General features: G+C 69.6%; 114 protein-coding genes and 8 pseudogenes (2 of these 122 cut by a window edge). 63 read left to right on the top strand and 59 right to left on the bottom strand.

The genetic code is table 11. The features are described from left to right. A protein-coding gene (locus tag HS041_RS27670) for an ATP-binding protein (RefSeq protein WP_196443775.1) crosses the window boundary here: on the top strand, positions 1 to 1,886 show its 3' portion. Its footprint begins 859 nt before the window's first position; the window shows 1,886 of its 2,745 coding nt (coding positions 860-2,745); its start codon lies off the left edge, out of view; its stop codon occupies positions 1,884 to 1,886. Between the two features lies 1 nt (position 1,887). On the opposite strand, the gene HS041_RS27665 is transcribed toward HS041_RS27670, so the two are convergent. Further along, positions 1,888 to 2,604, bottom strand: a complete 717-nt coding sequence (locus HS041_RS27665) for a DUF1330 domain-containing protein (protein ID WP_196443774.1) — start codon at positions 2,602 to 2,604, stop codon at positions 1,888 to 1,890. Positions 2,605 to 2,724: 120 nt separating this feature from the next. Here HS041_RS27665 and HS041_RS27660 point away from each other — a divergent pair, with 120 nt between their 5' ends. The 6 genes from HS041_RS27660 (at position 2,725) to HS041_RS27635 (ending at position 9,441) form a co-directional block, all read left to right on the top strand. Next, entirely contained in the window at positions 2,725 to 3,321 is a 597-nt protein-coding gene (locus HS041_RS27660; RefSeq protein WP_196443773.1) for an HXXEE domain-containing protein, read from the top strand. Between the two features lie 88 nt (positions 3,322 to 3,409). Further along, positions 3,410 to 4,453 (top strand): alpha/beta fold hydrolase, encoded by a 1,044-nt coding sequence (locus tag HS041_RS27655; protein WP_196443772.1) that lies wholly within the window; start codon positions 3,410 to 3,412, stop codon positions 4,451 to 4,453. A 61-nt stretch (positions 4,454 to 4,514) separates the two neighbouring features. After that, positions 4,515 to 4,979, top strand: a complete 465-nt coding sequence (locus HS041_RS27650) for an SAM-dependent methyltransferase (RefSeq protein WP_196443771.1) — start codon at positions 4,515 to 4,517, stop codon at positions 4,977 to 4,979. A gap of 15 nt (positions 4,980 to 4,994) precedes the next feature. After that, on the top strand, positions 4,995 to 5,813 hold the full coding sequence (locus HS041_RS27645; RefSeq protein ID WP_196443770.1) for an SDR family oxidoreductase: 819 nt from the start codon (positions 4,995 to 4,997) through the stop codon (positions 5,811 to 5,813). 13 nt (positions 5,814 to 5,826) lie between these two features. Next, entirely contained in the window at positions 5,827 to 6,489 is a 663-nt protein-coding gene (locus HS041_RS27640; RefSeq protein ID WP_196443769.1) for a carboxymuconolactone decarboxylase family protein, read from the top strand. A gap of 537 nt (positions 6,490 to 7,026) precedes the next feature. Then, positions 7,027 to 9,441, top strand: a complete 2,415-nt coding sequence (locus HS041_RS27635) for a WD40 repeat domain-containing serine/threonine protein kinase (protein WP_196443768.1) — start codon at positions 7,027 to 7,029, stop codon at positions 9,439 to 9,441. Between the two features lie 349 nt (positions 9,442 to 9,790). Here the strand turns inward: HS041_RS27635 and HS041_RS27630 are convergent, their stop codons facing one another. Further along, entirely contained in the window at positions 9,791 to 10,255 is a 465-nt protein-coding gene (locus HS041_RS27630) for a MerR family transcriptional regulator (RefSeq protein WP_230879821.1), read from the bottom strand. Positions 10,256 to 10,272: 17 nt separating this feature from the next. Between HS041_RS27630 and HS041_RS27625 the strand changes: the two genes are divergently transcribed. The 7 genes from HS041_RS27625 to HS041_RS27595 all read left to right on the top strand — a co-directional run bounded on the left by HS041_RS27625 (position 10,273) and on the right by HS041_RS27595 (position 16,042). Further along, positions 10,273 to 11,070, top strand: a complete 798-nt coding sequence (locus HS041_RS27625) for an MBL fold metallo-hydrolase (protein WP_196443767.1) — start codon at positions 10,273 to 10,275, stop codon at positions 11,068 to 11,070. 453 nt (positions 11,071 to 11,523) lie between these two features. Further along, entirely contained in the window at positions 11,524 to 11,958 is a 435-nt protein-coding gene (locus HS041_RS27620) for a hypothetical protein (protein WP_196443766.1), read from the top strand. Between the two features lie 559 nt (positions 11,959 to 12,517). Next, positions 12,518 to 12,847: a PadR family transcriptional regulator gene (locus HS041_RS27615; RefSeq protein WP_196444346.1), complete on the top strand. Its 330-nt coding sequence runs from the start codon at positions 12,518 to 12,520 to the stop codon at positions 12,845 to 12,847. 2 nt (positions 12,848 to 12,849) lie between these two features. Then, positions 12,850 to 13,263: a DUF1048 domain-containing protein gene (locus HS041_RS27610; RefSeq protein ID WP_196443765.1), complete on the top strand. Its 414-nt coding sequence runs from the start codon at positions 12,850 to 12,852 to the stop codon at positions 13,261 to 13,263. Then, positions 13,263 to 14,027, top strand: coding sequence for an ABC transporter ATP-binding protein (locus HS041_RS27605; RefSeq protein ID WP_196443764.1), 765 nt, complete (start codon positions 13,263 to 13,265; stop codon positions 14,025 to 14,027). Before HS041_RS27610 ends, HS041_RS27605 begins: the two co-directional genes overlap by 1 nt. A 9-nt stretch (positions 14,028 to 14,036) precedes the next feature. Then, positions 14,037 to 14,798, top strand: coding sequence for an ABC transporter permease (locus tag HS041_RS27600; protein ID WP_196443763.1), 762 nt, complete (start codon positions 14,037 to 14,039; stop codon positions 14,796 to 14,798). Between the two features lie 35 nt (positions 14,799 to 14,833). Next, complete coding sequence (locus tag HS041_RS27595) at positions 14,834 to 16,042, top strand: cytochrome P450 (RefSeq protein WP_196443762.1); 1,209 nt, start codon at positions 14,834 to 14,836, stop codon at positions 16,040 to 16,042. 192 nt (positions 16,043 to 16,234) lie between these two features. On the opposite strand, the gene HS041_RS27590 is transcribed toward HS041_RS27595, so the two are convergent. Further along, the gene (locus HS041_RS27590; protein ID WP_196443761.1) at positions 16,235 to 16,630 is read right to left on the bottom strand and encodes a MerR family transcriptional regulator; all 396 of its coding nucleotides are present in this window, start codon (positions 16,628 to 16,630) and stop codon (positions 16,235 to 16,237) included. 57 nt (positions 16,631 to 16,687) lie between these two features. Between HS041_RS27590 and HS041_RS27585 the strand changes: the two genes are divergently transcribed. After that, positions 16,688 to 18,274 carry an MFS transporter gene (locus tag HS041_RS27585; protein ID WP_230879820.1) on the top strand — a complete coding sequence of 529 codons (1,587 nt, stop codon included), beginning with the start codon at positions 16,688 to 16,690 and terminating at the stop codon, positions 18,272 to 18,274. Positions 18,275 to 18,873: 599 nt separating this feature from the next. After that, positions 18,874 to 19,116, top strand: a complete 243-nt coding sequence (locus HS041_RS27580) for a hypothetical protein (protein ID WP_307845526.1) — start codon at positions 18,874 to 18,876, stop codon at positions 19,114 to 19,116. A gap of 110 nt (positions 19,117 to 19,226) precedes the next feature. Here the strand turns inward: HS041_RS27580 and HS041_RS27575 are convergent. Further along, positions 19,227 to 19,373: pseudogene (locus HS041_RS27575) on the bottom strand (hypothetical protein); the annotation flags it as partial. A gap of 97 nt (positions 19,374 to 19,470) precedes the next feature. On the opposite strand from HS041_RS27575, the gene HS041_RS27570 reads away from it, so the two are divergent. Together HS041_RS27570 and HS041_RS27565 are read left to right on the top strand one after the other, a co-directional pair. Then, positions 19,471 to 19,977, top strand: coding sequence for a barstar family protein (locus HS041_RS27570; RefSeq protein WP_196443759.1), 507 nt, complete (start codon positions 19,471 to 19,473; stop codon positions 19,975 to 19,977). Between the two features lie 1,144 nt (positions 19,978 to 21,121). Next, positions 21,122 to 21,781 (top strand): hypothetical protein, encoded by a 660-nt coding sequence (locus HS041_RS27565; protein ID WP_196443758.1) that lies wholly within the window; start codon positions 21,122 to 21,124, stop codon positions 21,779 to 21,781. A 58-nt stretch (positions 21,782 to 21,839) separates the two neighbouring features. On the opposite strand, the gene HS041_RS27560 is transcribed toward HS041_RS27565, so the two are convergent. Next, positions 21,840 to 22,058 carry a hypothetical protein gene (locus tag HS041_RS27560; protein ID WP_196443757.1) on the bottom strand — a complete coding sequence of 73 codons (219 nt, stop codon included), beginning with the start codon at positions 22,056 to 22,058 and terminating at the stop codon, positions 21,840 to 21,842. A gap of 36 nt (positions 22,059 to 22,094) precedes the next feature. Here HS041_RS27560 and HS041_RS27555 point away from each other — a divergent pair, with 36 nt between their 5' ends. Together HS041_RS27555 and HS041_RS27550 are read left to right on the top strand one after the other, a co-directional pair. Then, positions 22,095 to 22,331 carry a hypothetical protein gene (locus HS041_RS27555; RefSeq protein ID WP_196443756.1) on the top strand — a complete coding sequence of 79 codons (237 nt, stop codon included), beginning with the start codon at positions 22,095 to 22,097 and terminating at the stop codon, positions 22,329 to 22,331. A gap of 283 nt (positions 22,332 to 22,614) precedes the next feature. Further along, positions 22,615 to 22,890, top strand: a complete 276-nt coding sequence (locus HS041_RS27550; RefSeq protein ID WP_196443755.1) for a hypothetical protein — start codon at positions 22,615 to 22,617, stop codon at positions 22,888 to 22,890. Between the two features lie 330 nt (positions 22,891 to 23,220). Here the strand turns inward: HS041_RS27550 and HS041_RS27545 are convergent, their stop codons facing one another. Then, the gene (locus HS041_RS27545; protein WP_196443754.1) at positions 23,221 to 23,628 is read right to left on the bottom strand and encodes a hypothetical protein; all 408 of its coding nucleotides are present in this window, start codon (positions 23,626 to 23,628) and stop codon (positions 23,221 to 23,223) included. A gap of 418 nt (positions 23,629 to 24,046) precedes the next feature. Further along, entirely contained in the window at positions 24,047 to 24,454 is a 408-nt protein-coding gene (locus tag HS041_RS27540; RefSeq protein ID WP_196443753.1) for a helix-turn-helix domain-containing protein, read from the bottom strand. Positions 24,455 to 24,461: 7 nt separating this feature from the next. Between HS041_RS27540 and HS041_RS27535 the strand changes: the two genes are divergently transcribed. Further along, positions 24,462 to 25,049 (top strand): hypothetical protein, encoded by a 588-nt coding sequence (locus tag HS041_RS27535; RefSeq protein ID WP_196443752.1) that lies wholly within the window; start codon positions 24,462 to 24,464, stop codon positions 25,047 to 25,049. An 81-nt stretch (positions 25,050 to 25,130) separates the two neighbouring features. On the opposite strand, the gene HS041_RS39495 is transcribed toward HS041_RS27535, so the two are convergent. Then, entirely contained in the window at positions 25,131 to 27,407 is a 2,277-nt protein-coding gene (locus tag HS041_RS39495) for an ATP-binding protein (RefSeq protein WP_196443751.1), read from the bottom strand. A 78-nt stretch (positions 27,408 to 27,485) separates the two neighbouring features. On the opposite strand from HS041_RS39495, the gene HS041_RS27525 reads away from it, so the two are divergent. Next, positions 27,486 to 28,460, top strand: a complete 975-nt coding sequence (locus HS041_RS27525) for an NAD(P)-dependent alcohol dehydrogenase (protein ID WP_307845496.1) — start codon at positions 27,486 to 27,488, stop codon at positions 28,458 to 28,460. Between the two features lie 187 nt (positions 28,461 to 28,647). Here HS041_RS27525 and HS041_RS27520 read toward each other — a convergent pair whose 3' ends face one another. The 7 genes from HS041_RS27520 to HS041_RS39485 form a co-directional block, all read right to left on the bottom strand. Beyond that, entirely contained in the window at positions 28,648 to 29,175 is a 528-nt protein-coding gene (locus HS041_RS27520) for a hypothetical protein (protein ID WP_196443749.1), read from the bottom strand. Between the two features lie 331 nt (positions 29,176 to 29,506). Continuing rightward, the gene (locus HS041_RS27515; RefSeq protein ID WP_196443748.1) at positions 29,507 to 29,935 is read right to left on the bottom strand and encodes a hypothetical protein; all 429 of its coding nucleotides are present in this window, start codon (positions 29,933 to 29,935) and stop codon (positions 29,507 to 29,509) included. A 145-nt stretch (positions 29,936 to 30,080) separates the two neighbouring features. Next, on the bottom strand, positions 30,081 to 30,560 hold the full coding sequence (locus HS041_RS27510; RefSeq protein ID WP_196443747.1) for a hypothetical protein: 480 nt from the start codon (positions 30,558 to 30,560) through the stop codon (positions 30,081 to 30,083). 811 nt (positions 30,561 to 31,371) lie between these two features. Next, entirely contained in the window at positions 31,372 to 31,500 is a 129-nt protein-coding gene (locus HS041_RS39490) for a hypothetical protein (protein ID WP_255530085.1), read from the bottom strand. Beyond that, positions 31,497 to 32,138 (bottom strand): LuxR C-terminal-related transcriptional regulator, encoded by a 642-nt coding sequence (locus tag HS041_RS27505; protein WP_307845495.1) that lies wholly within the window; start codon positions 32,136 to 32,138, stop codon positions 31,497 to 31,499. Before HS041_RS27505 ends, HS041_RS39490 begins: the two co-directional genes overlap by 4 nt. 58 nt (positions 32,139 to 32,196) lie before the next feature. After that, on the bottom strand, positions 32,197 to 33,129 hold the full coding sequence (locus HS041_RS27500) for a sensor histidine kinase (RefSeq protein WP_196443746.1): 933 nt from the start codon (positions 33,127 to 33,129) through the stop codon (positions 32,197 to 32,199). Positions 33,130 to 33,204: 75 nt separating this feature from the next. Then, on the bottom strand, positions 33,205 to 33,339 hold the full coding sequence (locus HS041_RS39485; protein ID WP_255530084.1) for a hypothetical protein: 135 nt from the start codon (positions 33,337 to 33,339) through the stop codon (positions 33,205 to 33,207). A 168-nt stretch (positions 33,340 to 33,507) separates the two neighbouring features. Between HS041_RS39485 and HS041_RS27495 the strand changes: the two genes are divergently transcribed. The 3 genes from HS041_RS27495 (at position 33,508) to HS041_RS27485 (ending at position 35,168) form a co-directional block, all read left to right on the top strand. Then, positions 33,508 to 33,939 carry a DUF6326 family protein gene (locus HS041_RS27495; protein ID WP_196443745.1) on the top strand — a complete coding sequence of 144 codons (432 nt, stop codon included), beginning with the start codon at positions 33,508 to 33,510 and terminating at the stop codon, positions 33,937 to 33,939. A 126-nt stretch (positions 33,940 to 34,065) separates the two neighbouring features. Then, on the top strand, positions 34,066 to 34,479 hold the full coding sequence (locus HS041_RS27490; RefSeq protein ID WP_196443744.1) for a transposase: 414 nt from the start codon (positions 34,066 to 34,068) through the stop codon (positions 34,477 to 34,479). 44 nt (positions 34,480 to 34,523) lie between these two features. After that, the gene (locus tag HS041_RS27485) at positions 34,524 to 35,168 is read left to right on the top strand and encodes a transposase (RefSeq protein WP_196443743.1); all 645 of its coding nucleotides are present in this window, start codon (positions 34,524 to 34,526) and stop codon (positions 35,166 to 35,168) included. 282 nt (positions 35,169 to 35,450) lie between these two features. Here HS041_RS27485 and HS041_RS27480 read toward each other — a convergent pair whose 3' ends face one another. Beyond that, a complete protein-coding gene (locus HS041_RS27480; RefSeq protein ID WP_196443742.1) occupies positions 35,451 to 36,401 on the bottom strand; it encodes a GlxA family transcriptional regulator in 951 nt (316 codons plus the stop codon). A gap of 70 nt (positions 36,402 to 36,471) precedes the next feature. On the opposite strand from HS041_RS27480, the gene HS041_RS27475 reads away from it, so the two are divergent. The 4 genes and pseudogenes from HS041_RS27475 (at position 36,472) to HS041_RS27460 (ending at position 38,927) form a co-directional block, all read left to right on the top strand. Next, entirely contained in the window at positions 36,472 to 37,311 is an 840-nt protein-coding gene (locus HS041_RS27475) for an alpha/beta fold hydrolase (protein WP_196443741.1), read from the top strand. Positions 37,312 to 37,500: 189 nt separating this feature from the next. After that, on the top strand, positions 37,501 to 37,917 hold the full coding sequence (locus HS041_RS27470; RefSeq protein WP_196443740.1) for a carboxymuconolactone decarboxylase family protein: 417 nt from the start codon (positions 37,501 to 37,503) through the stop codon (positions 37,915 to 37,917). Between the two features lie 84 nt (positions 37,918 to 38,001). Beyond that, complete coding sequence (locus tag HS041_RS27465; protein WP_196443739.1) at positions 38,002 to 38,265, top strand: hypothetical protein; 264 nt, start codon at positions 38,002 to 38,004, stop codon at positions 38,263 to 38,265. A 9-nt stretch (positions 38,266 to 38,274) separates the two neighbouring features. After that, positions 38,275 to 38,927, top strand: a pseudogene (locus tag HS041_RS27460) (IS5 family transposase). Positions 38,928 to 39,073: 146 nt separating this feature from the next. Here the strand turns inward: HS041_RS27460 and HS041_RS27455 are convergent. After that, positions 39,074 to 40,162 carry a MerR family transcriptional regulator gene (locus HS041_RS27455; protein WP_196443738.1) on the bottom strand — a complete coding sequence of 363 codons (1,089 nt, stop codon included), beginning with the start codon at positions 40,160 to 40,162 and terminating at the stop codon, positions 39,074 to 39,076. A 391-nt stretch (positions 40,163 to 40,553) separates the two neighbouring features. Further along, positions 40,554 to 41,206, bottom strand: a pseudogene (locus HS041_RS27450) (IS5 family transposase). Between the two features lie 93 nt (positions 41,207 to 41,299). Between HS041_RS27450 and HS041_RS27445 the strand changes: the two are divergent. Continuing rightward, positions 41,300 to 42,172 (top strand): annotated as a pseudogene (locus HS041_RS27445) (IS5 family transposase). Positions 42,173 to 42,281: 109 nt separating this feature from the next. Here HS041_RS27445 and HS041_RS27440 read toward each other — a convergent pair. Together HS041_RS27440 and HS041_RS27435 are read right to left on the bottom strand one after the other, a co-directional pair. Beyond that, positions 42,282 to 42,620 (bottom strand): VOC family protein, encoded by a 339-nt coding sequence (locus HS041_RS27440; RefSeq protein WP_307845494.1) that lies wholly within the window; start codon positions 42,618 to 42,620, stop codon positions 42,282 to 42,284. 361 nt (positions 42,621 to 42,981) lie between these two features. Further along, a complete protein-coding gene (locus tag HS041_RS27435) occupies positions 42,982 to 43,359 on the bottom strand; it encodes a GntR family transcriptional regulator (RefSeq protein ID WP_196443737.1) in 378 nt (125 codons plus the stop codon). A 48-nt stretch (positions 43,360 to 43,407) separates the two neighbouring features. Between HS041_RS27435 and HS041_RS27430 the strand changes: the two genes are divergently transcribed. The 3 genes from HS041_RS27430 (at position 43,408) to HS041_RS27420 (ending at position 44,869) form a co-directional block, all read left to right on the top strand. After that, positions 43,408 to 43,743 carry a hypothetical protein gene (locus HS041_RS27430; RefSeq protein WP_196443736.1) on the top strand — a complete coding sequence of 112 codons (336 nt, stop codon included), beginning with the start codon at positions 43,408 to 43,410 and terminating at the stop codon, positions 43,741 to 43,743. Positions 43,744 to 44,112: 369 nt separating this feature from the next. Beyond that, positions 44,113 to 44,289 (top strand): hypothetical protein, encoded by a 177-nt coding sequence (locus tag HS041_RS27425; RefSeq protein WP_196443735.1) that lies wholly within the window; start codon positions 44,113 to 44,115, stop codon positions 44,287 to 44,289. Between the two features lie 133 nt (positions 44,290 to 44,422). Then, complete coding sequence (locus tag HS041_RS27420) at positions 44,423 to 44,869, top strand: PIG-L deacetylase family protein (protein WP_230879819.1); 447 nt, start codon at positions 44,423 to 44,425, stop codon at positions 44,867 to 44,869. 681 nt (positions 44,870 to 45,550) lie between these two features. Here HS041_RS27420 and HS041_RS40510 read toward each other — a convergent pair. Further along, positions 45,551 to 45,931: a nuclear transport factor 2 family protein gene (locus HS041_RS40510; RefSeq protein WP_196443734.1), complete on the bottom strand. Its 381-nt coding sequence runs from the start codon at positions 45,929 to 45,931 to the stop codon at positions 45,551 to 45,553. On the opposite strand from HS041_RS40510, the gene HS041_RS40505 reads away from it, so the two are divergent. Next, complete coding sequence (locus HS041_RS40505) at positions 45,884 to 46,810, top strand: helix-turn-helix domain-containing protein (protein WP_374058878.1); 927 nt, start codon at positions 45,884 to 45,886, stop codon at positions 46,808 to 46,810. The two genes, HS041_RS40510 and HS041_RS40505, sit on opposite strands and share 48 nt — an antisense overlap. Before the next feature lie 341 nt (positions 46,811 to 47,151). Here HS041_RS40505 and HS041_RS27405 read toward each other — a convergent pair whose 3' ends face one another. The 3 genes from HS041_RS27405 to HS041_RS27395 form a co-directional block, all read right to left on the bottom strand. Further along, positions 47,152 to 48,042, bottom strand: coding sequence for a helix-turn-helix transcriptional regulator (locus HS041_RS27405; RefSeq protein ID WP_196443732.1), 891 nt, complete (start codon positions 48,040 to 48,042; stop codon positions 47,152 to 47,154). A gap of 83 nt (positions 48,043 to 48,125) precedes the next feature. Then, positions 48,126 to 48,920, bottom strand: coding sequence for an SDR family NAD(P)-dependent oxidoreductase (locus tag HS041_RS27400; RefSeq protein WP_196443731.1), 795 nt, complete (start codon positions 48,918 to 48,920; stop codon positions 48,126 to 48,128). Between the two features lie 557 nt (positions 48,921 to 49,477). Continuing rightward, positions 49,478 to 49,969, bottom strand: a complete 492-nt coding sequence (locus HS041_RS27395; protein WP_196443730.1) for a hypothetical protein — start codon at positions 49,967 to 49,969, stop codon at positions 49,478 to 49,480. A 240-nt stretch (positions 49,970 to 50,209) separates the two neighbouring features. On the opposite strand from HS041_RS27395, the pseudogene HS041_RS40610 reads away from it, so the two are divergent. Next, positions 50,210 to 50,380, top strand: a pseudogene (locus HS041_RS40610) (transposase family protein); the annotation flags it as partial. A gap of 118 nt (positions 50,381 to 50,498) precedes the next feature. Continuing rightward, positions 50,499 to 51,067: pseudogene (locus HS041_RS27390) on the top strand (ISL3 family transposase); the annotation flags it as partial. 243 nt (positions 51,068 to 51,310) lie between these two features. Here HS041_RS27390 and HS041_RS27385 read toward each other — a convergent pair. The 6 genes from HS041_RS27385 to HS041_RS27360 form a co-directional block, all read right to left on the bottom strand. Continuing rightward, complete coding sequence (locus HS041_RS27385) at positions 51,311 to 51,679, bottom strand: TfoX/Sxy family protein (RefSeq protein WP_196443729.1); 369 nt, start codon at positions 51,677 to 51,679, stop codon at positions 51,311 to 51,313. Next, positions 51,676 to 52,305, bottom strand: a complete 630-nt coding sequence (locus tag HS041_RS27380; RefSeq protein ID WP_196443728.1) for a TetR/AcrR family transcriptional regulator — start codon at positions 52,303 to 52,305, stop codon at positions 51,676 to 51,678. Before HS041_RS27380 ends, HS041_RS27385 begins: the two co-directional genes overlap by 4 nt. Continuing rightward, entirely contained in the window at positions 52,302 to 52,961 is a 660-nt protein-coding gene (locus tag HS041_RS27375; RefSeq protein WP_230879818.1) for a type 1 glutamine amidotransferase domain-containing protein, read from the bottom strand. Before HS041_RS27375 ends, HS041_RS27380 begins: the two co-directional genes overlap by 4 nt. Before the next feature lie 853 nt (positions 52,962 to 53,814). Next, entirely contained in the window at positions 53,815 to 54,768 is a 954-nt protein-coding gene (locus HS041_RS27370; protein ID WP_196443727.1) for a CU044_5270 family protein, read from the bottom strand. Beyond that, complete coding sequence (locus HS041_RS27365) at positions 54,765 to 55,346, bottom strand: RNA polymerase sigma factor (RefSeq protein WP_196443726.1); 582 nt, start codon at positions 55,344 to 55,346, stop codon at positions 54,765 to 54,767. The genes HS041_RS27370 and HS041_RS27365 overlap by 4 nt, the downstream gene beginning before the upstream one ends. A 247-nt stretch (positions 55,347 to 55,593) precedes the next feature. Next, positions 55,594 to 55,773: a hypothetical protein gene (locus tag HS041_RS27360; RefSeq protein ID WP_196444401.1), complete on the bottom strand. Its 180-nt coding sequence runs from the start codon at positions 55,771 to 55,773 to the stop codon at positions 55,594 to 55,596. Positions 55,774 to 55,868: 95 nt separating this feature from the next. On the opposite strand from HS041_RS27360, the gene HS041_RS27355 reads away from it, so the two are divergent. After that, positions 55,869 to 57,095: an MFS transporter gene (locus HS041_RS27355; protein WP_230879901.1), complete on the top strand. Its 1,227-nt coding sequence runs from the start codon at positions 55,869 to 55,871 to the stop codon at positions 57,093 to 57,095. Between the two features lie 91 nt (positions 57,096 to 57,186). Here HS041_RS27355 and HS041_RS27350 read toward each other — a convergent pair whose 3' ends face one another. Further along, positions 57,187 to 57,336, bottom strand: a complete 150-nt coding sequence (locus HS041_RS27350; protein ID WP_196443725.1) for a hypothetical protein — start codon at positions 57,334 to 57,336, stop codon at positions 57,187 to 57,189. A gap of 119 nt (positions 57,337 to 57,455) precedes the next feature. Between HS041_RS27350 and HS041_RS27345 the strand changes: the two genes are divergently transcribed. After that, positions 57,456 to 57,695 (top strand): hypothetical protein, encoded by a 240-nt coding sequence (locus HS041_RS27345; RefSeq protein WP_196443724.1) that lies wholly within the window; start codon positions 57,456 to 57,458, stop codon positions 57,693 to 57,695. A gap of 192 nt (positions 57,696 to 57,887) precedes the next feature. On the opposite strand, the gene HS041_RS27340 is transcribed toward HS041_RS27345, so the two are convergent. The 11 genes and pseudogenes from HS041_RS27340 to HS041_RS27290 form a co-directional block, all read right to left on the bottom strand. Next, positions 57,888 to 58,145: a hypothetical protein gene (locus HS041_RS27340; RefSeq protein ID WP_196443723.1), complete on the bottom strand. Its 258-nt coding sequence runs from the start codon at positions 58,143 to 58,145 to the stop codon at positions 57,888 to 57,890. A gap of 140 nt (positions 58,146 to 58,285) precedes the next feature. After that, positions 58,286 to 59,092, bottom strand: a complete 807-nt coding sequence (locus tag HS041_RS27335) for an alpha/beta fold hydrolase (RefSeq protein WP_196443722.1) — start codon at positions 59,090 to 59,092, stop codon at positions 58,286 to 58,288. A 160-nt stretch (positions 59,093 to 59,252) separates the two neighbouring features. Then, positions 59,253 to 59,861 carry a hypothetical protein gene (locus tag HS041_RS27330; protein WP_196443721.1) on the bottom strand — a complete coding sequence of 203 codons (609 nt, stop codon included), beginning with the start codon at positions 59,859 to 59,861 and terminating at the stop codon, positions 59,253 to 59,255. Positions 59,862 to 60,261: 400 nt separating this feature from the next. Beyond that, the gene (locus HS041_RS27325) at positions 60,262 to 60,912 is read right to left on the bottom strand and encodes an O-methyltransferase (protein ID WP_196443720.1); all 651 of its coding nucleotides are present in this window, start codon (positions 60,910 to 60,912) and stop codon (positions 60,262 to 60,264) included. 67 nt (positions 60,913 to 60,979) lie between these two features. After that, positions 60,980 to 61,132: a hypothetical protein gene (locus HS041_RS27320; protein WP_196443719.1), complete on the bottom strand. Its 153-nt coding sequence runs from the start codon at positions 61,130 to 61,132 to the stop codon at positions 60,980 to 60,982. Positions 61,133 to 61,571: 439 nt separating this feature from the next. Further along, positions 61,572 to 61,778: a protein kinase domain-containing protein gene (locus HS041_RS39475; protein ID WP_307845492.1), complete on the bottom strand. Its 207-nt coding sequence runs from the start codon at positions 61,776 to 61,778 to the stop codon at positions 61,572 to 61,574. 152 nt (positions 61,779 to 61,930) lie between these two features. Then, complete coding sequence (locus HS041_RS27310; RefSeq protein ID WP_196443718.1) at positions 61,931 to 62,953, bottom strand: aldo/keto reductase; 1,023 nt, start codon at positions 62,951 to 62,953, stop codon at positions 61,931 to 61,933. A gap of 41 nt (positions 62,954 to 62,994) precedes the next feature. After that, positions 62,995 to 63,489 carry an aldo/keto reductase gene (locus tag HS041_RS27305; RefSeq protein ID WP_307845525.1) on the bottom strand — a complete coding sequence of 165 codons (495 nt, stop codon included), beginning with the start codon at positions 63,487 to 63,489 and terminating at the stop codon, positions 62,995 to 62,997. Between the two features lie 33 nt (positions 63,490 to 63,522). Continuing rightward, positions 63,523 to 64,319 (bottom strand): annotated as a pseudogene (locus tag HS041_RS27300) (zinc-binding dehydrogenase). 246 nt (positions 64,320 to 64,565) lie between these two features. Next, positions 64,566 to 65,120, bottom strand: coding sequence for a nuclear transport factor 2 family protein (locus HS041_RS27295; RefSeq protein WP_196443717.1), 555 nt, complete (start codon positions 65,118 to 65,120; stop codon positions 64,566 to 64,568). Between the two features lie 93 nt (positions 65,121 to 65,213). Beyond that, positions 65,214 to 65,999, bottom strand: a complete 786-nt coding sequence (locus HS041_RS27290) for an MFS transporter (RefSeq protein WP_196443716.1) — start codon at positions 65,997 to 65,999, stop codon at positions 65,214 to 65,216. Positions 66,000 to 66,230: 231 nt separating this feature from the next. On the opposite strand from HS041_RS27290, the gene HS041_RS40185 reads away from it, so the two are divergent. After that, positions 66,231 to 66,488 (top strand): helix-turn-helix domain-containing protein, encoded by a 258-nt coding sequence (locus HS041_RS40185; RefSeq protein WP_307845491.1) that lies wholly within the window; start codon positions 66,231 to 66,233, stop codon positions 66,486 to 66,488. Positions 66,489 to 66,600: 112 nt separating this feature from the next. Then, the gene (locus tag HS041_RS40180; protein ID WP_307845490.1) at positions 66,601 to 67,167 is read left to right on the top strand and encodes an MmyB family transcriptional regulator; all 567 of its coding nucleotides are present in this window, start codon (positions 66,601 to 66,603) and stop codon (positions 67,165 to 67,167) included. 493 nt (positions 67,168 to 67,660) lie between these two features. On the opposite strand, the gene HS041_RS27280 is transcribed toward HS041_RS40180, so the two are convergent. Next, a complete protein-coding gene (locus HS041_RS27280) occupies positions 67,661 to 68,647 on the bottom strand; it encodes an aldo/keto reductase (protein ID WP_196443715.1) in 987 nt (328 codons plus the stop codon). 262 nt (positions 68,648 to 68,909) lie between these two features. Between HS041_RS27280 and HS041_RS27275 the strand changes: the two genes are divergently transcribed. From HS041_RS27275 to HS041_RS27255, 5 genes are all read left to right on the top strand, one after another. Further along, on the top strand, positions 68,910 to 69,473 hold the full coding sequence (locus tag HS041_RS27275; RefSeq protein ID WP_196443714.1) for a hypothetical protein: 564 nt from the start codon (positions 68,910 to 68,912) through the stop codon (positions 69,471 to 69,473). Positions 69,474 to 69,591: 118 nt separating this feature from the next. Further along, positions 69,592 to 70,050, top strand: coding sequence for an SRPBCC family protein (locus HS041_RS27270; RefSeq protein WP_196443713.1), 459 nt, complete (start codon positions 69,592 to 69,594; stop codon positions 70,048 to 70,050). A gap of 232 nt (positions 70,051 to 70,282) precedes the next feature. Next, complete coding sequence (locus tag HS041_RS27265; protein WP_196443712.1) at positions 70,283 to 71,086, top strand: sensor histidine kinase; 804 nt, start codon at positions 70,283 to 70,285, stop codon at positions 71,084 to 71,086. Between the two features lie 197 nt (positions 71,087 to 71,283). Beyond that, positions 71,284 to 71,556 carry a response regulator gene (locus HS041_RS27260; RefSeq protein ID WP_196443711.1) on the top strand — a complete coding sequence of 91 codons (273 nt, stop codon included), beginning with the start codon at positions 71,284 to 71,286 and terminating at the stop codon, positions 71,554 to 71,556. Next, positions 71,543 to 72,859, top strand: a complete 1,317-nt coding sequence (locus tag HS041_RS27255) for a GAF domain-containing sensor histidine kinase (RefSeq protein ID WP_196443710.1) — start codon at positions 71,543 to 71,545, stop codon at positions 72,857 to 72,859. The genes HS041_RS27260 and HS041_RS27255 overlap by 14 nt, the downstream gene beginning before the upstream one ends. Here HS041_RS27255 and HS041_RS27250 read toward each other — a convergent pair. Then, positions 72,851 to 73,417, bottom strand: coding sequence for an NUDIX hydrolase (locus HS041_RS27250; RefSeq protein ID WP_196443709.1), 567 nt, complete (start codon positions 73,415 to 73,417; stop codon positions 72,851 to 72,853). The genes HS041_RS27255 and HS041_RS27250 overlap by 9 nt on opposite strands. A gap of 316 nt (positions 73,418 to 73,733) precedes the next feature. Here HS041_RS27250 and HS041_RS27245 point away from each other — a divergent pair, with 316 nt between their 5' ends. The 3 genes from HS041_RS27245 to HS041_RS27235 are packed head-to-tail and all read left to right on the top strand — an operon-like array spanning position 73,734 to position 75,697. Further along, entirely contained in the window at positions 73,734 to 74,075 is a 342-nt protein-coding gene (locus HS041_RS27245; protein WP_196443708.1) for a YciI family protein, read from the top strand. Positions 74,076 to 74,081: 6 nt separating this feature from the next. Further along, entirely contained in the window at positions 74,082 to 74,426 is a 345-nt protein-coding gene (locus HS041_RS27240; protein ID WP_196443707.1) for a YciI family protein, read from the top strand. Positions 74,427 to 74,428: 2 nt separating this feature from the next. After that, entirely contained in the window at positions 74,429 to 75,697 is a 1,269-nt protein-coding gene (locus HS041_RS27235; protein ID WP_307845489.1) for an RNA polymerase sigma factor, read from the top strand. Here the strand turns inward: HS041_RS27235 and HS041_RS27230 are convergent. Then, positions 75,690 to 75,950 carry a hypothetical protein gene (locus HS041_RS27230; RefSeq protein WP_196443705.1) on the bottom strand — a complete coding sequence of 87 codons (261 nt, stop codon included), beginning with the start codon at positions 75,948 to 75,950 and terminating at the stop codon, positions 75,690 to 75,692. The genes HS041_RS27235 and HS041_RS27230 overlap by 8 nt on opposite strands. A gap of 149 nt (positions 75,951 to 76,099) precedes the next feature. Here HS041_RS27230 and HS041_RS27225 point away from each other — a divergent pair, with 149 nt between their 5' ends. Continuing rightward, positions 76,100 to 76,702 carry a class I SAM-dependent methyltransferase gene (locus HS041_RS27225; RefSeq protein WP_196443704.1) on the top strand — a complete coding sequence of 201 codons (603 nt, stop codon included), beginning with the start codon at positions 76,100 to 76,102 and terminating at the stop codon, positions 76,700 to 76,702. 513 nt (positions 76,703 to 77,215) lie between these two features. Next, positions 77,216 to 78,217, top strand: coding sequence for a threonine synthase (locus HS041_RS27220; protein ID WP_196443703.1), 1,002 nt, complete (start codon positions 77,216 to 77,218; stop codon positions 78,215 to 78,217). Between the two features lie 564 nt (positions 78,218 to 78,781). On the opposite strand, the gene HS041_RS27215 is transcribed toward HS041_RS27220, so the two are convergent. Further along, a complete protein-coding gene (locus HS041_RS27215; protein ID WP_196443702.1) occupies positions 78,782 to 80,116 on the bottom strand; it encodes a S41 family peptidase in 1,335 nt (444 codons plus the stop codon). Positions 80,117 to 80,204: 88 nt separating this feature from the next. On the opposite strand from HS041_RS27215, the gene HS041_RS27210 reads away from it, so the two are divergent. The 3 genes from HS041_RS27210 (at position 80,205) to HS041_RS27200 (ending at position 83,280) form a co-directional block, all read left to right on the top strand. Continuing rightward, on the top strand, positions 80,205 to 80,858 hold the full coding sequence (locus HS041_RS27210) for a response regulator transcription factor (protein WP_196443701.1): 654 nt from the start codon (positions 80,205 to 80,207) through the stop codon (positions 80,856 to 80,858). Further along, positions 80,855 to 81,946 carry a HAMP domain-containing sensor histidine kinase gene (locus HS041_RS27205; protein ID WP_196443700.1) on the top strand — a complete coding sequence of 364 codons (1,092 nt, stop codon included), beginning with the start codon at positions 80,855 to 80,857 and terminating at the stop codon, positions 81,944 to 81,946. Before HS041_RS27210 ends, HS041_RS27205 begins: the two co-directional genes overlap by 4 nt. Before the next feature lie 233 nt (positions 81,947 to 82,179). Beyond that, a complete protein-coding gene (locus HS041_RS27200; RefSeq protein WP_230879816.1) occupies positions 82,180 to 83,280 on the top strand; it encodes a serine/threonine protein phosphatase in 1,101 nt (366 codons plus the stop codon). Positions 83,281 to 83,475: 195 nt separating this feature from the next. On the opposite strand, the gene HS041_RS27195 is transcribed toward HS041_RS27200, so the two are convergent. Then, positions 83,476 to 84,249, bottom strand: a complete 774-nt coding sequence (locus HS041_RS27195) for a hypothetical protein (RefSeq protein ID WP_196443699.1) — start codon at positions 84,247 to 84,249, stop codon at positions 83,476 to 83,478. Positions 84,250 to 84,514: 265 nt separating this feature from the next. On the opposite strand from HS041_RS27195, the gene HS041_RS27190 reads away from it, so the two are divergent. The 3 genes from HS041_RS27190 to HS041_RS27180 are packed head-to-tail and all read left to right on the top strand — an operon-like array spanning position 84,515 to position 86,515. Next, complete coding sequence (locus tag HS041_RS27190) at positions 84,515 to 84,907, top strand: hypothetical protein (protein ID WP_196443698.1); 393 nt, start codon at positions 84,515 to 84,517, stop codon at positions 84,905 to 84,907. A 7-nt stretch (positions 84,908 to 84,914) separates the two neighbouring features. Continuing rightward, complete coding sequence (locus HS041_RS27185; protein ID WP_196443697.1) at positions 84,915 to 85,196, top strand: hypothetical protein; 282 nt, start codon at positions 84,915 to 84,917, stop codon at positions 85,194 to 85,196. Further along, entirely contained in the window at positions 85,175 to 86,515 is a 1,341-nt protein-coding gene (locus HS041_RS27180) for a DUF4132 domain-containing protein (RefSeq protein ID WP_196443696.1), read from the top strand. The genes HS041_RS27185 and HS041_RS27180 overlap by 22 nt, the downstream gene beginning before the upstream one ends. Positions 86,516 to 86,608: 93 nt before the next feature. Here HS041_RS27180 and HS041_RS27175 read toward each other — a convergent pair whose 3' ends face one another. The 3 genes from HS041_RS27175 to HS041_RS27165 all read right to left on the bottom strand — a co-directional run bounded on the left by HS041_RS27175 (position 86,609) and on the right by HS041_RS27165 (position 88,526). Next, positions 86,609 to 87,412 (bottom strand): MerR family DNA-binding transcriptional regulator, encoded by an 804-nt coding sequence (locus tag HS041_RS27175; RefSeq protein ID WP_196443695.1) that lies wholly within the window; start codon positions 87,410 to 87,412, stop codon positions 86,609 to 86,611. Between the two features lie 158 nt (positions 87,413 to 87,570). Then, positions 87,571 to 88,041 (bottom strand): GNAT family N-acetyltransferase, encoded by a 471-nt coding sequence (locus HS041_RS27170; RefSeq protein WP_196443694.1) that lies wholly within the window; start codon positions 88,039 to 88,041, stop codon positions 87,571 to 87,573. Between the two features lie 11 nt (positions 88,042 to 88,052). After that, positions 88,053 to 88,526: a hypothetical protein gene (locus HS041_RS27165; RefSeq protein WP_196443693.1), complete on the bottom strand. Its 474-nt coding sequence runs from the start codon at positions 88,524 to 88,526 to the stop codon at positions 88,053 to 88,055. A gap of 218 nt (positions 88,527 to 88,744) precedes the next feature. On the opposite strand from HS041_RS27165, the gene HS041_RS27160 reads away from it, so the two are divergent. Next, positions 88,745 to 89,059, top strand: a complete 315-nt coding sequence (locus HS041_RS27160) for a PadR family transcriptional regulator (protein ID WP_196443692.1) — start codon at positions 88,745 to 88,747, stop codon at positions 89,057 to 89,059. 266 nt (positions 89,060 to 89,325) lie between these two features. On the opposite strand, the gene HS041_RS27155 is transcribed toward HS041_RS27160, so the two are convergent. Next, positions 89,326 to 89,607 (bottom strand): hypothetical protein, encoded by a 282-nt coding sequence (locus HS041_RS27155; RefSeq protein WP_196443691.1) that lies wholly within the window; start codon positions 89,605 to 89,607, stop codon positions 89,326 to 89,328. A gap of 466 nt (positions 89,608 to 90,073) precedes the next feature. Then, a complete protein-coding gene (locus tag HS041_RS27150; RefSeq protein ID WP_196443690.1) occupies positions 90,074 to 91,048 on the bottom strand; it encodes a hypothetical protein in 975 nt (324 codons plus the stop codon). 228 nt (positions 91,049 to 91,276) lie between these two features. Here HS041_RS27150 and HS041_RS27145 point away from each other — a divergent pair, with 228 nt between their 5' ends. Beyond that, entirely contained in the window at positions 91,277 to 91,975 is a 699-nt protein-coding gene (locus HS041_RS27145; RefSeq protein ID WP_196443689.1) for a MarR family transcriptional regulator, read from the top strand. A 145-nt stretch (positions 91,976 to 92,120) separates the two neighbouring features. Beyond that, positions 92,121 to 92,225, top strand: a pseudogene (locus HS041_RS38690) (IS5/IS1182 family transposase); the annotation flags it as partial. A 303-nt stretch (positions 92,226 to 92,528) separates the two neighbouring features. Here the strand turns inward: HS041_RS38690 and HS041_RS27140 are convergent. Continuing rightward, positions 92,529 to 94,931 carry a hypothetical protein gene (locus HS041_RS27140; protein ID WP_196443688.1) on the bottom strand — a complete coding sequence of 801 codons (2,403 nt, stop codon included), beginning with the start codon at positions 94,929 to 94,931 and terminating at the stop codon, positions 92,529 to 92,531. A gap of 599 nt (positions 94,932 to 95,530) precedes the next feature. Here HS041_RS27140 and HS041_RS27135 point away from each other — a divergent pair. After that, positions 95,531 to 96,526 (top strand): ArsR/SmtB family transcription factor, encoded by a 996-nt coding sequence (locus tag HS041_RS27135; protein WP_196443687.1) that lies wholly within the window; start codon positions 95,531 to 95,533, stop codon positions 96,524 to 96,526. A gap of 385 nt (positions 96,527 to 96,911) precedes the next feature. On the opposite strand, the gene HS041_RS38685 is transcribed toward HS041_RS27135, so the two are convergent. Continuing rightward, a complete protein-coding gene (locus HS041_RS38685) occupies positions 96,912 to 98,447 on the bottom strand; it encodes an isocitrate lyase/PEP mutase family protein (RefSeq protein ID WP_230879815.1) in 1,536 nt (511 codons plus the stop codon). Between the two features lie 296 nt (positions 98,448 to 98,743). Between HS041_RS38685 and HS041_RS27125 the strand changes: the two genes are divergently transcribed. The 3 genes from HS041_RS27125 to HS041_RS27115 all read left to right on the top strand — a co-directional run bounded on the left by HS041_RS27125 (position 98,744) and on the right by HS041_RS27115 (position 104,095). Further along, positions 98,744 to 99,322 carry a hypothetical protein gene (locus HS041_RS27125; RefSeq protein WP_196443686.1) on the top strand — a complete coding sequence of 193 codons (579 nt, stop codon included), beginning with the start codon at positions 98,744 to 98,746 and terminating at the stop codon, positions 99,320 to 99,322. Between the two features lie 902 nt (positions 99,323 to 100,224). After that, entirely contained in the window at positions 100,225 to 102,945 is a 2,721-nt protein-coding gene (rph, locus tag HS041_RS27120; RefSeq protein WP_307845488.1) for a rifamycin-inactivating phosphotransferase, read from the top strand. 367 nt (positions 102,946 to 103,312) lie between these two features. Further along, positions 103,313 to 104,095 carry a transposase family protein gene (locus tag HS041_RS27115; protein ID WP_196440820.1) on the top strand — a complete coding sequence of 261 codons (783 nt, stop codon included), beginning with the start codon at positions 103,313 to 103,315 and terminating at the stop codon, positions 104,093 to 104,095. Positions 104,096 to 104,114: 19 nt separating this feature from the next. Here HS041_RS27115 and HS041_RS27110 read toward each other — a convergent pair whose 3' ends face one another. From HS041_RS27110 to HS041_RS27090, 5 genes are all read right to left on the bottom strand, one after another. Further along, entirely contained in the window at positions 104,115 to 104,291 is a 177-nt protein-coding gene (locus tag HS041_RS27110) for a hypothetical protein (RefSeq protein WP_196443685.1), read from the bottom strand. 205 nt (positions 104,292 to 104,496) lie between these two features. Next, positions 104,497 to 107,109: a condensation domain-containing protein gene (locus HS041_RS27105; protein WP_196443684.1), complete on the bottom strand. Its 2,613-nt coding sequence runs from the start codon at positions 107,107 to 107,109 to the stop codon at positions 104,497 to 104,499. Next, entirely contained in the window at positions 107,093 to 108,910 is a 1,818-nt protein-coding gene (locus HS041_RS27100; protein ID WP_196443683.1) for a non-ribosomal peptide synthetase, read from the bottom strand. Before HS041_RS27100 ends, HS041_RS27105 begins: the two co-directional genes overlap by 17 nt. Positions 108,911 to 108,932: 22 nt before the next feature. Then, positions 108,933 to 110,816, bottom strand: a complete 1,884-nt coding sequence (locus HS041_RS27095; protein WP_196443682.1) for a non-ribosomal peptide synthetase — start codon at positions 110,814 to 110,816, stop codon at positions 108,933 to 108,935. A gap of 18 nt (positions 110,817 to 110,834) precedes the next feature. Next, a protein-coding gene (locus HS041_RS27090; RefSeq protein ID WP_196443681.1) for an acyl-CoA dehydrogenase family protein crosses the window boundary here: on the bottom strand, positions 110,835 to 111,845 show its 3' portion. Its footprint extends 141 nt past the window's final position; 1,011 of the gene's 1,152 nt are visible here — the last part of the coding sequence; the start codon falls outside the window, past its right edge — the gene reads right to left on this strand; it ends in the stop codon at positions 110,835 to 110,837.

The raw sequence follows: 111,845 nt of genomic DNA, 5'->3' as shown, positions 1-111,845 counted from the left end.
CCTCGCTGACCGACTTCGCGGAGGTCGAGCGGACGGGCCTGGCCAGGGTGGGTTCGGAGGGTGTCGTCTTCCGCCACCCGCTCGTGCGTACAGCCGTGCTGCTGTCGTGCGACATCGGCGCCAGGATGGCGGCGCACCGGGCCCTGGCCGAAGCTGTCGACGGCGATCGGCGGGCCTGGCACCTGGCCGCCGTCACTCTGCAGCCCGACGAGGAGGTGGCCCGGATGATGGAGTGCCTGGCCCTGCGCGCCCGGCAGCGCGGAGGACAGACGGCGGTGTCGGCGGCCTACGCGCGGGCGGCCGAGCTGTCAGCCGATCCCGTCGCGGCCGTACAACGGTGGACAGTCGCCGCCGGGGCCGCAGCCGAGGCGGGCCTGTGGGAGCGGGCGCGTGAGCTGGTCAGCAAGGCGTCACACCTGCTCGAGGAGGCGGCACTCCCCGGATCCATGATGACGAAGGAGGCGGCGCTCCCTGGATCGGTGCTGGCGGAGTTGACCCAGGTGAAGGCGAAGCTGGAGATCGAGGCGGGCCGCCCGTTGGAGGGCGTGCGCCTGCTGCATCAGGGAGCCGAGGCGGTGACGGATCTGCCCGCCAAGTTGTCGCTGCTCAGCCTGGCCGGCTTCTACACCTGGGCCGGCGCTCCCCACCCCGATCAGGTAGCACTGGCTCGCCGTACCGAGGAGCTGTGCCCGGACGGCGACGGGCTGGCCGCCACGGTGCGCACGCTCAACCACACCCTGCGCCTGCTCCTCGAAGGCGACACAGCGACCACGCTCACCTACCAGCCGCCGGACCGGGCCGAACGCGTGCCGTTCGAGGTGCGTTTCGTCCTGGCCTACCAGGACGTCGTCCGCGCCGATCACGACGGCATGCTGGACGGCGCGGCCATGCTCGTGGAGGACTGCCGCGCTGAGGGACGGCTGGGACGCATGCCCCAGGCCATGACCGCCCTCACCATCGCCCAGCTCGTCAGCGGCCGCCATCGGTCAGCGCGGGCCACGGTGGCCGCGGGCCTGGCCCTGGCCGCCGACGTGGGCCAGGCGCAGTGGAGCAGCTATCTGGCGGGCTTGCACGCCTGGCTGTCGGCGGTCGCCGGTGCACAGGAGGAGTGCGGCGAGATGGCGGAGCAGGCGATCCGCGACGCCGAGCACCGCAGGTGGATGCCGGGAGCCTTCTGGGCGGAATACGCGCGGCTGATGCTCGACCTCGGAGCGGGACGCTACGAGGCGGTGCTCGAGCGGGTGGACCGGGCGGCGGTCGGCCCGACTCGCCATGCCTTTCTCTGGCGCTACGCCTGGCCCGACTACGTCGAGGCCGCCACACGGGCGGGGAATCCCCGATGTGCGAAGGAGGCGCTGCGACCGTATGCCGAGTGGGCGCGCGCCACCGGCCAGGCCAGGCCGCTTGCCGTACTGCATCGGGCTCAGGCGCTGCTGGCCGCTGAGCACGAGGCCGAGAGACTCTTCGAGCAGGCGCTCGTCCTCCATGCCGAGGGCGGGCAGCCCTTCGACGAGGCGCGCACCCGCCTGGTCTACGGGGAGTGGCTACGCCGCCAGCAACGGCGCGTCGAGGCACGCGCCCAACTCGAGGCCGCCGTCGAGGTCTTCGATCGGCTCGACGCGGCTCCCTGGTCCGCCCGGGCGGCGGCCGAGTTGCGGGCCACCGGCGCCTCCCTGCCTGACCGGACCCGCTTCGGCGGTCCGCTGGCTGCTCTGACGGCACAGGAGCTCCAGGTCGTCCGGTTGGCCGTCACCGGAGCGTCGAACCGCGAGATCGGCGCCCAGCTGTTCCTCAGCCCGCGCACCGTCGCCTCACACCTGTACAAGGCCTTCCCCAAGCTGGGCGTCTCCTCCCGCGCCGAGCTGGCCAGGCTGGGGGTGGCGTAGGTCAGACCCGGCGATAGATGATCGGCTGCGCGGCGATGCCGTTGGCCTTGAAGTTGGCCAGTACGAAGCTGCGGAAGGTGGGCCGAAAGATCAGACTAGGCAGGAACGTCCGCCAGTTCGGCCAGCTGGCGTGGTTGACGAGTCCGTAGTCGGCGGGCTCTCCCTCCAGCGGTCGCATCAGCGCCGAGTTCGGCAGCGCGGTCTTGGCCTGGAACCACCCGGCCGTGTACTCCCACACCTTCAACAGGGTCTCGCGGTCGTCGGCGTAGAAGTAGTTGAACAGGTAGCAGTGGTCCTGGCTGTGGTCGACGTCGCCGAGCCGTCCGGCGTTGCCTGCGACGATCTGGTGGGTACGGCGGGCGACCGCGCGCAGCGCCTCGGCGAGTTCCTTGTAGGCGGGGCTGTCGCGCAGCGCCAGAGCGTCCTCCACGGACGCGGTGCGGATCAGCACGACGACGTCATAGCGAGCCGGCTGGATGCCCCTGGCGTTCAGCAGCTCGTCGCCCTCTCCGGGCGTGCGCAGGACGGCGCGGAACACGTTCGTCTCGCGCGCCTCGATGCCGGCCGCCAGGGCCTTGAGGTGGGCGGCGAGCCGGACGGGGGCGGAGGCGAAGTAACCGCGCCAGGTGCCGACCTCGCCGGCCAGCATGAGAAAACCGTCGCCGGTCGGGGGCAGCAGGCGGGCCTTGACGGCCAGGTGGTCATTGATCAGTTTCATGGCGCTGACGCTAGACAGTGACGCCGGGGGATCGCCTCCGTCAGATGACTGATGTGCCCCGGGCGTCCATCAGTCACATGACAGAGGCGACCGCTATCGCACTCTTCCTAGGGTTCAGCCATGATCAAACGACCTGAGCCCTATTCGGCGGCCGTCATGGCGATTCTGGCCGTCGCCTTCTGCGCCTGGGCACTACTCACCCTCCCCATCCAGGGAGCCATGGTCCTCGTGGTGGCCAGCGTACTGGGCTGGAGCGGCTGGATGACCTTCAGCTACACCCGCCCGGTGAAATCACGGAAGGTGATCGCCGTCTACCTGTGCGCGGTGGGTTTCCAGCTCATCCACATGGCCGAGGAGTACACCGGCGGCTTCCCGCACGAGATCGTCGAGCTGTTCGATTCACCGCGTGACTGGCCGGAGAAGGAGTTCCTGCTCGTATTCGTCTTCGGTTTCGGTGCGCTCTACTTCTTTGCCGGTGCCGGCGCGCTGTACCGCATCCGTGTGGCCAACTTCTTCCTGTGGTGGTACGCCCTGGGCGCGGGGCTGCTCAACGGGATCGCCCATTTCGTCTTCCCGATCATCAAGGGCGGCTACTTCCCCGGGTTGTACACCGCCGGCGGCCACTTCGTCATGAGCGGGTTGCTGATCTACTTCCTCATCAAGGAGAACCGCCTTCTCAAGGCTGAGGAGGCGGAGCGCTTCCCAGTCGCCGTGTGAGCCAGATCACTCGCCTTGGCCGTCACGGTGTCCGGCGCCCGCCCGTCTAGACGCATGAACGCTTCTCCGACCAGGCCGAAGGATCACCATGGTTCCCCTTACCGACAACACTCCTCAGACCACCGTCGCCCGACCGGTGCGCAAGCGGCGCTGGCCCCGCTGGGTCGCGGCAGCGATGGCGCTGCTGGTGGCCGTGATGCTGTTCGGCGCTTACGGCTGGCAGCCCGCCGAAGACGGCCGCGCCTTCCGCTCGCCGTACTTGGCCCAGGTCGGCTCCCGCTACACCGACACCCCGATCGCCCGCTTCCACTACGTCCAGGCCGGATCCGGCACGCCCGTGATCCTGCTCTCTCCCGGCGGCACCTCCGTCATCGGCTGGAAGGACCAGCTCGACGTGCTTGCCCGCGACCACACTGTCTACGTAGTCGACCTTCCCGGCCAGGGCTACACACAACTCAACGAATCCGGCTTCGCCTTCGACCTCGATGCCATGGTCACTGCCGTCAGCGCGTTCATGGACAGCCTCGGAATACGGCAAGCCGCTCTGGCGGGCAACTCCTGGAGTGGCGGCTGGGCCCTGGCCTTCGCCCAGCGCCACCCCGATCGCGTCACCAAGCTCGCCTTGCTCGACGCCACCGGACTGGACCTGCCGGGCACCCTCATGTGGGAGTCCCTGAAGATTCCCGTCGTCGGCGAGCTGGCCGTCAAGCTGTCCACCGGCAAGTCCACCGTCCGCAGCCTGGCTGAGGGCATGATGGTCAACAAGGGCCGCGTCACCGAGCGACTGCTCGACGAGTGGTGGGCGCCGATGACCTTCCATGACAACATCCGAGCCACGTACCTGCTCGAACGCCGCCTGGACTGGGCGCAGACCGAGTCCGCCCTTCCTGCCACGAAGACCCCGACCCTGGTGTTGTGGGGCAAGCAGGACACCATCCAGCCCGTCGAGCGCGCCCACCGTTTCGCCGAGCTGCTCCCGAACGAGCAGCTCGTGATCCTCGACGGCTGTGGCCACGCTCCCCAACTGGACTGCCCGGACCCGGTCAACCGCCACCTTCAGGCTTTCTTCGGTGCTCAGCCCCTACCTAACCAGCCGGCGGGGGCCCCGCACGACTTCAGCAGCCATGACTGATTCGGCCGGAATCACCGGCCCGTACGGTCGCGATCAGCAGTCCGATCATGAGAGGAACGCCATGCAGACCATCGCATTGGAACCTGTCGGGACAGTCGCCGGCGGGCGCGTCGAGGCGCTCGACGACGACTGGAGCGCCGAACAGGCGGTGATCCGCCTCGACGGAACCCGTTTCGGGCCGGAATCCCTCGCCGGTCTGGACGCCTTCTCGCACCTGGAGGTGGTCTTCCAGTTCCACCTTGTTGAGCCCGCCTCGATCAACACCTCCGCCCGCCACCCCCGAGGAAACCCGGACTGGCCCAAGGTCGGCATCTTCGCCCAGCGAGGCAGGAACCGCCCGAACCTGCTGGGCGTCTCCCGCTGCCGGCTGCTCGCCGTCGACGGTCTGGACATCCACGTCCGCGGCCTCGACGCCATCGACAGCAGTCCCGTCCTGGACGTCAAGCCCTACATGGCCGAGTTCGGACCGCAGGGCGAGACGGTGCAACCGGAGTGGGCGACCGAGCTCATGCGCTCTTACTACTGACCTGGAGGAACCCTCATGTCGAAGACAGTGCTCGTCACCGGCGCCTCAACCGGAATCGGCCGCGCCACAGCGCTGCTGCTCGCCCGCGAGGGCTTCACCGTCCACGCCGGCGTCCGCAAGGATGCCGACGGCGACGCGCTCGGCCCGACCGTCACCCCGATCAAGCTGGATGTCACGGATCCGAGCCAGATCGCCGAAGCCGCCGAGCGTCTGGGCCGGCTGGATGCCCTGGTCAACAACGCCGGGATCGGCGTCACCGGCCCCCTGGAGTTCGTCCCCCTCGACGCGCTGCGCCGGCAGTACGAGGTCAACGTCTTCGGCCAGGTGGCCGTCACCCAGGCCATGCTGCCGAAGCTGCGCGCCTCGCGCGGGCGCGTCGTCACCGTCGGCTCGGTGGGCAGCTGGATCACGCTTCCCTTCGGCGGCCCGCTCTGCTCCTCCAAGCACGCCATCCGCTCCCTCAACGACGCCCTGCGCATGGAGCTCATGCCGTACGGCGTGGCGGCCGTCCTCATCGAACCCGGCTCCATCCACACCGACGCCGTCGACAAGCTCGAAGACGAGGTCGAACCCCGCCTGGCCTCCCTCGGCCCCGAAGGCCGCCGCCTGTACGGCACCGCGTACAAGACCATGGTCACCAGCGGGCTCAGGGAGGAACGCTCCGGCTCCAGCCCCGATGTGGTCGCACGCGCCGTCCTGCACGCCCTGACCGCGCGCAAGCCCCGCTCGCGCTACCCGGTCGGCAAGAAGTCGCGGCTGATGAGCACTCTCGGCCGCATCGTCCCCCAATACACCCTCGACCGCCTGCGCCTGCGTGCGCTCGGCCTGTCCTGAACGGAGCCCCGCGATGACCCAGCTCGCCGGAGCCGATGCCCTCACCGCCCTCGACCCCGTCTTCGCCCAGCTCGCCGTCGGCGCGGGCCACAATCTGTGGGGCCTGACCCACCTGACCATGCGTGAGAAGGCTTTCATCTGCCTGACCGCCGACCTGTGCCACCCGCACCTGGACGTGCCCCTGGCCATGCACGTGCAGATGGCCCTCGGCAACGGCGTGGACGCTGAATCGATCAGGGAGCTCTACCGTCACTTGGCCCCCTACGTCGGCTACCCCATCCTCGTCACCGCCTTCCAGCGGCTGACCGAACTCGGCCTGCCCGCCGCCCAGGACACCGACCCGATCAAGCCGGTGCCGCTGGCCGGGCCCCTGATCCGTGCCGTCCATGACCTGGAGGAAGTGGACCCCGGACTCGCCGCCTTCACCGAGGACCAACTGGCCCAGCGGTGGGCCCGCCCGCATCTCAGCATCCGCGAGCGGGCGATCGCCTGCCTGACCGTGGACGTCATCTACCAGACGCTGGGCCCATCGCTGCGGCTGCATGCGGAGCTGGCCCGGTCAGCCGGTGCCACCGACGAGACGTTCCGCGACTTGATCCGCGGCTTGGCCGAATTCGGGCTCTGCCGCGCCTGGGCCGCCGCGGATGCCCTGCTCCCTCAGCAGTGCTCGGGCTGAAGGGCTGGGCCACCGGGCGCGGCGGGGCCGATGTCGTGCAAACGGTCTCCGTCTGAGGTACGTGCGTCTCCCAGCGGGCCGACAGGCGTTGAGCTGGCACGTCAGGGATCGTCGGCGTCACCGCTGCGGAGCCGGTCACGAAAAGAGCGGCGGAGACGTTCGTCCGTTCAACCACAGAGCCGTCCCGCGAGGCCGACCCGCGGGCAACAGTCAGAGCGGCCCGAACCGGCTGCGGGACGGCGGCCAGCCCGCCCGATCTTTCCTGCCCGCTTGGACGGATCAGCGGCTGCCGCTCCCTCCCCCGCGGCAGTTCTCTGCTTCTGATGCATAACCGTGCCTATGCTGCGTTTGCGACCTCCCCCTCCGGGCGCCGGGAGGCTCGGGAATGGCCCCGTCGGGGCCGGGCGTGCTGGGAAACGGGATACGGCGATCGTTCGATACGGCTTCCGCTGTGACCGGCGGGCACTTATCGTCATGTTCCGGATACAGCGACGGACGGGGCCGTCCTGCTGAGCAAGCGGCGGGAAGGAAGGCACGGTGCCCGACCCTGGCCCCCTGGCCGCACGCGACCCCGAGCAGGTCGGCCCCTACCGGCTGAGCGCAGTGCTGGGCGAAGGCGGTCAAGGCACGGTCTACCTCGCCCAAGCACCCGCGGGGCGGAAGGTGGCCGTCAAGGTGCTGCATGCCCGGATGGCGGCCGACCCCGCAAGCCGGGAACGATTCCTGCGCGAGGCGGACCTGGCCCGTCAGGTGGCGGTGTTTTGCACCGCACGCATCCTGGACATGGGCATCACCGACGACGACCGCCCTTACCTGGTCAGTGAGTACATCCCCGGTCCATCGCTGCACGCTCTGGTCGTCGAGGACGGACCTCGCGCTGAAGGCGGTCTGGAGCGGCTGGCCATCACCACGCTGACCGCACTGGAGGCGATCCACCGCGCCGGCATCGTGCACCGCGACTTCAAGCCCAGCAATGTGATCATGGGCCCGGAGGGGCCGGTGGTCATCGACTTCGGTATCGCCCGCCTGCTGGAGCAGACCACCACCCGATCCGGGCCGGTGGGCACCCCGGCCTATCTGGCACCCGAACAACTCCATGGTCACTCGGCCGGCACAGCCTCGGACGTGTTCAGCTGGGCAGCCGCCATGGTGTACGCGGCCACCGGGCACCTGGCCTTCCCCGGCCCCAGCACCGCAGCGGTGATCGGTGCCATCGTGACCCGCGAGCCGGACCTGTCCGGCGTCCCCGACCGGCACAACCCGCTGCTGACCGCGTGCCTGGCCAAAGACCCCGCCGAACGACCTGCCGTCCCCGACCTGCTGGCCGCCTTCACCCATGACCGGGCCCTTCCCGGCCGAGGCCGCAACCGGCCCGCCGCCGATACGGCGCAGCCGACCGAAAGCCGCTCATCGCCTGATGTCCTGGTCGCGGCCTCGCCCAGAGACCACGCGGGGAAAGGTGATCCCCCTGCGGGGCAGGCGCGCCCCCAAGCGGCCCCAACCGATGCGCCACCAGCGCCACCGGCCGTGCTGTCGTTCATGCCCCGGCCTGTCATGCCTGAGGCCGATCCCGGCACCGGAGAGGCCGGCCGGGCGCCGAGGCAGCATCCGGCGCCGACGGCGGACGCGTCACCGCACGATGTCTCTCGCACCAGCGCTCACGCCATCACGACCACCCCCGCCCGGGAGAGATCAGATCACCCTCCGATGCCACCGTCGGCACCCGCTGATCCCCCAAGCCGCCGTACCACTCGGCGCCTGAGGCTGGCCGCGCTCGCAGCCGCTGTGTCCGTCGCGATTGCCATCCTTGTGTGGCTGCGAAATCCGCTCACCGGAGAGAACCGCACCCCATCGTCCGCGCCCACTACGTCACCGGCTTCCACCGCGGTGGTCGGCCCCTTCGGCGCCCCGATCGGGGAACCCTTCACCGGCCACGAGGGCGCGGTCAGGGCGGTGGCGGTGGCGCAGTTGGACGGCCGCCCGGTGGTGGTCTCCGGCGGCGACGACGACAGCCGCAACGACGACGGTGCGGTGTGGGTGTGGGATCTGGCCACCGGAAAGCCGGTCGGCAAACCCTTCACCGGCCACATCGATGGAGTCCGGGCGGTGGCGGTGGCGCAGTTGGACGGGCGCCCGGTGGTAATCTCCGGCGGCCGCGATGACACGGTGCGGGTGTGGGATCTGGCCACCCGAAAGCCGGTCGGCAAACCCTTCACCGGCCACAAGAACGCAGTCTGGGCCGTGGCGCTGACGCAGTTGGACGGCCGTCCGGTGGTGGTCTCCGGTAGTGAGGACCGTACGATGCGGGTGTGGGACCTGGCCACCCGAAAGCCGATCGGCAAGCCCCTCGCCATCGACGATGGAGATGCCGGGGCGGTGTATGCGGTGGCGGTGGCGCAGTCGGACGGCCGCCCCGTGGCGATCTCCGGCAACGACCTCGGCACGGTGCGGGTGTGGGACCTCGCCACCGGAGAGGCGATCAGGGACCCCTTCGCCGGCCATGAGGACTCTGTCTGGGCGGTGGCGGCGGCGCAGTTGGACGGCCGCCCGGTGGTGATCTCCGGCGGCGACGACTACTACGCCGACGTCCAACGCGACGCTACGGTGGGGGTGCGGGACCTGGCCACCGGAAAGCCGATCGGCAAACCCTTCACCGGCCACAAGCGGGGGGTCAGAGCGGTGGCGGCGGCACAGCTGGGCGGCCGCCCGGTGGTGGTCTCCGGCGGCGACGACGACAGCCACAGCGACAACGACGGTGCGGTACGGGTGTGGGACCTGGCCACCGGAAAGCCGATCGGCAAACCCTTCACCATCGACGATGAGGATGCCGGGGCGGTGTATGCGGTGGCGGTGGCGCAGTTGGACGGCCGCCCCGTGGCGGTCTCCGGCAACGACCTCGGCACGGTGCGGGTGTGGAGCCTGGCCCCGCCCTACCCTTCGCCCGGCCCGTAACAGCTGACCGCGTTCAGAACACGGTGATGGACATGCCCGCACAAAGGCCAGCCTTCAGCGCGGCCTCGGCTTGAAAACGTGGCGCGGCTGCGTGAGCGGGCCGCAGACCACGAAGGTGCTGAACAGCTGGCTCAGGCGGCCGCGAAATCAGGTGACGCCTCCGCTCTGCATGATCTTGCGTGGCTTCGGGAGCAGCACGGGGATTGCGATGGGGCCGAACGCCTGGCCTGGGCGGCCGCCGACGCCGGAGACACCTCTGTGCTGCGTTACGGTGCTCGCGGGCCCCACAAACCTCCCGCCGGCCCGACCCGGCCCCAGATGATCTAGGTCTTGTTCGGAGTTCAGATCTTCAGCAGAGCCGATCGCGGTGGGAGGAGCGGACGAGCCCGGCGGCGGGCTCGTTGCCGATGGCCTGTTTGAAGTCGGGGCATTCGACGATCGACTCATGATCGCAGATGGCGGCGTGCCGGAGACTGTCGCGCAGCCGGGTGAGCCGGCCGATCTGCTCATCGAGGGCGCAGGCCCTGGCGGCCATGCGGACACGCAGGTCCGGATCGCCGGATCGGGCCACCAGGAACCGGCCGATCTCCGCAACCGAGAATCCGGCATCCCGCGCGCACGTGATCAGTTCCAAGCGTTCCAGCACGTCCGGGTGATAGGTGCGGCGGAGCCCGTTGCGTCCCGCAGAGACGATCAGTCCTTTCTTCTCGTAGAAGCGCAGCGCCGAAGGCGCCAACCCGGACCGCCGCGCCACCTCGGCGATATCCAGCGAGCCTTCGTTCATCGACGCCCCTTGACTTGAACCGCGCTTCAAGTCGCAGTCTAGACGCCATGAAGATCCATCATCTGAACTGCGGGTCCGTCCGGACGATCGAGGCCACCTACGACGGTCCGCAGCCCGCACCCGCGGTGAACCACTGCCTGCTCATCGAAACCGACGCCGACGGCCTGGTACTGGTCGAGACCGGACTCGGCCTCGGCGATATCCGTGACCCGGGCGGCACGCTCGGTGCCGACTGGGCCGAGATGGCCCAACCCGCCCTGGATGAGGAGGAGGCGGCCGTCCGCCAGATCGCCCGGCTCGGCCACGCGCCGTCCGAGGTGCGCCACATCATCGTGACCCATCTGGACGTGGACCACTGCGGCGGCCTTCCCGACTTCCCCGGCGCACGGGTCCATGTGCTGGCCGCCGAACTCGAGGCGGCACTGGCCCAGGCACCCAGCTTCCGCTACCGGCCCGCCCACTGGGCTCACGGCCCCGACTGGGTCACCTACCCTGCCGCGCCGGGGGAGGAATGGTTCGGCTTCACCGCGGTGCAGCCGAAAGGGCTGCCGCCGGAGATCAAGCTGATCCCGCTCGGCGGGCACACCGCCGGCCATACCGGAGTCGCCGTGCGCGACGGCGACCGGTGGCTCCTGCACTGCGGCGACGCCTACTACTACCACCGCGAGATCGAGGCGTCGAAGGAGCCGCACCCGTTGATGGACCTCGTCCAGACCGGCTCGGAGGTCCATCGCGACCTGCGACTCGGCACCCAGGCGCGGCTGCGCGAGTTGGTGCGCGACCACCAGGGCGAGGTCGAGGTGTTCTGCGCGCACGACCCGTGGGAACTGGCCCGCTACCGCTGAAAGCTCGGTAGGCACGACAGCAGGCGCCTTACCGGCGCGGGCCGAGCGGTGGATGGTCTCCTCCGTCGCCCTGGACGCCGGAGGCGGATCGGTGATCCGCGAGGTGATCCGCCGGCTCCCGGACGGCCGCCGCCGCGACCAACCAGCGGCCGGCCCCGGCAGGCGGCAGGCTCGCCCTGGAGTGCCTGGCGCGCACCCGCTCCGAGCGCGGTCGTCATGTACACGACGGTGCGCCCGGATTCCAGCAGTTCGGCGCGCGCCCGGCCGAGCAGCCGGACCGCCCTGTCCGCGGGCGGCTGGGTTCCTGCGGTCCACAACGCGCCGACGCCCCGCGCGGGGTAACGCGCCGTGGTCTGGGTGGACGTGCTCTTCTTGGTCACCACGTGGGGCGGGCCGGGTACGACTCGAGGGGCGCGTGGCGAGCTCGTCGGACGCCCACCGCAGCCACCGCAGGTGGAGCGGGTTCCGGATGCGCCACCGGCCGCCGGATCGCGCCTGCCGGTGGCCTACGGGCGGCGGTGGTGGGCGACGGGCATCAACGCCATCGGTGACGGCGCGTTCGCCGCGGCGGTCCCGCTGCTGGCCGCGACGGTCACACGCGATCCACGCCTGCCCATGATGGTCGCTGGCGCCAGCCGGGCTGTCCAGGAGGGCGCCGTCAATCAGGCCCGGGGCCAGGGATTCGGAGAGCATGATCCAGTTGGTGCGGTCGGTCCGGCCGGTCGGCGCGAGAAGGCGTTCGTCGCCGGTCTGCTCGTGCAGGCGGGCGAAGGCGTCGACGAACCGGTACTCCCGCATCCGCTTGGAGACGCGGGTCTTGGGGATGGAGGGCGGATCGGCCAGCGGGTCCTCGAACCAGGACGCGACGTTGAACGGAAGCATCCGTGAGGCGTCCGCCGGCAGCCCGGCCTCGGGCGCGAAGTTGAAGTCGGCGGCCGCGTAAAGCGGCGGGCTCGTAGATTCTCACGGCAGGTGGCGCGTGAACACGAACCTGATTATGCCGACTACGGCGGTGTGACGTTCGGGTTCATGTTGCGCGCCCGGCCAGCTGGCGGGGTCCCGGCGGTGGTCGGGTCTGATGTGCGGTGTCGCGCCGGCGACCGTGTCAGCACGGCGACGGTCCGGTGTCAGCGCGGTCGGTGATGGTGGATGCCATGAGGTGTTCGGCGATTGCGGCATTCGCGGGAGCGCTCGTGGTCGCCGGTACTCCCGCCGCGGCTGCGGAGGCGAAGCCGGCGGTCGAAATCTTCGGTGGGTTGACGCAGCTCGTCTCCTCCCCTGCGCGGGCGGCGGCGGGCTCGCCCACGAGCAGTGATCAAGTCGCCCGCGTCCATGCGCTTTCGGTCCCGGGTCACGCTTCAACTATTCGGTGTTGCTAGGTACCGGTAGTCAGTGTTACTCTGTACTGGTAGTCAGTAGCATTGAGTAGATGAAGGAGGGCGTTTCCATGGGCAAGCAGGCGACGGAGATGCTCAAAGGGACGCTGGAGGGCATCGTCCTGGCGATCCTGTCCAGCCGGCCCGCGTACGGCTACGAGATCACGGCGTGGCTGCGGGGTCAGGGCTTCTCCGACATCGCCGAGGGCACCATCTACGCGCTGCTGGTCCGGGTCGAGCAGCGCGGCCTGGTCGATGTGGAGAAGGTTCCGTCCGAGAAGGGGCCGCCGCGCAAGGTGTACTCCCTCAACACTCAGGGCCGGGAGTACCTCGAAGAGTTCTGGAGGACCTGGAGCTTCCTCGCAGAACGGCTCGAACAGCTCCGCGAAGGAGGTAAATAGCCATGGCCACAGGATCGAACGAGCCGAAGAACCGCTACCTGCGATACCTGGAGGTGGTCACCGGGTCGCTCGAGGAGAAGAAGCGCTGGTGGCAGTACAAGGCGCGCGTCAAGCAGCTTCCTGAGAACTACCGCACGGCTGCCGAGGCGCTGGAGCGCTACCTGATGCACTTCGGGCCGGCGGACGGCGCGGGTGCGATGGCGATGTACGAGGACCTCGCCGACCTGCTCGAACGGAGCGCGGCGGACGGAACCCCGATCCGCGACCTCTTCGGCGACGACCCCATCGAGTTCGTCGAGGCGTTCATGGCCAACTACCCCCTCGGCCAGTACCGGGCCCGTGAACGCAACCGTTTCACCAGCGCCGTCGCCCGCGCCGCCGGCGACGACACCCCACCACAAGACAGGACCAAGTGATGACGACACAGCAAGCCCCGGCGATCCAGGTGCAGGGCCTGGAGAAGTCGTACAAGGAACTGCACGTACTGCGCGGTGTGGACTTCGACGTGGCCCGGGGCAGCATCTTCGCCCTGCTCGGCTCCAACGGCGCGGGCAAGACCACGGTCGTGAAGATCCTGTCCACGCTGCTCAAGGCCGACGCGGGCACCGCCCGCGTGAACGGCTTCGACGTCGCCACGCAGGCCGCGGACGTGCGCGAGTCCATCAGCCTCACCGGACAGTTCGCCGCGGTGGATGAGATCCTCAGCGGACGGGAGAACCTGGTGCTGGTCGCCCGGCTGCGGCACCTCAGGAATCCAGGCAAGATCGCCGATGACCTGCTGGAGCGTTTCTCGCTGACGGAGGCGGGCGCGCGGAAGGTGGCGACGTATTCGGGCGGTATGCGCCGCCGCCTCGACATCGCGATGAGCCTGATCGGCGATCCGCCGGTCATCTTCCTCGACGAGCCGACGACCGGGCTCGACCCCCAGGCGCGCATCGAGGTCTGGCAGGCCGTCAGGGAACTCGCCGACCGGGGCACGACGGTGCTGCTCACCACGCAGTACCTGGACGAGGCCGAACACCTCGCCGACCGGATCGCGATCCTGCACGAGGGCCGGATCATCGTCAACGGCACCCTGGCAGAGCTCAAACAGCTGCTGCCGCCCGCCAAGATCGAATACGTCGAAAAGCAGCCGACCCTGGAGGACGTCTTCCTCACCCTCGTCGGCACGAAGGCATAGGGAACAACGATGAGCAAGCATTTCTTCGGCGACACCACCGTCCTGCTGGGACGATCCCTGCGCCACATCACCCGCAGCCCGGACACCATCATCACGACCGCGATCATGCCGATCGCCATGATGCTGATGTTCGTCTACGTGTTCGGCGGCGCGATCAACACAGGAGCGGACTCGTATGTGGACTACATGCTGCCCGGCATCCTGCTCATCACGGTCGCCTCTGGCATCGCCTACACCGCCTACCGGCTGTTCATGGACATGAAGGGCGGCATCTTCGAGCGCTTCCAGTCGATGCCGACCGCGCGGTCGTCGGTGCTGTGGGCGCACGTGCTGACCTCACTGGTCGCCAATGTGATCTCGCTCGGGGTCGTGATGGGCGTGGCCCTGCTGATGGGCTTCCGCTCAGCGGCGGGAGTGCTGGCGTGGCTGTCGGTGGCGGGCATCCTGATCCTGTTCACCCTGGCACTGACCTGGATCGCCGTCATCCCCGGCCTGTCGGCCACGACCGTGGAAGGCGCGAGCGCGTTCTCCTACCCGCTCATCTTCCTGCCCTTCCTCAGCTCGGCCTTCGTGCCCACCGCCACCATGCCCGGCCCGGTGCGCGCCTTCGCCGAACACCAGCCGGTGACCTCCATCGTCAACGCCATCCGCGCCCTGTTCACCCAGCAGCCGGTCGGCACCGACATCTGGATCGCCCTGGCCTGGTGTGTCGGCATCCTCGTCGTCGCCTACGCCTTCGCCATGAGGACCTACCGCCGCAAGATCTCCTAGATCGGCCGCGTGCCTGCACATCGAAAGGAACGGTCATGAACGATTCTGTCCACACCCTCACAGCGATGCCGACGGCGCGTCAGCCCGGCTGTCCCTTCGACCCGCCAGCAGAGTTGATCGAGGCCCGTGAGCACGGCCCGATCAGTCGCTTCCCCTTCCCCAGCGGTCACCAGGGCTGGCTGGTCACCGGCTACGACCTGGTCCGCTCGGTCCTGGCCGACCCGCGATTCAGCTCGCGCAAGGAACTCATGCGCCACCACCCGCTGATCGACTACGGTGAGATCGAGGTCCCCCCGGCGTCGCCCGGCGAGTTCCTTCTCATGGACGAGCCGCAGCACAGCCGCTACCGCAAACCGCTGGTCGGCAAGTTCACCGCACGGCGGATGCGACTGCTCACCGAACGCATCGAGCAGATCACCGCCGACCACCTGGACGCCATGGAGAAGGCCGGACCGCCGGTGGACCTGGTGACCGCATTCGCCAAGCCCATCCCCACTCTCGTGATCTGCGAGCTGCTGGGCGTGCCGTATGCGGACCGGGGCTTCTTCCAGGAGAACATCGACAAGTTCCTCGGCGGAGAGGTCAGCGACGAGGAGCTGATCGCGGCCTACGCCGCGACCCAGCGCTACCTCGCCGAGCTGGTGGCCGCCAAGCGCGCCGATCCCACCGACGACGTGCTCAGCGACCTACTCGACAGCGACCTGACCGACGAGGAACTGCAGGGGATGGCCCTGATCCTGCTGGCGGCCGGGTTCGACACCACCGCGAACATGCTGGCGCTCGGCACCTTCGCGCTGCTGCGCAACCCGGACCAACTGGCCGCACTGCGCGCCGAACCTGCGCTCGCCGACCAGGCCGTCGAAGAGCTGCTGCGGTATCTGAGCGTCGCCAAGCAGTTCCATAGGGTCGCGCTGGAGGACGTCGAACTGGGCGGCCACACCATCACGGCCGGTATGACGGTCATCCTGTCGTACAACACCGCCAACCGCGACCCCGAGCGCTTCCCCGACCCCCACGTGCTCGACCTGCGCAGGCGGGACGGCGGCCACCTGGCCTTCGGCCACGGTATCCACCAGTGCCTGGGCCAGCAGCTCGCCCGCGTCGAACTGCGGGTCGCGCTCCCCGCGCTCCTCAACCGCTTCCCCGCGCTGCGCCTGGCCGTACCGGCCGAAGAGGTTGCCCTGCGCCCGGAGATCGCCGACATCTACGGGGTCAAGAGCCTCCCGGTCACCTGGGACATGTGACCACGAGCCGGTGACGGGCACTCCGTTCCGCGAGTCGACACCCCTAGAAGGATCGTTTTCGCCGATAGTTGTGGCGGGCGGCGGTGATCTCGCTGGAGCGGCCGGGCTTGGCGGCGGAAACCCGTGACAGGCCGCCCTTGCGGTGGGTGATGGCCAGCACCAGCAGCCCGTGCGCCTGCCGTACCAGATCCGTCAGGTCGCCGGGGCGAGCATGGCGCGGGCGGCCCGCTCGGCCTCGGGGGGTGCGGTGGCGATGACCGCGTCCAGGGTGGTGCGGGCGCTCTCCAGTTCGTGGATGGCGGCCTCGATGCGGGCGCGTTCGCGGTGGAGGTCGAGCAGGAGTTCGGGGCAGTCGGCGATGAGAGCATCGCCGTCCTTGCCCATGCAGGGCAGCAGGTCAGCGATGGTGGTCGTGGACAGTCCGGCGGCGAGCAGGTTGCGGATGTGGCGGACGGTTGCGACGTCCGATTCGGCGTACTCGCGGTAGCCGCTGGGTTCGCGCTCGGGGTGGAGGAGGCCCTGCTCCTCGTAGTAACGCAGGAGGCGCCGGTTGACCCCAGTGCGGCGCTCAAGTTCCCCGATGCGCATGTTTCCTCCGGCGTGCGGCTTGACTATCACATCAATGTGACAGTTTAGCTTGGCCGCATGACATCGCCATCTAAACGAGAAGTCGCAGGTCGGCGACCGGATGTCGCTGGGGTGCGACAGTGGGCCGGGCTCGCGATGCTGGCCCTGCCCACATTGCTGTTGGCCATGGACGTCACAGTGCTTTATCTCGCAGTGCCGCGTTTGGCGGCCGATCTACGACCCAGCGGCGAGCAGATGTTGTGGATCACCGACGTCTACGGGTTCATGATCGCCGGATTCCTCGTGACGATGGGGACGCTGGGCGATCGGATCGGGCGACGCAGGCTGCTGATGTGGGGAGCGGGGGCGTTCGGCATGGCATCGGTGGCCGCTGCGCACGCTCCCAGCGCGGAGGCGCTGATCGCCGCCCGGGCGCTGCTCGGGATTGCGGGGGCGACGCTGATGCCCTCCACGTTGGCGCTGATCAGCAACATGTTCCGGGACGCACGCCAGCGGGGGACCGCCATCGGCATCTGGGCGGCGAGCATGTCCGGCGGAGTCGCCCTGGGGCCGGTGGTCGGCGGGGCGTTGCTGGAATCGTTCGGGTGGGGGGCGGCGTTCCTGATCGCCGTGCCGGTGATGGCGCTGCTGCTGGTGGGCGGGCCGCTGCTGCTCCCGGAGTTCCGCGACACCACCGCAGGTCGGCCCGACCTGGTCAGCGTCGTGCTTTCCCTGGTCGCCATGCTGACGATCGTGTACGGCGTCAAGCTGCTGTCCCACGGGGGCGACCCGGTCCTGAGCGGCGGGATCGTTCTGGCCGGTCTGGCCGCCGGAGTGGTGTTCTGGCGGCGGCAGCGCGGGCTCGCCGACCCGGTGCTTGACGTGACGCTCTTCCGGAATCGCGCTCTCACCGGCGCCCTGCTCGTCCTGCTTCTGGGCCTGGCCGCCACCGCCGGAACCTACCTGTTCGTCACGCGGTTCCTCCAGGGAGTCGAGGGCCTGTCCCCCCTTACGGCGGGCCTGTGGCTGGTGCCCTCGTCGGTCGCCATGATCCTCACCTCCCTGGCCGCCCCCATCCTGGTACGGCGGCTGCGTGAGCGGGTCGTGGTCGCCTGGTCTCTGGCGGTATCGGCGGCCGGCTTCCTCCTTCTGGCCCTGCTCGACCAGGCAGCCGGGCTCCCCCTCCTGATCGCCGGCATCGTCGTCGTCTACGTCGGCCAGGGCCCGGTCATGGCGCTGGGCACCGACCTCGTTGTCGGCTCCGCCCCGCCCGAGAAGGCCGGATCCGCTGCGGCCATGTCCGAAACGAGCACCGAACTCGGCCTGGCCCTGGGCGTGGCCGTCCTGGGCAGCGTCGGAGCCGCCGTCTACCGTCAGGCCGTGCCTGCCGCGCTTCCCGCCGGCCTCCCGTCGGAGGCGGCCTCCGCCGCCCGCGACTCGATCGAGGCCGCGGTCACCGCCGTCGCACATCTTCCGCCCGCCCAGGCGGAAACCGTACTCGCCTCCGCCCGGGAGGCGTTCACTGCAGGCCTCAACCTCGTCGCCGGGATCGGCGCGGTCGCCGCCCTGGCCCTGGCCGTACTCGCCTTGGCGGCCCTCCGCAGACAGCCACCGGTCGCCGAACCCGCACCCGCCGAGACGGCGGAGGTTCTCGGCCAGGCCTGAGACCGGCCGCGGTTGGGGAGGCGGACCCTGCCCACCTCCCCAACTGAGTCTGCGGCATCGCCGGCATCATCTCCACCCTCGCTGACCCGGCCCTCCTCCAGCTCCACCTACTGGCCCTTGGCCCATGGCCCCATCTGGGTGGCCGAACCCCGGTAGGTCCACACCGGCGACCTAGGTTCTGGCCCCCATTTCGACATATGGGCCAGAACCGCGCCCTGGCCCGCGGCCGCCGCCTGGGGAGTCGGTGGACGCCGTGGACCAGCGACTGAGTGAATGTGGATTTCTTGGACGCCCATGGTGGCGTTCCGGGCCTTTCGGGAGGAGTCGTCGAAGGCCTCAAACAGAGGTGGAGCCCCGGTAGAAGAGCTCTCACCAAAGGGCGAGCCCATCGACGTCTGGTACGCGGGCAAGGCTCACCAGCACGCCGGCAACCTGCAAGCGCTGTCGACACCGGATGGGCTGCCCTTGTGGATCGCCGAGGTCGAACCCGGTTCTGGCCATGATCTGACGGCTGCCCGTGCGAACGTCCTGGGCGCGCTGTACGCCGCTGCCGCCCGCGGCTTGCCCCCCTCGCCGACAGCGGCTACGACGGCGCTGGCATCGGCATCCACACGCCGATCAAACAACTCTCCGACCATCAGATCCTCAGCCCGGACAACCGCACCTACAACCGGCTTCTACGGGCCCTGCGCTGTCTCGGCGAACGCGGATTTCCCCTGCTCAAAGACCTCTGGCGAACTCTCCAGCGCGTCACTCCCAGCCCTGGCGGAATCGGCGACATCGCCCGCGCCGCGCTTGACCTCACTCATTTTGAGCACAACCATCTACCGGCCATTCGCTGAAATCACCTCAGTGAGTGTGTAGTCGAGCTGCCCGGCCAGACGAGGGACACTCGTCGCGGGCAGGTAGGCATGAAGTTGCCCCGGTTCGGTAGACACATCAGGGCTTGCGGCTACGCGGCAGCATAACCGTCTTGGTGGACGTTCTTGAGTGCCTGTCGGCGCTTGTACTCGGCCGGGCTGAGCTGACCGTTGGCCGAATGACGGCGCCGAGGGTTGTAGAACCCCTCGATGTAGGCGAACACCGCCCGCTCGGCCTCCGACCGGGCCTGGCTGGGCGACATCGTGCTGGATCCGATCCACGACCCGCAGCGGCCGCCAGCTGACTGTCAGCCGTACGATCCCGGCTGCTCGTGCATGGAAGAGCTGCTGGATGTCACGGTGCTCGGCCAGCGCCCCTCGGCGGCGGGGCCGGGACTCATCGACCTCGAGCTACGCGGGCATCTGCGCATCCTGCCGGAAGACGGCTGGCCCCCGGCGCAGCCACCGGCCGCCCAAGCCTTCACGCTGACCGACCGTGACGGCCAAGCCCTGGGTACCTGTCGACGCACCCTCGGTCTTCCGGGAACGCCCGCGCCCACCGGTGCAATCGAGGGCTTCTACTGCGCCCTGGGCGAGGCGATCAACGGTCCCGGCGGCTACTTCGGCTGGAACCTCGCCGCGCTCGATGACTGCCTGCGCGGCCGGTGGGGCGCCCGGCCGCCGTTCCGGCTCATCCGGCGCCACGCCGAGGGGGCCCGCCGCCACCTCGTGCCGGGCTATGACCGCCCCGCCTACACCCCGCGGACCTGGGGCCCGGCGATCGACCTGCAATATCTGCTCGCCGTCTTCACCGAGAGCAGCATCGACATCGACCTGCGGTAATGCCCGCTTAACGCACCCCAGAAACCCGGCATATCGGGCACACATCTGGGGGTGTCGGGGTTTGAGCAGCAACCGAACGGCCAGTGACGATAAGGAGTCCGGCGGGCCCGGCTTAGCGTCACTGGCCGTTCGGATCCGGGTGGTCGTCGGATCGGCTTATGAGTCTTTTGGCGGCTGCGAGGGTCTTGTGGACGACGCCGACGGAGACCTTGACGCCGATGGCGTGGTCCTACCGGATCACGGCGGGCGGGACCGCACGGAATGGAAGATCCGGCGTGAGGAACCGGCATGGGGGCGAACGCGTTGAGCGGGCAGGAGGTGATCATCGTGCCTGTCACTCGACCAGTCACCGAGGGGACCCGGAGATTTGGCTGGCTCTCCGCAATCGCTCTGCTCGGCAGTGGGGTCGTTCTCGTCCTCTTCCTGTTCGAAGGGCTCTGGCAATGGATCGTGTCCCGCGTCCTGTCCCGGCTCCTATCTCCGATCCTGTCCTGGATCCGGCTTGGGATGCGGTGGCTGGCCGAGACCTGTTTCGGCCCGCCGATCCGCCGGTCGGACGGATCAGTGATGGCCGAGGGATGGTTCGAGCAGCTTCCGTCCCCCTCCAGCCCCGCTCCCCCCGACGCCGGAGTGTCACACCGGGGATTCCTGACCGTGTCGGAGGAGCAGGTCGTATTCTCAATCGACAGGGAGTGCGGGACGAACCGTCGTACGGTGCCGCTGACAGGAGCGGAGGTCACGCTCCCCGGACGCGGGAACGAGGATTCGCCGGTGGACGTCCTAGTGGTCACCCCCGATGACAGACGCTACCGGTTAACCTTCCACCGCAGGCACCGGGAGGTGGCGGACCTGGTAAGACCGGCCGGTTCGGCAGATCCCGGCGTCCGTGTGAACGGAGGCGGAGGTGCACGGTCATGACGCGACGGCGGAGACGGGCGGGGGCGTGCGGGAGTGGCGCATCCGACTGTGGGTGCGCCTGTTCGGGCTCTGGTCCCGTTGTCGTTCCTGTCTTTCTGGCTCATCGTTCCGTCCTGGATCCACCCGGACTGGGAGCAGGGGATTCCCTCGGACCAGTGGGCATGGTGGGCGGTCCTGTGCTCGGCCGTACTCGTGTTGATGTGGACGGCCTTCCACCTCAGCCAGGGTGCGGGGAGCGCCGTCGGGCCACCTGGCCGATCGCGGCGAGGCCTTCGCCGGCCAGGTGGCCGGGCTGGTCCCGTGGACCAAGCGCCCGCACGGCCAGGTGCCCACCGCCCGTCTGCGGGCCCTGGCCACGCGCGTCGAGGCCGACCTCGACGGGCTGGTGCGCACCGAACTCCGCAACGAGGAACTGACCGAGGCCGCCCGTACCGGGCGCGGCCCGATGGCCACCGCCCTGCAGGCCCAACGTACCGACCTGGAGAAGGCCGCAGCCGCCGAGCAGGCCCTGCCCGCCGCCCGGCGGACCGCCCGGCAGGCCGATGAGTACGTCGCCGACTGGGAGGCCGAGGTCCGCGGCCATCCTGACCGAGGCTCGCCGCCAGCTGCAGGCTGTGCGCGCCGAACTCGCCCTGCGCCAGGCGCCGCCGGGCACCGAGGCCAAAGCGGAGAAGGCTCAGCGCGCCGCCCAGCCGCCGCCTGCGGTCGGCTCCCCCGCATCCGTCCGCAGCCCGCGCCGCAACCCGCCCAAGTCGGACCGGGGCCGGGGGCGATCGCCGGACCGGTCGCCTCCTGCGTCGGCGCCGGTCCACCGGGAACGAGGGCCAGGACGCCGAAAGGGGATCCCGACCTGTCTACTGGCAACGCTGTGACCTGCATGCTTTAAGCCAGCTAGCTAGCAGTAAGGGGCGTATCCGGCTGTCAGGCCGGACCTGGGAGAACCGTCACGACTCCGGGGGCAGGACTCTGTCCAGCCCGGCCCGCCAGACCACTCCCGGCGGGGTGATCGGTGCGGCCAGGCGCTCGTAGTGGGCCGGCAGCTCCGGATCGATCAGCGGCCCGGGATGTGCGGCCCGCCAGGCGCGCAGCGCGGCGATCGGTTCGGCTGAGGTGTGCCAGCACGCCGCCTGCACCCGCGTCGCCAGCTCCACCGGGATGCGCACGGCGATCTTCTCGCTCCATCCGGCCTGTCGCTGCTGGTGTCCCTGCCGACCATGCTGGTCGCCTTCGCCCGCTACAGCCGCGACGGCAGCTTCGCCGTCCTGGGCGCCAACCTGCGCTTCATCGCGGTCATGACCGCAGGGTCGATCACCGGCATGCTGCTGGGCGGCTTGCTGCTCGGCCTCATCCCCGGCCTGGTCCTTATCCCCCTCCTTGCCGTCATTCTGCTGATCTCCGCGGTCAAGCTGGCCCGCCATGCTCCTCCAGGCGTCTGAGTACGGACCCGTCGGATGCCCGGTGAGCCATCCATCGCCCTCCTCGGAACGGCCTCATTGACATCAACCGGGCGCGCACCATCTCTGCTCTGGCCGCTGGGTGCCTGCCATGGTGCGTGGCCGCGCTCGTGTCCGGGACCGTACCCGGCAACTGTGGGGAACCGGCTGCTGTGAGGGGTAGGTGTTCTTGCTGGGGATCCGTCACACTCATCAGGCCGGGAGGTTTTACCCGGGGACGAACGCACCGCGGGAGGGTGACTTCTCGTGGATGGCAGGAGGCGGTATGCAGATTCCCGAGTCGGTGACGTGCCGCTCGTGCTCCCGGGTGGTACTGGCGGGTGATGCGGTCGCCTACACCCCGATCCGGGGCCGGTTGATCGTCGAGCGCGGGTACTGCCTGTGCCCGACGAAACAGGCGCCTGCCCCTGCGGGCGAGCGGCAGGCGGGCCCGCACGACGTTCTCGGCCCGCCGGACCCGGACCAGACCGCTGCCCTGCGGGCGGTGAGCCTGGCCGCTGCCCCGGCTGCCGAGCGGGTACAGCCGACCGCAGCGCGGTGATCTCCCCTGCGGTACCGCGGGCCGGCGGGCCAGTCTCTGTCGCTCCCCGCAGGTCGTCGGTCACTCCACACCCCCATCGATCACTATAAGTAATCAATGGGATGCGAAAACGACAGGTTGAGGATGGGCGGCCGCGTCGGGTTGAATAAGCGAGCCCACCAGTCTGGGACCCTTGTGGGTACAGAGCCTGGCCTCCGCCGTGAGCCACAGGCACGGCTCACAGCAAGAAGGCCCCAACCGGTCGATGATCCGGCGGGGACCTTCTGCTGCATGTGCGCCTGTCACGGCGGGGTGGCTTCCGCCCAGGTGAGCTTCCTGGATTGAGCCCCTCTATGATATCGGGGTGTAGACACAGGGAAGCCCCCTGCGCGTGTACGAGCCGTCAGAATTCTTCTGATAGGCCTCAACGCAGAACTTGCTGCCGTTGGCGTAGTTACGGCCGATGTCCTTGGAGTGGATAAGCGAGTAAGGGTTGCTCTTGTCGGGAGTGTTATAGGCGAATCCGGGACCCCAGATACGGAAGTGGCCGTAGAAGCTAAGCACCGCCCAAAAGTTCGTATAGGCCTGGATCTTGTCCACGCGGCCACCGCTCCCTATGATCTTTACGCAGGCCCAGCCGTTGCAGCCACTGTTTTCTGCGGCGTAGGCCGTCGCGGGGGCGTTCTTCTGAGCCGCATTCTCCTTGGCGACCGCCGCCGAGGTCCCGGTGAGCGCGAGTCCTCCGGCCAGCGTGGCCACGGTCGCGAGTGTGGACAGTTTCCGCCAGGTACGCATCTTAGTTCTCATTTCCCTTCTGCCGCCTCAGTGCGGCACTGCCCCTTGCCGTTTGTGCAGGCAAGGTTGCAATGGATGTTTTTATCTCTCTTCGTCGAGCTCGCTTCACCTCCGCGGTAGGGAAGTAAATGAGCGAGCGGAATTGACCTCCGTTCCTCCGTTCCCTGTTGCCGAGTCCGCCGATGCACGATGACGGATGGGTCACCACAACCGGGTCGTCACCCCGGGCGCTGCTTCACACCTAGGCAATCTCGCCTGCGACGACTGCGCGACTCGCGCTTTCGCTGCGGTGGCCTTCCTTCGTGTGGTTCTCTTTGGGATTTGCTTACTAAAGGGTGCACGCCACGGCCGGGAGGTGTCTTTCACATGCGTGCACAGTTCTTTAGTCTGCGTGCACTGTCGCGCATTGGCGGCGGAACTGGCGTGGTGACAGGCCGTAGGCGCTGCGGAAGGCCTGGCTGAAATGCGCGGGGCTGGTGAACCCCCACCGGGCCGCGATCGAGCTGATGGTGTGGGCGGCCAGCCGGGGGTCGGCCAGGTCGCGTCGGCACCGCTGCAGGCGGCGTTGGCGGATCCAGCCGGCGACGGTGTGCCCGTCGTCGTGGAAGAGCCGGTGCAGGTAGCGCAGTGAGATGTGATGCGCTGCGGCGATCGCGTCCGGGCTCAGGTGCGCATCACCGAGGTTGGTCAGGATGAAGGCGTGGACTTCCGCCGCCAGCGCCCGCCGCCGGCGGTGCGGCGGCACCGCGCTGTGGGCGTCCAGCGCGCCGGCCAGCGCCGCAGTCAGCACGTCCAACGTGATGGCCCGCCTGGCCGTCGCCGGGGTCGCCTTGGCCGTGGTCGCGCTCAGCGGCCTGGCGGTGTGGTCGGCGGTGCTGTCCCAGCGCCAGGCGGACGGGCTGTCGTGCGTCGGCGTGCAGATCACCGGCCAGTTGCAGGCGGTGCAGGCACCGTACGTCATCCGTACCGAGGTCGAGGTACTGCAGGAGGAGTTCACCGACGCCAGTCTGATCCGGCTCCGCGACGCTCAGCGCCGGCTGCCCGACGGGCTGCGACGCATGGCCGTCGGCGAGGCCCCCGAGCCGGTATCGGTGGCCGCGCAGGCTCAGCCGCTGGCCGAAAAGCTGGACTCTGCGATCGAGCGCTTTCTGACCGATCCCCGCGACGACATCTTGTGCCGGTGTGACGACGGTGACGACGCCGCCGAGGCACTCATCGAGAACCTGGAGAAGCTGCTCAACGACTCGGGATCCGACCCTGCCCGCCTCCTCGGCGACAAGCTGCATACCGTCGAGGAGACCGCACACCGGGTCGCGGTGGTGGCACCCGGACCGGTCGGGTGTGGATCCTCGGACTCGGTTCGGCGCGTGGAGGCACGGTGGTAGAGCCCGCCAACCGCCGAGATCCCGGGCGCGCTGACGTTCTCCGTCAACAAGCGCCTGGTGGACGACAGGCGGCGTGCGGGACTAGGAGCCGGAGGAGGCCGTCCAGGCGGCGATCTGCGCCCGCGAGTTGAACCCCAATTTGTTCATGATCGCCCGCACGTGGCTGTCCACCGTGTGCTCCGAGATGAACAGCCGCTCGCCGATCTGCCTGTTGCTGAGCCCCTCGGCGACCAGCCGCGCCACCTCCGCCTGCCGCTTGCCGAGCGGCGTCTCGTCCGGCGCCCCGGTGGGTGGCACAGGCTCACCGAGCGCCAGCCCGATCGCGGCGTCCCTGCTCAGACGCCTTCCGGCCGCGTACTCGTCCTCGAACGCCGCCGTCCCCAGCTCCGCCCTGGCCGTCTCCTCGACCCGGGCCAGCAGCGGCGGGAGAAAGGGCAGGACGCTCGCCCCGGCCTCCGCACGCACGGTCTCGGCCGCCCCCATCAGCAGCGCCGCCCGCCGCGCCCGCCCGGAACCGGCCGTGACGCAGCCCAGCGCGTCGAGCAGCACGTACTGCCCCACCCGGTCGTCGATCCGGTACGCGACCCGCAGCGCCTCCGCCAGCAGCGGCTCCGCCTCGTCGAGCGCGCCCGCGATCAACTTGGCGACGCCCAGGTTCAGCAGCATCATGTCCAGGCTGTAGAGGTCACCGGTCTCCCGGCCGAGGCGAACACCCTCCGCCGCCGCCTCCGCGACCGTGTCGAGATCGCCCTCGAAGAGGCCGTTCAGCGCGCGCGACTGCAGGAACATGAGCATGGCCGCGTCATCGTCCAGCCCTTCCACGACGGCACGGGCCCGCTCACCCAGCCGCCTGGCCGCCGCATGATCCCCCGTCATGCTCGCCGCCATCGACGCCAGTGACAGCGACTGCGCCAGCACGGACGGCAGCCCCGCCTCCTCGGCCCCGGCCACCGCCTCGTCCAGCGCGGGGCCGGCGCTCGCCGCGTCCGACTGCAGCACCGCCAGGAAACCGCGCATGAAGGCGGCCCTGGCCCGCTCGGCCGGCCCGGCGCCCTCGCAGGCGAGCAACTCCTCGGCCCACCGGATCCCCTCCTTGAGCGCGCGGGTGATCCAGTAGTAGCCGATGGCGTAGACCAGGTCCATGCCGCGCGCCGCGCCCTCACCGGTCGCGCATCCCCGCAGCACCGCGCGTACGTTGTCGATCTCCAGGTCCATCCAGTCGAGCCAATCGGCCAGCCGCCGCCGAACCTGCGGCGCGGCCCGCAGGCAGCGCGCGGTGTAGTAGTCGGCGAACCGCAGGCCGACCGCCTCCTCCTCGCCGGCCTCGCGCAGCCTGAGCACGGCGTACTCACGCATCGTCTCGTGCAGGCGGTAGCAGGCCAGGTCTCCCGCGTCCTCCTTCATCACCAGCGACTTGTCGACCAGCGACGACAGCGGGTCCAGCGCGGGCGGGCCCTCCTGCGCGCAGACCGCCTCGACGTCCTCCAGCGTGAACCGGCCGGCGAAGACGCACAGCCGCCGCAGCAACGCCTGCTCCGCCGGATCCAGCAGATCGTGGCTCCAGTCGATGGTGGTGCGCAGCGTCTGGTGGCGCGGGAGCGCATGCCCGCCACCGGTGAGCAGCCCGAACCGGTCGTCGAGGCGGTCGAGGATCTGCTCGGCGGACAACACCCGCGTCCGCACGGCCGCCAGCTCGATCGCCAGCGGCAGGCCGTCGAGACGGCGGCACAGACCGGCCACCGCCGCCTGGTTCGCCGCGGTCAGCTCGAACGTGCCCGACGCCGCCGCGGCCCGCTCCGTGAACAGCATGACCGCCTCGTTCTGCCGCAGCTCCGCCAGCGGCGGGCGGGCGGGCGGCGCGGGCAGATCGAGCGGCGGCACGGGCACCACGTGCTCGCCGGGCACCGACAGCGGCTCCCTGCTGGTCGCGATCACCCGTACGCCCGGCGCCGCCCGCATCACCTCCGCAACCAGCCGGGCCGTCGCCGCGAGCAGGTGCTCGCAGTTGTCGACCACCAGCAGCAGCCTCTTGTCCCGCAGGTACGCCGTCAGCACCGCCGGCGGCTCGACCGCGGCCTGGCTCCGCAGGTCCAGGGCTGCCATGACGGCATCGCCAACCAGCGCGGAATCGCGCACCTCGGCCAGCTCCACCAGCCATGCGCCCGCGGGGAACCCGCGTCCGAGATCGCCCGCCGCCCGCAACGCCAGGCGCGTCTTACCGACTCCGCCCGGCCCGACGAGACTGACCAGGCGGGCCTCGGCGAGGCTTCTCCTGACCGCGGCGAGCTCGCGACGGCGGCCGATGAAACTGGTCGCCTCGGCGGGCAGGTTGCCCGGGCGGCGCGGGGGTCTGGCCATGGTGGCTCGGACACTACTCTGCAAATCACGAATTCACGTGATTTCGTGGACCCGATGCCTGTCCGCACCCTGGGAATCGTGAAAGCCATCCGCTACCACGCCTACGGCCCGCCCGAGGTGCTGCGACTGCAGGACGCCGACATACCCGCCGTCGGGGCCGACGACGTGCTGATCCGCGTACGCGCTGCTTCCGTCAACCCGCTGGACTGGCACAACATGCGGGGCGAGCCGTACTTCGTCCGTCTGCAGATGGGCCTGACCCGTCCCAAGCACACCGCCCTGGGCGCCGACCTAGCGGGCGTCGTCGAGTCGGTGGGCCGCGACGTCACCGCCTTCCGGCCGGGGGACGAGGTCTACGGCGGCTGCGGCCTGGACCTCGTACCGGGCACGACGGGCCTGGCCGAGTACGCCTGTCTGCGTCAGAACGGCATGCTGTGCAAGATGCCGGGCGGGCTGACGTTCGAGCAGGCCGCGGCCGTCCCGGTGGCGGCGCTCACCGCACTCCAGGCGCTACGTGACAAGGGCCGGGTCCGGCTCGGGCACCGGGTGCTGATCAACGGGGCTTCCGGCGGCGTGGGGACGTTCGCGGTGCAGATCGCCAAGGCTATGGGGGCGGAGGTGACCGGGGTGTGCGGCACCGGCAACACGGAGCTGGTCCGCTCGATCGGCGCCGACCACGTTATCGACTACACCAAGGAGGACTACACGCGTGCCGGGAAGCGGTACGACGTGGTGCTCGACCTGGTCGCCAATCACGGCATCCGGGCGATCCGGCGGGTGCTCGAGCCCACGGGTGTCTTCGTGGAGGGCGCGCCGTCGAAGGGGCAGTGGATCGGGCCGGTGCTCGGAATCGTCAAGGTCATGGTGACACCCCGGACGACGTTCTTCCTGTCCCACCCCAGCGCCGACGATCTCACCGTCATGAGCGAGCTCATCGAGTCGGGGAAGGTCACTCCCGTCATCGACCGGACTTACTCACTGGATGAGACCGCCGAGGCCGTCCGTTATCTCGAACGGGGGCACGCGAGGGGCAAGGTCGTGGTCACCGTATGAACACCTGTCGGCGGAGGGTGCGCGGAGCCCGCCGGCTCTGTCCCGGGACCCCGCTCTTTCCACGACGCCTCTATGCAGAACGACTCGCTGGTAGGGCTTGGTCAGGTCGCTTGAAGCCCGCGATCCCTGGTCAGCGGTGCGAGCATGGAGGAAGGGGCCGTGCGAGCGCGTTCGTCATCGCCTTTCGCTAGAAGGTGTTGTGGATCTCGGGGGTGTTGAAGTCCCTGCTGGCCGCTCGCTCGATGAGCCTGACCCGGCCGAATACTTCGTCGACGCGGTTGCCGGGGCTGTTGTCCTCGTTGAGCTGGTCGGGGGACACAATGGTGCTGAACCCGGCGCTGAGCCCGAATTCCGCCGTGGCGATGACCGTGTCTCTGTCTAGGGGGACGGCGAAGAGGAACTGCTTGGGTTCGTTGGATGAGTCGGATCCGAACACCCTGCCCGTGAACGGGTCGCCAGGGCGATCGATGATCGCCTGTGCGTCCTGCTGGCTCATGTGCACGTCGATCCCGAGGGTGACCTTGTAGTTCCCGTCGTCGAGCGGGTAAATGGTCAGGCACACGTTGTGGGTGGGCCGGGTGGTGCACGCCCGCTGCTCGGCGAAGGCGGGCCCCGCCATCACGACGATCGCGGTGACGGGCGCCAAGACGACGCCCAGCGCCCGCAGGAGGCGGCGTTTGGTGCGGTCACGGGATGCGGGTTTGCTGGTGGCCATGGTGGTCTCCTCGTGGTCTGGCACCCTCATCAGGAGGTGGCGCCCTGTGGATGTTTGATGGTGGAGCGGTACGAAGAGCACCGCGCCGCTCCTGGTTTCCTTCGAGCTGATTTCCACCATTTGACTTCGAGGCCCAGCCCTGCACATCCGTGGTCAGTACGGAACTCTCGTCAGTGGTGAGGGCCATACCCGCATCTATCGAGGCACCGTCGATGTCGCCTCAGGCAGGAGCCGGCCTCTGCCACCCGTCTCCGTCGAAGGCTTTTGAACCGTGGGTCCAGCACTGGCTGCAGGCCCACCGCCGCCGATGCCGCCATCGAAAGAGCCCAGGTCAGAGGGAGAGCAGGTTGGTGAGTGGCGTCCGGTGTCCCGTCACCCGGACTCCGGGGGCAGGGCTCTGTCCAGCCCGGCCCGCCAGACCACTCCCGGCGGGATGATGGGTGCGGCCAGGCGCTCGTAGTGGGCCGGCCTGCACCGGCGGCCAATGGTGATCCCAGCCCCGTCCCGCCAGCTCCACCCGGATCCCGTGGGTGAGCGCGGCGTCGACCGTGTCCAGCAGGTCCCCGCGCTCCCGCAGCCGCTCCAAGCGCTGGCGGATGCGGGTGCAGGCCTCAGCCCGCAGCGCGGCGTCAGCGCCGGGCGTCGGTTCCGTCCCGGCCAGCAGCTCGCCGGCGCGGTTCTTCTCGGCGGTCAGGAACGCGCGCAGCCGCTGTAGGGTGCCGTGCGCGACCCGGGCCACCGCCGGCGTGGTCCCGCTCATGATCGGAACTGTAGCGGGCCGCACCTCAGCCGATCGATCCGCCGTAATGCCACACATCCGGATCACCGCCGGCCACCGGTTCGTAGACGGCCCGGGCGTCGTGTCCCGGCACGGTCATGTACGCGCCGCCGATGAATCACCGCAACTATGCCTGGATGAGCTGGATCATCCATCGGCCCGCCGGAAGCACCAGCACGAGTACGGCGATGAGCGCCGCCGCCCGCAGGCTCCAGTGGGCCTGCCACACCTGACCGATCAGGAAGAACACGCTGTTGCCGAGTAGGTACAGGGCGATGGCGAACAACCACCGCGGAATCCAATCGAGCAGCGCCCCGAGGAACATGGCTCCACAACCGGCGAAGGGGATCGACCACAGCGCGATGCCGCACCATCCCGGTACCTTGAGCGCCCACAGAACGGCGCCGTCCAAGGCTGCCCCAATCCCGCCGAGAGCAGCCAGCGTCAGTAGGGCGACGGCGAACGAGCAGAAGAACCCGTCCCACCCCCGAGCACACCAGGATCTTCCCAAGGAGTCCCCGAGAGCAGCCGTCGGTTCGAGCAGCGAGACCACGACAAGTCCCGCGGGGACGGCTCCGAGAGCCACTCCCGTCAGTTCGCGTGTCATGACGGCAGCGTCCGTCTCGGACGGGCCGGCCGCCAGAGTACGTGAGCTCCGTTGAACTACTCAGGTCGTCCGCACACGGCACACAACGGAGGCCTCAGGAGACGTGGTGCCCGTTCGGCGGGCCTGCGTTACCGCGGCCGGCTGCGAACCTTGGGGCGGCCGACGCCGCCATGCTCCGACCGAACAAAATCGGCAGGCCGTACAGTGGAGGAGGCCCTGTCCATGATCGGCCATCCTGGCTCGATCACCCGGTCTGCGCACCCGGGTTGGGCATACCGTGTTCGCCGTGCACGATCCGTTTCCCGGCCTGCCCGACAGCGATCCTCAACGGGTGTCCTGGGCATGGCAGGACTGTCAGGATACGGCCGGATACGGCTATCCCTACCGGACGCTCTTCCTGTACGGATATAGCTACGTGCAGGACTGCTCATAGGGGCAGACCAAGTACGGCAGACAGAACCCGTTGCCCCTGTTTTCGGGACCAGGACTCCGGCTGACGCCGGATTGCGTTCCAAGTCTCTCTGACCCCGACACGTGGCCGGCCTCCGGTGGTGATTCGGAGGCCGGTTTGCCCTCCTCAGGCGGCGGTGAACGGCCTGGTAGGCGCGGCGCTCGTGTACTTCCGCCCGCAGTTCGAGTGGAACACCATCCCGTCCCGGCTGCCGCTGCGCGTGGCGACCGCCATCTGCAAGGACGCCACCTTCGGCGCGGCGTCTTGGTGCTCGGATACGGCGTCTGCCGGAAGCGGGCGCTCGCTCCTTCGCTGGGCCTCAGGTGATCCTGAATGGGTCATTCCGCCTCGCGGGCGCACTCACCCTAGATCGGCCAGCACCGTCTGCAGCTCCAGGGCCAACTGCCGGACTCCCTCCGGATTTTCGATTGCCACCTGTCGCACCACCCGCAGATCGAACACCCGCACGACAGCCTGCAGCTTCCTCAACGCGGGATGGTGCGATGCGCACTTCTGTCGATGTCCGGACGTCGGATTGTGCCAGTGGGCGTCTCAAGTATGCGAGGGCCCAGCTTGGTCTGGTAGGCCCACATGGCGAGTTCGACGCGGTTCCGGGCTTCGAGCTTGGCCATGAGACCGGCGAGATGGAACTTGACCGTACTCATGCTGATGTGCAGGTCCCGCGCGATCTCGGCGTTCGTCTTGCCCCGCGCGACCTCGGCCAGCACGTCTTCCTCCCGGTCGGTCAGGGCCTGAACCGGCTGGGCCGGTGTGGCGGTAGGGCCGCTGGTGGCGAACGTGGCGAGTAGCCTGCCGGTGATGGCCGGGTCGATGAGTGCATCACCCTGCACGGCGGCGTGGATCGCCTCGACCAGCTGGTCCGGTTCGGCGCCCTTGAGCAGGAAGCCGCGGGCGCCCGCCTTGAGGGCTCCGTAGATGTACTCGTCGGTGTCGAACGTGGTGATCACGATGACGGCGATCGGATTGGAGATTTCCGGTCCGGCGAGCAGACGGGTGGCCTCGATACCGTCCAGGACGGGCATCCGGATGTCGAACAGGCACACATCCGGCCGCAGTTGGCGGGCGAGCGCGACGGCCGTACGTCCGTCGGCCGCCTGCCCGACCACCTCGATGCCGGGCTGGCCCGGACGATGCCCTGGTCGTCGGCGATGAGGACGCGGATGGTCATGTCGCCGCGCCTTGGCGGGGAAGGACGGCCCGGACGATCCAGCCGCGATCCGGATTCGGTCCGGCGGTGAACGTGCCACCCAGGAGCGTGATGCGTTCGGTCATGCCGACCAGCCCAAATCCGGACGGACCAGCGGCAGACGCGATTCGGACGCCGTCGTCGCTGACCGTCAACTGGACATCGGTAGCGCTGCCGGTCACCTCAACCCTGACTCGGGTCGCCTGCTGGGCGTGGCGCTGGGCGTTGGTGATCGATTCCTGCGTCACACGGTAGAGGGCACCCTCGACGGCTGGCGGGAGGTTCGTCAGATCACCGTGCAGCTCGACGTCGATGCGCAGCGCCTCGGTGCTGTCAGCGGCGATACCTTTGATATCGGCGATCCGACGCTGGGGAACCAGAGGCGGCTGCTGCTGGCGGTCGCGCAGTGCGCTGACCATCGTGCGCATCTCCGCGAGCGTCCGGGCCGCCTCGCGGTTGATGGTTTCGAGGGCTTCCGTCGCTCCGCTCAGCGACGATGACCGGGCAAGGAACAAGCCTGCCTGTGCCTGGATCGCGATTGCGGAGACGTGGTGAGCCACGGTGTCGTGCAGCTCCCGAGCCAGCTGTTCGCGTTCCTGAAGCTTGGCCTGCACGATCAGCTGTCTGCGGGCGATGGTCCGGTAGCGCACGGAGGCCCCGAGGGCAGCGGCGAAGAGCACCATGGCGATCCCGGCGGTCGTCTCGGCGAACCCGGGGAAGTCGACGCTGACAATGGCGGCCAGTCCCACCGCCATGGCCGCCATCCCGATGGCTACATCGCGGCCGGCACGCCAACGCAGAAGCGAGTAGGCCAGCACGAACACCACCCATCCGCTGTGCAGGGCCACGGGTTCGGTGCCCACGACGAACGTGGCGACGTCGAGGACCGCGAACCCTCCGAAGGCGAACACTACGACGGGCAACGGATAGGCCCGCCGGACCAGGACCGCGAGCGCCAGGCCACACCCGAATGCAACGGCTACCGGTCACCAGACCAGGTCTCGGAAGGCTGCTTCAAACACGAGCACGGTCAACACCAGCGCAGCGAGGGCCCAGTCACGCCAGGTGTACGGCGACGGGCGCCGCACGGCGGCCCGCAACGTCGTCGCAGCGTTCGACACGACTACCACAGTAGCGATCGGGCGTTCCCCGCGAACCCGCCGCGCGACCAGCCGCTTGCCTGGCCAATGAGCCAGGGAAGCGTCGGCCACAGGACTCGGGCGTCCCGCCGCCGGTACGACTGAGACTGGGACCGGCCACCGCTACGGGCTACGAGAAGGAGACGACCCGTGAACGGAAATCAGGCGAGCGAACTTCTTGACGCCAAGGTCGACGTCAAGGTCGTGCTCTGCGGCTTATGGGTCACCACGTTGTTGGTGTTCGCCTACGTCGACATCTTCGGCTTCTACCGCGCTGATGTGATCAACGGAGTGCTCGCCGGCGAGGTGTCCGGCACCGAGTTCGCGATCGACCAGACGTTCCTTGCGCTCACGACGCTGTACATCGTCGTCGCGGCGTTGATGGTCGTCGTCTCGCTGCTCGCCCAGGCGCGGGTCAACCGGATCGCCAACATCGTGGTCAGCCTGTTCTACGTGGTAACCGCAGCGGCTTCGCTCATCGGTGAGAGCTGGGTCTACTACATCGTCGGAACCCTGATCGAGATAGCGCTCCTGATGGTCATCACATGGGTCGCTTGGGCGTGGCCGACGGCACATAGATAAACTTCTCTCTCCCGATGGGTGCCTCCTGACTCGTCGATCTGGCGCTGCCCACGGCTGCGCGGCGCGTTGATCGCGCCACCATCGCCAAGGACTGTCCTTCCAAGGCCCGGACTCCAACGCGGTGAAATGCGCACCTTTGCCGAGCAGGTCCCAGCACTGACCCAGCGCCATGCTCGCCGCACCCGGCTGCTTCGCAGCGTGCTGGAAACCGTCGCGCTGGCTCTGGCCGGTCGCGCCGGCACACGATTGGTGCGTGTGCTCGGCTTGACCGCCAGCCGTTCCACTCTGATCCGGCTAATCCACGCCCTGCCCGATCCCCAGATCGGCCAGATCACCGTGCTGCGCGTGGACGACTTCGCCATCCGCCGCGGCAACAGCTACGGCACCGTCCTGCTCGATATGGTCACTCACCGGTCCATCGACCTGCTGGCCGACCGCCAGGCCACCACCCTGGCCGACTGGCTGCGCCAGCACCCCGACGTCGAGGTGATCTGCCGCGACCGGACCAGCGCTTATGCTGAAGGCGCATCCATGAGCTGAAAGCGGCTGGCCACAGCCTGCGCAGCATCGCCCGCCAGCTTGGCATGAGCGGCCGCACCGTGATCCGCTACGCCCATGCCGCCACGGCTGAGGATCTGCTGTGGGGTCAGTGGACCACCAAGCCCAGCATGGTCGATGACTTCAAGCCCTACCTGCACCAGCACTGGCACGAAGGCGAACGCAACGCCACCCGGCTGCTGAAGGAAATCACCGCACTGGGCTATTGCGGCAGCTACGCCGCGCTCAGTGACTATCTGCGCCCCTTGCGCGCACCCCACCCTGTCGCACCGCCGACTCCTTCGGCCCGCAAGGTCACCGGCTGGATCACCACCCACCCCGACCGCCTGGAGGAATCCCTCCATCTGCAGCTCAAGGCTGTCCTGGCCCGCTGTCCTGAGCTGGCCGCGCTCAGCAAACATGTGCGTTCTTTTGCCATCATGCTCACCAAGCGCCAGGGCCAGGATCTTCCGGCCTGGCTCGCCGCAGTCGAGGCCGATGACCTGCCCTCCCTCCACGGCTTCGCCAGCGGCTTAGAGCGCGATCTTGACGCCGTTACCGCCGGTCTCACCCTGCCGTGGAACTCAGGTCCAGTGGAAGGTCACGTCAACCGGATCAAGATGATCAAACGTCAGATATTCGGCCGAGCGGGCTTTGCCCTCCTCCGCAAGCGCGTGCTCCTCACCCACTAGTGATCGTCACCCGCAGTCACCGCTTCACGGACTTTGATCCAGATCCGGTTCTCACAGGCAAAGCCAACGAGTGGTCCTTGGTCGAGCCTCACCTGCCGCTGGGCGAGCGAGGCCCCGCGGAGTACGGGCCGCGGTACCGGACCGTAGCGACATCGGTTCGGGAGAAAGGGTCCCTGCCGAGGCGCAGAGAGTGGGAGCTGGAGGCTACTGCTCGAATGCCGCGATCTGGACGCGACCCGCCTGCGCACCCGCTCGCGTGTGCATGAACACCCGACTACGCCGTCAGGTTTGACTGAAGGTCCGCCGGTATGCGCCGGGTGTGGTGCCGAGATGTGCCCGGAAACGGCGGCGCAGGTTGGCCGCCGAGGCGAGGCCGACCCGGGTGGCGATGGCTTCCACCGGGAGGTCGGTCTGTTCCAGCAGTATCCGTGCCGCATCAAGGCGTCGGCCGAGCAGCCACTGTCCCGGGCTGGTGCCGAGCTGTTCGGTGAACCGCCGGGCGAGGGTTCGGCTGGACAAGCCGGCGCGCTCGGCGAGGTGGCCGAGGGTCAGCCTGGTGTCGAGGTGGGAGGTGGCCCACTCCAGCAGCGGCGCCAACGACTCGTCCGTCCTGGCCGGTGCGGGCTGTGCGGCGTACTGGAGCTGGCTTCCCTCGCGGTGCGGCGGCAGGACCATGCGCCGGGCGATCTGTGCGGCGTAGGCCGCCCCGTGGTCGCAGCGCACCAGGTGCAGGCACAGGTCGATGCCCGCGCCGGTCCCGGCACTGGTCGCCACGTCACCGTGGTCCACGAAGAGCACGTCCGGATCCACCGGCACCTCGGGGAAGGCGGCGGCGAACCGGGCGGCGCTGCGCCAGTGGGTGGTGGCGCGGCGGCCGTCGAGCAGTCCGGCTTGAGCCAGGACGAACGCCCCCGTGCAGATCGCGACAATCCTCGCACCGCGCCGGTGGGCGCCGCGCAGCGCCTCGATGACATCCGGCGACACAGGCGTGTCGGGAGGCTGGCGGCCGGGGACGATCACGGTGTCCACCTCCTGTAGAGCGGACAGCCCCGCCTCGACGAGCATCGTGTAGCCGGCGCCGGTCGGCAGAAGTCCCGGGTGCTCGGCGCAGACCCGGAAGCTGTAGCGGGGCGGCGCGTCCGGCGGGGCGATACCGAAGACCTCGAACGCACAGGCCAGTTCGAAGGGCGACTGCGGCGGGGTGAGCAGGGCCACCACGCGATGAAGCGACATGGCAAGAATGTATCCAAGGGTGTCATTCAAGACTCTCGGCCGGAAGACCGGCCTCGGCCACAGTGGGCACATGAGCGAAATCACCGAATCGACGGTGCTGCGGACCGAGATCCAGGTCGACGGCGAGTCGGCCAGCTACCTGACCGTGGAGCAGAACGGCCCGGCCGTGCTCCTGCTGCACGGAACCTACTGGAGCCGGGTCTGGCTTCCGGTGATGGACCGTCTGGGCGCGGCGGGGCTACGACCCATAGCGGTAGACCTCCCCGGACTTGGGTGCTCGGGAGGCGAACTCACCCTGGAAACGGGCACGGTCCCAGCCCTCGCGGACTGGGTGGCGCGCTTCGCCTCCGCGCTGAAGCTCTCGGGGCCGATCGCCGTAGCGGGTCATGACATCGGCGGCGCCGTCGCTCAGCACCTCCTCGTCCACGATCGGCTGGAGGTGTCCCGGCTGGCATTGGTCAACTCGGTCACGTACGACTCCTGGCCGGTCCCCAGCGTGGCCCGGTTCCGAGACCCGGTGGTCGTCGCCGCAATCACCGCCGAGGAGATTCTCGCCGCCCGCCGGCAAGCCGTGACACAAGCGCTGGCCGGTGCCGCCACGGAACAGCGGATCACGGACTATCTGGACCCGTGGACCGATGCGCGGGTTCGCCGCTCCTGGATGGCCATGGTGGGCGCAGCCGACAACCGCTACACCCGGGATATCGTCCCCGCCCTGCGACAGAACACCACACCCAAGCTGCTGATCTGGGGCGAGGACGACGGCTTCCAGAAGGTGGAGTACGCCGAGCGGTTCGCCTCGGAGATCCCGCACACCACACTCATACGTATCCCGGATGCAGGACACATCCCCACGGAGAACGCGCCCGGCCAGATCGCACGCGCACTCGCTGACTTCTTCACGGCATAGGGGCTGGGTGGGCGGTAGATGAACTGCCGTGGGGTGCCACCGGTCGGATCGCGCTGCTCGGCGACGCCGCACACGCAATGAGCCTCGACCGCCGCACATGGCACTGGCGCTACGGGCAGCATAAGCCTCCCTGATACTCCGTGCAGAAATCATCATTGGTGCTTAACTCATCGACAGAGCAGAATGCCCATGTCTGGTTCCACAGGCCCTCAGGCCGATGCCGCACGTCATCCCCGCGAACATCTGACTTTGACGCCTTCTCCGGAAGCTTTCCGCAGGGCCAGAGCCGACGGAAATGAGCGCCTGCGCGGCAGCGGCTCGTTGTTCGAATCCTTCTTCTCGTTGGACGGAGCAGCGTACGCGCCCGGCGCCCTGCCCGTCTCGGTCAAGGAACTGCTCGGCCTCGTGGTGTCCGTGATGAAGGACTGCGAGGAATGCGTTTACTACCACCTCGAACGATGTGACGAAGAGCGGGTCGCTCGTGATCAGGTGCTCGAGGCGCTGCAGATCGCCCTTGTAGGAGGCGGGTCGGTCACCATTCCGCTCCTTCGCCGGGCCGTCTCTTATATGGAGAAACTCCCGAACCTCGGCGAAGGGAAAGCGTGAGTGAAGTTCAAGTGGAAGTGAGGGTACTTCCGGCGGCCCTGGGATGAAGATCGTGGGGATCAGTACGCGAGCTGGGGCACGTCCATGTTCTACCTGGCGCTCGAGGACGAGGGGTACGCCTGTCTGCAGGTCGAGTCGTACGCCGATGGCACGGTGATCGCCTACGACGCCGAGTACGAGGAGGACTCGTACGGCGGTCCGACCTGTGCGCAGCTCGACCTTGAGGAATTCGCGCCGTACGAGATCGGCAAGGCTGAGTCCGGGCCCGGGCCCACCCCTCCCCCGCTAAGGGCTGTCTGGGGTTCGGATCTAGGTGTGGCCCGGTGGCGGGCCGGACGGGGCTGGTAGAACTCGCACGTGGCGCGCTTTGATGTGACCGATGCCGAGTGGGCGTTGATCGAGCGGTGTCTGCCGGTGGCGGCCACCGGGCCGCTGCCGCGGCGGGCACGGGATCAGTTCAACGGGATCCTGTGGCGGTTTCGCACCGGGTCCGGCTGGCGTGATGTCCCCGAACGCTACGGGCCCTGGTCGACCATCTACTCCCGGTTCAACGCCTGGGCCAAGGCCGGGGTGTTCCAAGGGCTGATGGACGCGCTGATCGCCGAGGCCGCATCGCGCGGGCAGGCCGGGTTGGAGCTGGTCAGCGTGGACTCCACGATCGTGCGGGCGCATCAGGAGTCGGCCGGGCTGGCCGTGGCCGGGGAGACGCTGGATGCGCTGGAGCAGGCCCTGACCGAGGAAAAGGGGGCTGCGCTGCCGCAGCAGCCGCCATCCCCGAAAAGAAGGACCAGGCCGCCAACCGCAGGAAGAAGGGCAGCCGGGGCGGCCGGCCCGTCGGCTACGACACCGGCCTCTACAAGGAGCGCGACACCGTTGAACGCTGTTTCCAGAAGATCAAGACCTGGCGCGCTCTGGCGACCCGCTACGACAAGGCCCCGGAAAGCTACGAGGCCGGGCTCTACCTCCGAGGCTCGGTCATGTGGCGGAAGCTCCTCACCTCAACTGCATGACCCGAACCCCGAACAGCCCCTAGTGCCGCGTTCCTCAACGGGTATTGGGATTGTCACCGCTCAGTCGCCCTGACCAGGGGAATCCTTCCTGGCAGGAGGGTTCTGCCATGCCGAAACTGCTGCGCGCCCAAGCACCGCGACGCGGTTCAAGCTACGAGCAGGCGGAGACCGAGATCTGCCGCGTCGAGGTCGGCGAGGTCGCTGTTGCGCTCGGCCCACCGGCCGGAGGCGAGATCGTCGCCGAGGCTTCGCACCGCCCGCTGCTCGGCCTCCGGCCCGACCCTCGTCCACACCGACATCGCACGACGCACGTGATCCTCCAGATACGCCGATGGTCGGCGCCAGTACGCCTCGAACAGGCCATCAGCACAGTCCCACGGGATGGGCACCAGCTCAGTGCGGGCGCCGATCGCGTCGGCCATGCCAGCAAGCGAAGGAAATTCCGCGAGGACGGCGGCGAACTCGGGCAGGTAGTCGCGGGTAAGCCAGAACCGGTCCTGCCATCTGGGCTCGTCGGTGTCGAACGTGAGCACCACCACGCGGTGGGCCACGCGCCGCATCTCGCGCAGCCCCGCTATCGGGTCCCCCCAGTGGTGAACGGTGGAGACGGCCATCGCGACGTCGAAGGACCGGTCCTCGAACGGCAGGCTCTCCGCGGCGGCGGCCACGCACGGCGCCGCGTCGGCAGGCCGCTGCCCCCGCATGACCGCCGATGGCTCCACCGCGATCACGTCGCGATCGGCAGGCTCGTAGGAGCCGGTGCCGGCCCCGACGTTCAGCACCGTCTGCGCATCCCCGAGCGCGTCCCAGATCTGCGCGGCGATCCGCGGCTCGGTACGCCGTGTCGCGGTGTAAGCGCCGCCGATCGCGTCATACAGGCGTGCACCGAGCATCTCCAGTTGCTCCTCCGGTGTCACTTTCAGTCCCTTCGCCCGTGCCTCGAGTTCCCTGTCGATGGCCGCCACCATGGCGTCAGCGCGATCACGCCGCTCCAGCAGCAGGCCGCGCAGTTGGCGCAGGTGCGCGACCGCGTCGGTGGACGGGTCGTCGACCAGTTCCGCAACCTCCCGCAGCCCGAAGCCCAACCGCCGGTAGGCCAGCACCTCTCGCAGCCGTCCCACGTCGCCCGCCGAATAGGCCCGGTACCCGGCTGCGGTCCGCGCCGACGGCCGGACGAGCCTGATCTCGTCGTAGTAATGCAGCGTGCGGACGCTCACGCCGGCCAGCTCGGCCACGTGTCCCACGGTCCAGTGATCCTCCACGGCACCGACTATGCAGCCTGACGCCACGTGAAGGTCAAGAACCTCGCACACATGGCAGCAAGGGCCGAACACGAAGCAGCGGTCCGAGGCGCTACCCGCGACCCGCCTACATGGAGCGCTACGCCGCCACCCTGATCAAGCGCGGCGCCGAGGTGGAGACCTGCGGTGAGAGTGGCGGTGAGTCCACCCGCTGGCCCGGCGCAGGCTGTGGCCCTCGTGGCCCTGATCGGAGGACTCACCGCCAACCTCCCCGGCGCCGGTCCACCGAGGACGGTCAGGACGCCGACAGGGGACCCCGGTCCGTCTGCTGGAAACGCTGTGACCTGCATACTTTAAGCCGGCTAGGGGCTGTTCGGGGTTCGGGTCATGCAGTTGAGGTGAGGAGCTTCCGCCACATGACCGAGCCTCGGAGGTAGAGCCCGGCCTCGTAGCTTTCCGGGGCCTTGTCGTAGCGGGTCGCCAGAGCGCGCCAGGTCTTGATCTTCTGGAAACAGCGTTCAACGGTGTCGCGCTCCTTGTAGAGGCCGGTGTCGTAGCCGACGGGCCGGCCGCCCCGGCTGCCCTTCTTCCTGCGGTTGGCGGCCTGGTCCTTCTTTTCGGGGATGGCGGCTGCTGCGGCAGCGCAGCCCCCTTTTCCTCGGTCAGGGCCTGCTCCAGCGCATCCAGCGTCTCCCCGGCCACGGCCAGCCCGGCCGACTCCTGATGCGCCCGCACGATCGTGGAGTCCACGCTGACCAGCTCCAACCCGGCCTGCCCGCGCGATGCGGCCTCGGCGATCAGCGCGTCCATCAGCCCTTGGAACACCCCGGCCTTGGCCCAGGCGTTGAACCGGGAGTAGATGGTCGACCAGGGCCCGTAGCGTTCGGGGACATCACGCCAGCCGGACCCGGTGCGAAACCGCCACAGGATCCCGTTGAACTGATCCCGTGCCCGCCGCGGCAGCGGCCCGGTGGCCGCCACCGGCAGACACCGCTCGATCAACGCCCACTCGGCATCGGTCACATCAAAGCGCGCCACGTGCGAGTTCTACCAGCCCCGTCCGGCCCGCCACCGGGCCACACCTAGGGCGTGTATCGAAAGTGGATCTTGGACGTGAGATGATCTTGAGCCGTGGCACGTGGAGATCTGACGGACGCGCAATGGGCGGTGTTGGAACCGTTGTTGCCGAAGGGCAAGAAGCCCGGTCGGCCGCCGACGTGGACCCGGCGGCAGCTGATCGACGGCATACGGTTCCAGGTCCGCACCGGCATCCCGTGGCGGGACATACCCACCGAGTATGGGCCGTGGGGCCGGATGTACGACCTGTTCCGCCGGTGGCAGCGCAACGGCACCTGGCATCGGATCTTCACCGCGCTCCAGGCCCGGGCTGACGCGAAGGATCTGATCACCTGGGACATCAACGTCGACTCCACGGTGTGCCGGGCCCACCAGCACGCCGCCGGGGCGAGGAAAAAGGGGAGCTGCAGAAGGAGCCGCCCGGCGGCGTCACCGTCGAGCCGGACGACCACGGGCTCGGGCGCTCGCGCGGCGGCCTGACTACCAAGCTGCACCTGGCTGTCGAACAGGGCCAGAAGCCCATGTCCATCGTGATCACGGCCGGGCAGCGGGGCGATTCGCCGCAGTTCGAGCCTGTTCTACAAGGTCCGTGTCCCGGGTCTTGGGCCGGGCAGGCCGCGCACCCGGCCGGATCGCGTGCGCGCCGACAAGGCGTATGCCTCCCGGAAGAACCGCGCTTACCTGCGGCGACGCGGGATCCGCTGCACCATCCCGGACAAGGCCGACCAGGCCCGCAACCGCAAGAAACGTGGCTCCCACGGCGGCCGTCCGCCGAAGTTCGACCCGCAGGACTACAAGGCTCGGCATGCGGTCGAGTGCGGTATCAACCGCCTCAAGAGGCATCGGGCTGTGGCCACGAGGTACGACAAACTCGCGGTCCGCTACGAGGCAACCGTCCTCGTAGCGGCAATCAACGAGTGGCTGTGACCAGCACATCCGACGCCATGCCCTCTCCAAGGCGGCCAGCAGCTGATGAACCGCCCGACCGCGCCTGAGCGCTACGGCGTCTGACCGGGGGCCTGTCACGCCCGTGATGTCAGGAAGACGTCAGGCAGAAGGGGTGGCCAGCCGGATCCAGGAGTACCCGCCAGCGTCCGTCGCCGGGCTGATGGTCCGGTTTGGCCGCTCCGAGTTCCAGCGCCAGCTCCTCCATCGCATCGAGGTCGTCAGCGCGGAAATCCAGATGGAACTGTTGTGGCACGTCCTGACCCGGCCACTGCGGAGCCCGGTATCCGTCAACCCGCTGGAATCCCAGATCACAGCCGGAGCCGTCCGTCAGAGCGACGAACTCGTCCGTACTGAAGAGCTCGCGCATCCCGGTCAGTGCACCGTAGAAGCCCGCCAGCAGCTGCGGGTCAGCACAGTCCAAAGTCACCCCTCGCAGTACAGCACCTGGCAACGTTCGCTCCTTCGTGTCCGCGCGTCTGTCTCCGTAAGCCGCCGCTGCACGCGATCACCGGCCACAGCCACAGCCACAGCCACAGCCACAGCCACAGCCACAGCCACAGCCACAGCCACAGCCACAGCCACAGCCACAGCCACACCGTACCCGCCACATCCACCGCTGAAGTAGCGGTTTACCCCTGCCTCAAAGCAACGGGTGACTGTGACCGGCGCTTTCGATACACGCCCTAGATCCGAACCCCAGACAGCCCCTAGCAGGCCGGCGCGAGCGGAGTCGCCGCCATCCGCCGTTCCGGTCCCGGACTCCCGTGGCCCCCGCGGCCGGTTCGCGGTCATGACGGGGCCGGTGCCGCCGAGCCGGACGTCAGAGCCGCCTGCACGATGCGGATCGCCTCGCCCGTGTCGATGCCGACGCTGGCGATCACGGCCGCGTAGTCGGCGGCGGCCCGGCGGGCCCGCTCCCGGCCGTCCTCGCCGGCGGCCGACACGAACGAGCCCGCCCGCCCCCGGGTTTCGATCAGCCCCGCCTCCTCCAGCTCCCGGTAGGCCCGGCCGACCGTGTTGACGGCCAGGCCGAGGTCGGCCGCCATGTGGCGGATGGTCGGCAGCCGGGCGCCCACGGCCAGCGTGCGGTCCTGGATCTGCCGGGCGAGCTGGGCCCGCAGCTGCTCGAACGGCGGAACCGGTGAGCCCGCATCGATGACGATCATTGCAGGCTCATCGCCCCCGCCCTGCTCATCACTCCCGGGCTTCAGATAGTGGACTACCGCGACGAGAGCCGGACCAGCCCGCGCATCCACGCCCGGGCGGTCGGCGCCCCGGCGCGCGCCGTCGCGCACGTCAACGGCCGACCGGCCGACATCGACATCACGCCCATGATCTTCGGGGCGGCATGGAAGGTCCTGGACCTCGCCCGGCCCGTCCTGCAATTGGTGCGCGAGAAATGGCCGACCGCCGGGATCGACCTGCTGTTGCGCCTTCCGGACGGCACGATCCTGGGCGGCGAGCTGGAACAAGCACCCGACGACAGGCCGACCGTCATCCGCCCGCAGCGCCCGCCCACGTGGCCGAAGGTCCGTCCGGCCGCCGAGTAGGGCCAATGGGATCACCTCGGAGCCCGCTAACTCGGCCGTCAGGACGCCGCCGTAGGCATTCCGCTGCGATTTGAGAGCTGGCCGTCAGTTCCGCTCTGCCGACGGCGGATGTTCGGTGTCGTCCTCCGATGAGGCGGGCTCCGGTGCCGGTTCGGAGCGGATGCCGAACAGTCCGGCCTGCCCCGGCCGCACGGCACCGACCTTGGCGACGCCGATCAGCGCCGGGCGCAGCGAAGGCGATGGTGGCGCAGATCATGTGGCACCTCACTTCTGACGCCCCCGTCCCCGGGCATGGGCCCGCGGCCGGGACGTGACCGCGACTACGGCCACGATGCGAACACCTCACCATTAATTCGATACTTATTTAAGTTGACATTCATCGAATCAGCCGACAGAGTGGGGTTGATTTCAAAACGATCTAATCAGGCGGCACCGGCCGCCCTCACCAAGGAGAACGCGATGACCACCGCGACCAGACCGAACCCGACCCCGGCCAGTGCCGCAACGGTGCAGCCGGGCGGCCTGGCTCCCTTCCCGGTGGACTGAAGCGGGCGCTGGCCATCGTGACCCACCCCGACGATCTGGAGTACGGTGCCGCGGGCGCGGTGGCGGCATGGACCGCCGCCGACAAACAGGTCGCCTACCTGCTGGCCACCGCGGCGAGGCCGGCATCGACGGCATGAACCCCGGCACCTGCGCGAAGGTCCGCGAGGCCGAGCAGCACGACAGCGCCGCGATCGTCGGGGTCACCTCGGTGGAGTCCCTCGACCACCCCGACGGGCTGATCGAGTACGGGCCGCGGTTGCGCCGCGACCTGGCCGCGGCGATCCGCCGGCACCGCCCGCACCTGGTGGTGACCTTCAACCACCATGACACCTGGCCCGGGCCGCGCTGGAACACTCCCGACCACCGCAACACCGGCCGCGCCGCACTGGATGCGATCGGCGACGCCGGCAACCACCACCTGTTCACCGACCTCGGCCTGGCGCCGTGGAACGGAGTGCGCTACGCCGCCGTGGCGGGCTCCCCGCACGCCACCCACGCGGTCGACGTCACCGACACCCTCGACATCGCGGTCGCCTCACTGGAGACCCACCGCGCCTACCTCGACGGCCTGGGCCCCTGATGTGCACGTTCGGGCGGCGCCGCCGCATCAGATAGCCGCCCAGCGCGCAGGTGAAGGCCAGGCAGTCGATCACGAACAGCGGCGCGTTCTGCCTCCACCGGATCACCGACGGCACCGCCATCGAGGCGGACACCACCCCCAGCCCCCACAGGTAGATCCGGCCGAACCGCCGATGCCGGACGCCGCCCTTACGTGCGAAGGCCGCCGCCGCGCCACACCACGCAGGCCAACCCGGCAGCGGGTGGACGGCCGGTTCTGGTCGTGCTGGAGGTACGCCGTTTCTTCTGCGGCGAGCCGTTCTGCGAGCGGAAGATCTTCGCCGAGCAGGTCGATGGACTGACCGCACGGCACGCCCGTCGCACCGGCGCGTTGCGCGATCTGCTCACCTCGATCGCGGTCGCACTGGCCGGGCAAGCCGGGGCCCGCATGGCCGCCGTGGCCGGGATGCCGGTGAGCCGTTCCATGCTGCTGCGGGCGCTGCCTGACCCGGTGGCCGGGAGGATCACCATGCTGGGCGTCGACGACTTCGCCAAACGCCGGGGCAATTCCTACGGCACCGTCCTGGTGGACATGGATGCCCACCGCCCGATCGATTTCCCGAACGGCCGCAAGGACCGTGCAGACCGCTATCGCGGGGGCATCGATCCCGCTCGAGATGGGCATCCGCTTCATCCCGACCGCTCAGAACATTCCGCGGGGTACCTGCTCTGCCTCCGGCACCGGCTGGACGACATCCCAGTGCTCGGTGATCTGCCCGTCGACGAACCGCCAGATGTCGACAACGGCGACACCGCGCGGGTCATCGTCCGTGGTCATGTGGTAGTGCATCACCGCGTAGTCGTCGTCGGCTATGACCCGTTTGAGATCGAGCCGGGCGCGGGCCACCGGAGCCCCGGCCATGAACGCGATGAACGCCTCCCGCCCGGAGGGATTTCCCGGGCTGTGCTCGATGAAGTCCTCGTGCAGGAGAGTGCGGAGCACATCGACGTTCCCCGCCGCGAACTCGGTGAACCCATGGACGGCAAGCCGTCGGTTGCGTGCGGCCTTGCTGTTTTCACTCATGCGAGTCACCGTCCCGGCAGCCGCCCGGTCCTGTCGATTACACGCCATGTAATCGAGGTGGCCGACGAGGCGGGACATAATCGCCGCATGATGCAGGACCGGCCGGTGGGGGAACTGCTCCGCGAATGGCGCCGCCGCAGAGGGCTCAGTCAGCTGGATCTGGCGATCCGGGCGGAGGTGTCCGCCCGGCACGTCAGCTTCGTGGAGACGGGACGGACCATTCCGAGCAGCGCGATGGTGCTGCGGCTGGCCGAGCATCTGGGCGTGCCGTTGCGGGAACGCAACCGGCTGCTGGTCGCGGCCGGGCACGCGCCCGTGGTCCGGGAACGGCCGCTGGACGATCCGCACCTGGCTTCGGCGAGGAAGGTCCTGGAGCAGATCCTGCGGGGGCACGAGCCGTATCCGGCGCTCGCCGTGGACCGCCGGTGGAACCTGCTGCTGGCCAACACCGCGATGGACGTCTTCCTGGAGGGTGTCGACGCATCGCTGCTGCGCCCGCCGGTCAACATGATGCGACTGGGTTTGCATCCACGCGGGTTCGCGCCACGGCTGCACAACCTCGCGCAGGTTCGCGCCTACCTGCTGCCCCGGCTCGCCCGCCAGGTGGCGCAGACCGGTGATGCGGAGCTGAGCGCACTGTATGAGGAACTGCTGTCGTACGGTCCCGCAGGCGATCTCGGGCCGCCTGATCCCGCCGACATCGCGCTGCCCATCCGCATGCGCCATCGCGGAGTGGAGCTGTGCCTCATCAACACCGTCACGACGTTCGGCGCCGCTTTCGACGTCACGCTGGATGAGATCGCCGTCGAAGCGTACTTCGCCGCCGATGACGACACCGTCCGCTTCTTTCGGGCGAGAGCCGAAGGCCCCTCCGGGTGAGGTGCCGGGCACGTCCTGGCTCCGCATGCACCTGTACACGGCTGTGCAGATGAAGCGCCGTACGCCGACACCAGGAACCGCGCCGGCACGGTCACAGTCCATCAGACGATGCGTTTTATGAGAATTCGCCCCGACCGCCTCGATCTGTCGCTCGCCGGTCCGGTGCCAGTCCTTACCAGCCGGCGTCCTGGGCGGACCGCAAGCTCACGTCTCCGGCAGCGGCCGGAGGCGCCTACCGGACCGAAGCGATCACGCGGCACATGCGAGGAGGGCGTCCGCTCCGGTGGACGCCCTCATGCTGTCCGTCGACCGACCGCAACCGTGACATGGCTCTTGAAGGTCTACTGTGGTCTCGGCGTCGGCGTGGTCGGTGCGCAGGACGTACTCTCGTGCGCCGTCCAGGCGAGCAGCAGTCTCAAGGCGTCCTCGGATGGGCTGCCGGGCTCCGGGGCGTAGCTGATCAGCGCCTGGGTGGGGTCGTCGACAGCCCGCAGCGTCTCATAGGACAGTTCGAGGCTGCCGACGATGGGGTGGTGGAATCCCAGGATCCCCGACGTCTTGTCCTGCACGGGATGTTCGGCCCACCACGTGCGGAACTCCGGGCTCTTGACGGCGAGTTCACCGATCAGCGCCGCCAGCTCGGGGTCGTCCGGGTGGCGGCCCGCCTCCATGCCGAGGTAGGCGACGTTCCGGCGGGCGCAGGACTCCCAGTCGGCGTACAGCGCGCGGGAGTCGGGGGACAGGAAGGTGATCTTGGCGATGTTGCGCGCCGCCGGTGCCATGGCATCGAAGTCTCCGAACAGCGCGCTCGCCGCACGGTTCCAGGCCAGTACGTCCATCCGCCGGCCCATGACCATGCAAGGCAGCTCCTCCATGGAGGCCAGAAGGGTCCGCAGCATCGGCCGTACGCGCTGCGGGCGCCTCGGAGCCGACCTCGCCGCAGCGCGGGTGACGGGCGGGCGGGCGATCCGGTGCAGGTGCCTGGTCTCCTCCTGGTCCAGCCGCAGCGCCCGGGCCAGCGCGTCCAGCACCGCCGGCGAGGCGTTGCGGACCCGTCCCTGTTCCATCCGCGTGTAGTAGTCGACGCTGACGTCGGCGAGTTCGGCGATCTCCTCGCGGCGTAGCCCTGCCACCCTGCGCTGGCGGCCGCTGTCGGGCAGACCCACGTCCTGGGGCCGGAGCTGAGCGCGGCGGGAACGCAGGAAGTCCCGCAGGACGGTCGATGTGCTCATGCCCCGATTATCGTCGGACGCTGCCTGTGGTACCTGGCCCTGACAGGGCCAGGTACCACAGGCGGCGCGGCAGGCGGAGCCGGTCAGCTGGGAACCTTCATCACCAGGCCGCCGTCGACGGCGAGGTCCTGCCCGGTGATGTACGACGCCCGGTCGGAGAGCAGGAAGACCACGGCCTGCGCGACGTCCTCGGCCTGTCCCACCCGCTGCAGCGGCGGCGCCACCCGGGTCGCCTCCCGCCTCGCGTCATCGGTGATGATCGCGTCGTACATCTCCGTGTGGATGTAGCCCGGACTGACCGAGTTGACCCGGATGCCGCGACCGGCCAGGCCGGCGCTCAGCGAACGGGCGAGGTTGTGCACGGCGGCCTTGGTCGCCGCATAGACCGGAGCGATCTCCATCGCCCGGTGCAGGGTCCAGGAGGCGTTGATGACGACCGCCCCTCCCCCGGAGGCCTCCTCCAGCAGCGGCACCGTCTGCTGGACGGTGAAGAACACGCCCTTGAAGTTGACGTCGACCAGCAGGTCGACGTCCTGCTCGGTGGTCTGCCCAACCGGTTTGAAAACGCCGACCCCCGCGTTGGCGAACACACCGTCGAGCCGCCCGTACCGTTTGCGAAGGAGGGTCACCAGGCGCTCGGTGTCGGCCAGGCTGGCGGCATCGGCCCGGATCGTGAGCAGCCGGGTACCGCCGTCGGATACCGTCTCCAGTCGCTCGGCGGCACGGCGCAGCCGCTCATCGTTGCGGCCGGTGATGACGACTTGCGCGCCTTCGGCCAGCAACTGCCGGGCCGTGGCCAGCCCGATGCCGCTCGTACCGCCGGTGACCAGGGCGACGCGGCCGGTGAAACCGTTCTGTTCAGCAGTGTTTCCGTTCATGCGGCCACTCTGCCGAGCTGCCGGGGTCGCAACCAGGCCGTGGTTTTCCCAGGGACGGCCAGGTCCACCCCGGTGACGCCCGGGTCGTTACCCCTTCTCGGCCCACCCCTACGCGGGTGCGCGAAGCGGCTCAGTCCTCACCGAGCATCACCGACAGCCCGTTCAGCATCGCCCTCCAGCACCTTGACCGCGATGCCGAGCTGGAACAGGTCGCGGTGCGGAGCGCCGTACGACGGTCCTGAGTGGGCGCCGTGCTGCTCGGCCCTGCGCCTCACTCTGCCCGCCGAGTCGGCCTGCTCCTCGCCTCGGCCCTCACACTCGATCGGCCCGCCGGCACGAACCCGTGCGAGGTCTCGCACCCCGGCGGCCGCCGAACCCCTCCTTCCTCGCCCTCGACCACGCCGAGCCGGTCGACGGCCCCGCCGAGCCGGGCCCACCCCTCCCCCGCTATCGGCCAGGTTGTGACCGGTGAGCCGCTGCCCGGGGATGAAAGAGCTGCAGTGAGCTAGCTGTATGGCGGACTCGGGCTCTCCATACCCTTGTTAGGGGAGAGGGGATCAATCGTCATCATTGTCGGCGTACCAGATGTTGGTGCACTGCCGACCGCCGTTGTGCAGGATGCAGATGCGCACGGCCCGATGGGCTCCATCGATCACCGGTGTCGAATAGGTTCCATCCGAGGAAGCAGTGACCTCGCAGTAGTCCCAGGTCCCGCGAGCCTCGACCTCGTGGGTGCGCAGCCAGTTGTGGTCGGACCGGGGGCCGGTGACTTTGAAGTTCGATCGATCGATGCCCAGCACGTCGCCCTTCTTCAGGTACACCCTGGCGTAGGCAGCGGCGTTGCTGCGGCCGCTGTAGAGGCGTGCCGTCCTGCCGTGGAGCGTCGCGGGGTACTTGAGATCGCCGGTCGCGTTGGGGTTGTCGTACTTGACTTCTCCATAGCCCAGTGCGGGCCAGCCGCCAGGGTGACACTTCTTCTCAGCGTGCGCGGCCGTGGGGATGCTGATGGAAAGTCCGACTGCGAAGGTGGTACAGAGCACAGCGGCCATGGTGGTGTTGGTGATCCGTCTAAAGCTTCGCTGGCCAAGCATTGGTCATCCCATCTGTTGTCTCCGTGCACTTGACTCTCGTGCGACTGGAGGTACTGGAGGTGGTGGTACCGAGGAAAGAGTGGGGGATGAAACGCCCCACGACAAGAGAAATTCGACGCCTACGGAGAAAACTAAGCATCTTGGGACGTTGTGAGAGAGTTTTCTGCCGTTGACCTGCAAGGATTCGGCACCCTTGAGATGTCGGCAGGACAGCGGTCAGGCCGAGCTTCCTGCCGATGTGACGAGCCGGTCCCCTGCCCGGTGTGCGGGGCATTGACCGGTCGAGTGCACGGCTACTGCGGTCGGACGGTCACCGATGTTCCGGTCGACGGACGGCGAGTGGTGGTGTCACTGCAGGTACGGCGTCTGCTCTGCCCGGCGTGGAGATGCCCTCGGCAGACATTCCGCGAGCAGATGCCCGGGCTGCTCGAGCGCTACCAGCGTCGAACAAGCAGGCTCACCGGACAACTGAGCGCCGTGGTCAAACCGCGATCACCTGCGGGAACGGCGCGCCGCCGACCCGGCCGTCGCCGTCCTGCAGTTGTTCGGCGAGATCAAAGGGCTCGGGTACACCGGCAGCCTCAACCTGCTCCACTGCTACATCGCCCAAGGCCGAGCCGAAGGAGAGCGGCCCGTCATCACCCCGCGCCGCCTGGCCCGTCTGCTGCTCACCCATCCCGAGCGGCTGCGGGAAAGCGACACCCGGCTGCTGCGGGAGCTCACGGCCGCCTGCCCCGAACTGACCGAACTCGCCGGCCATGTCCGCGGCTTCGCCGCGCTCCTCACCCAGCCGAAGGCAACGACGCCAAGCTCACCGCGTGGATCACCGCCGTCCGCGTCCCTGACCTGCCCCACCTGCACGGCTTCGCCAACGGGTTGGAACTCGACCGCGCCGCGGTGAATGCCGGTCTCACCCTTCCGTACCACAACGGCCGGACCGAAGGCGTGGACACCCTACGCTCCCGCTCCCGAACCAGCTCTTATAGGGCATCCCTGCGAGTGCAGGAGCATGGAGCCGCCTCGCTGGACGGGCTGATCACCAAGGTGAACCTGTCCGTCGGCTGGCCCGGCCGCGCCTGTCGTCACGGCGCACCTCGCCGATCCGTGGATGCACGCCTACTCCGCAGCCATGGCTTTGACCAGGAGAAACGGCAGTTTGATCAAGCACGCGCGGACCACTGTGCGACGGCCGAGCGGTTGCGGGCGGCGTAATGGTGCCGGGAAGAAGTTCCCTGCCAAGCCGAGTCGCCCTTACCGCCGTCGCCCGAAGGCCCAGGAATCTGAAGCGTGTCCTGTCGGTCATGGGGCCGGACCCCTCGGTTCGCTGCTCACTCCCGGACGATCCGGCGGCATGGTGGGGCCACCGTCTGTTGTGAGGAGGTCGCGGAGAAGGTCCGGGTCGTCGAGAGCGTCGGCTGGGAGGCTCCAGTACGCCTCGACGGTGATCATGCGGCCGCGGGCGGTGTATCGAAACGGGGTCGAGCCGGTGGCGTGCCAGGCATCGCGGTGTGCGGGGTCGACCTTGGCGTAGACGGTGTCCATGACGATGCCGATCTGTTTCCCGTCGCGTCGTAGTGACCAGCCGCCGAAGAAGCAGGCGAGATCGACGCCCGAGGACGATCCGAGGAGGTCGAGGACGTGGTCGGCGATGGTGCGCGAGCCGGTCACCTGACGGCTGCCGTGGTGTATCGGTCGACGTGTGCGCGGTATGCGTCGCGCAGCTCATCGAGCCGGTCGGCGCCGAGGGCGAGCGGTACGCCGTAGAAGCCGGCGAGCAGGCCGGTCACGGCCTGCTCGGGGTCGGGCGATGGGGGCAGGTGGCGGCGGAACAGGTCGGCCTGCGGGGTGAGCGCGACGTCGAGGGCGCGGAGGTCGTCGAAGACGATCAGCCGTTCGGCGGCGCTGATGTCCAGCACCGCGCAGATACCGCCACCGCGGGCCACCTCGGCGGTGATCTCGAACCACATGCGGGGACCGGCGATGATGGACCGGGCCGTTTCGTCGAAGAACCGTCGGATGAACTCGACGCCGTCGCGCGCTTCATCGGCGGCGAGGACGGTGCCGATGCGCCACATGCAGATGTGGTAAGCGAGCAGGTCGGTCTTAGAGCTGAAGTGTGCGAAGAAGGTCGGCTCGGACACCTCCATCGCCGCGGCGAGTTCCCGCGCCGGGATGTCGGCGAACGGGGTGTGTTCGACGCGTTCACGCAGGGCCCGCCACAGCCCCACGCGTAGCCGCGCCCGTTTGCGTTCGCGCAGCGGCAGGGCCGCGAGCCGGTCGGCGGGTGTGGTCACGCCAGCACCAGGGCGTCGATGACAGCGGCTGCGACGCCGGCGGACGAGGCCGGGTTCTGGCCGGTGAGGAGGCGGCCGTCGCGGCGCACCGTCGGGGTGAACGGCTCGCCGACCTCAACCACGGCGCCGAGCGCCTTGAGCCGCTGCTCCAATGAGAACGGAAGCGCGGCGGTCGCACCGGCCAGCGCCTCTTCAGCGTCGCTGAACCCTGTCACGGTCCGCCCCGCCACAAGGGGATCGCCGGTCGATGTGGTCGCGCCGAGAAGCCCGGCCGCGCCGTGGCAGACGGCGGCGACGACACCGGCACGACCGATCGCGCCGACGAGCCGGGCGAGGGGCTCGTCGTCGGGGAAGTCCCACATGGTGCCGTGTCCACCGGCCAGGAACACCGCGTCGTAGTCGGCCGGATCAACGGAGGCCAGCGGCGCGGTACCGGTGAGCAGGGCGTCGAGATCGGCGTCGGTGGCGGTGGCGGTGGTGCTGGCTGGGTCGATCGGCGGTCGTCCGCCCCGCACGGAGGCGAGCTTGACGGCCAATCCGGCATCCCGGAAGGCGCGGAGGGGGACCGTCAGCTCCTCTAGCCAGAATCCGGTCGGCCGGCCGGTGGTGCCGAACGCGCCGTGAGAGGTGAGGACCATGAGAATCGATTGCGTCATAGCTATAGTCTGCCCAAAAATTTGTGTATGCACAAGCAAATTGGCGCACTGCGTGACCTTGGGGCCGCCGACGTTCGGCCGGCACGGAGGCAGTGATGTCACGCAGCGTCGGCGGGTGCCGTGGCGAGGTGTCGACGCCAGCCGGTGAAGACAGCTCCGGTAGCCGACACGCATTGCCATGACAGCGAGACGGAGTCCGGGGTGCTGTCCGCGAATCACATCTCCCCGGATAAGAAGGGTGATGGTCGATCGTGGGCACTCGCGCGAGGACCACCGCCGTCGGCCCGAGCGCCGCGGCGGTGCCGACCCGCCACCGCCACCGCCACCGCCACCGCCACCGCCACCGCCACCGCCACCGCCACCGAAGCAGCGTTCACCGCCTTCGAGACCCACCTGTCCCGCTGTGTGCTGGCCGCCAACACGACCCGCGCCTACCGCACCTGGCTGAATGATCACCGTGCCGAGCACACCGACGCCTTCGCTGATGTCGTCGGCGCCGAATCCGCCGTCACCGCCTGGCGCCGCCACCTGTTCGCCGCCGGCACCTCCCCCGCCACGACCAATCAGGGGTTGGCCGCCGTCGCGCTGCTGTATGCCCACGGCGCCCAGCTCCGCATCGCCGTCAAGAACACCCGGGTGCCCCGGCCTGGGCACAGGAGAACGCGATCCGCCGCGCCGCCGACCTCCCCCCACCGCCCGCACCGGCACCGCGCCTGCACGGCAAGGGCGACCTTCGATGACGAGGTGACCGTGAGTGAGGAAACCGGTCTCCGGAACACCTGTTGGGCGTCTGGCTGCCGAATGGCAGGCAGGCGCGGCCGGTGCGGCCCGCCTGCCGCCGGGGAGGGCAGGCTCAGCCGCAGCCTCTCTGCTTCACGGACGTGGACCAGGCCGGGAGTGCGTCGGTGATCCGCGGACGGGTGACGGACCACAGTTCCCGCCCTTTCCCCGGCACGAGGTCCTGGCCGCCCACGAGGACGTAGGAGGTCTTGTCGAAGATGAGGGATTCGCGGGAGATGGCGCCCCCGCCGCCCCGGTTGTCCACCCGGGTCACGGCGATGCCCGTTTTGCCGGTGGCGTCCGTGAGCTCTTCCGTCTCGATGCCCGGCAGGGTCGCGGCGACCCGGAAGATGGCCGCCTGCAGCTGGGGCGGGACCGGGCTGCCGAGGACGTCGACGACGCCGTTCCAGGTCTGGGTCACGGCGTCCGTGTACAGAACTCGCTTGTTACCGCGTTCGGCCAGCTTGCGCCGGAGCTGCTCCTGGTCGGTCGGCCACTTCCGCAGGTCGGCGTAGGTGAGGCGCCCAGAGCCGGGACCGCTGGGGCACCGGGTCAGGAGTTGCTTGTACTCGCGGTGCTGCGGGTGGGACTTCGGCGGCTTGTGCCAGATGAGACTTGGACGGGAGTCGTCGACGGACTCCCAGATCTCGGCCGTGATGCGGCGCGGACCGGGGTTGCGGACCCCCTTCTCGCTGCGCGTCTCCGCGGTCTGCTCGTAGTGGAGGTACTGGTCGTCGCGGGGATCCGACCACGGGCTGGCGGTCGTGGCCGCGGCCGCCAGCCTCAGGACCTCGGCGGCGCTCGCGGGCGCGGCAGGATTGAACGTCTGGACGGCGATCGCTCCTGCGGTCGTCGCCGCGACGAGGGCGCCTGCCAGCATCAGACGTCGCAGACCGGCCGCCCGGGCCCGGGGTCGGCGCTTCGTGCGGGCCTCGGCCAGGAGGGCGGTACGGGCGGGGGCGAGACGATCCGCCGTGGGGTGCGGCTTGTCGGCGAACAGGTCGCGCAGTTCGGTCAGGTCGTTCACGAGATCTGCTCCGTCGTGGGGTCGGTGCTGCCGAGGGCGTCGCGGACGATGGCCCGCGCGCGGTTGAGGCGGGAGCGCACTGTTCCGATCGGGATGGACAGGGCGTGGGCGGTCTCCTCGTAGGTGAGGTCGGCCCAGGCCACGAGTAAGAGGACGTCGCGGTCGCGGGCCTTGAGTGAGGCGAGCGCCTGGGCGAGAGGGCGGCGTACGGCATGCGCGCTCGCCCGCTCAAGGGCTTGCTGCGCGGCGTCGTCGGCGTCGGGAAGCACGCCCATTTTCGAGTAGGCCTTGTAGCGGTGTATCTCGGCGCGCTGATGCCGACGGATGAAGTTGGTCGCGATGCCGTACAACCAGGGTAGGGCCTGCGGATGGGCGGCGGTGTCGTAGGCGCGGCGCCGCCTGAACGCGGCGAGGAACGTCTCGGAGACGACGTCGTCGGCCGCATCGTCGCCGAGGCGGCGGGCCGCATAACGGTGGATGTGTCCTGCGTGCCTGTCGAACAGCAGGGCGAAATCCTCGGGATCTCGCCATGACCGTTCGATCAGGGCGGCGTCGGACATGGTCGTACTGAGCGGCATGGGGTAGGCCTTTTCAAGGAAGGGTGTCGCCTGTCTTTCACACGAGTGGGGAAACGAGTTCACGGGACGCTGCCGGCCGCCCGGCAGGCTCCGGGGGGAGACATGCGGGCACTGAGGAGCATCGGAAGCGGCTTGGCGGTGTTCCGCAGGCCGCTTGTCTCACTCACGGTCACCTCGTCATCGGAAGTGGGCCAGAGCCGATTGTTGTCAGTGCCTCGCGCGGACTTGATGTCAGTGACGTCGGGTGTCACCGACGGCCGGTGGAGCCTCCCACGGCGATGTTCACCCGCTGGCCGGATCGGAGCACCAGGAGGGGCCCGGCGTCGAACGCCTCCATGCCGAACGGGATCTCCGTCCCGTCGTCCGGGAACACCGACCTTGACCGGGTCTCGGGGTCGAAGACCTTCACTGTCGCCTGTACGCCCACCACCTTAAACCCGGCGCGGGCCGCCGTACGGGGGGCGAGCCGCCGTACGGGAAAGGAGTTGACCCGCCCGGCCGGGGCGGGAACGATCCGTGGTCATGCGGGCCGGGGAGAAGAGCACCGGAATGTGGCGGGACAGGTCGTTCCGGCTGTTCCTGGGAGCCGACGCGATCAGCCAGTTCGGGACCCAGGTCACCATCGTGGCCCTGCCGCTGGCCGCGGTGCTCACGCTCGACGCGAGCCCTTTCGAGGTCGGCCTGCTCACCGCCGCCGAGACCGTCGCGTTCCTGGTCCTGGGGCTGCCCGCCGGGGTGTGGGTGGACCGGCTGCGCCGCCGTCCCATCCTGATCTGGAGCGACTTGCTGCGCGCCGTCGCGCTGGCGTCCGTCCCGCTCGCCGCCGCCCTGGACGTCCTCAGTCTGCCTCAGCTCTATCTCGTGGCCCTGCTCATGGGGCTCGGCACGGTCTTCTTCGACGTGGCGCACATGAGCTTCCTGCCCTCGCTGGTCGGCAGGGACGACCTGCTGTGCGGGAACGGCGTGCTGGAGACGCTGCGCGGCACCGCGGTCCTGTCCGGCCCCGCGCTGGGCGGCTGGCTGGTGCACGCGATCACCGCGCCGATCGCCCTCTTCGCCGACGCGATCAGCTACCTGGTCTCCGCGCTGCTGCTCGGCGGGGTCCGGGTGGAGGAGACCCCCGCGCCCGCCGCGGAGCGCCGCAGGCTCCGGGAGGAGGCCGCCGAGGGGATCCGCTATGTGGTTGGCCACCCGCTGCTGCGCCGCTTTGCCGTGATCGGCGCGGCCGTCATGGTCTCGAACGGCGTCTGGGTCGTCGCTCAGCCCTTCTTCCTGCTCAGGACGCTCGATGTGAGCCCGGGGCTGTACGGCCTGCTGCTCACCGGCAGCCCCGTCGGCAGCCTGCTCGGCGGGGCACTCGCCCCCCGCCTCGCCGCCCGGTACGGTGTCGGCCGGGCGATGTACGGCGGAGCGGCCCTGGCCTCCACCGCTTCCCTGCTCGTTCCGCTGGCCGCCGAGGGCTGGCGGCTGACGCTGTACCCGCTCGGCTGCCTGCTGCTCGGCATGAGCGGGTCGGTGTACAACATCAGCCAGCTCAGCTACCGGCAGCGGATCACCCCGGAGCGGCTGCTCGGCCGGATGAACGCCAGCATGCGGTTCTTGATGTGGGGCGCGGCCCCGCTCGGAGGGCTGCTCGGCGGAGTGCTGGGGATCTGGTTCGACGCGCACGCGATCCTGTGGATCGCCGTGTGCGGCTTCCTCCTCGGCCACTTGCCGGTGCTGACCCACCGGCCGCTCCTGCGGCTGTGACCTCCCGCCGACGTCCTCGCCGAGATGGATGCGGTGGAGGACGTGATGGAGCGGGCGACGACCGGCTGGGGTTAGACAACATCCCCGGCGATCACAACCGCCCGGCCCGCTGGCCGCCGTCATCGCCGACGCCGACGCCGGCGGCCAGCGCGGTGCGCAGCATCTCCCCGCGGGCGCCGCCCGTCCCGCCGGGGGCGGCCGGCGGGGCGGGCGCGGGACGGCGAGGTCGACCAGCAGCCACCACAGGGTGCCGGCCACGGCGGCGCCGACCAGCAGCACGGCCAGTGCGATCCACCCGGCGGCCCGGGGCATGCGCAGCGTCGGCGGCCCTCCCGCCGCTCCGATACCCAAGGGAACCCCATGACCCGTCCGCTTCGCTTGACGGCCGCGGCCGTGCTCGCCGGCCCCGGCGTGCTGATCGCCAGTACTCCCGCCTCCGCTCAGCCCGTCCCCGACGGTCCCGGCGCCTCCGGCAGCCTCCTCGGCTTCCTCGGTCCTCTCCTTAACCCCGTCACCGAGCTCACTCAGCAGCTCGGCGTTACCCTCAGCTCGGGCGGCATGCTCTCCACCCTCCTGCCCAACGGCATCCTGGGCGGCTGAGCCGTCCGGCCGCTCCGCCCCGCGTCTTCCCCGCGACGTCCCGCCGGGCGCCAGGAGCCGCACGGCGGGGCGCTCGCGTCCGGGGCCCTCCGGGGTGGCGCCGGGGGTGCGGGGCCCGCGGCGGGACACTGCCGGCGCGGGGCGGTATGCCGGGGTTTACCGCAACTCAGAGGAAGAGGTCTTCACACATCTTCAACTGCCGCCGAGCAGGGCGGCCATCCGGTAGGCGGCGTGGGAGTCGAGCTTGCGGCGGCCGCGGTTGCAGCGCTGGGTGGTGACCGGGGAGGCGTGGCCGGGCAGCTCCTGGACGTCGGCGAGCGGGACCCCGGCGTCCGGGGCGACGGTGGCGTCGATATCGCCGTCTACGAGCGCCCGGCCGCCGCGGTGACCACCTCGGGCAGGATGTGGCGGGCCGCCGTCGACCGCATCCTGCCGCACGGAGAAACCCACTTGTCCCTTCTCATGGGAAGTAGGCCATTCTCACTCGGCCGGAGCCATGGGACCGGGTTTCCCGGCCATCTGAGCCATCGGGGCGGCTGTTCGTGTGATCGACGAGGTCTCGGTGGGCGAGACGGGGCCGGTGACGGTCGTCAGCGCTGGAAGAAGGCGGTGACCACCGGTACCAAGGTCTGGGGATCGGCGACATGGCCGGAGTCTTCGACGGTCGCCTGCTGCGCCCGGGGAACGGCGATCGCGATCGCCTCGGCCGCCCGCATAAAGAAGTCGGCGGGCAGTCCTCCCATCCCCGGTTGGGCATCCGGCGGCACCGCGCCGGTCAGCACCAGCGTCGGCTGGGTGATGCGTGCCAGGAAGGCGGGAGGCCGATAGTCGCCCATGCAGGCCGCGTCGTAGGCGATGGTGTGCTCGATCGCCACCAGATCGCCCCAGAAGGACGAATTCTTCGCCTGCTCGATGTCCTCGGCCGAGGATCCAAACGACGACATGAACAGCTCCAGCAACGCCCCGGGACGTTCCGAGGCGGCAGCGGGGCCGAGGCCGGCCACGAACTGCGCACTCCGCTGCCGCATCTCCTCGCTTATCGCATACGGCACCTCGTAGACAGCCAGCCGGTCGATGGCCAATCCCGCGGCTGCCGCGCGCAGTGCCAGACCGCCACCTGAGGAGACAGCGAACACGTGCGCCGATCCGCCGGCCGCGGCAATGAGTGCGTCGAGGTCTTCGATCTCGCGCTCGACGGCGTAAGGCGGGGTGTCGCCGCTGTCACCTCGCCCGCGCCGGGCGTAGTTGACGACACTGAAGGACGTGGCGAACCCGGCGGCCAGCGGCACGTTTTCTGAGCCGTCGTCCAGTCCACCGCCCACCAGGATGAGGGCCGGGCCGCTGCCCTGGCGCTCGTATGCGATCGTCGTGCCGTCCTTTGACGTCACCTGGCCCATGCACTCCGGTATATCCCAGCCGAGGCGGGTCGTCACCCGCAGGGCGCGACCGGGCCCTGCCGTCCACGCCGCCATCGAGGAGACGTTGCGGGTCCGCTCGGCTGAGCACAGAGGTTCCTCGGCGGCGGCAACGACGTCGGCAGTACGGCGAACACCAGGGTCAGGAACAGCTCGGCGGGTCTGTTGCCGGCCTCTTTGCCGCCGCATCGGACGCCTTGACTCGTTCGCGGAGGCTCAGGGCCAGCGCGAGGAGAAACCCGCCTCCTGCGATCGGCACCCATGACAGGGTGAGCGACGGCAGGAAGGTTTCGGCGAGCCCCGCCCGATCGAGTACGGTCGCCGCGGCGAGGCCGGGGAGCAAGGAGCCGAGGCCCCAGACGATCACAAGAGCGGCGAGCCAGGTGATCCGGGCGGGATCGCGCCGTTGGAAAGGCCGTCCGTCTGTAACGGAGCCCAGCAGGGCACTCAGCAGCAGGGCGGCGATGCCCGCGCAAAGACCGCTCAGCAAGACGTCTGCGCGGGAGAGGACTTGCTCGGCGACGGTGGAATCCCAGACGTTCAGCGACAGCTCTCCGTCGTGCAGTCCGACGCCGGCGGGGAGGTCCACACCGCTCAGCCGTAAGTGATCGGCCGATTCCAGCGCGGGCGTGACGCGTATGGTGACGTATCCGGGCGCCCGGGTGGCACCGTTGATCGCATACGCGATGCCCCAGATCGCCGCGACGGCTCCGGCAAACCTGATCGCGTAGGGGGTCAGGTTGACGATCATGCGATCCATAACTGTCCTGCCAAGGGTGTCAACTGCCGCCATTGTCCTTCGCGGCGGTCACCGTGGATAGAGCGCGGGACTCCTGGCAGAGGCTTCAAGAAACAGCCTCCAGTGCGGTAGCGCAGAGTGACAGATGGCTGGTCGGCGGCGAGGAGGAAGCGAGTCTCCAGGAGGTCGAGGTCGACTTTGTGCCCTTCCCGGTCAGGGTGGCCACCAGGCCGGCGGCGCCCGGCATCAGCGCCGCCTTGCCGATGTGGGCGGGGCGGTGCTGGCCAGGAGGACACATCGGAAGAGATCACCTCGTGAATGTCGTCGTCACCGGTGCTCATCGGCCGCGACGGCGACCCCTCTGACCGCACGGGCCGGATGGTGACCAAAATGTGATCACCGTCCGGGCGTCTCAGCGCTTGCGGATCAGGCTCACCCCGTCGGCGAGGGGCAGCATCAGCACGCTGATGCGCTCATCGGCAGCCAGGGTGTCGTTGAAGGCGTCGATCGCTTGGGTGGTTTCGTCAAAGGCGGCCGGGTGGGCGACCGCGCCGCCGTCCAAGGCGTCGGGGATGAGGATCAGCCCTCCGGCGCCCAGGTGGGGCAGGAGCATCGGGTAGTACTGGGCACGCTCGGCGGGTCCGGCGGTGATGACGGCCAAGTCGAGCGCGGGCACGAAGGGCAGATCGCGCAGCCGCTCGGCGGGTGGGCCGATGCGCAACGTGATGCGGTCGGCGACACCGGCGCGCTCCCAGTGGCGCTGGGCCAGCGTGGTCTGCTCGCGGGTGGCAACGAAACAGGTCAGCTTGCCGCCGCGGGGCAGGCCCCGGGCCAGGCACAAGGAGGCATACCCGGTGACGGCGCCGACCTCGGCAACGGCGCGCGCTCGGGTCATCTGGACGATCAGGGTCAAAAAGTGGGCCAAATCCGCCGGGATCGCCGCGGACGCGCTGCCGTGTTCTTGCAAGTCGGCGGCCAGCGCCTGGAGCCCTTCGTCGGGGCTTGTGCTGTGGGCCAGCAGGTAGCGGCGCACGGCCGGATCAATGAAGAGCGGATCCTGCATGCGGCCATTGTCGAGCCCCGCAGTGATCGACCCGGGGTTGCTCCGGGCGATCGGCGTGGCGCGGGGCTCAGTTGTGGCCGGTCAGGCCGGAGCGGGCCAGGAAGTCGGTCAGCGGACCGTCGGCGAGTCTGCCCTCCCGGCGGGCCTCGGCCAGGTCGCGGGTCAGTTCCCGCAGCTTGTCGCGGGCCTCGCCGGCTTTGCCCTCGGTGAGTTTCTCCACTACTTGGGCGGCTTTGTCACGGATCTTGTCGGTCAGGTCGGCCTCGATGCCGCCGCCTTCCAGCTGCGCGTTGAGCGCCTGTTCAAGCCCGGCCAGCCAGGTGCGTGGATCAGCTCCAGTAGACCGGGCCGGGCCGGAACGGAGCTGGGGCGCGATGAGGACCGGGCCGAGTCAGCGGAGAGCGCGGGGCTGGGCGCGCTCGCGGTGGCGGTCGCCGACGCTGCCGGGCCGTCACCGGGAGCCGGGGCGGCGGTGGGATCGGAGTCCGCCGACAGTGCGATCACCACAGCGGTGATCAACGCGATGGCGGCCACCGCGAGAGTGCCCCTGGACCGGCAGACGCCGCCACGGCGCCGCCGCAGCGTCCGGGGCGGGGCCGGGGCGCGGTGCTGGTGCTGGTGCAGCAGCTCGGGGGCGGTGCCAGTAAGGGTGGGCGGCCTCACAGCAGTTCATAGGCCACGCACAGTTCATAGGCCACGCACCCCAGCGCATACAGGTCGCTGTCCGCGCCGGCACCGGAGCCGTCGATCTGCTCGGGCGCCAGGTAGGCGGCGGTGCCCACCATGGTGCCGGCCGTGGTCAGCCGGACGCTCTCGGCGGCCAGCCGGTCCAGGCCGAAGTCGACGACCTTGAGGATGCCGCTCACGGTAGAGCCGAGTCGGCCCCGGCAAGGGAGGGCCGGACGCAGTGCGGTGCGGTGCGGTGCTGGTCATGCCGCAGCATCGCCTCCTCATCGGTGTCCCCGCCAGGGGGACACGAGCCGGGCGATGTCGGTCTGCACGGCCTGCGGTTCCCCGGTCAAGGACGGCAGCGTGTCCGGGTCGGCGGCGCGTCGAGCACCCCGGCCGTATCCGGGGTCAGGGCGGTGAACAGACCGCTCCAGTCCGCCGGGACCGCGCCGGGTTCGGCGAACAACTCGAAGGTGCGGCCGATGGCCGCACCGGTCAGGAGGCTGCGGATGAGGACCTCGGCGACCTGGTCGCGGCCGATGCCGCCGTTGCCGGTGTCGCCCTGGTCGAACACCAGCCGCTCATCGCCCGGACCCGTGTGGTCCAGGGCTGCGATGCGAGCCATCTGCTCGTCGGTGAGCGCAAAGTCGAAGACGTCGAGGTTCTCGGCCACCCGCTCGGGCCGGACCGATTTGGGGATCACGACGACGTCGCGCCGGATGAGCCAGCGCAGCACCACCTGCGCGACCGACTTACCGTGTGCTGCGCCGATCTCGCTCAGGACCGGATGCGAGAAGAGCCCTTCCCGGCCTTCGGCGAACGGCTCCCAGGACTGGAGCTGCATCCCGCGCTCGCGCATCAGCTGCTGGTCGGCCGTGCGCTGGAAGAACGGGTGCGTCTCGATCTGGTTGACCGCGGGCGTGATCTCGTTGTGGTCGATGAGGTCGACCAGCCGGTCGGGGTAGAAGTTGGAGACCCCGATCGCCTTGATCCGCCCCTCACGGTGGAGGCTTTCCATGGCCCGCCGGGAGCCGTAGACATCACCGTAGGGCTGGTGGATCAGATACAGGTCGAGGTAGTCCAGGCCGAGCTTGCGCAGCGAGGCCTCGAAGGCGCGCCGGGCGTTCTCCTCGCCGGCGTCGGAGATCCACAGCTTGGTGGTGACGAACAGCTCCTCGCGCGGGACGCCGCTGGCCTTGATCGCGCGGCCGACGGCTTGTTCGTTCATGTAGGCGGCCGCCGTGTCCAGCAGCCGGTAGCCGGCCGCCAGGGCGTCGGTGACGGCCTGCTCGGTCTGCTCCGGCGGGATCTGGTAGACGCCGAAGCCGAGGATCGGCATTTCGACGCCGTTGTTCAACGTGACGGTCTGCATGGGAGGTCCTTTCTCCATCGGGTGCGGGAGGGACCGCCGCCTCAGCGTTCGATCATCTGCATCTGCGCTTCGTTGTGGTGCCCACCGGCGGCAGAAGGCAGGCTGTCGAGCTTGGCGATCTGCTCGGCGGTCAGAGTGATGCTGTCGGCGGCTACGTTCTCCTCCAGGCGGGCGACCCGCTTGGTGCCCGGGATGGGGGCGATGTCGTCGCCCTTGGCCAGCAGCCAGGCGATCGCGACCTGCGCGGGCATGGCGCCGGCCTCGGCGGCGATGGCTTGGACCTCGTCGGCCAGGGCGAGGTTGCGCTGGAAGTTCTCGCCGGTGAAGCGGGGGTTGGTCGCCCGGAAGTCATCGGGACCGAAGTCGCTTTCCGAGCGGATCTTTCCGGTCAGGAAGCCGTGGCCGAGCGGGGAGTAGGCGACCAGCCCGATGCCCAGCTCGTGCAGCAGCGGCAGCACCTGCTCCTGGTCGCGGGTCCACAGCGAGTACTCCGACTGCAGCGCGGTGATCGGATGGACCGCGTGCGCGCGGCGGATGGTCTCCAGCCACGCCTCTTCGTCGTGGGGCGGTCAGGGCTGGATGAGGACCTTCAGCGCGGTGCGGTCGTTCATCGCCCGGTAGCCGTCGGGCACGTCCTCGATGCCGATGGTGCGGTCGAAGACCCGGCCCGGCTCGATGCGGCCCTCCAACACGTCGGGCAGCAGCTCCTCGATGTAGGCGCGCACCGGGGCCGGGCCGCCGGTCAGCGTGATGTTGCCGCCGAACAGGCTGGCGAACCCGATCGGCGCCTCCTCGTACTGCGGCACGCCGACCCGGCTGATCACCCCGCCGGCGCGCACCACGCCGTAGGCCATCTCGTAGGCGTTGAGGTAGCCGACACACTCCAGCACGGTGTGGGTGCCGTCGCCGCCGGTCAGCTCACGGACCTTCGCGACGCCCTCAGGACCGCGCTCGGCCACGACATCGGTGGCGCCGAACTCGCGGCCGAGGTCGGTGCGAGCCTGGTGGCGGCCCATGAGGATGATGCGCTCGGCGCCGAGCCGCCGGGCTGCCAGCACCGCCGACAGGCCGACCGCCCCGTCACCGATCACGGTGACGGCGGTGCGCGGGCCGACCCCGGCCTTGACGGCGGCGTGGTGGCCGGTGAGGAACACATCCGACAGGGTCAGCAGCGAGGGCAGCAGCGCCGAATCCTCTCCGACCGGCGCCGCTCCGAGGCGGGCAGGTTGTGATACGGATGCAGATCGCTGCCGCAGATGCAGGCGCGCACCACCCGCACCAGGGCGTCGGTGGGCGCCTGCAGCACCGGGTCGGGCACGTCTTGCACGCGCACGTCACCGGCACCGTAGATGAAAGTCGCTCGCATCAGGGTCTTCCCCGTCTTCCTCTTCGTCGTCGGACCTACCCGCGGCCGATCGATCGGCGCGCCGGAGCTGGGTCCGCCACAGGTAAATTCGTCCCGCTCCCCGCACGGGCTCCGCGGTGAGAGCCGCGGGTGCCGTCCGGTCGCACCGGCGGCGCCGCCCTCGCCTCACCCGGCTCAGACCACAACCCTCCGGCGGCCGGCCGCCCGCGGGGCCTGCCGCCGTTGTTTCGAGCCCGCAGGCGGTGCCTACGGCTGGTAGGTGGTCGAGCGGGAGCGGACGACCGTCCACCGCCCGCCCTGCTTGATGTACTCCATGGTCGATTCCAGGTTCCAGGTTCCCCTCGCCCCGCCGATCGTGACCGTCACCGCGGCCCTGCCGACGAGGACGGCGCTATCGCCGTCCACGGTGATGAAGACGTCTTTGTCCTCGATCCGGTGGTAGGTGAAGTCACCGGAGCGGATCTGCGCCAGCCATTCGGCCTTGGGCTGCTGGTAGCCGGTGATGTGGGTGGCGGTGAACTGATCGGCCAGGAGCGCGTCCAGGACGTCGGTGCGTGCCTCGACCATGGCGCGGTGCTGGCTGCGGTAGTTGTCCAGGATGGCAGATCGGTCCAGGTCGTCGCCGGAAGCGGCAGGCATGATCATCTCCGTGGTGTCGTGGGGCCGGGGCGTGGTGCCGGCCTGGTCCGGCGTCGTGCAGGACACGGTCGCCCCGATGATGAGAACGGCTGCGACGGCCGGCACGGTGATGGGGATCGTGGCGTGGGTGCGGGGCCTGGTTCGCGTGCCGCGGTCGTTCATGTGCCTCTCGTCTCTCGCCCGCCGGCGACCGGCACGGTGTGGGGTGTGTTCTCGGTGCGGCGGGCCGCGCTCAGGACTGAAGACCCGCGGGTCTTACTGGCTGAGCCCGAGCCGGCCGGCGTTCATCGCGGCGATGACGCCGCCGTCGATGAGCAGGTCGCTGCCGGTGACGAAGCCGGCCTCCAGCAGGTAGGCGGCGGCGGTGGCGACCTCGTCGGTGGTACCGACCCGGCCGGCCGCGGAATTCTTGATCATCGCCTGGTAGCCAGCGGCACCGGGCAGGTCGAGCCGGTGGCCCGCGTGGCCGCCGTGCTCGCGGACGAAGACCACAGCACCGGCGATGGCGACCACGGCGAAGACGATGTTGACGTACAGGCACCAGCGCCAATCGACGTACTGGGTCAGCGCGCCGCCGAGCAGCAGGCCGATGGCGCTTCCGGCCATGGCGATGGCGCTGAAGATCCCGAACGCGGTGGCGCGTTCCCGGCCCTTGGTGAAGGTGGTGGCCACCAGCGACAGCGCCGCGGGTGCGAGCAGGGCGCCGAAGACGCCCTGCAGGGCGCGGGCCCCCAGCAGTACGCCGGTGCCGGCCGCGGCGCCGCCGAGCGCGGAGGCCAGGGCGAAGCCGACCAGGCCGGTGAGGAAGACGCGCTTGCGTCCCCACATGTCGCCCAGCAGCCCGCCCAGCAGCAGGGCGCCGAAGGCGAGGGTGTAGGCCGTGACGAACCACTGCCGGTCGGCGTCGGAGAAGCCGAGGTCGCTCTGCATGCGCGGGAACGCGATGTTGACGATGGTGCCGTCGAGCAGGACCATCAGCTGCGCGAGGGAGATGACGGCCAGCGCCTTCCAGCGCTGCGGATCGGGTGTGCTGTCGTTCATGGGGTGCTGCGGTTCCTTCGCGGGGTGTACGTGCGGTCGGTTCGGTGCACGGCGGTGAGACTGCGGCGGGTTCGCTTGACTGCCGGGCGCCTGGTCGGCCGCCCGCCTGCAGACAACGTCCAGGAAACCCGAGCCCGTCCGCATGTGGGAGTTCCTGTTGCCGGAGGTATCGCCAAAGGGAGCCTGGCAGGGTCCCCCAGCGTGATGACGCCACCGCGTACGGTGGATGACATGGTGGACAAACAGCAGGTCCGTGCCGACATCCGGGAGTTCTTGACCACCCGGCGCGCGCGGATCACCCCCGAACAGGCCGGGCTACGCGTCTACGGCGGCAGCCGCCGCGTGGCCGGGCTGCGGCGTGAGGAGGTCGCCACCCTGGCCGGGATCAGCGCCGAGTACTACACCCGCCTGAAGCGCGGCAACGTCAGCGGCGCCTCCGAGAGCGTCCTGGACGGCATCGCCCACGCCCTGCAGCTGACCCGACGATGAGCGCGCGCACCTGCTCGATCTGGTGCGCACCGCCGGCGGCAGCCGGCCCGCGCAGCGCCGGCGCCCGCCGCAGGTGCGCATTCGCCCGACGGTGCAGCGCATCCTGGACGCCATGACGCTGACCCCGGCGTTCGTGGTCGACGGGCGCCTGGACATCCTGGCCTCCAACGAACTGGGCCGCGCCCTGTACGACCCGATCTACGACGACCCCGTCAAGCCGCCCAACCACGCCCGGTTCCTCTTCCTGGACCGGCATTCCGGGGATTTCTGGCGGGACTGGGCCGAGGCCGCCGACGACGCCGTTGCGCTGCTGCGCGCCTCGGCGGGCCGCGACCCCTACGACCGGCACCTGTCGGACCTGATCGGTGAGCTCTCGATGCGCAGCGACGACTTCCGCATCCGCTGGGCCGCGCACGACGTGCGCTCTCACCTCACCGGGACCAAGCGCATCCACCACCCGCAGGTGGGTGATCTCGAGCTGCCGTTCGAGTCCGCTCCGCTTCCCGCCGATCCCGGCCAGCGCCTGGTCATCTACAGCCCCGATCCGGACTCCGCCTCCCACGCCGCGCTGCAGAGCCTGGCCAGTTGGGCTGCCCGTCCCTACACGAGGGACGGATCCGAGGAGATGACCAGGCCGGTCCGGCCGGACGCCCGCAGGGACTCTGACCAGCGCCATTAGCCCTTTCCGGCGTACCTGGTCTGCCCGCCTGGCTCGCCGGCGGCCAGGCCGCAGGCGCGCCGGAGCACCTGCAGGACTTCCGTGCCGCGGTCGAGGCCACGCGAGCCGAGGCCGAGCGGCGGATGGTCTCCTCCGTCGCCCTGTGTCACCGTCCGCTACCGAGTCATCGAAAGTGGAGAACCAGTTGATGTCAGTGACGCCGGGCGTCACCAACAGCCGGTGGCACCGCCGTACGGCGTAGCCCGTATCTGGTCTCGGCCCGGCAGCAGGCGGCGCGCATCGCGAACCAGTTGCCGTGCAGGTGGTGTTTCCTGCCGTCCTGGCGGGTGAGGGTCTGGGGTGATGTGGACGTGATCGGCGGCGTGACGGACGGCGATCCACCGGCAGGCCTCATCGTCATCATGCGGCGCTGAAGCCGGCGGAGCCGACGACGTCAACGGCCGCCATGGGGCGCCGACGAAGAGCCGCCCCGCAACCGTTGATATGGCGCAGGTCAGCGCCCGACGAGGTTCATGTGCGCCTCGCCGTACCGATCACCGGCCACCCCCACCCGGGCGGCCAGGGCGTCCAGGTCGGCCCGCTCGTCCGCCGACAGCCCGACCGTGGTCGCGCCGATGTTCTCCTGCAGACGGGACAGGCGGCGGGTTCCCGGGATCGGGACGATCCACGGCTGCTGGGCCAGCAGCCATGCCAGGGCGAGCTGTCCCGGCGTGGCCCCCTTGGCTTCGGCCAGCGCGCGAACGTGATCCACCAGGGCCTGGTTGGCGGCCAGGTTCTCGGCGTCGAAGCGCGGGATGGTGGCCCGGATGTCGCCGTCGGCGAAGGACGCCCCAGCGTCCACGGAGCCGGTCAGGAACCCCTTGCCCAGCGGGCTGAACGGCACGAACCCGACCCCCAGCTGCGCGCACACGGGCAGCACCTCGGGCTCGGGGTCGCGCGTCCACAACGAGTACTCCGACTGCACCGCGGTGACCGGGTACACGGCGTGGGCCCTGCGCAGCGTTGCCGCCCCGACCTCCGACAGGCCGAAGTGCCTGACCTTGCCTGATCGCACCAGCTCGCCCACCGCGCCGGCGACCTCCTCGATCGGCACGTCTGGGTCCACCCGGTGCTGGTAGAACAAGTCGATCACCTCCACACCCAGGCGCCGCAAGCTGGCGTCGGCGACTTTGCGGATCTGCTCGGGCCGGGAGTTCAAGCCGACGGGCCTGCCGTCGGCGATGTCCCAGCCGAACTTGGTGGCGACCTGCACCTGAGTGCGGATCGGGCCGATGGCCTCGCCGACGAGTTCCTCGTTGACGTAAGGGCCGTAGACCTCGGCGGTGTCGAAGAACGTCACCCCGGCGTCCACCGCGGACCGGATCACGCCGATCATGTCCTGGCGGGTGCCCGGGTTGGGGCCGTAGCTCTGCGACATGCCCATGCAGCCCAGCCCCACGGCCGACACCTCAAGGCCCTGTCCCAACGTCCTGGTGTGCACCGCTACCTCCGTGACACGCGATCGACCTCTGCCAGTATCGAGGGCGCCTTCGGGTGGCTGTCCGGTGGCGGCACGGGCGGGCCCCGTCTCCGACGGTGGGCGCCCGGTTGCCTCACTCACGGTCACCCCATCTACGACCGCCACCTGCCAGCCCTTCGTGACACCACGCCTTCAAGCTCGTTAGACGGCGGCTTCTCCGTCGAAACCGGTCCGCCCGTCGGCGGGTCTGCCGTTGGGGATTCACCTCGGTAGCATCACCGTCATGACGCTGGAGGATCAGCTGGCGGCGCTGGCGCGGATCGGCATCGCCCTGGCTCCCGGCAGAACCGTGCAGGAGCTGCTGCACTCGTTTCCCCGCGAATCGTATGAGGGTGAGCCCTTCACCTTGCTGCTGTTCGTCCTGGGCATCGAGGTCGAGGCCGAGCCGTGGGGGCGCCGGTTCTGTGACCGCGTGTGGAACTTCGACACCGAGTGCGTCGAGGGCCCCGGCGCCTACGTGGAGATCGCCCGGCAGCTTTGCCGGATCGCGGGCCGTCCCGACGCGCTGACCGATGTGCGCGACCACGTCGACCTCGCGACCGGCCAGGCGTGGATCGAGTACACCGCAGGCGGCCGGCGGCGGCACTGGAGCGTCGACGTCGTCGACGACTGGGCCGACCCGCAGATCGTCTCCTACCTCATGCAGGAGCTGGAGGCCGACGGCCGGTGTTTCCACGCCATGGACAACGGCCAGGCGTCGGTGCTGATGCTCCTCAGCGAGGAGGAGGCGCGCCGGCTGAACGAGCTCATCGGCGAGGAACTGATCGTTCCGGCCGTCCCAGCCTGAGCCGGCGCCGCTGCCGGTGGGCCGCGCCACCTCTCCGCGCTGCGGGCGGATTCCGCGTGGTGACTCCGTCTGATCGCGGTCAGTCTCTCCGGGCTTGCCGGGTGAGAGGATGGGCCTCATGGCTTCGCTCACGGCGGGTGCCGCGATGGCCATGCCCGTTCCCGCGGACCCCAGGATGCTGGAGATCATCGGCGACTACACCGGCTCGCGCCGGCGTATCCTCACCGAGCACTTCTCCGCGTACGAGGTCCTCAAGGGCGGTCAGGGCGAGGGGACGCTCGTGCGCTGGAAGATCGCCGTCGGCAGGTGGCGTGTTTACGACTGCCTGATGTCGGTGACCCGACCGGACGACGCCACTGTGATCGAGCGAGACACCAACTCCAGCATGATGGTTACCTGGGCCGTTCCGCAGGATGGTGGCCAGGCGCACGTCGCCGTCCAGATCGTCTGGGACAGCGCCGACGGCGTCGCCGGCATCGCTGAGCGTATTTTCGCTCCCGCTCGCATCCACCGGATCTACGCACAGCAACTGCAGAACCTGGAGGTGCTACTGAGAGGAAGCCCTTCCGGACTATGACGGCGACCGTTGTCCGATCAGGCCGACCAGCGCCGCATCGCATCCTGGAGAGGAGGTGCGTACGGTCGCTGAGCCTCTGCGGGATCACAAACGCTGACAATCGATCTCCCCGTCCGCCCCCTGGCGCACACCTACCAGCCGCTAGGGTGGAAGAAGGATAAAACCTGGCCCGCCCGATAGATCTCCCCCTGGATTCCACCGGATCACCGCCAGGGAATGAGGGGGAATCATCATGGCAACCGTCCCGTGGCCGAGCGATGAGATCGCACGGCTGGCTGAGCTGCACGCCCTGGGTGCTCTGGAGACCTTCCCTCAGCCGGACTTCTCCGCCCTCGCCGAGCTGGCCGCCCAGACCTGCCAGGCCCCGATCGCCCTGGTCAACCTGATCGGCGAGAACCGGCAGTACTTCAAGGGCCGCGTCGGCACCTCCGCAACCGGCATGAACCGCCAGATGGCATTTTGCCCCTACGTCATCTGCGTCCGGGAGGTGGTGGAGGTCCCCGACGCGGCGGCCGATGAGCGTTTCCGCGATGACCCGGTGGTAACCGGACAGCCGCACGCGCGGTTTTACGCCGGTGCTCCGGTCGTCAGCGCCACCAACCATGCGCTGGGCACGGTGTGCGTGATGGACCACAGCCCGCGCCGGCTCGTGCCGCCGCAACGCCGGGCGCTGGAGATCTTGGCTGCCAATGCCGCCGCCCTGCTCCAAGCCCAGCATCAGGCCGAGGCACTGGAGCAGTTCCAGAAAATCACCAGTCAGGAAAGCCGGCTGCTGCACCGCATCACCGGCGACCTACGCCTCCCGCTGGTCTCGCTGCGCGCCTACCTGCAGCTCATTGAGGATGGGGGCCTGGATGAGGCCATGGCGGCCAACATGCTGCAGACGATCAACCGCGTCAGCCCCTCCCTGTCTGAGCTGATCGACGAGCTGACGCTGCTGGCCCGGCTGAACAGCCAGCTCACGGCGCTCGCCCGCACCGGGCGCACATCCGCCGGCAATGGGCACGCCGCCACAAGGCCCACGCCGATCAGGTGAGTGAACCGGGCAGGGGGCCGCCAGATACCATCGGCCTCCTGCCGCGCCGGTTTGAGCACCTCGGCCGCTGCCTTCCATCAGGACGATTTCCGGCCTCGGATCAGGGCAGATGTCCGATGAGCAGAGACCGGGCGACCCGGGGAACCGCCGCGGCAACGGGCCAGGCGGCGACCGCGCCCGGGTAACCGGGGGAGAGCATGTCCAGTGTGTTGATCGTCGAGGACGATCTCGACGTTCAGGCTCTGACCGTCTTCCGGCTGGAGGCGGTCGGCCATGAGGTGCACACAGTCGACGATGGCGATCAGGCGCTGGCCGCCGCCCAGCGGATCCGCCCGGACGTGGTGGTGCCGGACTGGATGCTGCCCGGGATGAGCGGGCCGGAGATCTGCCGTGTCTTGCGCGTGGTGCCCGGCCTGGAGGACGCCGTGCGAATCCAGCACCTGCTGGAGGGCGCCGGTGAGCGCGGCTGAGCGGCCGCCGCGGCAGCGGCCCGGCCGGGAGGGCGGCGCCGAGCCGTGCCCGCAGGAGACGGCCGGCACCTGGAGCCCGGTCCCTGAGGATGAGGACGCGCGGCTGGCCGAGCTGCGGGGACTGGAGGCCGTCACCGCGCCGCTGGAGTCGAATCTGACGGCGATCGCCGAGCTGGCCACGCGGATCTGCGCTACCCCGATCGCCCTGGTCAACATGCTCAGCGAGCGTCTGCAGCATTTCAAGGGCCGGGTCGGCATACCGATGGAGGCTCTGGACCGGCACATCGGGTTCTGCTCGCACACGGTCTACGGCCGGGTGCTGATGGAGGTCCCCGACGCGCTGGCCGATGAGCGTTTCCGCGATGACCCGGTGGTGGTCGACGAGCCGCAGGTGCGCTTCTACTGCGGCGCTCCGGTGATCAGCAGCCGCGGGCATGTGCTGGGCACGGTGTGCGTGCTCGATGTCCGCCCGCGCCGGCTGACCCCCGAACAGCGCGGCGCCCTGATGGCGCTTGCAGCTTGCGTGGTCGCCCTCATCGAGCGCTACCACTACGCCCACGAGGTCGAACAGACCGCCCAGCAGCGCGCGAAAGTGGAAGAGCTCAAGCAGTCGTTCCTGCGCAACGTCAACCACGAGCTACGCACCCCGCTGACCTCGATCCGCTCCTACCTGCAGCTCATCCAAGACGATGCGGCCGAACTGGACGAGGCCACCGAGCACCGGTTCCTGGCGGTGATCGAGCGCAACTCCGACCGGCTGCTGGAGCAACTGGATGAGTTGCTGCTGATGGCCAGCCTCAGCGCCGACACCGTCGCCTTCGTCCCCGAGCCGATCGACCTGCCCGCCCTGGTGCGCTCGGTGACCGAAGCCGCCGGCGACACCGTCGCGCGCAAGCGCCACACCCTGACCCTGCACGCTCCCGAGCAGGTGAACGCCTGGGCCGATGCGGGCCGGTTGCGGCACGCGCTGGCGCACCTGCTCGACAATGCCATCAAGTTCACCCCCGACGGCGGCCGCATCACCGTGCGTGTCACCGCCATCCCGGCCCCGGCGGTGGAGATCTGCGACACCGGCATTGGCATCACCGAGCACGAGATCGAGCACGTCTTCGACGACTTCTACCGCACCCCGCAGGCCGAGCATCAAGCGATCGGCGGCATCGGCATCGGCCTGTCCATCGTCAAGAAGATCATCGCCCTGCACGGCGGCAGCCTGCGTCTGACCAGCGCCCCGCACCAGGGCACCTGCGCGCATCTCACCCTGCCGGCTCCGCCGGAGAGCGCGGCACCTGCTTCACCGTGATCCTGCCCGCCGCTCGCAAGCCCCCTCACTACCGTTTTCGCATCCGGCCATCGGACTGCCAGGTGAAACCTCGCGTGCTCCCAGGTACCGATGGAGTGCCTCCTGCCCATCCGGGATGAATCGGTGCTGCTGTACGGCTCGGTCCAGCTCAGTTCTCGTCAGCCAGTCCACCCAGCTCACCGCTTGGGGGTCGGGTACGACATCGCCGGTGATGACCGCTTCATGGACCCCAAGCCAGTACGAGCCGAACTCGCCCTGGCACAGGAACTTGACCACCTCGCGCACCGGGGCGTGAACACCCAGCTCCTCCGCAATTTCGCGGGTGGCCGCCACCTGGTAGGACTCCCCGACCTGCACGGCCCCGCCGAAGCTCACCTCGTAGTAACCGGGAAATCTGGAGAGCCCCTGGGCGCGCCGGCACACCAGGAACCTTCCCAGGTCATCACGGCAGACAGTGGTGGCAACACGGTGCAGCCAGCCACGACGGATCGCAACACCTCGGTCGACGACATCCAGCACACGGTCCTGACCGTCAACACGTTCCACTAATTCGGTCACAGGCAACACGATCTCAGGCTCCGGAACAAGCCGTATCCCGGGCAGCTCCTGGCCGAGCCACCGGTGGCCGTACGAGCGCCTCCGTCACCTTCGGACGGTGGTGCCGGACGACGGTCGCGCGACCCGCGCCGGCGCTCCGTGGCGGCTGCGCCGGGTCTGAAGGCCCGGTGTTCCCCTGAGGCCCTCTTCGGGGGCTCGGCGTTATCCGCGCTCCCCTTTCCTGCTGCGCCGTACGGTCTCTGAAATCCGCCGCCGGGCGTTGTCGATTCCGGCGCGGTCCGTACGTCATATAGGTACGTACACGAAGGGAGACACCATGAGATACGTGCTGCTGGCCGTCGGGGACGAGAGTCCCTGGGCGGAGGCCGGACCGGCCGAGCGGGAGGAAGTCTACGCCCGGTGGGGCCGCTTCGATGAGATGCTGGCGGCCGGGAACGCAGGCCGGGGAGGCAACGAGCTGGCCTCCTCCGGCACCGCCACCACGGTCCGGAAGGCCGGGGGGAAGGTGATCGTCACCGATGGCCCCTACGCCGAGGCGGTCGAACAGATCGGCGGATATATCACGATCGAGGCGGCGACCATGGAGGAGGCGGTCGCGTTCGCCGAGGCGTGCCCGTCGGATGTCGTGGAGATCCGTCCTGTTCCGGATCGGGGGTAGGGGACCGTGAAATACGCACTGCTGCTGTACGGCGACGAGAAGACCTGGACCTCCGCCACCGAGGAACAGCTCGAGGAGGCCTCCGCCGCCCACGGCCGGTTCACCGAGATGCTCACCGCGCGCGGGGCCTACCTCGGCGGCGAGGAGCTCGACTGCTCCTCCACCGCCGTCACCCTGCGCAAGGGAGCTGTCGGGACGCTGCGCACCGACGGCCCCTACGCCGAGACCGTCGAGCACCTGGGCGGTTTCTACCTCGTGGAGGCCCGGGACCTGGACGAGGCGATCGAGTTCGCCACCGCATGTCCCGAGGAGATCGTGGAGATCCGTCCCGTGGTCGAGTATCAAGGGTGAACGTGGACGTGACAGCGGTCGAGCAGGCGTACCGGGAACACTGGGCGCGCCTGCTCGCCCTGCTCACCGCCGAGCTGCGCGACCTGGACCTGGCCGAGGAGGCGCTGCAGGACGCCTTCGCCGCGGCCGTCGCCGCCTGGCCTCCGGAGCCGGGCAACCCGCCTGCCTGGCTGCTCACCACCGCACGCCGGCGCGCGCTGGACCGGCTCCGGCGCGGCGCCCTCGCGGTCAGGAAGCTGCCCCTGCTGATCGTCGACGACCCGGATCCTCCCCCGGCCATCCCCGACGAGCGGCTCCGGCTGATCTTCACGTGCTGCCACCCCGCCCTGTCGCTGGACGCCCGGGTGGCCCTCACGCTGCGCTGCGTGGGCGGCCTGACCACACGGGAGATCGCCCGGATGTTCCTGGTTCCCGAGGCGACCATGGCCGCCAGGATCACCCGGGCCAAGAAGAAGATCGCCCAGGCGGGCATCCCCTACCGCGTTCCAGCGGGCCCGGAACTGGCCGAACGTCGCAGTGGGGTGCTGGCGACGGTCTATCTGATCTTCACGGAGGGGTACGCCGCGACGGGTGGAGGCCGGCTCATCCGTGCGGACCTCGCCTCCGAGGCGATCGCGCTGGGCCGGATGCTCCGTGAGCTGCTGCCCGCCGATCCGGAGGTGGACGGGCTGCTGGCGCTGATGTTGTGCCACCACGCCCGGCGCGACGCCCGGCTCGGCCCCTCGGGCGAGCTGGTCCGCCTGCCCGATCAGGACCGCTCCCGCTGGCACCGGGAGGAGATCCTCGAGGCGCTCTCCCTGCTGGCGGCGGCCCCGTGCCGCGGGGGCCGCACCCCGGGGCGGACGGGGCCGGAGGGAGCCTCCGGCGGAGAACGTTTCCCCGGCCCCTACCTGCTGCAGGCCGCGATCGCCGCCGAGCACGCGACCGCCGTACGCGCCGAGGACACCGGCTGGCCCGCCATCGCCCGCCTCTACGGCGAGCTGGAGCAGATCACCGGATCGACGGTGGTCCGGCTCAACCGCGCCGTGGCGGTCGCCGAGGCGTCCGGGCCCGAGGCCGGGCTGGAGCTCCTTGAGGGGCTGGACCGGGAGCTGGGGCACCATCACCTGCTCCACGCCACCCGCGCGGAGTTCCTGCGCCGCCTGGGCCGGGAGCGGGAGGCCCTGGACGCCTACGGCCGGGCGCTGGAGGTCGTCGGCACCGACCCGGAGCGCGCGTTCCTGCTGTCCCGCCGGGCGGACCTGAGCCCGCCCGGCCACCGGGTCACCTGATGGCAGCCAGGTTCACCGCCGCCTGCGTGCTTCCGCGCTGGTACCGGAGCACCCCGGGCTGCGCGTGAAGGGCGGGGAAGGGCTTTCCCACGTACGTCGGCGACCGGCCCGGGGTGACGGCGAGCCCGGCGGAAAGGTCGCGTACGATCGCGTCGTGGCGCTCACCGATACGAACGTCGACCCGTTGGTCCATGAGATCTGGCGGCGGGAAACGGATGGATGCGCCCGCCAGCACCGTGATCCACACCAGCATGATCACAAGGTACGGCAGCGTTGGCCGGCTTCCGGCGGAGGCGTGGTCCAGAAGGTCCGCGGCAGGGAGGCCAGCGCCGCCGGCGTCAGCCACCACCAGCCGTGGAGGCTGCTTCAGCGACACCGGGTCGTGTCCGGCAGGATGATCACATGACAGTGGAGAACGGCAGGCGGTGGAACCACAACATCCATTACCATCCCCACATCCTGCGTGCGATTCCTGACGGCGCCCGGCGCGCTCTCGACGTCGGCTGCGGCGAGGGCATGCTCGCCCGCGAACTGCGGCGGACTGTGCCGCACGTCACCGGCATCGACCTCGACGCGCCCAGCATCGACCAAGCCCGCGAACACCCGGACGATGTCGACTACGTCCTCGGAGACTTCCTCACCCACCCTTTCGATCCCGCCTCGTTCGACGTCATCACATCCGTGGCCACCCTGCACCATGTGGACGCCGCCACCGGGTTGGCCCGCATGCGCGACCTGCTGCGCCCCCGCGGCGTCCTGGCCGTCGTCGGCCTCGCCCGCGACACCATGCCCAACGACCTGCCGCGCGTCCTGATCGGCGTCACCGCCAGTGCGTTCCACCGCGCCAGGAAAGGCCACTGGAGCCATCCGTCCCCCACGGTGTGGCCGCCGCCGGTGACATACCCGCAGATGCGAGCGTTGGCTACTGAGATCCTGCCCGGCTCCCAGTATCGCCGTCATCTCCTGTCGCGCTACAGCATCATCTGGCGCAAACCGCAGGACTGAGCCGGACCGGCCGGCCAGGTCGATGGCATGACGCACAGCCTCGCGGCCTCGGCCCTTTTCTGGTGTATCGGCCCAGCACTCCCGGAGGCATCCGTGCCGACGCTGCCGCTTGACGCTTAGCATGGGATGCCTTCGGGAGTACCGGGCCTCCGGGAAGCGCAGCGGGCGGAGCGCCGACGCCGGGCCGGATGATCGCGGGGACTTCGCCCGGCGAGCGCCGGGCTCGCCGAGGTCCGCGAACGCCTGGCCGCTGTGGTGAGGCCGGGCGGGATGCCGTGGTGGACCACGGGCTGTGGCTGCTGCACCTGATGCGCGAGCTGTGGTCGAGCGAACCGAGGTGAGACACTTCGTTCGACACTTGACACTTTGTTGGGGCTGGAGGGTCGGATGAGCCGGGCGAGGTATGTCGATCCTGTTGACGGCAGTGTGTACCCGCTTGATGTTCCTCGGTGGCGTTCTGAGGCGGGGCGGCCGTTGATGGTGACGACGCAGGCTGGGATCTCGCGTGAGGACGTGGAACGGGAAGAGCGTTCACTGTGGCGTTATCGCGCGTGCCTGCCGGTGGAGATCGCGCGCCCGATTTCGCTGGGCGAGGGCTGCACTCCCCTGGTGGAGCGGTCGTGGGGCGGCGCGCGACCGCTGTTCAAGCTGGAGTGGTTCAGTCCCACCGGCAGCTTCAAGGACCGCGGGACGAGTGTGATGCTTTCCTACCTGCGTCAGCACGGCATCACCTCGGTGCTGGAGGACAGCTCCGGCAACGGCGGCTCCTCGGTCGCCGGGTACGGCGCGGCCGGCGGGGTGGCGGTGCGGATCCTCGCCCCGGCGGACACGTCGCCTGCGAAGATCGCGCAGGTCGCCGCCTACGGCGCGCAGGTCCAGTTGGTGGCCGGTCCCCGGCAGGAGTCGCAGGCTGAGGCGATCCGCCAGTCCGATCAGATCTTCTACGCCGGCCACAACTGGCAGGCGTTGTTCCTGGAGGGGGTCAAGACGCTGGCTTATGAGTTGTGGGAGGACCTGGGCTACCGGGCGCCGGACAACGTCGTCGTGCCGGTCGGAGCGGGCAGCAGCCTGCTGGGATGCCACCTGGGCTTCAGGGAACTGCTCGCCGCGGGCCAGATCACGCGCCTGCCCCGGCTGTTTGCGGCACAGCCTCTCAACTGCTCCCCGGTGGACGCCAGTTTCTCCGCCGGGGCGGACGGGCCGGTCGACCGCGCAGTGCGGCCGACGATCGCCGAGGGAACCGCGATCGCCCGCCCCCTGCGGCTGCCACAGATGCTCACGGCACTACGTGACAGCGGCGGCGGGAGCGTCGCCATCCCCGAGCACGACATCGTCACCGCCCTGAGCGAGTTGTGCGGACAAGGGCTGTTCGTGGAGCCCACCAGCGCGACCGCCGCCGCCGCCATCACCCGCCTGATCGACCAGGGACAGATCACGCCGCAGGAGACGACGGTGGTCGTGCTCAGTGGATCGGGTCTCAAAGCCGCCGCCGCGGTGCGCGACCTACTCAAGTAGACGCGCAGCATATCGATCACGGTCTGGCGGAGTTCCCGGGCGGGGCGTCGTCGGCCAAGCCGGCGAGGGCGTGCACGCCTGCGAGGCGAACGGCGGGTGGGTCGCGGCCGAGTTTGTCGCTGGCGGTGGAGAGGCGTTCGGCGGCCTCGGCGTAGGCGCTGTCAGATGGCCAGGCTGCGGTCGGCGATGCTCCAGAACGCCCGCATCCAGCACTCCCCGGGGCAGGAGAAGTCCGCAGCAAATGGGGCCGGTGGCTCCTGGCGGTTCACCGTGCAGGGCCTTGCGGTAGGGCTCCGGGAACTCCAGCCAGTCCGCGGAAGCAGTGGGTCCCCTCTCTACGCCTGTCGACCGCATCGGCTGGTCTTCGTGGGCCGTCCCGGAAGCGTCTCCGGGACGGCGTGCCTGATTGATTCCGGTGCCGGTCACGTCAGGATCGGCTGCCGATGGGTCGGTCGGCAGGCCCACGGTGAAGACGGTCTGACAGCCGGGGCTTCGACCGCCGACCGCGCCTGCACACGCCTACCGGGATGAACGCGTGCCGGTCCGTTCAAGCCGGCACGCGCGTCAGAGCAGCGTGAGCGCCTTGGCCACGCCCGGGTCGCGTCCGGTGGCCAGGTCGAGTGCGGTCATGGGGGCGTAGTGGTCGACCGGCACGCCGATCGTGTCGATGATCTCGCGGGCGGGCCCGAGGTGCCGGACCTTGGGCAGGAGCAGGACGCTGCCGTCGTCGAGGAGGTATCCCTCGCCGGGGCCGGAGACGGCCCCGGCGGTGCGGGTCCCGACGAGGGTGCCCAGGCCGTTGTCCTTGACCGCCGCGCTGAAGTCGTCGCAGGCCGAGGCGCACCCGCGGTCGACCAGGACGATCAGGCGCGAGCCGAGCAGCGGGACGCTGTCGTCGGTCCGATTGGGCACGCACTCGCCCTTGAGCGGGCAGAAGTAGCTGGTGATCTTGCCGTGCGCGAACGCTCCGAGCAGCCGCGTCACCTCGCGTGGCGACCCGCCGCCGTTGCCGCGCAGGTCGAGGACCACCGTCTTCGGTTTGTCCCGCAGTCTGGCGATGACCTGGTCGGCGGCGCCTTCGTAGAATCCGGGCAGCCGGACGTAGACGGCGCCGCCGGGAAGCGTCTTCGACGTCACCGCCGGGGGTTGCCGCGTGATGGGACCCTGCCGGATCTCGACGGTGCGGGTCCGTCCCGTTGTGGGGCGCTTGAGCGTGAGCCGTACCGGGTCGGAGGCGAAGGCGTCGAGGATGCCGTGGTTCACGGTGTCCCCGATGAACGCCGGCACGCCGTTCACCTTGACCACGATGTCGCCGGGCCTGACGTCGGCCTTGGCGGCGGGGCTGCCGGGCAGGACCCGGGTGATGAACAGCGGCGGCCGGGCCGCAGGGTCGAGCTGCGGGCCCTGCTGGGCCGACGCGCCCACGATGCCCGTCCCGATCGGCCCGCCCTCCGGCGGCGGGGTCGGCCTGACCCAGCGGGCGTGGTTGTCGTGCAGCCCGGCGACCATGCCGGTGATCGCGGCGCGCAGCGCGGCGGGGTCACCGGAGCCGAGGACCTTCGCGAAGGCGGCCCAGTCGGTATCGCGGTTCCCGGTCAGAGCGGGCAGTTGGAGGTCGGCCCGGTCGGCACCGCGCCGTATCAGATCCTGGGTGTAGGCGGCCAGGGCGCTCTTCAGCAGCGCCCTGGAATCCATGACCGGGCCGCTGTAGTAGTTGTCCAGCACGCAGAAGTACGCCTGCCGGAGCGTGTTCACCGATGTCGGCGGCGCCGATCGCGGCGGTGGCGCCGTGATGGCGGCACAATCGGCGCCCGGGGTGGAGACCGGCGGGGGCGTCGGGGCGGACGCGGACACGGCGCAGGCCGTCACCAGGACGGCGGCGCACATGGTTCTGATCATGGCCGCCAGCGTGGCCGGAGGCGGGTTGCACGGCCGTGAACGCAACGGTTAACGCCGCTGTTACCGCCGTTCGTATATGAACATCGGCATGCGGGTACTGGTGGTCGAAGACGAACGCGACCTGGCCGATCTCGTGGCGGTGGGGCTGCGCCGCCACGCCATGGCCGTCGACGTGGTGTACGACGGGGCCGCCGCGGTGGAGCGGCTGGCGGTGCACGACTACGACGTTCTCGTGCTGGATCGGGACCTGCCCGAGATGCACGGCGACCTCGTCTGCCGTGAGCTGGCGGCGCGCGGGAGCCGTACACGGATCCTGATGATGACGGCGGCGGCGTCGGTGCCGGAGCGGGTGGCGGGCCTCGGGATGGGGGCCGACGACTACCTGCCCAAGCCGTTCGACTACGCCGAGCTGGTCGCACGGGTGCGGGCCCTGGGACGGCGCAGCCGGCCGCAGGCGCCGCCGGTGCTGACGCGGCACGGAATCGTGGTCGACACCCACCGGCTGCAGGCCTCGCGGGACGGCCGGCACCTGCACCTGTCGCTCAAGGAATTCGCCGTCCTCGAGGTGCTGATGAGAGCGGACGGCGCGGTCGTGAGCTCCGAACGGCTGCTGGAGGAGGCATGGGACGAGCACACCGACCCGTTCACCACGGTGGTGCGAGTCGTCGTCAGCCGCCTACGGGCCAAGCTGGGCGACCCGCCGTGCATCCAGACGATTCCCGGTGCGGGATACCTTCTGTGACGACGATCCGTGTACGGCTCACGCTGATCTACTCCGGGCTGTTCCTGCTGACCTCGGTCGTCCTGCTGGTCACGGTCAACCTCCTGCTGCGCCAGGCGCTGGACGCGCGGCTCGCGCGGCTCCCGCGGCTCGAGGAACCGCCGGCGCCGACGCAGGCCGGCCGGCTGCCGCCACAGCCGCCACGGCCGCGGCTGCCCGAGCTGGTGGACGACGTGATCGGCTACCAGTGGGAGGTGACCGCGCTGACGGTCGGAATCCTGACGCTGGTCTCGTTGCTCGTCGGATGGCTGGTCGCCGGACGGATCCTGCGGCCCATCCACCGGATCACCGCCACCGCGCAGCGGCTGTCCCTGTCGACCCTGCACGAACGGATCGCGCTCACCGGCCCGAAGGACGAGCTGAAGGAACTGGCCGACACCTTCGACGCGATGCTCGACCGGCTCGAACGCTCCGTCGCGGGGCAACGGCGGTTCATCGCGAACGCGTCCCACGAGCTGCGGACCCCGCTGGCCGTCCAGCGGGCGGCGATCGAGATCGGCCTCCCCGAGGACGTCGGCGAGATCCGCGACACGCTCCTGCTCCACAACCACCGTGCGGAGAACCTCATCGACGCCCTGCTGGTCCTGGCCCAGGCCGAACACGGCCTGGACGACACGAGTCCGGTGGCTCTGGACCAGGTGGTGCGGCTCGTCCTGGCGGAAGGAGGTTCGGACGGCGTCACCGTGACGGCGCAGGCCGAGCCGTTCGTCGTCGACGGGGACCCTGTCCTGCTGAACCGGCTCGTCACCAACCTCCTCGACAACGCGGTCCGCTACAACCATCCCGGCGGAACCGTTGAGGTAACGCTCTCCCGTGGCGTCCTGACGGTCCGCAACACCGGCCCGCATGTGCCCCAGGAACGTTTCGGCGAGCTCTTCGAGCCCTTCCGGCGACTGCACACGACCCGTGGGCAGGGCGCCGGGCTCGGGTTGTCGATCGTCGCGTCGATCGCGAAGGCGCACGGGGCCAACGTGCGGGCGAGCCCCAACCCGGGGGGCGGGCTGGAGCTCGTCGTGGTTTTCACGGGATGTGGGGGTGCGGGGATGTGAGGATGCGATGCCTGCCACGGACGAACCCCGGCGGAGGCGTCGGCTGATATATGACGCGCCAGGCTGACGTCCGGGGCGAGGCAGGGGCGGCCCGAGGGAACCCGAAAGGCTGGATGAGTCCGCCGCCCGCGCCGCCGTCGACGAGGCCATCGCCGCGGAATGGACCCGGGACGGCCCGTCCCCGACGGGTGTAGCGTCTAACACACGAAGTTGATCAGAGGGGTGCCTGCCCATTGGAACTGCAAGACGCACGGTTGGACATGTCTCGAAGTGAGCGTGTCAGCAGATACAGCGATGTCGCGAGCGCGTTGGCGTTGCACAGCGACCGGCAGCTCGGTGAGTCGCTGGAGCAGGCGCAGAATCTGGGCTCGGGGATCGGCGGGACCTCGGCGCTGATAGCCGTCGATGGCGTGCCGGTCTTCGCCAAGCGGATCCCGCTGACCGATCTGGAGCGCCGCGCGGGCAACGTGATGTCCACCGCGAACCTGTTCGGGGTGCCTCCGTTCTGCCAGTACGGACTCGTCGAGGTCGCCGGGCCGGGCTTCGGTGCATGGCGTGAACTCGCGGCCAACGTCATGACGACCAACTGGGTCCTGGCCGGGCGCAGTGCGGCCTTTCCGCTGCTGTATCACTGGCGGGTGCTGCCGGGAGCGCCGCCACCCACCGATGAGCACGCCGACATCGAGGCGGTCGTGCAGTACTGGGATGGATCACCAGCGGTACGGGATCGTCTCCACGCCCTCGCCCGTGCCTCGGCCAGCATCGTGCTTTTTCAGGAGTTCATCCCCTACAACCTCGACGACTGGCTCTCCGCTCAGCTCACCGTCGGCCAGGACGCTGCGATAGCGGCAAGCGCCATGGTCGAGTCGTGCCTGCTCACCGACGTGGCCTTCATGAACGGCCAGGAGCTGATGCACTTCGACGGCCACTTCGGCAACATCCTCACCGATGGTGAACGCCTGTACATCGCCGACCTCGGACTGGCGACCTCCCCTCGGTTCGACCTGTCCAAGCAGGAGATCGAATTCCTGGAGCGCAACCGGACCCACGACCACGGTTACGCGCTGATGCGGCTGGTCAACTGGCTCGTCACCAATGTCTGCGGGGTGAAGGCGCCGCAGAACGGCGGACCGGTGCAACGCAACGAATACATCCGCGCGTGCGCGAACGGCGCGGACCCCGCCGGCGCCCCGCCGGCTGTCGCCGCGGTGATCCGCCGGTACGCACCCGTCGCGGCGGCCATGAACGACTTCTACTGGGACGTGTACGGCACCAGCAGGACAACGCCGTATCCGGACGAGAAGATCGAACGCGCCGTGAGCGCAATGCGCTGATCCCCGCCAGACCCGGCAGTACGGACACCGAGCCGACGTGCTGCACATCAAGACCCGGCATCCTCACCGCCCTTCTGGCGGTCGTCGCAGCACCCCGGGTCGGGGAGCGCGATGGACTTCCAGATTCGACGAGACCGGACGCGAATGGCTCCGCGGCCGGCCCGAAGGACGTCGGGAGGAGCCGCGCCCGCACCCTCACTCCGCAGCCTCCTTCACGATCAGCGCGAACCGCTCCCCTGCGGCCATACGCTCCACCAGGTCTGTCACTGCGGCCCGCCCGCCGTTCGCGGCGAGCCACCGGTGCACCCGGCACGCCGACCTGGCGTAGACCTGCTCGTCCGCACCGGCCGTGCGCAGCCACTCCGCCGAGGTCGAGGGGGGAGTTCCCTCCGGGCCGACCCGGCACCGGTCCGGAGCCGTCCTCGGCAGGAGATAACGCGGGTCGTCGGAGACCACGACGGCCAGTCCTTCGTTGAACCACTGCGGAACCCGATCCCCCGCGGATCCGAGCCGCTCGCGGAGCTCGACGTGCGACAACTCGTGAGAGACGATCACCGGATCGATGCCGCGCGGCGAGAGCATCACCGCCCGGTTGAGAATGGCGACACCCCGCTCCCGGCCTCCGCCGATCCGGCGGTAACAGCGCTCCGTCACGCAGACGAGAACACGCGGCGAGCTCGTACGCCCACCATAGAAATCACGGACGCGCCGCTCCCCCGCCGCCACGGCCTCGGTCACCCGGCGGCGCTGATCGGCCGACAGACCCGGTTCGACGTAGACTCCCGGCCCCAGTCCCTCCAGCCCGTAACAGCCCGGACAGGCCGTGGCGGCGACAGACGGGAAGGCCAGCACCACTCCGGCGACCACGGCGGTCAGCAGCACGCCGGACCCGGCGAGCAGCCACCTCCATCTCCGCCGCACGACGCCGCCTGCGGCCCGGAGCCCCGGCCATCGTGGAAGCAGGTTCATGGGATTCACCTCAGAGACGTGGTCGCGGTGCCGACCGCCGTCCGGGCAGCGCGGCATCGGCAGCGGTATCCCCCGCACCTTTCCCGCAGGTCGCCGACCTCACAATCATGCCGGGGAATCCCGCCCCACGGCCGAGAAGTGATCATGCGCGTGATCGGACGCATGAGGATGCTGGCGCCTGCCCAATCTCGCGCACCAGGTTCTGTCGGCCTTCGGTGATATTCCTGGCTTCCATTGCGACATCGGAGACTTGTGAGGCGATGAAATGGCAACGGTCACCTTTCGGGACGAGACGGCAACCGGGAAACCACTGGCCGAGTTCGCCCTGCCGGATCTGCCGGAGAGCGTCTCGGCCCGGGAACTGGTACGGCTGCGCGTCCGGGAGGAGGTCGCCCGGTACAACGCCGCCCCCTCTCACCACTTCCGCGGCTTGGTCAAGCCCACCGACGCCGAGGCCGAGCTGAACGGCTACCGGATGCGAACCGCGCGCAGGCTCGACTGGGAGAAGCAGGCCGACGCGGCCGAGGCCGCGTTCGCCCGCAACGGCTTCCTGCTGCTCGTCGGCGACCGCCAGATCGAGGACCTGGACACCAGGATCGACCTGATCACCGACCCGGTGGTGTCGTTCATCAAACTCGTCCCCCTGGTCGGAGGCTGAGGCTGGCATGGGTGTCCTCGCTGACTTCCCGCCCTCGCACGGCTACGCCCTGGGTGACCTCGACCAGTCGGTCCGTGACGCCTTCACCCGCTTCGATGAGGCCTTCGCCGCAGACAGGGAGATCGCCGGGCAGGAGGACGACCTGCGGATGATCGGCCGCTGGGCACAGCTCCGGCTCAACGTGGGGCTGGAGGGCGGAGACGATGACGACCGTCTTCCTGCACGAGCGCACCGCCGTACCCGTGCGCGGCATGGTGCCGCAGCGAGATGCTCGCCAACGCCGCCGTGAACGTCCTGGCCCGCCGCGGCGGTCTGGAGACGGTCGCACCGCTGGCCCGTCTCCAGGTCAAGGTTCGCAAGAAGACCGTGCTGAACAACGTGGCGCGCACCTTGGACGCGGTGGCGGAGGAAGCGGGGCTGGCCCGCGAGCAGCTGCTGGATCGCACCGTGCCCGCCTTCGGCCTCGGCCCGGACGGGGTGCGGGAGGAGAAGATCGGCGACTGCCTGGTACGGCTGTGCGCCGACGGACCCGCGCTGCGGTTCGTCAACGCCGCCGGCAAGACCGTCAAGACGGCCCCGCAGGCCGTCCGCAAGGATCCGGCGCTGGCCGAGCTCAAGACCACCCTCAAGGAGCTCAAGCAGGCGCTGCCGGCCGAGCGGTTCCGGCTGGAACGAGCGCTGGTCGAGGAGCGGATGTGGCGCTGGCACCAGGTGATCGAGTTCTTCCTCGACCACCCGCTCACCGGCCCGTACGCCCGCACCCTGATCTGGCAGATCCTTCAGGGCCCGGCCTGGATCCCTGTTCGGACCGGCGACGGCTGGGAGCTCACCGATCCGCAGGGCCGCCGCATCCAGCCGAACCCCGACACCCCGGTCCTGCTGTGGCACCCGATCCGTGAGAGCGCCGACGACGTGCGGGTCTGGCGCGACCACCTGCTGGAGCACGGGATCCGCCAGCCGTACAAGCAGGCCTTCCGCGAGGTCTACCTGCTGACCCCGGCCGAGGAGACGACCGGTACCTTCTCCAACCGGTTCGCCGGGCACACCCTGCGCTACGGCCAGGTCAAGGCCCTGCTGAACCAGCGGGGCTGGACCGATCTGTCGATCGGCCACTGGGACTACGAGTGCGACGGCGACCAGGACGAGGCGGTCAAGGAGCTGTCCGGCTGGCAGGCCCGCTGGGGTATGCACGTCGTGGGCGTCGCCTCGGTCGGCCTGGAGGCGCAGGCGGTGGGCGGGCACGAGGACTACTGGCACTCCTACGGGTTCGGCGAGCTCACCGAGACCGCCCGCACCCGGCGCGACGCCCTGACCCGGCTGCTGCCCCGGCTGACCATCACGGACCGCTGCGCTCTGGCGGACCGGTTCCTGCTCGTCCGCGGCGACCTGCGCACCTACAAAATCCACCTGGGGTCGGGCAACATCCTCATGGAGCCCAACGACGCCTACCTGTGCATCGTCCCCGGCCGCGACCGCGACCCCGGCTCCGTCTTCCTGCCCTTCGAAGAAGACGGCGGAATGCTCTCGGTCATCCTGTCCAAGGCGTTCCTGCTCGCCGGCGACGCCGCCATCACCGGCCCGTCCATCACCCGCCAGCTCACCGGATGAGGTACGGCCGGACCCGTGCGAACGCCGCGCACGACGTGGCCCGTCGGCGCGCGCTGCCCGAGCCGGTCGCGGTCTGCTGAGGCTCCAGCCGGGTCAACCCGTCAACGGGACGGCCACTTCTACGCCGACCACACGGTCTTGTTCGAACATGCCTATCTGCCGCACCTGGGCGAGTGACACCTCGGCGCTCCTGACCTCGGCAGCGGTGAGGAGCGCCAGCACGGCCGGATGCGCGGCGCCGTCGACGATGGGGGCGTCCTGCTCGAAATTCGAGCGGACCACGAGCTCCACGCCCGGTTCGACGGTGCCCGACTCCACGTCCCAGTCGGCCGGAGGCAGCTTCGCGACCGGCCAGCAGCACAGCACCTGGATCTCGGTCTCGCTGCCGGGCACGGCCCGGAACGTGCTCCAGAAGGGGCCGACCGGCGGGTTGCCCGCCTCCGACAGGCGGTTCCAGAGCTCACCGAAGAGCGCGTTGGCCCGGTCGGTGTCGGCCTCCGCGTCGCCGGTCTCCGTAAGGGCCGCTCCCACCCAGTGCTGCGCCTGCGTCTGCCGTACCTCTGTCTGCCACTCCACCGGCCCGGCCAGCAGCCTGTCGAGCATGTCGAGTGCGGCGTCCTGACGTTTCCGCTCGGCGGCCAGCACGCTGCGGTGCTCCGCCAGCACCGCGGCGGCGCTCTCGGTGTCGGAGAGCAGCCCGGGCGCTTCGGCCAGCGGCAGGTCGGCGCAACGGGCGACTTTCAACCGCAGCGCCTGGTCGAACTGCGCGGCGCTGTAGCGGCGGTGCCGCGACCACGGGTCGACCGACGCCGGTGAGAGCAGACCCTGCTCGTCGTACAAACGCAGGGCCTTCACACTCAGACCCGTCAATGCCGCGAACTCACCGATGCTCATCATGCATCCAGGATGGAACCTCCCCCAAGGGCAGGTTCAACCTCGCCGTGACCCGAGTACCGGCCGCTCACCGTCGCGCTCAAGGGCGCCCTGCCCTGACCCGCTGAGGGCCGGTTGACCGCTTCCCGGGGGGCAGATGATCGTCTCCCGGACGGGATCGGTCAGAGTGCCTTCTCCAGCCAGTGCCGGACGTAGGGATTGGCGGTGTACGGGGCGATCTTTTGGTAGCCGGTGCTGGTGTAGAGGGCCAGAGCCTCGACGAGTTGGGCCATGGTGTCCAGGCGCAGGCAGGTGAGGCCCAGACCGCGGGCGTTTTCCTCGACGCTGGCCAGGAGCCGGCGGCCGAGGCCCCGGCCGCGGAAGGGCGGGCGGACGAACATCCTCTTGATTTCGCCCGTGCCCGGTGTCAGGGTGCGCAGACCGACGCAACCGGCTGGAGCGCCACCGACGCGCGCGATGAGGAACAGGCCGTCCGGCGGAGTCAGGCCCGCGCCCATATCGGAGGTGTCGGCATGCGGGTCGTGCAGGAGGGGACCGTCCCAGCGGGCGCGGAGTTCTCGCTCGTAGTCGTCCAGCAGCGCCTGGGCAGTCGGGCCGTCGACCGCTTCAGCCCGCATCTCGATGTCAGCCAACGGAACCCGCCTCAGGATCCGGTCTTCGCGGTGTTCCGGTGACGCCACAGGTCATGCAGTACGAATACGGCGGGCAGGACCACGGCGGGGATCCAGGCGGTGCGAAGGTGGTCACCCAGCTGCCCGGAAAGGGCCGGCGGCGCGTCGATCACAGCGAGAAGCGCCAGGTTGGCGATGAGCACGATGGCGCCGTAGCCCAGCCAGAAGGCCAGGTAGTACAACGGCGTGCGCCGGCTCGATCGACGCGAGGCCGACCACAGCTGCCGGCCGATGTGCTCAGCATGGCCGAAGCGCTCGATCGCCGCGGTGACCGCGGACCGCTGGTCCCGGCCCTGCGCCCGATATCCCGCCACGAGCAGGTCGAGGTGCTGGCCGAGCTCGTCCAGTTCTTCAGCCCTGCGAGCCGGCGGCATTCGCTTCAGCTTTGTCCCCACCGATGCCAGGAACTCTTCGATTGCGGGATCCCTGCGGTTGTGGTCGGTCACGGCCGTCCTCCTTCGTCATCGCGTGGTCTAGTGCCACAAGATCTAACATACATACACTTTTGAGGTATCGCCAGAGGACGCCCGAACGCCTCCGGCTTCCCCTCCACCCCTGGGATACATCAAGAATTGATGTACCTTGAGAGAGTCTCAGTTGCCGGGCAGGAAGCGAGGCCGAGCCGATGGGAAAAGCCCTGGGACGTGATGAGGTGCGTACGCTCGTGCTGCACGTGCTGGTGCGCGAGCCCAGCCACGGGTATGCGATCGTACGGTCGGTGGAGCGCGACAGCGGTGACGTGCTGCGGCTTGGTGAAGGCACGCTCTATCCGGTGCTGCGCTCGCTGGAGCACGACGGGCTGGTGACCAGTGAGTGGCAGACGCTCGACGCCGGCCCGGCGCGGAAGGTGTATCGCATCACCGCCGCCGGCCGCGCGGAGTGCAGCCAGCGGATACGCGAATGGCGAAGCCGCGTCAACGCGATCGGCGCCGTCCTGGGCATCGACGGCTTCGCCCGGGGAGGGCTCGGTCACGCCTGACCGGTCCTCCACCGTGAACCCGCCCCGCGGGGCGTGGAACGGGAATCCGGCAGCCGGTGGACGGCCACGTCCGCCTCGCGGATAAGCCACCGCCTACGGCGACCGATCGGGCCACGCACGGATCGTGCAGCAGACCCGCCACTCGATCTCCGCCATCGCGGCCCACGCCTTGAGGGCGCGATTCTCGCCGATGCGATCGGCCTGCGGGCGTTCCGGGCCGGGCGACGGTGAGTCCGGTCGTTTCCGGCCAGCCGGGCTCACCGCACTCAGGCTTCGGCCGGCGGATCGGGGTCCGCGGGCCTGGGCGCGGGGTGCTCGGGCCGGTCCAGGGCAAGGCGGGCCATCCGATAGCCGCATTCTCGGCGCTCCGCATCCGGGGAGAGCATCATGCGCACCACCACGACCACGATGACCAGCACCGCGGCGAGGACGAGCCCTGTGGCGACCGGATGCGTCGCAAGAGCCCAGGAGAAGGCACCCGCCTTGATGGCAGTGCGGAACGTACGCCACCCGGCAGCTCGCGCCCCTGCCCCACGCTGTCCTGTCACCTCTGGCCCTCCGTCCGAACAGCGCCGACCACACCCAAGGGGTTCGGTTCTGTTCGGCCGGGACGCAGAGCCGCGGCAGTCCGGCGGACAAAAAGTCGCCGGTCTCGGCGGTAGTGCAGATCCGCCGGACACAAAAAACTCTACCCGCTTTCGACCGGCTTAGACGGAGTTTCCCCTGTTCAACCCCTGTAAGGGGTGTGTGAACGCCTGAGCCGAACCGGGTTCCTCGAAGCTCGGGCCTCGAGAATTTCAATCCTGCCCCCGCAGGAACGCCACCGCGCGAGATGGATCACCTCCAGCGCCCCGGCAGGACAGGGCGCAGCGGTCCTCGCCCGGCAAGCGCCCGATCGGAATGCCACCGGCAAAGAAGTGATCATGGCGACCAGGGCCCCGGCGATGAGCAGTCCTGCCGTGGCGGACATCGATGCGATCACGTCACATTCCCTTCAGGGGTCATGAAGGGCGTTCAGAGGGTGACCGGCTGGCGGGGCGCCACCTCGGCGACAGCCCGTCTGGTGGCCCGCCTGGCCGCGAAGATCGTCCAGGTGGTGGCGAGCGCGGTGATGAGCCCCACGGCGGCGAAGGCGACGAGAGTGGCCGCGTCGGGGTGGATCAGGGATTGGCCGCGTCCGGCCTGCCAGGTCACCACCGCGACCAGGCCGCTGTAGCCGAGCGCGGTGCTGCCTACCAGGCGGGCGCGCACCCGCTCGTCACGCAGCCAGGCGTGCCGGCCGGCCAGGGCGGCCAGGACCGCGGTGATGATGAGCAGCGCCTGGATGCCGTGCAGGGCAAAGAAGTGCGGAACGCGGAAGTCACCGCCGGTGACACTCCAGTTGGTGAGGGGCATGCCGTGGCCGTCGGGGTCACCGATGCCGTGACCCTGGTACATGGGGATCCGGTGACCGTTGGCGTCGATGACGGTGCGGGGGTTGATGTCGGTGGCCATCCAGTAGACCGGGATGAGCATGCCCACGATGACCAGTCCCAGCCCGGCGCGGATCGCGCGGATGAGCGCGGGCCCTGCGGTGTGCTGGAGCAGTACCACGATCGCGATGATCAGCTGTGTGATCAGGATGATCATCACGCCGTAGGTGAGGATCGGGACCAATGCCAGGGTGACGGGGTCGCTCTGGTCGGCGTTGAAGTGGCTGATGGTGCCGCGGGCCGCCTGGATGGCGATGGCCCCGACCTCGACGGTCGCGGTGACCGCGAAGACCGTGCCGACCCACCAGCCCAGCCGCCTGCCTCTGGTCAGCTTGGGCAGCAGCCAGGCCAGCGTCGCAGCGTAGAGAGCGAAGGCGAAGCCGAACTTCAATGGTTTGACCCACACCGGCTCACCCAGCAGGGTCCGGCCGTCGATCACCAGTCCGATGCCGCAGACGAGCACCAGAACGGACATGAGGGCCGCGCAGAGCAGCAGCGGGCGGTGCCAGGACTTCATGGGGCTCCAATCGCGGGCGTCGGATAGCGCGACGCCCTACATTTACGACTCACGAAAAGCTAGCTTGCATTCACAATATCGTCAACGCCAAAAGCAGGGGTTTTCCAGAAGTAATCTGGATAATTGCAATGACTATGTCAGCGAATGCAAGGCGTTGACTTGCAATGAGATGGACGCGAATGCAAGACTTCCCCTGTCCGTGCCCCTATGACCAGGAAGGCGCCGCCCATGCCCGGAGGCAGGCTGACCCACCAAGACCGCCGGCAGATCGCCGACGGGCTGACCGAAGGGCTTACCTACACCGAGATCGCCGCCCGCCTGCACCGGCCGCTGTCCACCATCACGCGGGAAGTGGCCCGCAACGGAGGTCCCGACGGCTACCAGGCCGACCAGGCCGACCAGGCCACCCGGGCCCGCGCCCGCAGGCGTCCGCCGACCTCTGCGGAACACGACCCCAAAGCGGTCAGCGGCCTGGAGGAGCAGTTCACCGCAATCATGATCAACACCGGGTTGTCACGCATGACCGCCCGCGTGCTCGCCAGCCTCTACCTCACCGACAGCGGCAGCCTCACCGCGGCCGAACTCACCCGGCACCTGCAGGTCAGTCCCGCCTCCATCTCCAAGGCCATCGGCGAACTCGAACAGCAGGAGCTGATCCGCCGCGAACGCGATCCGCGCCGGCGGCGCGACCGCTACGTCATTGACGCCGATGCCCTCTTCCGCGGGTGGGCGGCCAGCGCCCGCCAGAACACCCTGATGGCCGACTTCGCCCGCCATGCAGCCGACACCCTCGGAGCTGTCTCACCCGCCGGGATCCGGCTGCGGGACATCGGCGACTTCTTCGACCACGTCGGCCACGCCATGCTGCAAGCGGCCGAGCAGTGGCGCCAAGCCCACGCCGCCAAACGAACAGCCGGCCGAGTTTGAGCAGCCGACCCTGCCGTCCGCTCATGCAGGACCATCGCGCACAGTCATGCAGCCACCGCACCCCGGCCATCGACATGGTCTCTGAGCTGCGGATTGCACCTTCGCCACGTCCTTGGCCCGCCCCCGAGGGGGCCTGCCCATGCGCGGGGTGCACGGCCGGCCCCGCCTGCACGCCGACCGCGGCTACGACTGCCCCAGCCACCGCCATCTGCGGAGACGTGGGATCACGCCGGTCATCGTCCGCCGCGGCGCCCCGCACGGCTCCGGTCTGGACGTGAGCCTGACTGCGTACTCCAGTCCAGCCTGCTCACCTGGTCCGGACTGGCCGCCAACCATCTCCTGACGTGTGGCCTTCATTGCGAAACGGGCTGCAGGAGGGTGTTTGATCTCTGTCCGTGATGTGCAGGGGGATTGTCCGATCGTCGGGTTGCCGTATTCGCGAGGTGTCGCCGGATATCCGTGGTTCACCGTCGGCGCTCCCGGCTCGGGTGACGACGTGATGCGCCCGGCCTCCATGGAGCCCGAGGAGGCCGGGCGCTTCCTGCGGCTGGCGTCAGGCCAGGGGGATCGCGTCCAAGGCGCGGGCGGGAATCACCTGCACCCCGCCGGCCTGGCTCGCCGGCGTTCTGCGCCCGCCGTTGACCAGCCACACCGCAACCGAGTCGGGCGACTTGACGTAAGTGCCGTCGGCGATGTCGGTTGTCAGGCCGTCCCACACACGGGCCGGGATGACCTGCCGGAGCTTGCCGCCGTAACCGGCCGCCTGCAGCTCGGTCATGGTGTGGAAGTCGATCCGGGCCCTGCCCACGATCGCCGCCTCGGACGTGGCGCCGGCCTTCGCGATGCGCGTGCCGTCGGCGATCTGCGTCGTTAGGGCGTCCCAGACCCGGCCCGGCACCACCTGCATGGGCTTGTCGGCGTAGCCCGCCTGCGTGAGCTCATCCATGCTGATGAACGGAATCTTCGCACCACCCACGATCGCAGCCTGACTGGGGGAATCAGCGTCCTTGATCCGCGTGCCATCACCGATCTGCGTCGTTAGGGCGTCCCAGACCCGGCCCGGCACCACCTGCATGGGCTTGTCGGCGTAGCCCGCCTGCGTGAGCTCATCCATGCTGATGAACGGAATCTTCGCACCACCCACGATCGCAGCCTGACTGGGGGAATCAGCGTCCTTGATCCGCGTGCCATCACCGATCTGCGTCGTTAGGGCGTCCCAGACCCGGGCCGGCACCGTCTGCATCGGTCTGGGGCCGTATCCGACGGCTTCCAGTTCGGCCATGCTGTGGAACGGGACCTTCGCACCCCCGATGATTCCGCCCTGGCTGGACGAGCCCGCCTTCCTGAGCCGTGTCCCGTCGGCAATTTTCGTCGGCAGCGCCTTGAACGCGCGTGCCGGAATGGCCCGCACGAGGCGGCCCCAGTCGTGGCCGTGGCCGGAGTCGATGACCTCCTGCGGATTGGCGAATTCCACCCGCGCGCCGCCGACGATACGCGCCACCGCGGTTCCCGGCCCCTGCACCAAGGTGCCGTCGTCGGGGATGTCGGCACGCATCTCGTTGAACGCCCTGAGGGGGATGGCCCTGACCTTGGAACCCCAGTCGGTGCCGTAGCCGGCGTCGATGACCTCCTGCGGATTGGCGAAATTGATCCGGGCGCCGCCGACGACCTGGGCGACGGGACTGGAGGCCCCGCCTCCGGTGCCCTGCACCAGGGTCATGTCAGCCGGGATGCGCGAGCGGGCGTTGAACACCCGGGCCGGGACGCCGCGGACCAGACTCCGCCAGTTCGCACCGTAGCCGACGTCGATCACTTCCTGCTCGCTGGCGAACGGGATGATCGCACCGCCCACGACCATCGCCACCGGGGTGGACACCCCTCCGGACGCGCCCTGGATCAAGGTGTTGTTGGCGGGGTCGAAGCCCAGCAACTGGTAGCTGTGGGAACTGATCGCGACCACCCGGGAGGCCCAGTCGGTGCCGTAGCCGGAGTCGATGACCTCCTGCGGATTGGCGAACGGGACGAGCGCGCCGCCCACCGTCACCGCTACGGGAAGATCGACGCTCCCGGCCTTGGCCTGAACGAGGTGGCCGTCGGCGGGACGCTGGTTCATGTGCTCACGGGCGTCGATCGACCAGTCCGACACCTTCACCGGGCTGCCGCAGGTCACGGGTGCGGCGCAGGTGTCCTGCCACAGCGGCGCTCCACCGACGAACAGGTAGATCCGGCCCCGCTGGTCCACGGCTGTGGAGCCGTTGCGCGGCGTGGCGGGTCCGGCATTGATCACTGCTTGGGTCGTGGGCCGCGACTGCGGCTGGCAGATGTCATCCGCGCAGGTCGCCTGCCAGACGGGCGCTCCGCCGACCATCTTGTAGATGCGCTTGGTGTCAGTGGTGGCCAGCACTGTGCCGTCGGCCAGGCCGTGGACGGAGGTCACGGGCTGAGGAGCCGGGGACTGGGGAGGCGTGGTCCCGCCGGGCGCCGGTCCGCCGCCACCGCCGTAGGTGAACTGCCAGTGCCTGCACACGCCATGCGGGTCCTTGCCCTCTTCCCACACGCAGACTCCGGCGCTGTCCGGGAACGCGGCCGTTCCTATCAGGGTGTTTCCGCACAGGTATCCCGATGGAGTGACCCACTGGCGGTAGACGTTCCTCACCTGCATCAGCGCATACTGCTGAGCGAGCTTGAACTGTCCCTTCGCGGTCTTGACCGTGACAGTACGGGTGAAGGTGTCATTCAGGGTCTCCATGTCCTGGTAGCCGGCCTCGCCGCCGAGTTCGAGGACTTTCCCGAACGAGAGCTCCGCCGAACCCTTGTACTGCCACCCCGCCGTCGCTTGGACTCCTTTCGTGAAGGTCAGGGTCTCGGTCACCTCCTCATCGTTGTTGCCCACCCGGTACTTCTCCGTCCCGGCGAGCTTGATGTAAGGGCTGTCGCCGATCACCTTCTCCCGCATGGTGATATAGGAGCACTTGTCGTGGGCCCAGTCGGCTCTGGCCGCCGTGGGGTTGATCAGCCAGGTGGACCCGGCGGCCAAGAGGAGTGTGAGGACGGATAAAAGGCTTCTGAGCTTTAACATCTGCTTCCTAATTCTCAAGGACCGACTGGCTCCCGGAAACATGTCGAATTCCGACGCCAGCGACCGTCTATGGCGTATCCGACTAGCTTGAGAGGACTACCGGCCACCGGGCGGGCACGGGAACGGACCATTCGTGCCCAGCAGTAAGCAGGCCGGCGTCGTCACCGGCGGGAGACGACGTCGTGCGGGCCGCCTCAACACGATCCCCTTTCCCGCAAGAACGAGCGAAGCCGAACGTCAGGCCCAGCTGAGGCGTGCGTTCGATCCGATCGACGCGCCGCCATGGCGAAAGCCGACCTGCGGCATGAGGTCGAGCCGTCCTTTCTCCGCCGGAAAGTCGGCCCGCTCACTGTCGCAGGAAGAAATCACGCGCCGCGAGGCTTGTAAGTCCTGGCTTAACTGCGCCGCTCAGCGCCTCGTGTGACGGTTCGGCAGCATGCTGTGACGGCGATACCGACGCATAAACAGGGAAGCGGATGCACCGGATTCATTTCACGGCCGACGACGTGGCGCGGGTGCGGGTGGCACCGACGCTGGGCCCCATGGCCGAGACCCTGTTCAGCCTGACCACGCTGCGCGGGCGCAGCGAGGAGACGACGCTCGGCGGATGGCGGCGCCGGGTGCGCGGCGGCCTCGATGCGCGGTTCGCGGTCCTGGCCGCCATCGCCCCCGCACGACTACCGTGCTTCGACATGGCCCTCCTGGCCGGGCCGGGCCGCGACCTGGCCGAAAGCGCCGAGGCCTTCCTGGCCAGGTCGCGCCGGGCCGTACGGGCGGAGCTGGACTTCTACGCCGGCCACCACGGCCGAGTGCCGGCCGCGCTGGCCGGGCTCGTCGACACCCCCGCCGCCCGGCGGGAGGTGCTGTCCACGGTGGAGGCCTACCACCACACCGCCGTCGCACCGCATTGGACGGCCATGCGCGCGCACCTGGACGCCGAGCGCGCCCGGCGCGGCACGATCCTGCTCGACCGAGGCGTCGACGGCCTGCTGTCCAGCCTGCACCCGGGCATCCGGTGGACGCCGCCGACCCTCCACATCAATGCCGGCGACCAGTTCGATGACGACTTCGCCCTCGACGGGCGGGGGCTGCTGCTGGTGCCGTCGTTCTTTCTGCGAACCCCGGGAGTGATGTACGACCCGGGCGATCCCGCCGACTGCATCCTCATCTACCCTGCCGCGCTCGACATCGACCACGCCGCGGGCATCTGGACGGCCGGCACAGCAACGCGGGCCCTGGCCAACCTCCTGGGCCGCACCCGCGCGTCGGTGCTCACCGCCATCGCCGACGGCGTGGCCACCACCGGCGCCCTGGCCCGCCGCCTGGACATCTCATCGGCCGCGATCAGCCAGCACACCGCCGTACTGCGCGAGGCAGGCCTGATCACGACCCTCAGGCATCACAACAACGTCCTGCACAACCCCACCCAGACGGGCCTGACCCTCCTCGACCGCGACCACACACCCATCTGACGAGAGCCGTTCTCGAGATGGCCTGAAGGCAGTCGGCGAGATCCCGTCCGATCACCTCGATCAGGCGGGATCTCATCGTTTCCCGGCCGGCGTGGCCGTCGACGGGCTCCTTGGGGGAACTCAGGAGATGATTTCCCGCTGACCCACCGCCCCCGGGGCAGAGCGAGTCGTAAATGTCGGCAACGAGGGTTCTGGCGGCACCCCTCGCCCACCCGATCGAGCCAGCCGCCGCTCCCGGCAGCGCTCCGTTCGCGGATTTCGCGGCCTCCGACTCGGTGGCGAGCCCGTGCGCGGCAGCGATCGGCCCTCTGATGAGTCCGTGGAGGCGGCGATGATCATCACGACCGGGTGCTGATTCCAAGCGGCTGGGGCATCACGTGGATCTTTACGGCGCCCCATCGGACGTCCCCAGTGCCTGTACCTCCGTGTAGCAGAGGGACGTGAGGTCCGTCGGCCGGTCGTCGCGGACGGCGGTCGCGGCGGCCACAGCCGCCGCCAGGGCCCTGCGGTAGAGCAGCGAGCCGAGGCTGACCCTGCGCACGCCCAGGGCGGCCAGGTCTGCGAGAGTGGGTCCGGTTGGCGTGTACAGAATGTTCAGCGGGACCACGAGGGTTGACGTCAGGGCGGCGATCCCGTCCGGATCCGACAGCCCTGGCACGAACACCCCGTCCGCACCGGCCTGTTCGTAGATCGCGAGGCGTGCCGCGGTCTCTTCCTCCTGATGTCCGAGCCAGTAGGTGTCGGTGCGGGCGTTCACGAACAGCGCGGGCACGGCGGCCTTGACGGCGGCGATCTTCGCGGCGTGTAGCGCCACGGGGGCGAGGGTGCTGTCCGGACGGCTGTCTTCGAGATTGATCCCTGCGGCCCCTGCGTCGTACAGCCTTCGTGCCAGCTCGGCCACCTCTTCCGGGTCATCGCTGAAGCCCCCCTCGGCGTCGACGGTGAATAGAAAGGAACCCCGTCCGAGCCGGCGGGCCAGCGCCAAGGTCTCTTCGACGGTTGCGGCCGCCCCGTCCGGCAAGCCGACGGCCGCAGCCACGCCCAGGCTTGTGGTGCCGATCGCCTGGAAGCCCTGCGCCGCCAAAGCGGCCGCGGAAGCGTAGTCCCAGGCGTTGGGCAACACCAGCGGGGTGGCCTGGTGGTGCAGGCGGGCGAAGGCGGTCAGCGGACGCTGGAGCAGGCCGTCGGCCAAGGCGAGGGCGTGAACCCGGCCCGGGCAGACCCGCGGCGGCGCACCGAAGGTGAGGGGCACGGGATGCACGCGATTGGCGGTCGCAAGATCCAGGAGCACCACATCACCCTCAGCGATCTCCCGACCGGCGACCTGAGTGGCACGGGCCGCGACCCGGCGCATGGTCCGTACCGGCGGCACCTCCCGGAGCACCCGGGCCAGCGGTACGTCGCTGTCGGCCGCGGCCTCCACCAGCGCAGCCGTCGCCGCACAGGCCTGCACCAGCAGGCCGATGCGGTTGGCGGCAGCCTCCAGACTGGCTTCATCCGCCCGTTCTGGCACCAGTTGCGCCACCAGTCGGGCAACCGCCTCGTCCGCGGCCGCGTCAGCACCCCCGAAGTAGACCCCGGCCACCACGGTCACTGCCTCCGCAACCGCCCCGGGCTCCGGCATCCCCAGGGCCTCGGCGAGGGTGCGCACCACCCGCACCCGGACCTCCTCTTCCGGCCCCGCCGCCACCGCCCGCCGTAGCGTGACAGGCTCCAGCCCGGCCAGTTCGGCCTCCACCAGAGCCCGCCGCCGCCGATGCGACTCACCGGAGCTGAACCGGGCCACGGTGGCACGCAGCCACGCGACACTCGTCCCGGCCTGACCGCCGTCCGCGGTCGGCGGCTCCGGGACAAGAGCCGGGTCGGCAAGCGCCGCCCGCACGTCCCCATAGCGGTCAAATTCATGCATCGTATGCGTCATGCTCGTGACGCTAGGGCCGGAACGGTTCGGCATTCCCCGAACTGTCCCTGCGGCTGGAGGCCTCCCGTGTGCGCACTGTCCCGATCGGGCAGGATCCCGGGAGCGGCGTCCGCGCCTGGGTCCAGGCAAGCGGCAGACTGCCGATAAAGCCGCCGATGCATTACTTCGAATAAACTTCCGGCGAACTCGCTTCGTGTCGCAAGACACTGGAAATCCACAGATAGGCTCCGGCGCCAGGCGCAGCGGAAATTCGCAGCCGGGCGCCGGGACCGCACTCACAGTATTCAGGGGGAGCCATGTCGACCTCCGATCCCGACGTTCTCGGCCTGGGCATCGAGGCACTTTCCCGCGGGGAGGCCTTCGTCTACGCGGACGCTATAGACAAGGACTCCTGGATGGTCCTTTCTCTCTCGACACAAGGCGACATAGGGGCGGTGCTCGTTTCGGGGCCGGACCCGGAACCCGACCCTGATCTCGATCCGGGTCCCAGTGTCATCACCTATACGTTCTTTGCCCTCCGCGCAGGAGAATCCTGGACGCTGCACAGCGGGCTCAGCGGCGGATACATGCCGGTAGATATCACCTCCTGGACAGCAGAGCGCCTGTCCCGGACCGGGGAACTCGTATACGAGTACGGACAGGCCGGTTATGCTGAACGTTCATCCGGACAGTGGCTGTGCTGCGCCGAGGTCCTGTGCCACCCGCAGGTGAAGCTGCTCGAAGGACAGTCCTCGGCAGGGTTGACCAGAGCGACCCCTTCACCGCTGGGCATCGCTCTGCCCATTCTCCCCGCCGACGAATATGTGGACATTTCAATCAAAGACTCGAATGGTTCGGAGACAGGCGTCAAGCGTTTCCACGGAGAGTCGTTGTAATATTTCGCCTTGAACAATGTCTCGCGGCGGGCGCAGGCCGCATGATTGACCTCCGCCCGCCGCCCGGCGCTGAATGCCAGTACACTGACCGGCTGCGATGCCACCGGCCTGCGCGCCGCACTCCCTGCAGCCGCCCGACTGTGGGGGTGTCGCCCCGGGAATCAATCAACTGAACGATAAAAGAAAATCCTGTGTGGTGGGTGGAGCAAGTGCGCGGCGCGATACTTTCCGCCCTTCCTTTCCTGGTGTACCCCGTCGTGGCATGGGCGGCGAGATTCGGCATCCGGGAAGATGTCCGCCTGCGCGAAGCGCTTAAAATAACGGGGACGATATACCTGCTCGTGGCGGCTACAGACATCATCGTCAGGGCAGTTAAGCTCCTGCCGGCCATATTTTAGAGGATTTTGTTACCGCTGACATGCTTGGATCCGGCCCGCCTGAGATGGCGGTGAGAGACCCGCGATGACCGGCCGGGCGGTCCGCCACACAAGACGGTCCTTCTCCCACCAGACAGCCGGTGATGAATGTGAGGCCCGGCTGGGCGTACGTGGGCAGGTCTTTCCCAGGGTCTGGCCGTCACCGCTTCGAGCTGAGTCACGGTTGGCTCGCGGGGGGCCGAGGAGGGTGTCGTGCACGGGCTCGTCGGCCAATGGAAACCCGTCGATCTGCGCAGGCTCCTCGACGACCCGGAAGGCGCGGGCAGTCCATCTCGCCGATGTCGCTTCCAGCCTCGGCGAGATCGGGTAGGGGTTCCGCACACCACGGGATACGGCTTCAGGATGAAAAGGGCTCAACGGTGTGTTGCCGGACGTGTGCGCCCCCGGCGCTTCGATCGGGGACTGGCGGGCCGTCTTCGACCTCGTACGTCCAAGGACTGGCGGTACGAGCGCCCGGTCGGCGGCGTGCCACTTCTCGCCACTTTCACTCTATATCAGCTTCGCGCGCCTCATGAGACGCCAGAAAGTACTTCATACTGCCCGTTGCGAACCGACCCGACGAACGATGGAGCAACGGAATTGCGCTACGTGATGAGGTTCGAGCAAATCGACTCGACGAATCTCGCAGACGTCGGCGGAAAGGGGGCGCACCTGGGCGAGCTCTCGCGAATCGATGGCGTCCGGGTGCCGGACGGCTTCTGCGTCACGACAGACGCCTTCCAGCGGGTCGTGGCCGAGGTGCCGTCGATCGGCGCTCAGCTTGACCTGCTGTCGCGCGTGAAACCGGACGACCGCGCGGCGATCCGCACCCTCAGCGCCGGTATCCGCCGCGCCGTCGAAGACGTCGCGATGCCCGACGATCTTGTGGCAGCGATCGGCGAATCGCTCGCCCGGCTCGGGGAGCACGCCTCCTACGCGGTGCGCTCCAGCGCGACGGCCGAGGACCTGCCGACCGCATCCTTCGCCGGCCAGCAGGACTCCTACCTGAACATCGTGGGTCTGGCGGCGATCCTTCGGCACGTCCGGCGGTGCTGGGCCTCGCTGTTCACCGAGCGGGCAGTGACCTACCGGCGCCGCAACGGCTTCGACCACCGGAAGGTACGGATGGCCGTGGTCGTCCAGCAGATGGTGTTCCCGGACGCGGCCGGAATCCTCTTCACCGCGGACCCCGTGACCTCGAACCGGAAGATCGCCGCAGTGGAAGCCGGTTGGGGGCTCGGTGAGGCGCTCGTCTCCGGTCTGGTCGCCGGGGACGTCTACACGGTACGCGACGATCAGGTCGTCACCACAACGGTCGCCACCAAGGCGCGGTTCGTCCAGGCGTCGCCGGGAGGCGGTGTCCAGGACGCGCCGATCGACCCGCGGCGGCAGACGCAGCCGGCTCTGACCGAGGCTCAAGTGGTGCGCCTGGTGCAGCTGGGCCGGCGAATCGAAGCGCACTTCGGCCGGCCCCAGGACATCGAATGGTGCCTGGTCGGCGACGACTTCCACATCGTCCAGAGCCGGCCGATCACCACCCTGTTCCCCGTCCCCGCGACCGACGACCAGGAGAACCACGTCTACGTCTCCGTCGGTCACCAGCAGATGATGACCGACGCGATGAAGCCGCTGGGACTGTCCCTGTGGCAGCTGACGACCCCACGGCCGATGCACGAGGCGGGCGGGCGGTTGTTCGTCGACGTAGCCCCTGTCCTGGCGACGCCCGCGGGTCGCGCGCACCTCCTGGGGGCCCTGGGGAAGGCCGATCCGCTGATTCGGGACGCGCTGCAGACCGTTCTCGACCGCGGCGACTTCATCCGCCTGCTTCCGGATGAAGATTCCGGCGCCGCGCCCGCCGGGGACCCGCCCGCCCAGATCGAGACCGATCCTGCCGTCGTCACCCAGCTGATCCGACACAGTCAGGCGTCCGTCGCCACCCTGCAGCGCGAGATCCAGAGTCTGTCCGGGCCGGCGCTGCTCGACTTCATCCTGGCCGACATCGCAGAGCTGAAGCGCATCCTGTTCGATCCGCAGGGCCTCCAGGTGATCATGGCGGGGATGGAGGCGGCCTGGTGGCTCAATGACCGCCTCGAGGCGTGGCTGGGCGAGAAGAACGCGGCCGACGTGCTCACACAATCCGTCCCCCACAACGTCACCTCGGAGATGGGGCTGGCGCTCCTCGACGTCGCGGACGCCATCCGACCGCACGCGGACGTCGTGGCGTACCTGCACCGCGTCGTGGACGAAGGCCGGGAGGGCGACGGATTCCTGAACGAGCTGGCCGGACTGACCGGCGGACAGGAAGCACGTGACGCCGTCCAGGACTACCTCGACAAGTACGGCATGCGCTGCGCGGGCGAGATCGACATCACCAGAACGCGCTGGAGCGAGCATCCCGCCACGCTCGTGCCCACCATCCTCGGCAACATCAAGAACTTCGAGCCGGGGGCCGGCAAGCGGCACTTCGAACAAGGACGCCAAGAGTCGCGAAGGAAGGAACAGGAACTGCTGACGCGGCTGCGCGCCCTGCCCGACGGAGAGCAGAAGGCCGAGGAGACCAAGCGGATGATCGACCGCGTCCGCGCCTTCGCCGGGTACCGGGAGTACCCCAAGTACGGAATGGTCAGCCGCTACTTCACCTACAAGCAGGCGTTGCTGCGGGAAGCCGATCGCCTCGTCCAGTCCGGCACCCTGCGCGAGAAAGAAGACATCTTCTTCCTCCGGTTCCAGGAGTTGCACGAAGTCGTGCGCACCAACGACGTGGACGCCGAACTCATTCGGGAGAGACGGGAGGCGTTCCGGTCGTACGAGGCGCTCACACCGCCCCGGGTCCTCACATCGGACGGCGAGACCGTCACCGGCCGGTATCGGCGGGACGACGCCCCGCCCGGCGCGCTGGCCGGCCTCCCGGTCTCGGCCGGGACCGTCGAGGGCCGTGCCCGTGTCGTCATGGACATGGCGCGGGCCGACCTCGAGGCGGGCGACATCCTGGTCACCGCCTACACCGACCCCAGCTGGACTCCCCTGTTCGTCACCGTCGCCGGGCTGGTGACGGAGGTGGGCGGCCTTATGACGCACGGGGCGGTGATCGCGCGGGAGTACGGCTTGCCGGCTGTCGTGGGTGTGGAGCAGGCCACCCGGCTGATCCGGGACGGGCAGCGGATCCGTGTCCACGGAACCGACGGGTACGTCCAGATCCTCTCCTGAACCGTCGCGTCGGACCCGGGACTGGCGCTGAGCCGTCGCGCCGGGCACCGGGCACCGGGCACCGGGCACCGGGTGAGACGACCCGGACGCGGCCTGATCCGCCCCCGCCTGGGCCAGAGCACCGCGCCGCCTTTCCGCCCATGAGCCAACGCGTTAGCGTCGCACGATTGAATCAAGCGCCACGCGAAAGCGTTTACCTCCGCACGGATTTCATTTCCTCTCGCACAATGAACCCATTTCATCCCTGAGGGCCGGGCCGCTGGTCACGGCATGATCGCGAGTTGACGGTTCGTCCTCGGAAGTAGAGAAGCTCCTGGTAGACGGGTTGATCACCACAACCAACGCCCGCTACAACCAGGAGCTTCGGGTGCTGTTCTACCGTGCTGCCGTCGATTTGTCGCGTTCAACGCTGAACTACGTCGCCGGGCTCATCCGCCGCCACCGCAAGGCCATCGGATCGATCTGGCGGCGACTCAACCCCGGCCAGCAGGCCCTGATGGTGCTGATCCACCTGCGCAAAGATGAGACGTTCGCCGAGATCAGCGCGGGATTCGGCGTGTCGGCGACGACGGCCTGGCGGTACGTGCAGGAGACCGTCATGCTGCTGTCAGCACGCTCGCCCAAGCTCACCCAGGCCTTACGCAAAGCCAAGCAGGACGGGCTGACCCACCTCATCTTGGACGGCACGCTCATCCACACCGACCGCGTGCGGGCCGACCGTCCCTACTTCTCCGGCAAGCATCGAATCCACGGCATGAACGTGCAGGTGATCGCGGGCCCGGACGGGACGATCCTGTGGACCTCCGGCGCGATGCCGGGCAGCATGCACGACCTGACCGCGGCCAGAGTATGGGGCATCCTGCGCGAACTGGAGAAGGCAGGGATCCTCACCTTGGCCGATAAGGGCTACCAGGGGGCCGAGGCCACCGTCGTCATCACCCCGTACAAAGGCCGCAACAAGCCGCAGTCCCAGAAGCAGGCCAACCGATCACACGCCAAGCTCCGCGGACCCGGCGAGCGCGCGAACGCGCAGCTCAAGTCATGGAGAATCCTCCGGAAGCTGCGCTGCAGCCCCAGCAAAGCCGGCCACCTCGTCAAGGCCATCGCCGTCCTACAGAACCACCGTGTTGCTCAGGGCGCCCGAGGATGAAATGCATTCAATGCTGGTGTCATCCGCCTGAATTTCGTCGGAAATATTCAGCCGGGGATTCGAGGATCTCTTCGGCGCTCTTGGTCCATACGAACGGCTTGGGATCACCGTTCCACGGATCCGTCCAGGTGCGGATGTCCTTCTCCAGGCTCTGGACGCTCTTGCGGACTCCCCGGCGGGTCAGCTGCCCGGCCATACAGCCGGACCACCGCTCGACCTGGTCGATCCACGAGAACCCCAGTGGCGGGGAAAGACCGGGACGTCAGACGCCTGACCCGTGGCTCCTGCCGGAATGCACCGCAGCGGGATCCGGTAAGCCGGAGCCGGCGTTCCCCGTCCGGCGCCGCATGCACCGGACGGGGAAGCGTGCCCGGTGGGGTCTCGGACAGTCGGATCGGCGGTCAGACCATGGCGGACAGCGTGCTCCGCCAGTCCTCCCCCGGCTGTTCGGCCAGCTCACCGGCCAGCGCCTCGGCCTCGTAACGCCACGGATGCCACAGATCCGCCGGAGCCCGGGAGGACAGCCGGACCTCACTTGTACTGCGAAGCGACTGCACGAGCCGAGCGGTGAACTCTGTCCAGCTCACGTGGCCGTTCACCGCGTTGACCACCCGGCCCGTCGGCCGGTCCACGCATGTGACGAGGGCGCGGGCGAGAGCGGCCGCGTGCACCCACGCCGCCCCGTACCAGGTGTGCTCCCCGTCGGCCGGGTCGGGCAGGACGATCTCCTCCCCCGCCAGGGCCGCCTGGTAGAGCAGTCCCGTCGCGCCCCAGCGCAGCTGAGCCCGGAACCGTTCGTGCGGAGCCCACACCAGCGGTGAGCGGACCACGCTGGCCCGCTCGCGGCCCGCTCCCTCCAGCAACGTGTGCTCGCACTCGACTTTCCCCCGCCCGTAGGCGGTGAGCGGCTCCTGCGTGGGCGCTCCTTCGGCGACCTGCGACGTGGTGGGTCTGCCGTAGGCGTCCACGCTGCTGACGAAGACGAAAGCCCCCTGGGAGCCCTCCCGCCAGCCGTCCACGAGCTCACGCATCGCCGCGACGTCTGTCTCGGGAGAGGTGAAGGTGCAGGCGGAATGGATCACTGCGTCGACTCCGGCGACGGCGGCACGCAGGCTGTCGCGGTCGGCGAGGTCGCCCTCCACCACCTCGATCCCCTCGCCGGAGACCAGGTGGGCCGATTCGGGCCGCACCAGGGCTCGGACCGGGCGTCCCTGCGCTGCGAGCTCCCGGAGCACGTAGGCACCCACGCCGCCGCTGCCGCCGGTCAGCAGCACCGTGCCGGCGCGGGTCTTGGCGGTCCGCCTCGGAGCGGCCATCGCGCGGCGGGCGCCCTGCCGCCGGTCGAGCGCGAGCGTGAGCGCGCGGGGGGTGCGGTGCTCCATCACGTCGAGACCGGTGACCGGCAGGCGGAGCCGGGCCCGGAGCCGTTCGGCGAGCCGTACGGCGAGCAAGGAGTGCCCCCCCGCCGTGAAGAAGTCACCGTCCAGGCCGACCCTGTCACCCAGCAGCTCCCTGAACCCGGCGAGTACGCCCGCCGCCCGCTCCACGTCCGGTGTGCCGGCATGGGCAGCCGGTTCCCCGCCGGCGGCCGCGGCGGCGTTTCCGGCGCCCTCCTCTCTGGCCGCCGCAGCGGCCGCTCGCCGTCCACCGGGGAGTTCCGACAGAGGCAGGGCCGGGTCGTCGGCCACCGCGGTGAGGATCTCGGCGAAGGAGTGCAGCAGCTCCGCTCCCTGGCTTTCCCCCAGCACCGCACTGTCGTGCTGGAGCAGGCAGCGCGGGGCAGGGGCGCCCTCGTCCTCCTCGACGGCGAAGGTGACATCGAACTTGGCGGTGCCCAGCTCGATGTCGACGGCCTCGCAGTCGAGGCCGCCGAGCCTGAGCGCCGCCGGTGCGCTCACGAGGTCGGCGGTCACGGCCAGCAGCGGGTTGCCCCCGGCGTCGCGGGCCGCCCCGCCGAGCCGCTCCACGATCCGGTCCAGCGGGACGTGCCGGTGCTGCTGCGCCTCCAGCAGCGCTTCTCGCACTCGGATCAGGAGGGCGTCGAAACCGGGGTCACCGGACAGGTCCACGCGCACGGGCAGGGTGTTGACGCACAACCCGACGAGCGCGCGCGTCTGCGCCCGGTCCCTGAGGCTGCTCGCGCAGCCCACGACCAGGTCTTCTTCCCCCGTGACCTGGTGCAGCGCGGCGAACGCGCCGGCGAGCACCACGGTGAACAGGGTCGTTCCGTGCTCCTTGGCCGTCAGCCGCAACCGGTCGAGAACGGCCAGCGGAGCGCTGTGCGTCCGGCCGAGGCGGCTGCGCGGGGCGGCCGTGACTCCCGGTAGCGGGACGGGCCGCGCGCCGTCGAGCCGCCGCGTCCAGTAGGCGAGCCCCGCCTCGAGATCCGTGTCCCCCTCCCGCCGGACCTCCCATTGGGCGAGGTCGGCGTACTGCAGCGGGGGCGGCTCCGGCAGGGCCGCCGGGCCGGCGCCGTACAAGGCTTCGAGCTCGGAGGCGATCACGCCGAGCGAACCGCCGTCGACCGCGATGTGGTGGAACGTCACCACGATGGTGTGGTCGTCGATGCCGTGCCGGACGGCCAGAGCCCGCAGAACCGGTCCGGTGGCCAGGTCGAAGGGGCGCCTGGCCTCCTGCAGGACCTGCTCCGTTCCCCCCTCCACCACGGCCAGCGCGACGGGCTCCGGCTCTGTGATGTCCTGGTACGGCTCGCCGTCGGCGTGCGGGTAGCGGGTACGCAGCACCTCGTGACGGCGGACCAGCTCGCTGAGCGCGTCCGACAGGGCTGTGAGGTCGAGCGGGCCGCGCACCCGGGTCGCGAACGGCACGTTGTAGAGGCAGCCGCCCTGGCCCAGCCGGTCCATCAGCCAGATGCGGCGTTGGGCATGGGACAGCGGTGCGGGCCCGGTCCGCGGGGAACGGCGCGGGATCCGGCGTGCGGTGGCGCGCCGGCGGGCGAGCGCGAGCAGCGCCGCCTGGCGGGCGGCGCCGGTGAGGTCAGGCGTGGTGCTCATCTGCGTCCTCCGTTGCGTCCTGCGCCGGGTCGCCGTGCCGTTCGAGCAGGGCTCGTTCGATCAGCTCCGCGTGTCCCGCCACGGTGGGGAAGGCGAAGAAGTCAGGCAGGGAGATCTCCGCCCCGAGCTCTTCGCGCAGGTCCTCGACGATCCCCAGGGCGAGGAGGGAGTGCCCGCCCAGGGCGATGAAATCCGCCTCCGGACCGGTCACCGGTGCGTCGAGGGCGCGGGCCCACACCTCGGCGACGGCCTGCTGGATGGGGGACATGGCCGCGGGGGCGGCGGAGGGCTCGGTCACCGGCTCTTCGGTCAGAGGGCGTTCAGCGAGCGCCCGGCGGTCGACCTTGCCGGTGCCGGCCAGCGGCAGCCGCTCCAGGACGGTCCACAGATCGGGCACGAGGTGGGCGGGCAGGCGCTCGGCCAGGTCGGCGCGCAGTGCCGCGATCCCGGGCCAGCGGTCCTCGCCGGGCACGACGAAGACGGCCAGGCGCGCGTCGCCGGTCTCGGAGCGCCGCACCACCACCGCCACCTCGTCGACGGCGGGGTGCTCGCGCAGGACGTGTTCGATCTCGCCGGGTTCGATCCGGAAGCCGCGTACCTTCACCTGGTCGTCGACGCGACCGTGGAAGTCGAGGGCCCCGTCCGGTCTGACCGAGACGAGGTCGCCGCTGCGGTAGAGCCGGCCGGCCGCCGCGTGCTCGATGAAGCGCTCCGCCGTGTGATCGGGCCGGCCGAGGTAACCCCTGGCCAGACGCGGACCCCCGATCCACAGCTCCCCTGTCGTGCCGGGCGGCACCGGTTCGCCGTCCGCGCCGAGGACGTGGGCGGTCGCTCCGTTGACGGGCACTCCGATGGGCACGGCTGCGTCGCAGTCGCCGTCTCGGACCCGGTGCGCCGTGGTGAACGTCGTCGCCTCCGTGGGGCCGTAGACGTTGACCAGCTCCAGCCAGGGAAAGGCCCGCAGCACCGAACGCGCGTGGCGCGGCGACAGGGCCTCGCCTCCGACGAGCACCGTGCGCAGCACGTCGAACACCCGGGACCGGCGCGTCGCGAGCTGGTGGAACAGCGCCGTGGTGAAGAAGGCGACGGTGACGCCGTGCCGCTGCACGTCCCTGGCCAGGTCCTCCAGGGACGGCTGTTCGGCGGCGGACACCACGACGGCCGCGCCGTGCGCCAGCGGCGCCCACACCTCGAAGGTCGCGGCGTCGAACGTCGCCGGTGAGTGGAACAGCACCCGGTCCCGCGGGGTGAGGGTCACGTACTCGGGCGCGGTGACCAGGCGCGTCACCGCGCGGTGCGGCACCGCCACCGCCTTGGGCCTGCCGGTCGAGCCCGAGGTGTACATCACGTAGGCGAGCGCCTCGGCGTCATACGGCGGCGCGGGCGTGCCCGTGGGCCCGCCCGCGGGCATGTCGGCGGGCAGGACGAACGACCGGCGTGCCGGGATGCCCGCCGACTCCAGGGGTTTCTTGTCGCCGATGGTGAACGGGACGCCGGCGTCCTGCAGCATCTGGGCGGTGCGGGCACGCGGGTAGGCCGGGTCCAGCGGCACATAGTGCCCGCCCGCCCACCAGACGGCGAGCTGGCCGACGACGGCGCGCACCGATCGGGGGGCCAGCAGCCCGACCGCCGTTTTCGGGGCGAGGCCGTGGGCGGCCAGGTCGTCGGCCAGGCAGCGAGCGGCCGTCACCAGTTGCCCGTAGGTCAGGGTGTGCTGGCCGTCGGTGACCGCCAGCGCGTGGGGATGGCGTTGCGCGTGTCCGGCGATCATCTCGGGCACGCCGGCCGGTTCGGAGCGCATGGTGGGTTCCTCCTGCAAGGGATCAGGCATCGATGGCCCGCCGGACGTCGATCAGCGCGACGAGACCGCGCAGGTCGGGCTGGCGCAGCAGTTCCGGCGCCTTGACGCGGATGCCGTAGGTGTCCTGGACGGCCGCCAGCAGCCGGGCCGCGGTGATCGAGTCGCCTCCGGCGGCGGTGAAGCCGTCCTCCAACGTCAGCTCGGGGCGGTCGAGCAGTTGCCTGCACAGGCGCAGCACCACGCGCGCCGTCCCGTCCCCGTCCGCGTGCCCGTCCGCGTGCCCGTCCGCATGGTCGTCCGCACGGTCGGAGGCCGTCGGCCGCTCGTCGGCCGTGGGTGCTGCGGCCAGCAGGGCGGCGCGGTCCACCTTGCCGTTAGCGTCGAGCGGGAAGGAGTCCACGAGGTGGATCCGCGCGGGCACCGCCTGTTCGGGGAGCCATTCGCGTGCCGCCTGCAGCAGGTGATCGGTGACCGGCCGCCCGCCCGGTGCGGGCAGCACGAAGGCCTCCAGGCGCAGCAGGCCCGTCCCGCCCGTCCCCGTGCCCGCCTGGGTACGGCGGGCCGCCACCACGGCCCGCCGTACCCGGGGATCGCGTTCGAGCGCGGCCTCGACCTCTGCGGGCTCGATGCGCACCCCGCTCACCTTCACCTGGTCGTCCATGCGGCCGAGGAACTCCAGCACGCCGTCGGCCCGCATGCGTACGCGGTCTCCGGTGCGGTAGACCCGGTCGGTCGCGGCCACACCGGGCGGCGGCGGGACGAAGCGCCGGGCGGTCAGCTCCGCGTCCAGATAGCCGAGTGCCAGGCAGGCTCCGCCGATGCGCAGCTCGCCCTCCTGCTCCCGGGGGACCGGTCGGCCCTGCTCGTCGGTGACGCAGACGAGGGCCTCGGCCACGGGCAGCCCGATGGGCGGAGGCGCCTCGTCGTCGGCCTGCCGAGGCCGCAGGGTGTGCGCGGTGGTGGCCACGGTCGCCTCGGCGGGGCCGTAGACGTTGTGCACCTGGGCCGTGACGTCGTCTCCGGGACCGCGGCGCAGCCGATCGCCGCCGATCACCAGGTGACGCAACGCCAGGTCGTCCGGCCAGGCGCGGTCGAGCAGCGGCTCGGCCAGCGGGGTCGGCAGGACGGACACGGTGATCTGTGCCTGCCGCCACCAGTCGGTCAGTACGTTGTGGTCCCAGCGGACCCCGTCGGGGGCGACGCAGAGCGTGGCTCCGAAGGCGAGGGCCGTCCACAGCTCCATCAGGTGCGGGTCGAAGGCCACGCCGATGAGCAGGCTGTGCCGCTGGCCGGGTCCGAGGCCGGTGCGCTCGCCGTACCAGCGCACGAGCGTGCCGAGTGACGCGGCGCCGACGGCGACCGCCTTGGGGGTGCCGGTGGAACCGGAGGTCAGGACGGCGTAGAACGTTCCGGTGGGTGCCGGTCGGGCGTCGGAGACGAAGGCGGCGACCGGGGCGCCCGGCACCGGCAGCCGCTCCCCCTCGCCCACCAGGGCCGGTTCGCCCACGAGGCAGCGGACCCGCAGATCACGCGCGGCGGCCTCCAGGCGCCGCCGGCCGGGGCGCGGGCCCAGCGGCAGGTAGACGGCGCCGAGCCGGGCGAGCGCGACGGCTGTGGCGACGAGGGCCGTCGAGCGTTCCAGGCAGACGCCGACCAGGTCGCCGGGCCCGACCCTGCCGCGCAGGGTGTCGGCCGCGGCGGCCGCCATGGCGTCGAGTTCGGCGTAGGTCACGGTCCGGTCGCCGTCCTCGACGGCGGGCAGGCCGGGGTGGCGGCGGACCTGGTCGTCGTACCAGTCCAGGACGCCTTCGCCCGGGGCGGGTGCCGCGGGAGCGGGGCCGCCTTTCTGGACGCTGAGCCCGATGCCTCGGCTGGTGGCGTGTTCGCTGCTGTGGATGGTGGTCATGGTGTCCCTCCCTGTGTTTCAGCCGAGGCCCATGGCTCTGGCGATGATCACTTTCTGGATCTCCGAGGTTCCCTCGATGAGGGTCGTCATCCGGACGTACCGGTAGAGGAACTCCAGCGGGTGGCCGCGCACCCAGCCGGTGGCGCCGTGGACCTGCAGGGAGCGGTCCACCACGCGCATCGCCGTCTGCGAGGAGGTGAGCTTGGCCAGGGCCGCGTTCTGCGGATCCTCCGTGCCCTGGTCGACCAGCCGGGCGCAGGCCAGGGTGAGCAGCTTGGCCGCCTCCACCTCGGCGCGGCTGCTCACCAGGTGCTCCTGGACGTGCTGGTAGGCGCCGATGCGCTCGCCGAAGGCCCGGCGCTCGCGGGCGTAGTCCACGCCCAGTCGCAGCGCGTACTCGGCGATGCCGTTGCACTGCGCGGCGACGACCAGCCGGCCTCGTGACAGGCTGTCGATCCCGCGCTCCATGGCGGTGCCGACGCCGTTCTCGCCGCCGATCACGGCGTCGCCGCCCACCTGGGCCCGGTCCAGGACCAGTTCGAACAACGGCTCGCCCGACATGCCCTCGTAGCGCTGGCCGATGCGCAGACCCGGGGTGTCCATGTCGAGGACGAACGCGGTCGGTCCGGCGTCGGTGCCGGCGATCACGATGGCGAAGTCCGCGTGGTCGGCGTTGCTGACGAACGTCTTGCGGCCGTTGAGCACCCAGCCGTCGCCGTCTCGCGTGGCGGTGCTGGTGAGGTGGAAGGCGTCCGAACCCGCCTGCGGCTCGGTCAGCGCCAGGCAGCGCGCGGCCTCCCCGCGGACCAGCGGGACCAGGTACCGCTTGATCTGCTCGTCGGTGCCGTGCACCAGCAGCGGGCTGGGGCCGTCGGAGCCGGCGAGCGCGTACGGCGCCAGCGGGCAGCCGCTGCGTCCCGCGGCGTGGTGCAGCTGCACCACGGCGCTGAACGGCATGCCGGCGCCTCCCAGCTCCTCGGGGTAATCTCCGGCGTAGAAGCCCAGGGAGGCCGACCGCCGGCGGGCGTA

Source organism: Planomonospora sp. ID67723 (genome assembly GCF_015711605.1).
Classification (GTDB): Bacteria; Actinomycetota; Actinomycetes; order Streptosporangiales; family Streptosporangiaceae; genus Planomonospora_A.
Note: the sequence above shows the minus strand (reverse complement) of the source record. Positions and strands in the feature narration are given on the sequence as shown.

What these genes read in the sequence shown, in the direction of transcription:
- HS041_RS27270 (WP_196443713.1), top strand. Translation starts at nt 69,592, where the DNA reads ATGGCTTCGCTCACGGCGGGTGCCGCGATGGCCATGCCCGTTCCCGCG.
- HS041_RS27640 (WP_196443769.1), top strand. Translation starts at nt 5,827, where the DNA reads ATGACCCAGCTCGCCGGAGCCGATGCCCTCACCGCCCTCGACCCCGTC.
- HS041_RS27655 (WP_196443772.1), top strand. Translation starts at nt 3,410, where the DNA reads ATGGTTCCCCTTACCGACAACACTCCTCAGACCACCGTCGCCCGACCG.
- HS041_RS27485 (WP_196443743.1), top strand. Translation starts at nt 34,524, where the DNA reads ATGAGCGGCCGCACCGTGATCCGCTACGCCCATGCCGCCACGGCTGAG.
- HS041_RS27335 (WP_196443722.1), bottom strand. Translation starts at nt 59,092, where the DNA reads ATGGGCCAGGTGACGTCAAAGGACGGCACGACGATCGCATACGAGCGC.
- HS041_RS27210 (WP_196443701.1), top strand. Translation starts at nt 80,205, where the DNA reads ATGCGGGTACTGGTGGTCGAAGACGAACGCGACCTGGCCGATCTCGTG.
- HS041_RS27110 (WP_196443685.1), bottom strand. Translation starts at nt 104,291, where the DNA reads ATGGCCGGGCAGCTGACCCGCCGGGGAGTCCGCAAGAGCGTCCAGAGC.
- HS041_RS27140 (WP_196443688.1), bottom strand. Translation starts at nt 94,931, where the DNA reads ATGCGGGAGAAGGTGATCGGCGACAGCCCTTACATCAAGCTCGCCGGG.
- HS041_RS27400 (WP_196443731.1), bottom strand. Translation starts at nt 48,920, where the DNA reads ATGAACGGAAACACTGCTGAACAGAACGGTTTCACCGGCCGCGTCGCC.
- HS041_RS27470 (WP_196443740.1), top strand. Translation starts at nt 37,501, where the DNA reads ATGTCTGGTTCCACAGGCCCTCAGGCCGATGCCGCACGTCATCCCCGC.
- HS041_RS27260 (WP_196443711.1), top strand. Translation starts at nt 71,284, where the DNA reads ATGTCCAGTGTGTTGATCGTCGAGGACGATCTCGACGTTCAGGCTCTG.
- HS041_RS27435 (WP_196443737.1), bottom strand. Translation starts at nt 43,359, where the DNA reads ATGATCGTCATCGATGCGGGCTCACCGGTTCCGCCGTTCGAGCAGCTG.
- HS041_RS27395 (WP_196443730.1), bottom strand. Translation starts at nt 49,969, where the DNA reads ATGGCCGCTGTGCTCTGTACCACCTTCGCAGTCGGACTTTCCATCAGC.
- HS041_RS27365 (WP_196443726.1), bottom strand. Translation starts at nt 55,346, where the DNA reads ATGCCGCTCAGTACGACCATGTCCGACGCCGCCCTGATCGAACGGTCA.
- HS041_RS27135 (WP_196443687.1), top strand. Translation starts at nt 95,531, where the DNA reads ATGCACCGGATTCATTTCACGGCCGACGACGTGGCGCGGGTGCGGGTG.
- HS041_RS27610 (WP_196443765.1), top strand. Translation starts at nt 12,850, where the DNA reads ATGGCCACAGGATCGAACGAGCCGAAGAACCGCTACCTGCGATACCTG.
- HS041_RS40505 (WP_374058878.1), top strand. Translation starts at nt 45,884, where the DNA reads ATGGACGGCAAGCCGTCGGTTGCGTGCGGCCTTGCTGTTTTCACTCAT.
- HS041_RS27590 (WP_196443761.1), bottom strand. Translation starts at nt 16,630, where the DNA reads ATGCGCATCGGGGAACTTGAGCGCCGCACTGGGGTCAACCGGCGCCTC.
- HS041_RS27105 (WP_196443684.1), bottom strand. Translation starts at nt 107,109, where the DNA reads ATGAGCACCACGCCTGACCTCACCGGCGCCGCCCGCCAGGCGGCGCTG.
- HS041_RS27420 (WP_230879819.1), top strand. Translation starts at nt 44,423, where the DNA reads ATGAACCCCGGCACCTGCGCGAAGGTCCGCGAGGCCGAGCAGCACGAC.
- HS041_RS27665 (WP_196443774.1), bottom strand. Translation starts at nt 2,604, where the DNA reads ATGAAACTGATCAATGACCACCTGGCCGTCAAGGCCCGCCTGCTGCCC.
- HS041_RS27345 (WP_196443724.1), top strand. Translation starts at nt 57,456, where the DNA reads ATGACCCGTCCGCTTCGCTTGACGGCCGCGGCCGTGCTCGCCGGCCCC.
- HS041_RS27195 (WP_196443699.1), bottom strand. Translation starts at nt 84,249, where the DNA reads ATGAACCTGCTTCCACGATGGCCGGGGCTCCGGGCCGCAGGCGGCGTC.
- HS041_RS27230 (WP_196443705.1), bottom strand. Translation starts at nt 75,950, where the DNA reads ATGCTGGTGTGGATCACGGTGCTGGCGGGCGCATCCATCCGTTTCCCG.
- HS041_RS27145 (WP_196443689.1), top strand. Translation starts at nt 91,277, where the DNA reads ATGCCCGGAGGCAGGCTGACCCACCAAGACCGCCGGCAGATCGCCGAC.
- HS041_RS40510 (WP_196443734.1), bottom strand. Translation starts at nt 45,931, where the DNA reads ATGAGTGAAAACAGCAAGGCCGCACGCAACCGACGGCTTGCCGTCCAT.
- HS041_RS27175 (WP_196443695.1), bottom strand. Translation starts at nt 87,412, where the DNA reads ATGATGAGCATCGGTGAGTTCGCGGCATTGACGGGTCTGAGTGTGAAG.
- HS041_RS27645 (WP_196443770.1), top strand. Translation starts at nt 4,995, where the DNA reads ATGTCGAAGACAGTGCTCGTCACCGGCGCCTCAACCGGAATCGGCCGC.
- HS041_RS27490 (WP_196443744.1), top strand. Translation starts at nt 34,066, where the DNA reads ATGCGCACCTTTGCCGAGCAGGTCCCAGCACTGACCCAGCGCCATGCT.
- HS041_RS27595 (WP_196443762.1), top strand. Translation starts at nt 14,834, where the DNA reads ATGAACGATTCTGTCCACACCCTCACAGCGATGCCGACGGCGCGTCAG.
- HS041_RS27600 (WP_196443763.1), top strand. Translation starts at nt 14,037, where the DNA reads ATGAGCAAGCATTTCTTCGGCGACACCACCGTCCTGCTGGGACGATCC.
- HS041_RS27100 (WP_196443683.1), bottom strand. Translation starts at nt 108,910, where the DNA reads ATGCGCTCCGAACCGGCCGGCGTGCCCGAGATGATCGCCGGACACGCG.
- HS041_RS27245 (WP_196443708.1), top strand. Translation starts at nt 73,734, where the DNA reads ATGAGATACGTGCTGCTGGCCGTCGGGGACGAGAGTCCCTGGGCGGAG.
- HS041_RS27325 (WP_196443720.1), bottom strand. Translation starts at nt 60,912, where the DNA reads ATGCAGGATCCGCTCTTCATTGATCCGGCCGTGCGCCGCTACCTGCTG.
- HS041_RS27585 (WP_230879820.1), top strand. Translation starts at nt 16,688, where the DNA reads ATGACATCGCCATCTAAACGAGAAGTCGCAGGTCGGCGACCGGATGTC.
- HS041_RS39495 (WP_196443751.1), bottom strand. Translation starts at nt 27,407, where the DNA reads ATGGCCAGACCCCCGCGCCGCCCGGGCAACCTGCCCGCCGAGGCGACC.
- HS041_RS27330 (WP_196443721.1), bottom strand. Translation starts at nt 59,861, where the DNA reads ATGATCGTCAACCTGACCCCCTACGCGATCAGGTTTGCCGGAGCCGTC.
- HS041_RS27225 (WP_196443704.1), top strand. Translation starts at nt 76,100, where the DNA reads ATGACAGTGGAGAACGGCAGGCGGTGGAACCACAACATCCATTACCAT.
- HS041_RS27520 (WP_196443749.1), bottom strand. Translation starts at nt 29,175, where the DNA reads ATGGCCACCAGCAAACCCGCATCCCGTGACCGCACCAAACGCCGCCTC.
- HS041_RS27550 (WP_196443755.1), top strand. Translation starts at nt 22,615, where the DNA reads ATGCAGATTCCCGAGTCGGTGACGTGCCGCTCGTGCTCCCGGGTGGTA.
- HS041_RS27605 (WP_196443764.1), top strand. Translation starts at nt 13,263, where the DNA reads ATGACGACACAGCAAGCCCCGGCGATCCAGGTGCAGGGCCTGGAGAAG.
- HS041_RS27465 (WP_196443739.1), top strand. Translation starts at nt 38,002, where the DNA reads ATGTTCTACCTGGCGCTCGAGGACGAGGGGTACGCCTGTCTGCAGGTC.
- HS041_RS27190 (WP_196443698.1), top strand. Translation starts at nt 84,515, where the DNA reads ATGGCAACGGTCACCTTTCGGGACGAGACGGCAACCGGGAAACCACTG.
- HS041_RS27475 (WP_196443741.1), top strand. Translation starts at nt 36,472, where the DNA reads ATGAGCGAAATCACCGAATCGACGGTGCTGCGGACCGAGATCCAGGTC.
- HS041_RS27215 (WP_196443702.1), bottom strand. Translation starts at nt 80,116, where the DNA reads ATGATCAGAACCATGTGCGCCGCCGTCCTGGTGACGGCCTGCGCCGTG.
- HS041_RS27310 (WP_196443718.1), bottom strand. Translation starts at nt 62,953, where the DNA reads ATGCAGACCGTCACGTTGAACAACGGCGTCGAAATGCCGATCCTCGGC.
- HS041_RS27295 (WP_196443717.1), bottom strand. Translation starts at nt 65,120, where the DNA reads ATGAACGACCGCGGCACGCGAACCAGGCCCCGCACCCACGCCACGATC.
- HS041_RS27625 (WP_196443767.1), top strand. Translation starts at nt 10,273, where the DNA reads ATGAAGATCCATCATCTGAACTGCGGGTCCGTCCGGACGATCGAGGCC.
- HS041_RS27615 (WP_196444346.1), top strand. Translation starts at nt 12,518, where the DNA reads ATGGGCAAGCAGGCGACGGAGATGCTCAAAGGGACGCTGGAGGGCATC.
- HS041_RS27180 (WP_196443696.1), top strand. Translation starts at nt 85,175, where the DNA reads ATGCTCGCCAACGCCGCCGTGAACGTCCTGGCCCGCCGCGGCGGTCTG.
- HS041_RS38685 (WP_230879815.1), bottom strand. Translation starts at nt 98,447, where the DNA reads ATGACGCATACGATGCATGAATTTGACCGCTATGGGGACGTGCGGGCG.
- HS041_RS27405 (WP_196443732.1), bottom strand. Translation starts at nt 48,042, where the DNA reads ATGAGCACATCGACCGTCCTGCGGGACTTCCTGCGTTCCCGCCGCGCT.
- HS041_RS27660 (WP_196443773.1), top strand. Translation starts at nt 2,725, where the DNA reads ATGATCAAACGACCTGAGCCCTATTCGGCGGCCGTCATGGCGATTCTG.
- HS041_RS27095 (WP_196443682.1), bottom strand. Translation starts at nt 110,816, where the DNA reads ATGACCACCATCCACAGCAGCGAACACGCCACCAGCCGAGGCATCGGG.
- HS041_RS27355 (WP_230879901.1), top strand. Translation starts at nt 55,869, where the DNA reads ATGCGGGCCGGGGAGAAGAGCACCGGAATGTGGCGGGACAGGTCGTTC.
- HS041_RS27125 (WP_196443686.1), top strand. Translation starts at nt 98,744, where the DNA reads ATGTCGACCTCCGATCCCGACGTTCTCGGCCTGGGCATCGAGGCACTT.
- HS041_RS27510 (WP_196443747.1), bottom strand. Translation starts at nt 30,560, where the DNA reads ATGACACGCGAACTGACGGGAGTGGCTCTCGGAGCCGTCCCCGCGGGA.
- HS041_RS27275 (WP_196443714.1), top strand. Translation starts at nt 68,910, where the DNA reads ATGACGCTGGAGGATCAGCTGGCGGCGCTGGCGCGGATCGGCATCGCC.
- HS041_RS27570 (WP_196443759.1), top strand. Translation starts at nt 19,471, where the DNA reads ATGGAAGAGCTGCTGGATGTCACGGTGCTCGGCCAGCGCCCCTCGGCG.
- HS041_RS27480 (WP_196443742.1), bottom strand. Translation starts at nt 36,401, where the DNA reads ATGTCGCTTCATCGCGTGGTGGCCCTGCTCACCCCGCCGCAGTCGCCC.
- HS041_RS40180 (WP_307845490.1), top strand. Translation starts at nt 66,601, where the DNA reads ATGACGCTGACCCCGGCGTTCGTGGTCGACGGGCGCCTGGACATCCTG.
- HS041_RS40185 (WP_307845491.1), top strand. Translation starts at nt 66,231, where the DNA reads ATGGTGGACAAACAGCAGGTCCGTGCCGACATCCGGGAGTTCTTGACC.
- HS041_RS27185 (WP_196443697.1), top strand. Translation starts at nt 84,915, where the DNA reads ATGGGTGTCCTCGCTGACTTCCCGCCCTCGCACGGCTACGCCCTGGGT.
- HS041_RS27650 (WP_196443771.1), top strand. Translation starts at nt 4,515, where the DNA reads ATGCAGACCATCGCATTGGAACCTGTCGGGACAGTCGCCGGCGGGCGC.
- HS041_RS27290 (WP_196443716.1), bottom strand. Translation starts at nt 65,999, where the DNA reads ATGAACGACAGCACACCCGATCCGCAGCGCTGGAAGGCGCTGGCCGTC.
- HS041_RS27515 (WP_196443748.1), bottom strand. Translation starts at nt 29,935, where the DNA reads ATGAGCGGGACCACGCCGGCGGTGGCCCGGGTCGCGCACGGCACCCTA.
- HS041_RS27265 (WP_196443712.1), top strand. Translation starts at nt 70,283, where the DNA reads ATGGCAACCGTCCCGTGGCCGAGCGATGAGATCGCACGGCTGGCTGAG.
- HS041_RS27150 (WP_196443690.1), bottom strand. Translation starts at nt 91,048, where the DNA reads ATGAAGTCCTGGCACCGCCCGCTGCTGCTCTGCGCGGCCCTCATGTCC.
- HS041_RS27375 (WP_230879818.1), bottom strand. Translation starts at nt 52,961, where the DNA reads ATGACGCAATCGATTCTCATGGTCCTCACCTCTCACGGCGCGTTCGGC.